Origin of the sequence: Pedobacter sp. AW31-3R, from assembly GCF_052180285.1 — a bacterium.
GTDB lineage: Bacteria > Bacteroidota > Bacteroidia > Sphingobacteriales > Sphingobacteriaceae > Pedobacter.
In genome coordinates, this window is sequence record NZ_CP197475.1 from 4,844,404 (window position 1) to 4,959,746 (window position 115,343).

The 115,343-nt window shown below is 40.3% G+C and carries 75 protein-coding genes (1 of these 75 running past the window's edge); 34 read left to right on the forward strand and 41 right to left on the reverse strand.

What is annotated here, in order from left to right; genetic code table 11:
• The 7 genes from ACSBL2_RS19950 to ACSBL2_RS19980 all read right to left on the reverse strand — a co-directional run.
• Positions 1 to 1,915 carry the 5' portion of an ABC transporter permease gene (locus ACSBL2_RS19950; RefSeq protein WP_442588314.1) on the reverse strand. 479 nt of this gene lie to the left of the window's left edge, so the window shows 1,915 of its 2,394 coding nt (coding positions 1-1,915); the start codon lies at positions 1,913 to 1,915; its stop codon lies beyond the left edge, outside the window.
• Positions 1,916 to 2,005: 90 nt separating this feature from the next.
• A complete protein-coding gene (locus ACSBL2_RS19955) occupies positions 2,006 to 4,396 on the reverse strand; it encodes an ABC transporter permease (protein ID WP_442588315.1) in 2,391 nt (796 codons plus the stop codon).
• A 71-nt stretch (positions 4,397 to 4,467) separates the two neighbouring features.
• Entirely contained in the window at positions 4,468 to 6,834 is a 2,367-nt protein-coding gene (locus ACSBL2_RS19960; protein WP_442588316.1) for an ABC transporter permease, read from the reverse strand.
• A 32-nt stretch (positions 6,835 to 6,866) separates the two neighbouring features.
• Entirely contained in the window at positions 6,867 to 9,230 is a 2,364-nt protein-coding gene (locus ACSBL2_RS19965) for an ABC transporter permease (protein WP_442588317.1), read from the reverse strand.
• Positions 9,231 to 9,330: 100 nt separating this feature from the next.
• A complete protein-coding gene (locus tag ACSBL2_RS19970) occupies positions 9,331 to 11,709 on the reverse strand; it encodes an ABC transporter permease (RefSeq protein ID WP_442588318.1) in 2,379 nt (792 codons plus the stop codon).
• A gap of 62 nt (positions 11,710 to 11,771) precedes the next feature.
• On the reverse strand, positions 11,772 to 12,470 hold the full coding sequence (locus ACSBL2_RS19975; protein WP_442588319.1) for an ABC transporter ATP-binding protein: 699 nt from the start codon (positions 12,468 to 12,470) through the stop codon (positions 11,772 to 11,774).
• Between the two features lie 96 nt (positions 12,471 to 12,566).
• Positions 12,567 to 13,826, reverse strand: coding sequence for an efflux RND transporter periplasmic adaptor subunit (locus ACSBL2_RS19980; RefSeq protein WP_442588320.1), 1,260 nt, complete (start codon positions 13,824 to 13,826; stop codon positions 12,567 to 12,569).
• Positions 13,827 to 13,987: 161 nt separating this feature from the next.
• Between ACSBL2_RS19980 and ACSBL2_RS19985 the strand changes: the two genes are divergently transcribed.
• Genes ACSBL2_RS19985 through ACSBL2_RS19995 form a run of 3 tightly spaced genes read left to right on the forward strand, consistent with a single transcriptional unit; the run spans position 13,988 to position 17,796 of the window.
• Complete coding sequence (locus ACSBL2_RS19985; RefSeq protein ID WP_442588321.1) at positions 13,988 to 15,358, forward strand: sigma-54-dependent transcriptional regulator; 1,371 nt, start codon at positions 13,988 to 13,990, stop codon at positions 15,356 to 15,358.
• Positions 15,359 to 15,361: 3 nt separating this feature from the next.
• Positions 15,362 to 16,720 (forward strand): sensor histidine kinase, encoded by a 1,359-nt coding sequence (locus tag ACSBL2_RS19990; RefSeq protein WP_442588322.1) that lies wholly within the window; start codon positions 15,362 to 15,364, stop codon positions 16,718 to 16,720.
• A 23-nt stretch (positions 16,721 to 16,743) separates the two neighbouring features.
• A complete protein-coding gene (locus tag ACSBL2_RS19995; RefSeq protein ID WP_442588323.1) occupies positions 16,744 to 17,796 on the forward strand; it encodes a 2Fe-2S iron-sulfur cluster-binding protein in 1,053 nt (350 codons plus the stop codon).
• A 36-nt stretch (positions 17,797 to 17,832) separates the two neighbouring features.
• Here ACSBL2_RS19995 and ACSBL2_RS20000 read toward each other — a convergent pair whose 3' ends face one another.
• A complete protein-coding gene (locus ACSBL2_RS20000; protein ID WP_442588324.1) occupies positions 17,833 to 19,107 on the reverse strand; it encodes a glucose-1-phosphate adenylyltransferase in 1,275 nt (424 codons plus the stop codon).
• 11 nt (positions 19,108 to 19,118) lie between these two features.
• The gene (locus tag ACSBL2_RS20005; RefSeq protein ID WP_442588325.1) at positions 19,119 to 20,525 is read right to left on the reverse strand and encodes a glycogen synthase; all 1,407 of its coding nucleotides are present in this window, start codon (positions 20,523 to 20,525) and stop codon (positions 19,119 to 19,121) included.
• Between the two features lie 260 nt (positions 20,526 to 20,785).
• On the opposite strand from ACSBL2_RS20005, the gene ACSBL2_RS20010 reads away from it, so the two are divergent.
• A complete protein-coding gene (locus tag ACSBL2_RS20010) occupies positions 20,786 to 21,559 on the forward strand; it encodes a hypothetical protein (protein ID WP_442588326.1) in 774 nt (257 codons plus the stop codon).
• Positions 21,560 to 21,603: 44 nt separating this feature from the next.
• Here ACSBL2_RS20010 and ACSBL2_RS20015 read toward each other — a convergent pair whose 3' ends face one another.
• The 5 genes from ACSBL2_RS20015 to ACSBL2_RS20035 form a co-directional block, all read right to left on the reverse strand.
• A complete protein-coding gene (locus tag ACSBL2_RS20015; RefSeq protein ID WP_442588327.1) occupies positions 21,604 to 24,195 on the reverse strand; it encodes a BamA/TamA family outer membrane protein in 2,592 nt (863 codons plus the stop codon).
• A 5-nt stretch (positions 24,196 to 24,200) separates the two neighbouring features.
• Entirely contained in the window at positions 24,201 to 26,546 is a 2,346-nt protein-coding gene (locus ACSBL2_RS20020; RefSeq protein WP_442588328.1) for a GAF domain-containing protein, read from the reverse strand.
• Positions 26,547 to 26,615: 69 nt separating this feature from the next.
• Positions 26,616 to 27,464 (reverse strand): SdiA-regulated domain-containing protein, encoded by an 849-nt coding sequence (locus ACSBL2_RS20025; protein ID WP_442588329.1) that lies wholly within the window; start codon positions 27,462 to 27,464, stop codon positions 26,616 to 26,618.
• 13 nt (positions 27,465 to 27,477) lie between these two features.
• The gene (ppk1, locus tag ACSBL2_RS20030) at positions 27,478 to 29,532 is read right to left on the reverse strand and encodes a polyphosphate kinase 1 (protein WP_442588330.1); all 2,055 of its coding nucleotides are present in this window, start codon (positions 29,530 to 29,532) and stop codon (positions 27,478 to 27,480) included.
• 5 nt (positions 29,533 to 29,537) lie between these two features.
• Positions 29,538 to 30,845 (reverse strand): Pycsar system effector family protein, encoded by a 1,308-nt coding sequence (locus tag ACSBL2_RS20035; protein ID WP_442588331.1) that lies wholly within the window; start codon positions 30,843 to 30,845, stop codon positions 29,538 to 29,540.
• Between the two features lie 205 nt (positions 30,846 to 31,050).
• On the opposite strand from ACSBL2_RS20035, the gene ACSBL2_RS20040 reads away from it, so the two are divergent.
• Together ACSBL2_RS20040 and ACSBL2_RS20045 are read left to right on the forward strand one after the other, a co-directional pair.
• On the forward strand, positions 31,051 to 32,130 hold the full coding sequence (locus ACSBL2_RS20040; RefSeq protein WP_442588332.1) for an acyltransferase family protein: 1,080 nt from the start codon (positions 31,051 to 31,053) through the stop codon (positions 32,128 to 32,130).
• A 30-nt stretch (positions 32,131 to 32,160) separates the two neighbouring features.
• Complete coding sequence (locus tag ACSBL2_RS20045) at positions 32,161 to 33,228, forward strand: lipocalin-like domain-containing protein (protein WP_442588333.1); 1,068 nt, start codon at positions 32,161 to 32,163, stop codon at positions 33,226 to 33,228.
• Here the strand turns inward: ACSBL2_RS20045 and ACSBL2_RS20050 are convergent.
• The 3 genes from ACSBL2_RS20050 to ACSBL2_RS20060 are packed head-to-tail and all read right to left on the reverse strand — an operon-like array spanning position 33,225 to position 37,264.
• On the reverse strand, positions 33,225 to 34,241 hold the full coding sequence (locus ACSBL2_RS20050; RefSeq protein ID WP_442588334.1) for a UbiA family prenyltransferase: 1,017 nt from the start codon (positions 34,239 to 34,241) through the stop codon (positions 33,225 to 33,227). The genes ACSBL2_RS20045 and ACSBL2_RS20050 overlap by 4 nt on opposite strands.
• Positions 34,225 to 35,421, reverse strand: a complete 1,197-nt coding sequence (locus ACSBL2_RS20055) for a glycosyltransferase family 4 protein (RefSeq protein WP_442588335.1) — start codon at positions 35,419 to 35,421, stop codon at positions 34,225 to 34,227. Before ACSBL2_RS20055 ends, ACSBL2_RS20050 begins: the two co-directional genes overlap by 17 nt.
• Positions 35,422 to 35,452: 31 nt before the next feature.
• Positions 35,453 to 37,264 carry an ABC transporter ATP-binding protein gene (locus ACSBL2_RS20060; protein ID WP_442588336.1) on the reverse strand — a complete coding sequence of 604 codons (1,812 nt, stop codon included), beginning with the start codon at positions 37,262 to 37,264 and terminating at the stop codon, positions 35,453 to 35,455.
• A 369-nt stretch (positions 37,265 to 37,633) separates the two neighbouring features.
• On the opposite strand from ACSBL2_RS20060, the gene ACSBL2_RS20065 reads away from it, so the two are divergent.
• From ACSBL2_RS20065 to ACSBL2_RS20080, 4 genes are all read left to right on the forward strand, one after another.
• Entirely contained in the window at positions 37,634 to 38,581 is a 948-nt protein-coding gene (locus ACSBL2_RS20065) for a glycosyltransferase family 2 protein (RefSeq protein WP_442588337.1), read from the forward strand.
• Between the two features lie 405 nt (positions 38,582 to 38,986).
• On the forward strand, positions 38,987 to 46,207 hold the full coding sequence (locus ACSBL2_RS20070) for an amino acid adenylation domain-containing protein (protein WP_442588338.1): 7,221 nt from the start codon (positions 38,987 to 38,989) through the stop codon (positions 46,205 to 46,207).
• 6 nt (positions 46,208 to 46,213) lie between these two features.
• Positions 46,214 to 50,236, forward strand: a complete 4,023-nt coding sequence (locus ACSBL2_RS20075) for a non-ribosomal peptide synthetase (RefSeq protein WP_442588339.1) — start codon at positions 46,214 to 46,216, stop codon at positions 50,234 to 50,236.
• Positions 50,229 to 50,963, forward strand: coding sequence for a 4'-phosphopantetheinyl transferase family protein (locus ACSBL2_RS20080; protein ID WP_442588340.1), 735 nt, complete (start codon positions 50,229 to 50,231; stop codon positions 50,961 to 50,963). The genes ACSBL2_RS20075 and ACSBL2_RS20080 overlap by 8 nt, the downstream gene beginning before the upstream one ends.
• Here the strand turns inward: ACSBL2_RS20080 and ACSBL2_RS20085 are convergent.
• The 3 genes from ACSBL2_RS20085 to ACSBL2_RS20095 are packed head-to-tail and all read right to left on the reverse strand — an operon-like array spanning position 50,950 to position 54,540.
• Positions 50,950 to 52,116: a glycosyltransferase family 2 protein gene (locus ACSBL2_RS20085; protein ID WP_442588341.1), complete on the reverse strand. Its 1,167-nt coding sequence runs from the start codon at positions 52,114 to 52,116 to the stop codon at positions 50,950 to 50,952. The genes ACSBL2_RS20080 and ACSBL2_RS20085 overlap by 14 nt on opposite strands.
• Before the next feature lie 6 nt (positions 52,117 to 52,122).
• A complete protein-coding gene (locus ACSBL2_RS20090) occupies positions 52,123 to 53,034 on the reverse strand; it encodes a glycosyltransferase family 2 protein (RefSeq protein WP_442588342.1) in 912 nt (303 codons plus the stop codon).
• 18 nt (positions 53,035 to 53,052) lie between these two features.
• Entirely contained in the window at positions 53,053 to 54,540 is a 1,488-nt protein-coding gene (locus tag ACSBL2_RS20095) for a hypothetical protein (RefSeq protein WP_442588343.1), read from the reverse strand.
• Positions 54,541 to 55,463: 923 nt separating this feature from the next.
• On the opposite strand from ACSBL2_RS20095, the gene ACSBL2_RS20100 reads away from it, so the two are divergent.
• Entirely contained in the window at positions 55,464 to 56,759 is a 1,296-nt protein-coding gene (locus tag ACSBL2_RS20100; RefSeq protein ID WP_442588344.1) for a hypothetical protein, read from the forward strand.
• Positions 56,760 to 56,956: 197 nt separating this feature from the next.
• Here the strand turns inward: ACSBL2_RS20100 and ACSBL2_RS20105 are convergent, their stop codons facing one another.
• On the reverse strand, positions 56,957 to 57,793 hold the full coding sequence (locus ACSBL2_RS20105; RefSeq protein WP_442588345.1) for a sialate O-acetylesterase: 837 nt from the start codon (positions 57,791 to 57,793) through the stop codon (positions 56,957 to 56,959).
• A gap of 173 nt (positions 57,794 to 57,966) precedes the next feature.
• Here ACSBL2_RS20105 and ACSBL2_RS20110 point away from each other — a divergent pair, with 173 nt between their 5' ends.
• Positions 57,967 to 58,923 carry a hypothetical protein gene (locus tag ACSBL2_RS20110; protein ID WP_442588346.1) on the forward strand — a complete coding sequence of 319 codons (957 nt, stop codon included), beginning with the start codon at positions 57,967 to 57,969 and terminating at the stop codon, positions 58,921 to 58,923.
• A gap of 8 nt (positions 58,924 to 58,931) precedes the next feature.
• On the opposite strand, the gene ACSBL2_RS20115 is transcribed toward ACSBL2_RS20110, so the two are convergent.
• Positions 58,932 to 60,191, reverse strand: a complete 1,260-nt coding sequence (locus ACSBL2_RS20115; protein WP_442588347.1) for a glycosyltransferase — start codon at positions 60,189 to 60,191, stop codon at positions 58,932 to 58,934.
• 1,306 nt (positions 60,192 to 61,497) lie between these two features.
• Between ACSBL2_RS20115 and ACSBL2_RS20120 the strand changes: the two genes are divergently transcribed.
• From ACSBL2_RS20120 to ACSBL2_RS20160, 9 genes are all read left to right on the forward strand, one after another.
• Complete coding sequence (locus ACSBL2_RS20120; RefSeq protein ID WP_442588348.1) at positions 61,498 to 61,905, forward strand: response regulator transcription factor; 408 nt, start codon at positions 61,498 to 61,500, stop codon at positions 61,903 to 61,905.
• Complete coding sequence (locus ACSBL2_RS20125) at positions 61,906 to 62,970, forward strand: sugar transferase (RefSeq protein WP_442588349.1); 1,065 nt, start codon at positions 61,906 to 61,908, stop codon at positions 62,968 to 62,970.
• Positions 62,971 to 63,001: 31 nt separating this feature from the next.
• On the forward strand, positions 63,002 to 63,685 hold the full coding sequence (locus ACSBL2_RS20130) for a TolC family protein (RefSeq protein ID WP_442588350.1): 684 nt from the start codon (positions 63,002 to 63,004) through the stop codon (positions 63,683 to 63,685).
• Positions 63,686 to 63,710: 25 nt separating this feature from the next.
• On the forward strand, positions 63,711 to 65,858 hold the full coding sequence (locus tag ACSBL2_RS20135) for an exopolysaccharide transport family protein (protein ID WP_442588351.1): 2,148 nt from the start codon (positions 63,711 to 63,713) through the stop codon (positions 65,856 to 65,858).
• A gap of 56 nt (positions 65,859 to 65,914) precedes the next feature.
• Positions 65,915 to 67,375, forward strand: a complete 1,461-nt coding sequence (locus ACSBL2_RS20140; RefSeq protein ID WP_442588352.1) for an O-antigen ligase family protein — start codon at positions 65,915 to 65,917, stop codon at positions 67,373 to 67,375.
• Between the two features lie 160 nt (positions 67,376 to 67,535).
• Positions 67,536 to 68,096: an acyltransferase gene (locus tag ACSBL2_RS20145; protein WP_442588353.1), complete on the forward strand. Its 561-nt coding sequence runs from the start codon at positions 67,536 to 67,538 to the stop codon at positions 68,094 to 68,096.
• A gap of 10 nt (positions 68,097 to 68,106) precedes the next feature.
• Positions 68,107 to 69,315, forward strand: coding sequence for a glycosyltransferase (locus tag ACSBL2_RS20150; protein ID WP_442588354.1), 1,209 nt, complete (start codon positions 68,107 to 68,109; stop codon positions 69,313 to 69,315).
• 42 nt (positions 69,316 to 69,357) lie between these two features.
• Positions 69,358 to 70,515 carry a glycosyltransferase gene (locus ACSBL2_RS20155; RefSeq protein WP_442588355.1) on the forward strand — a complete coding sequence of 386 codons (1,158 nt, stop codon included), beginning with the start codon at positions 69,358 to 69,360 and terminating at the stop codon, positions 70,513 to 70,515.
• A 31-nt stretch (positions 70,516 to 70,546) separates the two neighbouring features.
• Positions 70,547 to 71,683 (forward strand): glycosyltransferase family 4 protein, encoded by a 1,137-nt coding sequence (locus ACSBL2_RS20160; protein ID WP_442588356.1) that lies wholly within the window; start codon positions 70,547 to 70,549, stop codon positions 71,681 to 71,683.
• Position 71,684: 1 nt separating this feature from the next.
• On the opposite strand, the gene ACSBL2_RS20165 is transcribed toward ACSBL2_RS20160, so the two are convergent.
• Complete coding sequence (locus ACSBL2_RS20165; protein ID WP_442588357.1) at positions 71,685 to 72,512, reverse strand: glycosyltransferase family 2 protein; 828 nt, start codon at positions 72,510 to 72,512, stop codon at positions 71,685 to 71,687.
• Between the two features lie 231 nt (positions 72,513 to 72,743).
• Here ACSBL2_RS20165 and ACSBL2_RS20170 point away from each other — a divergent pair, with 231 nt between their 5' ends.
• The 4 genes from ACSBL2_RS20170 (at position 72,744) to ACSBL2_RS20185 (ending at position 77,392) form a co-directional block, all read left to right on the forward strand.
• Positions 72,744 to 73,319 carry a gluconate 2-dehydrogenase subunit 3 family protein gene (locus ACSBL2_RS20170; RefSeq protein WP_442588358.1) on the forward strand — a complete coding sequence of 192 codons (576 nt, stop codon included), beginning with the start codon at positions 72,744 to 72,746 and terminating at the stop codon, positions 73,317 to 73,319.
• A gap of 6 nt (positions 73,320 to 73,325) precedes the next feature.
• A complete protein-coding gene (locus tag ACSBL2_RS20175) occupies positions 73,326 to 75,020 on the forward strand; it encodes a GMC oxidoreductase (protein WP_442588359.1) in 1,695 nt (564 codons plus the stop codon).
• Positions 75,021 to 75,136: 116 nt separating this feature from the next.
• Entirely contained in the window at positions 75,137 to 75,994 is an 858-nt protein-coding gene (locus tag ACSBL2_RS20180; RefSeq protein WP_442588360.1) for a beta-1,6-N-acetylglucosaminyltransferase, read from the forward strand.
• Between the two features lie 42 nt (positions 75,995 to 76,036).
• Positions 76,037 to 77,392 carry a lipopolysaccharide biosynthesis protein gene (locus tag ACSBL2_RS20185; RefSeq protein WP_442588361.1) on the forward strand — a complete coding sequence of 452 codons (1,356 nt, stop codon included), beginning with the start codon at positions 76,037 to 76,039 and terminating at the stop codon, positions 77,390 to 77,392.
• Positions 77,393 to 77,408: 16 nt separating this feature from the next.
• Here the strand turns inward: ACSBL2_RS20185 and ACSBL2_RS20190 are convergent, their stop codons facing one another.
• On the reverse strand, positions 77,409 to 78,383 hold the full coding sequence (locus ACSBL2_RS20190; protein WP_442588362.1) for a GlxA family transcriptional regulator: 975 nt from the start codon (positions 78,381 to 78,383) through the stop codon (positions 77,409 to 77,411).
• Positions 78,384 to 78,430: 47 nt separating this feature from the next.
• Here ACSBL2_RS20190 and ACSBL2_RS20195 point away from each other — a divergent pair, with 47 nt between their 5' ends.
• Positions 78,431 to 78,727: a Dabb family protein gene (locus ACSBL2_RS20195; protein ID WP_442588363.1), complete on the forward strand. Its 297-nt coding sequence runs from the start codon at positions 78,431 to 78,433 to the stop codon at positions 78,725 to 78,727.
• 109 nt (positions 78,728 to 78,836) lie between these two features.
• Here ACSBL2_RS20195 and ACSBL2_RS20200 read toward each other — a convergent pair whose 3' ends face one another.
• The 9 genes from ACSBL2_RS20200 to ACSBL2_RS20240 all read right to left on the reverse strand — a co-directional run bounded on the left by ACSBL2_RS20200 (position 78,837) and on the right by ACSBL2_RS20240 (position 90,649).
• The gene (locus ACSBL2_RS20200) at positions 78,837 to 79,214 is read right to left on the reverse strand and encodes a VOC family protein (RefSeq protein ID WP_442588364.1); all 378 of its coding nucleotides are present in this window, start codon (positions 79,212 to 79,214) and stop codon (positions 78,837 to 78,839) included.
• 414 nt (positions 79,215 to 79,628) lie between these two features.
• Positions 79,629 to 80,759, reverse strand: coding sequence for a cytochrome-c peroxidase (locus tag ACSBL2_RS20205; RefSeq protein ID WP_442588365.1), 1,131 nt, complete (start codon positions 80,757 to 80,759; stop codon positions 79,629 to 79,631).
• A 7-nt stretch (positions 80,760 to 80,766) separates the two neighbouring features.
• Positions 80,767 to 81,384 carry a hypothetical protein gene (locus tag ACSBL2_RS20210; protein ID WP_442588366.1) on the reverse strand — a complete coding sequence of 206 codons (618 nt, stop codon included), beginning with the start codon at positions 81,382 to 81,384 and terminating at the stop codon, positions 80,767 to 80,769.
• A 139-nt stretch (positions 81,385 to 81,523) separates the two neighbouring features.
• Positions 81,524 to 82,957, reverse strand: a complete 1,434-nt coding sequence (locus ACSBL2_RS20215) for a RagB/SusD family nutrient uptake outer membrane protein (protein ID WP_442588367.1) — start codon at positions 82,955 to 82,957, stop codon at positions 81,524 to 81,526.
• A 17-nt stretch (positions 82,958 to 82,974) separates the two neighbouring features.
• Positions 82,975 to 86,256: a SusC/RagA family TonB-linked outer membrane protein gene (locus ACSBL2_RS20220; protein WP_442588368.1), complete on the reverse strand. Its 3,282-nt coding sequence runs from the start codon at positions 86,254 to 86,256 to the stop codon at positions 82,975 to 82,977.
• Positions 86,257 to 86,361: 105 nt separating this feature from the next.
• Complete coding sequence (locus ACSBL2_RS20225; protein WP_442588369.1) at positions 86,362 to 87,420, reverse strand: FecR family protein; 1,059 nt, start codon at positions 87,418 to 87,420, stop codon at positions 86,362 to 86,364.
• 95 nt (positions 87,421 to 87,515) lie between these two features.
• Positions 87,516 to 88,832 carry a DUF4302 domain-containing protein gene (locus ACSBL2_RS20230; protein ID WP_442588370.1) on the reverse strand — a complete coding sequence of 439 codons (1,317 nt, stop codon included), beginning with the start codon at positions 88,830 to 88,832 and terminating at the stop codon, positions 87,516 to 87,518.
• Between the two features lie 180 nt (positions 88,833 to 89,012).
• Positions 89,013 to 89,963, reverse strand: coding sequence for a FecR family protein (locus ACSBL2_RS20235; RefSeq protein ID WP_442588371.1), 951 nt, complete (start codon positions 89,961 to 89,963; stop codon positions 89,013 to 89,015).
• 65 nt (positions 89,964 to 90,028) lie between these two features.
• Positions 90,029 to 90,649 carry an RNA polymerase sigma-70 factor gene (locus ACSBL2_RS20240; protein WP_442588372.1) on the reverse strand — a complete coding sequence of 207 codons (621 nt, stop codon included), beginning with the start codon at positions 90,647 to 90,649 and terminating at the stop codon, positions 90,029 to 90,031.
• A 374-nt stretch (positions 90,650 to 91,023) separates the two neighbouring features.
• Here ACSBL2_RS20240 and ACSBL2_RS20245 point away from each other — a divergent pair, with 374 nt between their 5' ends.
• From ACSBL2_RS20245 to ACSBL2_RS20270, 6 genes are all read left to right on the forward strand, one after another.
• Positions 91,024 to 91,989, forward strand: coding sequence for a FecR family protein (locus tag ACSBL2_RS20245; protein WP_442588373.1), 966 nt, complete (start codon positions 91,024 to 91,026; stop codon positions 91,987 to 91,989).
• 20 nt (positions 91,990 to 92,009) lie between these two features.
• Positions 92,010 to 95,621: a SusC/RagA family TonB-linked outer membrane protein gene (locus ACSBL2_RS20250; protein WP_442588374.1), complete on the forward strand. Its 3,612-nt coding sequence runs from the start codon at positions 92,010 to 92,012 to the stop codon at positions 95,619 to 95,621.
• Between the two features lie 67 nt (positions 95,622 to 95,688).
• Positions 95,689 to 97,161, forward strand: a complete 1,473-nt coding sequence (locus ACSBL2_RS20255) for a RagB/SusD family nutrient uptake outer membrane protein (RefSeq protein WP_442588375.1) — start codon at positions 95,689 to 95,691, stop codon at positions 97,159 to 97,161.
• A gap of 17 nt (positions 97,162 to 97,178) precedes the next feature.
• Complete coding sequence (locus ACSBL2_RS20260) at positions 97,179 to 98,039, forward strand: substrate import-associated zinc metallohydrolase lipoprotein (protein WP_442588376.1); 861 nt, start codon at positions 97,179 to 97,181, stop codon at positions 98,037 to 98,039.
• Between the two features lie 11 nt (positions 98,040 to 98,050).
• Positions 98,051 to 99,322 carry a DUF4302 domain-containing protein gene (locus tag ACSBL2_RS20265; RefSeq protein WP_442588377.1) on the forward strand — a complete coding sequence of 424 codons (1,272 nt, stop codon included), beginning with the start codon at positions 98,051 to 98,053 and terminating at the stop codon, positions 99,320 to 99,322.
• A 13-nt stretch (positions 99,323 to 99,335) separates the two neighbouring features.
• Positions 99,336 to 100,607 (forward strand): DUF4302 domain-containing protein, encoded by a 1,272-nt coding sequence (locus ACSBL2_RS20270; RefSeq protein ID WP_442588378.1) that lies wholly within the window; start codon positions 99,336 to 99,338, stop codon positions 100,605 to 100,607.
• A 127-nt stretch (positions 100,608 to 100,734) separates the two neighbouring features.
• Here the strand turns inward: ACSBL2_RS20270 and ACSBL2_RS20275 are convergent, their stop codons facing one another.
• The 4 genes from ACSBL2_RS20275 to ACSBL2_RS20290 form a co-directional block, all read right to left on the reverse strand.
• Positions 100,735 to 101,727: a transglutaminase family protein gene (locus tag ACSBL2_RS20275; protein ID WP_442588379.1), complete on the reverse strand. Its 993-nt coding sequence runs from the start codon at positions 101,725 to 101,727 to the stop codon at positions 100,735 to 100,737.
• 11 nt (positions 101,728 to 101,738) lie between these two features.
• The gene (locus ACSBL2_RS20280; RefSeq protein ID WP_442588380.1) at positions 101,739 to 102,674 is read right to left on the reverse strand and encodes an alpha-E domain-containing protein; all 936 of its coding nucleotides are present in this window, start codon (positions 102,672 to 102,674) and stop codon (positions 101,739 to 101,741) included.
• Positions 102,675 to 102,700: 26 nt separating this feature from the next.
• Positions 102,701 to 104,149, reverse strand: coding sequence for a circularly permuted type 2 ATP-grasp protein (locus ACSBL2_RS20285; RefSeq protein WP_442588381.1), 1,449 nt, complete (start codon positions 104,147 to 104,149; stop codon positions 102,701 to 102,703).
• A 247-nt stretch (positions 104,150 to 104,396) separates the two neighbouring features.
• Entirely contained in the window at positions 104,397 to 105,119 is a 723-nt protein-coding gene (locus ACSBL2_RS20290; protein ID WP_442588382.1) for a YoaK family protein, read from the reverse strand.
• Positions 105,120 to 105,789: 670 nt separating this feature from the next.
• Between ACSBL2_RS20290 and ACSBL2_RS20295 the strand changes: the two genes are divergently transcribed.
• Positions 105,790 to 106,794, forward strand: coding sequence for a D-isomer specific 2-hydroxyacid dehydrogenase family protein (locus tag ACSBL2_RS20295; protein WP_442588383.1), 1,005 nt, complete (start codon positions 105,790 to 105,792; stop codon positions 106,792 to 106,794).
• A gap of 241 nt (positions 106,795 to 107,035) precedes the next feature.
• On the opposite strand, the gene purU is transcribed toward ACSBL2_RS20295, so the two are convergent.
• A complete protein-coding gene (purU, locus tag ACSBL2_RS20300; RefSeq protein WP_442588384.1) occupies positions 107,036 to 107,866 on the reverse strand; it encodes a formyltetrahydrofolate deformylase in 831 nt (276 codons plus the stop codon).
• 351 nt (positions 107,867 to 108,217) lie between these two features.
• Here purU and ACSBL2_RS20305 point away from each other — a divergent pair, with 351 nt between their 5' ends.
• Entirely contained in the window at positions 108,218 to 109,420 is a 1,203-nt protein-coding gene (locus tag ACSBL2_RS20305; RefSeq protein ID WP_442588385.1) for an MFS transporter, read from the forward strand.
• A gap of 42 nt (positions 109,421 to 109,462) precedes the next feature.
• On the opposite strand, the gene ACSBL2_RS20310 is transcribed toward ACSBL2_RS20305, so the two are convergent.
• The 3 genes from ACSBL2_RS20310 to ACSBL2_RS20320 all read right to left on the reverse strand — a co-directional run bounded on the left by ACSBL2_RS20310 (position 109,463) and on the right by ACSBL2_RS20320 (position 115,334).
• A complete protein-coding gene (locus tag ACSBL2_RS20310) occupies positions 109,463 to 110,452 on the reverse strand; it encodes an alpha/beta hydrolase fold domain-containing protein (protein WP_442588386.1) in 990 nt (329 codons plus the stop codon).
• Positions 110,453 to 110,575: 123 nt separating this feature from the next.
• Positions 110,576 to 112,087: a RagB/SusD family nutrient uptake outer membrane protein gene (locus ACSBL2_RS20315; RefSeq protein WP_442588387.1), complete on the reverse strand. Its 1,512-nt coding sequence runs from the start codon at positions 112,085 to 112,087 to the stop codon at positions 110,576 to 110,578.
• Positions 112,088 to 112,118: 31 nt separating this feature from the next.
• Complete coding sequence (locus ACSBL2_RS20320; RefSeq protein WP_442588388.1) at positions 112,119 to 115,334, reverse strand: TonB-dependent receptor; 3,216 nt, start codon at positions 115,332 to 115,334, stop codon at positions 112,119 to 112,121.
• Between the last annotated feature and the right edge of the window lie 9 nt (positions 115,335 to 115,343).

Consider the following 115,343-nt stretch of genomic DNA (forward strand, 5'->3'; position numbering starts at 1 on the left):
CTTCTTTCATCACTTCCAGCATCCGCTTGCTTTCCATTTTCACTGCCATGTTGTAATAGGAAGCTTTGTCAGACGAAATGGCTATCGGTGTAATCTCTTCATGTAGAGATTTATCATTGAAATCTTTCGCTACCCCTACAATTCGCGCCGTGGCATTATTGATTTTTAGCAGCTTCCCTAATGCTTCCTCAGGAGCTGAAATATTTACCTTCTTTAAAAACGTTTCATTCACAATATATGCATTGGTCGTATCGCTTTTGGGTAAGGGTTTACCGGCCACCAACTCCAGTCCGAAAGTTTCAAAATAATGCATATCAGCACTCATGGTCCGTACTTGAAAATCCGTCACTTCTTTTCCATTCAGATAAAAATTAGTCTCAGAAACATTCTGAGAGGAGGGCGGAGTATCAAAATAACTTACATTCATTACCCCAGGCAGACTGAGCAAACGGGTTTTGAAATTGTCATATCTGCTCTTACTCAGGCTGTCATCAGGTACACTCACTAAAGCTACAGCATCCGGATTAAATCCCAAAGGTTTCTGACGCAGGTAGTTCATCTGCTTCAACACAATCAATGTGGAGATGATCAATATAATCGTGATGGCAAACTGAACGACAACCAGAACCTGACGTAGTCCCATACCTCCACTGTTTACTGTTACTTTGTTTTTGATGGCGAGTGCGGGACTAAAACCAGACATGATCAGGGCCGGGTAAAAACCTGCCAGGAAGCTGACCAGAATTACCAGCACAAGCAGGAAAAGAAAAATAACGGGATGTTTCAGCAGACTAAAGGAGATCTCTTCATTGAAAAGTTCCTTCAGATAAGGCAATGCCATTTCTGTAAGTACACAGGCAATTAAAACGGCTATAACCGTAATGGTGATCGTCTCCCCCAGAAACTGCATGACCAGCTGCCTGCGGTCGCTTCCTAAAACTTTACGAACGCCAACCTCCTTTGAACGGTTTACGGCTTGTGCAGTTGCCAGATTGATAAAATTGATGCAGGCTGTCAGCAATAGAAAAGCGCCGATGACAATTAACCCATACAGTTCCTTTTTTGCCATTGTTTTGCCTGCAAAGTTCCCATAAGTACTATTGTTATGGATATCCTTCAAGGGTTGAAAAGAATGATGATTTCCATCGCCAGTACTACTCTTTTTATACACCTTTTGGTGAAATCTGACAAGTGCGGCATCAAGATCGTGAATATTTATGCCTTCTTTTAAGAGCAGGTAACATTCTGAACTGGAAGATACCCAGGACCAGGATTTAAGATTTCTGCGTGCAAATGTTGGATAGCTGACCACAATTTTTAGCGGGAGACTTGTATTCGCCGCCTGATCATCAAATATTCCGGTAACTTTTAAAAGAACATTCTTCTTGAATACGATAGTTTTACCGAGGGCTTTCTGCCAGTCCCCAAAATATAAGGCCGCTTTTTCCTTTGACAGTGCAACCGTATTCGGTTCTGCCAGTGCCTCATGTGGTTTGCCTGAAAGCCAGGTAAAACTGAAAATATCAAAAAAATCAGCTTGTGTATAATAAATACTACTTTCTTCTTTGAATCTGATTTTACCTTCGGCATCTTTTACCCCTATGACTCCCCTGCCGGATTGAATGGCTGCTACTTTCTCAAACTGAGGAAATTCTGTACGCATTTCCTCAGCAAATGGTATTGGAACACCCTGACTGCCATCAACGCTGCCATTGCTGTATTTCCAGTCCGTTACCCCCCTGTAAATCCTATCCTTGTTTTCGAACTGCTGGTCGAAACTGAACTGGTACCGTACAAATATAAAAATAAGAATACAGCTGGCCATTCCGATAGAAAGTCCAGCGATATTAATCAACGTATAACCTTTGTTTTTCCAAAGGTTTCTTAAAGCGATTTTGAGGTTTAATTTAAACATAACGTTTATCGGTCATCAGGTTGGGAAACATTTATCGGTTCTTTGTGGTATTCAGCATCCATGCAGTCATTTGCCATATTCAGGCTGTATTTATTCATATTTTAAAGTATCCACAGGATTGGCATTCGCTGATTTATAAGACTGCAGACTCACTATGGTTATGGTGAGCAGCAGCGTGAAACAACCTGAAAGGATAAAGGGTAAAACAGAAAGCGCTATTCTGAAAGCAAACGCATCAAGCCATTTACTCAAGACCAGGTAAGCAATTGGCCAGGCAATCAGATTGGCAACCAACACCAGGACCACAAACTGCTTGTTCAGCAACTTAAGGATATCCAGTAAAGAAGCACCGAGTACTTTCCTGATACCTATTTCCTTACGCCTTCGCTGGGTGTTAAATGCAGCAATTGCAAACAGGCCCATTAAAGCAAGCACCACAGTCACCACAGAAAGCAAACCGATAATACTGCGGAGCTGTTGCTGCTGATGAAGCATGGCAGCAAATGTCTGATCGAGGAAAGTGTATTTCATGGGGAACTGTGGTTCCAGCTTTTGCCAGGCTTCTTCAATCTTTGCCAGCGTTTCCGCAGAATTTCCAGTGCCTATATTGACCAGTACATACCGTAATGCATTCCCCTGCATATATTGGAAGACCAATGGTTGGATGGCCTTTTCAGGACTATAATGGTTAAAATCTTTCACCAGGCCTATTACCCTGAAATCGGTGTTCCTATGGATGATTTTACCTATCGGATTGACCAGATTAAAACTGCGTGCTGCTGTTTCGGTAATGATAATTGAATTTACGGTATCTGCCACATGGGCTGAACTGTACTCCCTGCCTTCCAGCAGTTTCATTCCTAAAGTAGAAAAATAGTCGACATCTACAGTAATAAAACCTGTATTGTATGACTTGCCATTTATACGGTAAGAATTCCCCCCTAAATCTTCACCAGGCAGGTGATCCGCACGTGAAATGGTGTTGACACCCTGAATGCCTTTAAGGGTATTTTTTATCTGATGAAAGTGCGCATCGCTCACATCCTGCATCATACTGATGGCCAATACCTGCTCCGGTTTATACCCCAGGTCTTTACGCTGCATATAATTCAGCTGACTGTTGATGATCCATATTCCGGAAACAAACAATACCGCAATGGAAAACTGGACAACAATCAATACATTCCTTAATAAAGCCCCACTGTTGCTGGTTCCAAAATTCCCTTTAAGCACCTTTGCAGGAATAATGTTGCTAATCATCAGCGCAGGATAAAGTCCTACAAGAAAAGTAAGCACCAACAGGACCAGAAGCACCTGAGCCAGAACCTGCTGATAATCTTTCCATTCTTCAAGAACAATAGAGCTGCCTGCCATGTGGTTAAAAACCGGCAGCAATAATTCAACTGCTACCAAAGCCAGCACAAAACTCAGCAGACACTGCATGGCAGTTTCTACAATAAACTGGATACCAATCTGCATTTTCTGGGCACCCAATACTTTTCTTACCCCCGTTTCTTTCGCTCTCCGGCTGGCCATGGTAACCGATAAATTGCTGAAATTCACGGCAGCAATAACAATCACCAGAACGGCTACCACCAGCATCATGTACATATAGGTTCCGATGCCATTTCCTGGAAACTCATACTCCACATTGGATTTGGTGAGATGAATATCCGCAACTGACTGCAGGTACAGCCGGTCACTTTCGATGACTCCAGCCAGCCCCGCCTGTTCATCAATAGGAAGCTTTCTTAATTCAGCCTTCATCACTTCTTTGCGGGTAGTATTAAACAACTGTTCCGTTTGATTGATATCAGCAGGAGAGGAATGAAGCCTCACATAGGTATAATAGTTATTGCTGTAATAATCATCAGATGCACTATTTTTGAACCTGCGGATCATCTTAAATTTAAAATGAGAAGGGTATCTTGCCTCATCTACGACAGCATCAATGATATACCCTTCCTTATTGTCGAGCATAATTGTTTCCCCAACCGGATTAACGCCTTTACCGAAAAGGATCTCACTTGTTTCTTTACTCATCACGAGAGATTTGGGTGCCATCATGGCTTTATCAAGATTTCCATACAATGCAGGATAAGCAAAGACCTTAAAGAAATTACTGTCCACCAGCAGGATATTATCCAGGTAAAGGCTTTTAGCTTTTGTCTTTACCAACAGATCACCCCACCAGTAATCCTGTATCCGTGTAGCAGCAGCTACCGCAGCGATTTTTTCATTGCTATAGGTAGCCATATTGCCAGGGCTCAGCGCTACATCTTCTCCATTTCCCCTATAATTTACCCGGTATATCTTTTGATAGTCGGCACTCCAGCTATCATAACGGCGCTGATCATTGGCATATAAAGCCGCCAGAATAAAAATAGTCAGCGCAACAGCGAGACCGGCTATGCTGATCAATGCATAGGTGCTATTCTTCCATAAGTTACGCAATGCGATTTTCAGGTTCAGTTTAAACATCTTTATTCAATGGAAAAAATTAATCTATCTCTATTATTTATCTACAGGCAGCATATATCAGGTATCAATTTCTATTCATACTTCAGTGCATCGACAGGATTGGCTTTCGCGACTTTAAAAGATTGCACACTTACCGTAATGATGGCAATGAGAATGGATAAACAGAAAGAGATGAGAAAAGGCAATGCCGTTACCGGCACCCTGAAACTGAAAGCAGCAAGCCATTTGCTGATCAGGATATAGGCTATAGGAAATGCGATCACATTGGCAATCCCCACCAGCTTGATAAAATCCCTGTTCAATAAACTGACAATATTCACATTACTTGCCCCCAGCACTTTACGGATACTGATTTCTTTTTTACGCTGTTCAGCCATATACAAGGCCAGCCCCAGTAATCCCAGACAGGAAATAAAAATGGCAAATCCACCGAACCACCTCGATATCGTACCGACCAGTTTTTCATCCTGGAATTTCTTTTCAAAACTGTCATCCACGAATTTCACCTCTACCGGGAAACCAGGATTGAGGCTCTCAGTGATTTCTTTAATTTGCTGTACAGAGGTACTCCTATTTTGTCCGTTATTTAATCGTGCAACCAGCGTCCCGAAATCAGCTGTATGATAATAAACGATCATAGGAATAACCTTTTCATAGGGAGATTCCATCACAAAATCTTTCATGATCCCAATAACCGTAACCGGCTTGTCCCAAAAGGTAATGGTAGCCCCCAATGTTGTTTTTAAGCCCATCGCTTTCACTGCAGCTTCATTCACAATTACATTGGCTGTATCTGTTTTCTGAGGGATGAACTCTCTGCCACTCAGCATAACCGTACCAATGGTTCTGACAAAGTCATACCCCGCACTGCGGAAATTAAAGGTTGTTTCCTCACCGACCTTTTTTCCGGGCCACTCTACACCAAAAGTATTGCCTCCATCGAGGGTTATGCTCCTGCTGAAAAAAGTAACATCCGTTACCGCACCCGATTTCAGTAACTGTGCTTTCCATAATTCCAATTTTTGTTTATCGCCAATTTGTGGTCCCTGTACCTCCAGTTCAACCAGGTTATTTTTGCTATATCCTATCGGTTTATTTTTTACAAATTGTAATTGCTGATAGATCACTATTGTACAGACAATCAGGCATGCTGCAAATACAAACTGAGATACGACCAATATCTGCCGGAAAGAAACTGAAGATTGCGTAGTCGCCCTGGTTCCTTTCAACACCTGTACAGGCTGGAAAGAAGACAGGTAAAATGCCGGATAACTTCCTGCAAATACACCAGTTACCAAGGTAAGTCCTGTAAATACACCCCAGAATTTCCAGTCCCTATAATCAATAGTCAATTCGGTTCTTAAAACACCATTGATATAAGGCAGACTCAGTTCTATGAGAACAAAAGCGGCCAGCATCCCCAGAACAGACAGCAATACAGACTCCAGCATAAATTGTGCAATCAGTGAATTACGGGAAGAACCGATTGCTTTTCTGACTCCAACTTCCTTCGCCCTCTTCTCCGATTTTGCGGTAGAAAGGTTCATAAAATTGACACAGGCGATCAGGAGGATACAAAAGGCAAGCATAAGAAATATCCGTACCTGATCAATTTTTCCACCTACCGGTTTTCCATTCTCAAATTCACTATACAGGTTCCATTTTTCTATAGGATAAAGGAAGAATCCTTCAATCTTACGCTGGTGCTGATAGCGATGTATGTGGTAAACTTCTTGATTAGCCCTTTTAAAACTCTCCTGATTTTGAAGCTGTACCATTGTCAGACAAAAGTTTCCACCCCAGCCTATCTCTTTTAATTCCGGGTCAAGTTTTAACCATAAGCTCCATGGCAACAGGTAATCGAATACGATGCTACTGTTTTTAGGAATATCTGCTATCACTGCTTCAACCTTTAACATCTCTTTATTTTCCAGTTTAACCATTTTGTTGATAGGATCTTCATCACCAAACAGGTTTCTGGCCATTGTTTCTGTCAGGATCACCACGTTCACACCCTTTAATGCTTTTTCCGGATTACCCTTGAGAAATTTGTAATCCTGTATTTTAAGAAACTCCGGATCGGCATACACTTTCCGCTTTTTCACCATGTTATCCCCATAACTGATTAATCCTATGGAAGGATAACTGGAATGAGAAGCAAGGGCAAGGTCAGAAATTTTACTTTTCAATTCAGGTGCAAGTACCCCCGGAGACCAGCTATGGCTGCTTAAACCTGTACTCGAATTAACCGTAGTAAAAACGATATAGGTGTTCTTATAATTTTTTGATTGTTTATCATAATTCCATTCATAGGCAACATATAACAGCAAAACCATGCAACTGGACAGGCCAATTGCCAGTCCTCCCACATTGATGAATGTAAATAATTTGTTTTTCCAGAGACTCCTCAGCGCAATTTTAAAGTTTAACCTGAACATATTGATCTTTTTTTGACCCCTATTAAAATGAACTATTCGTATTTTAATGCATCCACCGGATTCGCTTTCGCCACCTTGAAAGATTGTACACTCACTGTTAAAATGGCAATCAGAATAGACAATATGGAGGCAATGACAAAAGGAACCGGTGAAATGTCAATTCTGAAATCAAAATTAGACAGCCATTTATTAATTAGTATATATCCAATAGGAAATGCTATCACATTGGCAATCAATACAAGTCGGATAAAGTCTTTATTTAACAACAGAAGAATACTCATTGAATCTGCTCCCAATACCTTGCGGATACTGATCTCTTTTTTTCGCTGTTCTGCCATATATAAGGCAAGCCCTAAAAGTCCAATAGAAGAAATAAAGATAGCGAAACCACCAAACCAATTTGATAAAGTCCCCAGCAACTTCTCATTGTGGTACTTCCTTTCAAAATTATCATCAACAAAATTGAGATCGACAGGATAATCAGGATTTATAGACAATACCTGCTCATTGATAACTTTCACTGCCATACTCAGATTTTGGTTACCTGCCACCCGTAACAGGATCTTCTGCGCATCTGCAGGTGAATACCCTATAATTGTTGGCGTTGCTGGTCTGTATGGCGACTCAACCGCATAATCTTTCACAATACCAATCACGGTAACCGGTTTTTCATTCCATACCAGTTTAGCCCCCAGGGCTTGCTTCAATCCGGTCATTTTAGCCAATGCCTCATTGATGACCACATTGGCAGAATCCTGTCGACCTCTTTCAAAATCACGCCCTGATAGCAGTTTCATGGCTGTTGTCTTTACCAAATCATAACCTGTTAACCGGAAATTCACTAATATAGTGGCATTGGGGTTTTTTCCTTCCCATTCTACCCCATACCCATTATTTCCACCACTAGTAATGGAGGTAGACAGGGTGCTTGCCGAGGTCACAACCCCACTTTTCATCAATTGATCTTTCAATAACTGAAATTTCTCCGCCTTTCGGAGTTCGCCCTGCACCGGTATTTCAATCAGGTTGTTTTTATTATACCCTACAGGTTTGTTTTTGATAAAACTTAGCTGCTGATAAATTACAATGGTACATATCATTACACAGGTAGCAAATACAAACTGAAAGACAACCAGTAATCGCCGTACAGACAAAGTTGACTTTCCACTATTGGTAAAACCTTTTAATACTTTAATGGGATCAAACGAGGACAGATAAAATGCAGGGTAACTTCCGGCAACAAGGCCAGTCATCAGTGAAAGTCCCAAAAACATAGCCCAGAATGTCCATTCCTGATAATTAATTGTCAGGCTAAGCCTTATTAAACCATTGAAATAAGGCAGCATAACTTCCAGCAGTATAAATGCAACCAACATACTGATCAGCGCAAGCAATACAGATTCCATCATAAACTGAACCACCAGATTGTTTTTTGATGACCCTATTGCTTTACGCACGCCAACTTCCTTGGCGCGTTTTTCTGATCTGGCGGTAGACAGGTTCATGAAATTCACACAGGCGATCAGAAGAATACAGACAGCTAATAAAAAGAAGATCTGCAACTGCTGGATGCGACCACCGACAGACTTTCCATTACTGAAATTATTATACAAATGATTTTTTGATAGTGGATGCATGAAAGCTTCACTATTGGAGTATTTTTCATGTTTTTTAATCATCCCCTGTAACAGAAAGTTCGCATTCTTAAAAAAACTATTGTCCTGTAATTGAATTACCGTAAGACAGTAATTATCTCCCCAGCCGGATTCCTTTGTCCAGGGGTTAAGCTTTTCATATAATGCCCAAGGCAGAACATACTCAAACCAGATGCTGCTATTGACCGGTATGTCTGCAATCACCCCCTCAACTTTCAATAACACAGAATTATCCAGTTTTAAGGATTTATTTAGTGGGTTTTCATTTCCAAAAAGTGCTCTGGCAAGGCTTTCTGTGAGAATAATTGAATTGGGATTTTGCAAAAAGCTAGCCCTGTTTCCTTTAATAACTTTATAATTGAAGATTTTGAGGAAATCAACATCGGCATAAGTTGCCGATTTTTTAAAGCTATTCCTTTCATAAGAGATCAGTTGTTGATTGGGATAGGAATATCTCGATACATATTGTATACCAGGAATTTCTACTTTCACAACCGGTGCCATCTCTCCTGGAGTAGAATCAAATGTGAAGATATTATTGTCTGCGGATTGATTATTATAAACAAGATAGGTTTCTTTATAATTTTCTAGCTGTTTATCAAAGCTCCATTCATAAGAGATGTATAACAACAACATCATACAACTGGCAAGGCCAATGGCCAATCCGCCAACATTGATTAAAGTAAAGCCTTTATGTTTCCAAAGGTTCCTTAGTGCTATTTTTAAGTTCAGTTTAAACATTGTACATCTGATTAAAAAATTCTTTTATGATAGTTTTTATGCACATTGACATATGCACTTTTGGTCATTTTTTTCTGCCTGCCGGTTGCTATTGAGCAGACTATTCATATTTGAGGGCATCTACCGGATTTGCCCTTGCAGCTTTATACGCCTGAAAACTCACGGTAAAGAAGGCAATGGCTACTGTTCCAATTGAGGCGAGCAAAATAACCATCCAGCTGATGTTGATATGAAATTCAAATCCCTTCAACCAGCTGTTCATCAGGTATTGCGCCGCAGGTATAGCTATAAAAATGGCCACAACAACCATTTTCAGGAAGCTGAGAGAAAGCAGTTGCATTAAACTGGCCACCGAAGCTCCCAGCACCTTGCGCACCCCGATTTCCTTTGTTCTCTGCTCTGCGCTATAGGCCGCTAAACCAAATAAACCCAAACAGGAGATGAATATGGCCAGTCCCCCGAAAAGGTTAGATAAAATGCCCAGGACTTTCTGTGATTTCAATTTCTCCGCATACAACTGATCCACATAGCTCAGTTCCGCAGGGTATGCCGGATTAATTTCTTTGGCAATGCGCTCAATCGTGGCCATGTTTTCTGATGCAGGTCTTGTTTTGTTCAGGCGCATAGTCACCAAACCATTCCAGCCAGGGTTAAAAGCAACGAGCATTGGCCGGTCACTTTGAAAGGGTGATCCCCAGATAAAGTCTTTAAAAACACCCACCACCATACTTTTCGTTCCATGGTAAACAACCGTTTGTCCAACCGGATTCTTTAGTCCCATGATTTGCACTGCCCGCTCACTCAGCATCACCGCCACACTGTCGGATGCGAACTTTTTAGAGAAGTCACGTCCTTCAATAAGTTTTACACCAGAGGTTTGAATAAAATCATACGTAGTCGCCAGCTGATTGAACACCATTAGCTTACCGGCTTCTTCCATTCCCGGCCATTCCAGACCCCAGAAATTCGACCCATCACTGGAAAGTGTCCGTGAAGATTCATACAGGGAAGTCACGGCTCCCGAGGCCAGCAACCTGGTTTTGAACAGCTCAAATTTTGCCATCAGCTCCCCATCCTGAGGCATCTCTACCAGTTCATTGATCTCATACCCTACCGGCCTGTCCCTTATAAATTGGATCTGCTGATAAATAACGGTAGTAGCGATGATTAAAATCAGGGCAAAGCTGAACTGACCAACCACCAATATCTGTCTAAGTCCAATAGCCTGTATGCCGCGTTTAAGGTTTTTCTTTTTAAGTACCTGTACAGGATTAAAGGAAGACAAATAAAAAGCAGGATAGCTTCCGGCAATTAAACCGGTGAGCAGTACCACAGCAAAAAGGCTTAACCACATATAAGTGTTGGCATAGGCAATTCCGAGCTGTATACCAAGGAGGTTATTAAATAAAGGGAGACAAAGTTCAATTAATGCAATGGCCATTATGGCACTACAGCTGGTCAATACCAGCGATTCCATCAGAAACTGACTCACCAGGCTACCACGGGTAGCACCGATGGTCTTTTTAATGCCTACCTCTTTCGCTCTTTTCTCAGATCTGGCTGTAGCCATATTCATAAAATTGATACAGGCGATAAGGAGGATACCAATGGCTAATCCCATAAACAAACGGACCTGTTCAATTCTGCCGCCATTACTGCTTCCATTGATAAAATTTCCATACAGATGGAGATCTTTATAAGGAAACAGGAAGGGCGTGGCATTGGCAGCATATTGGTCCGTATTCTTTTTAACCAGATTACTGATGCTTTTATTAAACGCATCAATATCAGTTGCAGGATCGAGTTTTACGACCGTTGTCCAGTTGTAATTGGACCATTGCGGGACTTTCACCCAGTCGTACTGCGTTTCATAAAGTGACCAGGGCATCAGAAAATCGAAATTTGCCGAGGTATTTTCCGGCAGGTCCTGTATCACTCCCGTAATCTTAAGGTCTATTTTATTCTCATATTTCACAGACTTATTGAGTACATCGGTCGTCCCAAAAAGCAGCTTAGCCATTGTTTCCGTCAGGACAACCTGATTTGGTGCACTCAAAGCCTTTTCTTTATCTCCAGCGATAAAATTCAAGTCGAATATCTCCAGGAAACCGGCATCTGCAAACCTGGATTTCTTTTTAAAACTATTCTGTCCACTGGCAATCAGGGTCGGTGCATCCCAGCTGTACCGCGTTGCGGCTTTCACTGCCGGATAATCCTGTTTTAAAACAGGTCCGATGACATTACCCGTATTCCAGCCAGTACTCTCAATCTGCCCATTTTTACCCTTAAAATTCGTCAGCACCTGATAAATATGGGTTGCATTTTTACCCCGCTTATCATAGCTCCACTCATAAGATACATAGAGGAGCAATAAAAGGCAGGCAGCTAAACCTATAGCCAGTCCACTTATATTGATCAAAGAAGCTGTTTTATTTCTCCATAGATTTCTAAGTGCTATTCTGAAGTTGAGTTTGAACATGACGAATAATTAAAAGGGTGAAATCACTAGCTGATAGTGAGGGTTAAAACGGGTTGCAAACGCTATATCAATTCTTCGGTACGGCTTTTATTGATCTTCTCAGAGATCACATGACCGTCTTTAAGGTTAATAATCCGGTTAGAAAAGCTGGCATCATGGGAAGAGTGGGTAACCATCACAATGGTAGTCCCCTGCTCATTGAGCTCACAAAGCAATTCCATCACCTCATTCCCATGGGAACTGTCCAGGTTACCCGTAGGCTCATCGGCCAAAACGAGTTTAGGTTTAGTCACCAATGCACGGGCTACGGCTACGCGCTGCTGCTGTCCTCCGGAAAGCTGCTGTGGAAAATGCCCGCTGCGGTTAACAATGTTCATCCGTTCGATCATCTCATTCACCAGCCGTTTACGTTCTGCTGCCGGCACTTTATTATAAATCAGGGGTAACTCAATATTTTCGAATACCGTTAATTCATCAATCAGATTGAAATTTTGAAAGACAAAACCCATATGCTGCTTGCGGAAATTGGAACGCTCCCTGTCGTTCATCGTTAACAGCTCTGTTTCCAGAAACCTGTAACTACCGCTTTCAGGTTTATCAAGCAATCCCATTACGTTTAGCAAAGTAGATTTACCGCAACCAGAAGGGCCCATAATGGAGACAAACTCTCCCGCCTTAACGTGCATATTTATTCCATTCAGGGCTGTGGTTTCCACTTCTTCCGTTTTGTATACTTTTTCAAGGTTCTCAATCTTTATCATCTTCTGATTATTTAGGATTATATCTTTAGGTCTTTTTTATCTGTGGGTGTATGGGGTATTTTGCCAATTATCTTGATTCCTGTTCTATTTTAACAGCTATTTGCTGACTTCGATGATATCATACATATTGAACTGATCGTAGGAAGAAGTAATGACTTCCTCCTCTTTCTGCAGCCCTTCCATGATTTCATAATACTGGTAATTTTTGCGGCCAATTTTTACGTTTCGTTTCTGTGCCTTCCCATCTTTCAGCACAAACACCCAGGAGCCGCCGGTACTTTGGAAAAACTGTCCCTGCGCCAGCAACAGTGATTTACTGTTATCAGACAGGGTAAGCTTTACCTGTAAAGATAAACCTCTTCTTAATTCATCCGGGGATTTACCTTCAAAAACAAGTTCCACCTGGAACTGTCCTCCGGTCACCTCCGGAATAACTTTACGGACCATCAGTTGATAGGTTTTACCATTGAACTCGCAATTTGCGGATTGCCCTTCTTTTACCCTGTTGATATAATACTCATCCACCCCAGCCTGCAGTTTGTATCCTTGCAGCACATCTATTTTACCCAGCATCTCATTGGCCGTATACGACTTCCCTATCACAGGATCATAGGAAGACAATCTGCCGGAAACAGGTGCCTTAATCGTCATGTTCTCAATATTTTGCCTGATGGTTTCCAGACTTTCATTCATTCTGGTTACCGAAATATCAATCTGCTTCAGCTGCATTATACGGCTGTCATTTTCCTGTTTTACCGCGACGCGCATGATATCTTTACGCCCTCTGCTGTATTCATAATCCTGACTGGAGTCATCAAATTCCTGTCTGGTAATCACTTTCTTTGCAAACAGCACACTATCCGTTATATACTTCCTCCGTGCAGTTCTCAGGGTATTCTCAATCAGCATCATATCCTGCGTCATCACCCGCTGGTTCTGTTCCAGATCGAGTCTTACCTTGCGCAATTGATTGATCTGCTCCGTAATACTGGTCTCGCTCGCGGTATAACCGGAAAGCGCATTCGGATTGGCAATCCGCAGCAAGGGTGTACCTTTGATAACGCTGGCTCCGTTTTCAGTGAAGATCTCTGCTACCGTCCCTCCTTCCGGAGAACTCACAATTACAGAAGTCAACGGCACCACGCTGGCATTCAATAAGACGACATCTTCAAAATCGCCGTACACCACTTTACTGATCGTAAGTTTATCAGCATCTGCCTTGTACACCTTACTTAAAGACAATTGGTATCCATAGCCCACGAGGATCAGTAACAACACTCCCCCGGCCATCATATATATTGTTTTTTTATTAAATCTCTTCTTTTGTATAATCTTATCCATTTGATCATTCGTCATGTGTTTTGCTATAAGCGAAGGATATGCCAAAGCAATAAATAATTTTAAAACAATGAATATCAATATTTTAACTATTTTTAACACAAAACACCGTTCAATAACGGACACTTTGTGTACAGCATCGGACAGTTTCATTTAATTTTGAAGAAACCTTTAACTACATGACAGAAGCCAATGTTTTAGTAATAGATGACGATGATGATATCCTGTTAAGCGCAAGGCTATTTTTAAAGCAGCACTTTAACCAGGTAATGACCTGTAAATCTCCCAAGGAGATCAATGTCCTGTTAAGCCATAATGATATAGATATCATTTTGCTGGACATGAATTACCAGAAAGGGGCCAGCAATGGCCGTGAAGGTTTATACTGGCTGGAACACATATTATCTATAGACAAAGATTACGTAGTCATCCTGATGACAGCTTATGGCAATGTGGAACTTGCCGTACAGGCGATCAAACAGGGGGCTACAGATTTTATCCTGAAGCCCTGGGAAAATGATAAGTTGTATGCCACCCTGTCTGCCGCTTCAAAGCTGAGACAATCGACCAAAAAAGTAAAGAAACTGGAGAAAATCCATTCTTCTATACAGACTGATATGGCGAGAAAATTCGAACATATTGTGGGTACCTCTGCCCCTGTCAAACAATTGCAGCATACCTTGCTGAAGGTTGCCCCAACAGATGCAAACGTATTGATCCTGGGAGAAAATGGTACAGGTAAGCAGGTCTTCGCTTATGAACTGCACAAACACTCACTCCGCAAAAACAATATTTTTATGCATGTTGACCTGGGTTCCCTGAATGAGAATTTATTCGAAAGCGAACTGTTTGGTTATGCAAAGGGGGCATTTACCGATGCAAGGGACGACAGACCGGGGCGTTTTGAACTGGCGGATAACGGTACGATATTTCTCGACGAGATTGGAAATCTCTCCCTCCCCCTGCAGTCAAAATTGCTGACTGTACTTCAGAACCGCACAGTCACCCGCTTAGGGGAAAGCAGGGAGCGGAAAGTTAATGTGAGGCTGATCACTGCCACCAATATGCCTTTGAATGAGATGGTTTCCAAAGGTACGTTCCGACAGGATTTACTGTTCAGGATCAATACTGTTGAACTGATCTTACCTGCCTTACACCAGCGCGCAGATGACATCCTATTGCTGGCCAATCACTTCCTCCATACCTTCAGCACTAAATACCACAAGAGTATTTCCCGGATTACAGACAAAGCGGGACAGACTTTATTGAATTACCACTGGCCCGGAAATGTTCGCGAGCTGCAGCATGTCATAGAGCGGGCGGTGATTATGGCCGAAGGTATACAGATTGCTGAAGAAGATTTACAGCTGAGTCCCCAGAAGTTTGGCAGCAATACCCCGGTAATGGCCAATATGGATCTCGAAGAAATGGAAAAAATGATGGTGCAGAAAGCCATTGATACCCACAAGGGAAACATATCCAGAGCTGCTGCCGAACTGGGACTGACCCGTGCCGCATTGTACCGCAGGATAGAAAAATTCGGACTATAGCCTATGTTTTACCAGCGATTTACCTTCCGGCTTATCTTCAAACTGTTATTCATTAATCTGCTGGCAATCGCACTGGCCTACCTGATCCTGAATACACAATTGTGGTTTACCATTGCCGGTATTTCCTGTGTATTCATGGGATGTATCATTTCATTGTACAACTATATCAATCAGATCAGGGAAGATATTAAAAGATTTATCCTGGCTATAAAAACGCGTGACCATACCTTAAATTTCAAAAACAGAAGCACCAGGGGCAGCTTTCCTGAGTTGTATCATTCTTTTGATGAGATTATAAAGACACATAAAGATATCCAGCTGGAACAGGATGCGGTATTTCAGCTGATCAAAACGATCCTGCAACAGGTTCCGGTGGGCGTAATTGTGGTCAGGGAGACCAATAGTCCTGCAGGACAGGGGGAAATCGCCTTTTTTAATGAAGCGGCATCCTCCTTATTGGGCGTTCCTGCCTATAAATACTGGCATAGACTAAAACAACACCTTCCACTTTTTACCCATGAAGTAGAACAAATCAGGCAGGGAGGAAAACGTTTTCTGGAATTGAAAATCCAGGATAAACTCATACAGCTTTCCACTGAAGTTATTCCCCTGAACCTGTATGGTTCAAATTATACCATCATCTCCTTCCAGAATATCAAGGATGAAATTGAGCAGAAAGAGATAGAAGCCTGGAACAGGCTGATTGGGGTCATCTCCCATGAGATCCTCAATTCAATTACCCCTATCAGTTCTTTATCTGATACGGTGAACAGCATGGTGACGAACAGGGATTTCCTGAATAAAGAGGACCTGGAAGATCTTAAACCAGCCATTCAAACCATTAAAAGAAGATCTGAAGGGCTACTTGATTTCGTAAAAGATTACCGTTTAATTGCCGAGTTGCCTACACCTGAATTGCAGTTCCATAGCATTGGGGAGATTCTGCAACATATCAAAATATTGATGCAGCCTTTTGCCGCAGCAAAAAATGTAAAGCTGAATGTGGGACAAACTTCCTCCAAGATCACGGTGAATGTAGACCTCAAACTGGTAGAACAGGCACTGATTAACCTGGTGACCAACAGTATACATGCCCTGGAAAATATTGACCAGCCGCTGATAGAAATCAACTACCGTTTAGAACAGAACAAGTTATTCATTGAGGTAGCAGATAACGGTAAAGGTGTGGAACCCGATCTCCTGGAAAAGATTTTCGTTCCTTTCTTTACCACCAGAAAGGCCGGTTCAGGCATAGGGTTAACCATCACGCGCAACATCATGAAAATGCACTACGGTAGTCTGGAAGTCAATTCTATCCCTTCTGAGCGCACGGTGTTTTCCCTGGTCTTCAATTATGTGTAGGGAATTTGATAGATTTGCAGGGTATGACCACATTGCAGTTACGTATCACAGAGATTTCTATACAACCGGGAGATAACGTTTTTATTAGCCTGGAACCCCTGGATGGGGTGATTCCTGATTATCTGCCGGGACAGTTCTTAACTGTTTTGTTTCAGCTGAATGGTAAAGAAATCAGGCGTTCTTACTCCATCTGCAGTTCTGCAGCCTTAAATGAGCCCCTCAGTATTGCGGTTAAACTGGTAGAGAACGGAGAAATTTCTACTTATCTGCACCATAAAACAAGGCTGGGTGATATCCTGACAGCTTTGCCTCCGGCCGGAATTTTCACCTATTCACCTATTGCTGAAATTAAACGTACCGTTTTTCTGTTTGCTGCAGGTGTGGGTATCACACCTGTATTTGCGATCCTTAAGACTGCATTAACGACAGAAATCCATTCTAAAATCGTATTGATTTACAGTAATAAATCTCAATCCGGCACCTTGTTTTATGAGGAGTTGAACCAATGGCAAAAACAATATCCTGAACGCTTTAAACTCATTTATTTGTTCAGTGATTCCAAACGGTTGCAGATGGCCAGGTTAAACAGCTTCCTGATCCGTGACCTGCTGAATGCAAACCTGGAATATGACCAGTCTGATGCTTTATGTTATACCTGCGGTCCCATTGATTATATGGTATCCTGCAGGATCTGGCTATTGGCAGCAGGATTCAGGCTAGACCAAATTAAAAGGGAAACCTATTTTATTCCGGAAGATGAAGGGGATGATGATGATACTTCAGAGAAAGAAGTAAAAGATAAGAATACGTATACTGTAGTACTGGAATTTAACAGGGAAGTATATCAGCTGGAAGTCCCTTATTATAAAAGAATTTTGCAGGTGGCACTGGAGCACAATATCAACGTTCCTTACAGTTGTCGTGCAGGCATTTGCAGTTCCTGTGTGGCAACCTGTACTGCCGGTGGGGTGAAAATGGATTACAATGAAATCCTGACGGATCAGGAGATTGAACAGGGCAGGGTGTTAATCTGCACTGCTCATCCTACTGTAAATAATACTAAAATAGTGATTTAATCACCTATGAATGGGTTTTGCTCTACCTGCCATTTGTTATCCGATAACCGTGCCATCAGGAATAATTGACCCTTTTTTTACGACTACAATACCATCTTTGATCACATAAAAACTGAAATCACCATCAGGTAAATGGGCTCCGCCTTTGATCTGTACATCATTACCTATTCTGCAATTCTTATCTACAATTGCATTGATGATGGTACAACGGTCGCCGATACCGATCAGGGGATTGCCCGCAGCAACTTCCTCAGCGATCTCTGTAAGCGTCTGGTAACGGTCGCTTCCCATAATGTAAGCATTTTCGATAGTGGTTCCATTTCCGATACGGGAACGGATACCAATGACAGAATGTTTAATACAATCTGCATTAAGGATACAGCCTTCGGCAATAACTGCTTTATTCAGTGAGGTGCTCAGAATTTTTGTTGGTGGCAACATCCTTGGGCGCGTAAAGATACTCTGGTGACTGTCAAAAAGATTGAATTCCGGAATATCATCTGTTAAACCCAAATTGGCCTCAAAGAAAGAACAGATATTACCGATATCAGTCCAGTACCCTTCATATTGGAAACTTAATACCTTTTGCTCCTTCAATACACGTGGGATAATTTCTTTACCGAAGTCCTTTTCATCAGGGTTCTCGGCAAAAATACGCACCAGCAGATCACGGTTAAAAATATAAATACCCATTGAGGCAAGATAATTACGTCCCAACGCCTGCATTTCCGGACCTGTATCTGATCCCCAGTCTACCAGCAGGTCAGCGCTTGGTTTCTCTATAAATGAGGTAATGATATTTTCCTCATTTGCCTTAAGAATACCAAAGCTTGTAGCATCTTTCGCCGTACTTGGTATCGTAGCCAGGGTGACTTCTGCCCCGCTTGCTTCGTGTGCCAGTAACATTTCATTAAAATCCATCTGGTAGAGCTGATCACCAGATAAGATCAATACATATTCAAACTCATGCTGCAGCAGGTGATGCATGGTCTGACGCACGGCATCGGCTGTTCCCTGAAACCAGGTTGGGTTATCCGGTGTCTGCTCAGCTGCAAGGATATCTACAAAGGCATCACTGAAATGGCTGAAGTGATACGTATTTTTAATATGTTTATTAAGTGAGGCGGAATTGAACTGAGTAAGTACAAACATACGGTGGATTCCTGAATTCAGACAGTTTGAAATCGGGATATCAACTAACCGGTATTTTCCTGCGATCGGAACAGCAGGTTTTGAACGGGTTTGGGTAAGCGGCGATAATCTGGAGCCCTGGCCACCGCCAAGGATAACTCCTAAAACTTTTTCAGTCATATATTTATAAATTACATTTGGTACAGGTCAATATACTGTTGGGCAGCCCTATCCCAGGAATGGTCCAACTGCATGATATACTTACGGATTTCTTTTATTCTTTTAACATCCTGGAAAAGCCCGTATGCTCTTCCGATTGCATGTCCCACATCACCGACACTGGTCTGGTCGTGGCATATTCCAAAACCGCCGTCACCAATATCCACGACAGTATCCTTCAGTCCTCCTATTCTCCTGACAATTGGAATAGTACCATAACGCAAAGCGTACATCTGATTCAATCCGCAAGGTTCTACCCTGGAAGGCATCAGCAAAAAGTCTGCTCCCGCATAGATCTGGTGAGATAGTTTTTCATTGTATCCAATGTAAACATTGTAATTCCCAGGAAACCAGTTCTTCAATTGTTCCAATCTTGCCTCTACCACAGGATCTCCTGACCCGAGCACCAGAATGTTTATGTTGCCATGACTGTGTGCCAAAGAATTATGAAAGATTTCCGGCAATAAATCTGCACCTTTCTCTCCTACCAGCCTGCCAATAAATGTGAATAATGGTTTTGTCGGATCCAGGTTAAAAACAGCACAAAGGTCCGCTTTGTTTGCTTTTTTTCCACTATCTGACGTTCGTATGTTGTATGGCTTGACCAGCATAGGATCTTTTGAAGTATCCCATACCTCATTATCTATTCCATTTAATATCCCTGCAGATTTGCCACGCTCACTGGCCAGCAGACTTTCCAGTCCGTTTGCCTGGTAACTGATTTCATCTAAATAACTAGGAGACACGGTGGTTACCTTCCAGGCGCATTTTATTGCTGCCGCAAGCGGATTGATCTGATGCCTCCATTCCAGTAAACCCGATTTCCATAGGTCAAAGGCTGGCAGGTAATCGAGTTTATCCCAGCCGAATTGTCCCTGATATTGTGCATTATGAATGGTAAGAACAGTCGGTATGGTACTTAAGCGCTTATACCTTTCACAATTTGCCGTCATAAAAGGAACTAAGCCCGTATGATGATCGTGGCAATGAATTACATCTGGCTGGTGCTCCCATTGATTGATCCAGTCCAGCACGGCAATCTGATAGGTAATAAAGCGCTCCGTATCATCGCCATAACCATATACATTCTCCCTGTCCATCAAACCCGGGATATGCACAAGAAAAAGATCGAAGCCCAGTTTATTGGTTTTCTCTCTTAAAATACGTACAGAATAGCCTTTCTGACCCAGATTACACCAGGAATCATATACCACCTCAAATTCATTTTCCTGCATAAACTTATTGTGGTATGCCGGCATGACAACTTTTGAAAAATGCCCGAGTCTGTTCTGATACTTGGGTAAAGCCCCAACAACATCACCCAATCCGCCGACCTTGGCTACCGGGTAACATTCTGCGCTTAGATGTATAATTTCCATATAAAAAGGATAAAGCTAAGGATGATTAAAATTTCTATTAAAATATGAGTTATAACCCGAATTACTAAACTTTGTTTCTAAATATTTGTAAATAAATTGTGTGCATATTAACCTAGCATACGAAAGATATAAGTATACACAGCGTAGCTACTACATCAAAAAACAATCATCTTCAGATTTATTAACTCAATTACCCCGCATGTAATTACATTAACAAAATTATTAATCACAAATTAATTATTGTTATGAAAAATATGAAAATGATCCGATTGCTAGTGGCCTTACCGGTCATCCTGATGGCAGTCTGCTGTAAAAAAGAAAAGTCTGTAAAGCTAACACCTGTAGAGGTAGTTGAACCCGGAGAGGAACCTGCAGAGACAAAATTGCAACCTGTACAATTGCTGAAGGGCAAAGCAAAAACAACATTCAGTTATACCGGTAACAAGCTCATAAAAATGGAGAACTCCGATGGTACCCATACCACAATCCGCTATGACGAACACCAGTTCCCTATTATGCTGGAGAATTTTACAGCTGAAATAAGAACAGGCTATTCTGATTATTCTGTTGATGCCAGCGGACAGGTGGTCCTGGTTGAAAAGTATACCTACAAAGGTTTATTACTTATGCTCTTGTACACCCATAAACTAACTTACAATACCAGTCAGCAACTCTGCAGGATACAAACCTTAAATGAATCCATGGAACTACTGAATGATAGAAGGATCACCTATGACAACGATGGGAACAGGAAGTCGGTAGTCTTTACCACACCACAACAAACGCTGGTCTATACTTATGATACCAGAAATGCGCTGTTCAAAAATATGGAGTATGCTTTCCTTCTTGAACTGGAGACAGAGAATCCTATTTTTCTTTCCTCCTCCAATAATTTAATACAGGTATCCGGAGCTACAGCTACCGGTGCTAACCTGGGGTATGACTACAACTATAATGCAAGTAACTATCCTGAACGCATCAAAGTAAAAATTGAGGGAAAAACCAGTTCAACCTATGAGGTAACCTATCAGTAATTTATCATCAGCTTCCAGCAGTTATCCCTGCGGGGAGCTGATGTTTAGAAATTGAATCCGATAGAAATATAGGGCATGGTACTTTCCCTGGAAAAACCTACTGCAGCCTGGATCAGGATGAGGTCTGCCGGTACCACATATATCCCCCCTCCGTAACCATGGTGCCAGTCATTAGACGATTGACCGGGCATCCACACCCTTCCTACGTCGTTAAATCCAAGCAGACCAAATGATCCGGGTACCACATATGAGGTGAAGTCAAATAACTTTATCCTGAAATCAAGGTTATAATAAAGGTTCGTTTTCCCAGTAAACCTGTTGGTATGGAAACCACGCAGGTTATGAACTCCACCCAGCTGCATGCGTTGATAAAAAGCAGGATCACCTATCGTAGTTCCTGCCCCCAGACGGTTGGCGATGACAAATCCTGAATTGCCGGGATTAAGGTAATACCTGAATTCAGAAGTTACCTTACCATAATTTTTATGTTCTCCATTCAGCTGGGTATTTGCAGTAAACTCGGTATTCCAGTAGATGCCCTTTTTAGGGTTACTGAGGTTATCCCTGGAATCGTATTTCAACTCTGCGACCAGGCCGGCATATATGCGGTCATTGAACACCCCTTCATCAGGGTTAGCCTGATTAAAATCGTTCAAAAACCTGTTGATATTAGCAGAACGGCTGCTGGTATAATATTCTGTAGCGACTCCTGCTCCTATAGTCCATTTATCAATATTTCTATACAACTGAAAATCCGCAGTGAGGTAATCATACCGGTTCCGGTAGTAAGACATTCCCTTAGGCTCTTCCTGTATAAATGCCGTTTCATTCCCCAGCCCATAAAAATTACTCAGGTTATTCGGGCCTAACAAATTGGCATTGATTTTAAAGTTATTTTCACCGATTACTTTCTTAAAATCACCGCTGTAATTGATAATAAACGATTTCCTTCCTGTTGAATAATCTACCCATAACTCCTGTTTTTGCGCATAAGGTCCTTTTCTGAAGCCCTGTTTTTCCAGGAGCAGGCCAGCTCCTGCCTGAATTCCCTGATCTATATTGTAGTTCAAATGAAAGAGTGGCCCAAACCTATCAAACATAAAACTTTTCTTGTCATAACTGTTGACCAGTGTGTCTGCTGACAATCTAAGTTTTGCCGAAGCCCTGGAAGGAATTTCATTTTCTTCGTCAGAACGGTCATAAATAAATGTTTTACCTCTGGCTTTGAGACGGGGATCCACCTGGAAAGAATCTTTGTCCGCCCCGCCAATCATCCGTACCACTATAGGTGATTTCTGCTCCCCTTTCAGATCAAAAACATCCTCCCCTCCCAGTCCGTACAACCTTATTTCTTTGGTCAGTTGCCGGTCAAAGGTACGGTGATAAATCTTTCTCCCATTTTCTCCATTTTTCTTGATGTTGTATATCGTGATGGAGATATTTCCATTATTTTTATGCTCAATCTCAAAATACTCTTTCTTATCTGAAGCAGATACGTCAACATTAATGGCCAGAAAGCGAAAATATTCCAATGCACTCTGTTGCAGGTTATTTCTTCTGGCAACCAGGATCCGCAGCATTTCATCTCCATTAATGGCATTGATCTCCGCCGGTATCAGCTGCATCACTTGCGCCAGTAAAGCCGGGGTGATTTTTTCCTGAACATAGCTGATTTCTTCCTTCCAGTCTTTCTCTGTCAATTCATTTAAAAAATACCTGTCGAAAAAACGCTGGTTATAATTCCACTGGTTTACTGCCCTGATTTCCCCGGTATAAGGCTGCAGGTTTGCTTTCAGCCATTGATGGGACAATATCCAGGGAAATACACCGGAGGTACTGTAAAAGACCTTATCCCTGTCCCTCGGAACCGGATGATACACCTTCTCTCCTTTTTTCTCATTTTCAACCTTCAGCCAGCGCCAATTGTCTTCATGGCGGTCCCAGTCTCCCAATATAAAATCAAGTAAACGTGCCCTCAGCACGAGTTTTTGGTCAATACGGGTATCATTATCTTCAGCTACCTTTGCTTGTGCCTTAAGACTGTTGTCGGTTTTTTCAGATTCCAGGGGGGCGCGGTTTTCAATAAGGTATACTGCATTGGCGAAATCTTTCCGGTAGGTGCCGAGGCCAGGGTCATCCCCTACATAAACAATCTCAGGAATGGCATGAGGAATGTCCAATGCATCTGCCAGCGGAGGGACAATCAGGGAAGAAAAGGGATGGTTGGTTGCAATCTGGTCCTGCACAATATCTTTGGCAATCGTTTTTCTCAGGTTTTCCGGTAAACCTCGTTCCGGATATTTCTGTACGGTTCTCAATGCCCATTCCCTGCCTGATGCATCCTGGAGGCGTAACGAGCGTGTTTGCATGCCGCCACCGAGCTGCAGTATTTTCATTCCACCATGTTCTTTCTGAAGATCAATAATCCTAAGTTTCACTGGTGTTGCCCAAAGTTTACGGTAGCTTTCACCAAAGAAAAACCGGTGGGCTTTACTTACAGAGTCATAAACAGGGGAGATTGCAATGGTAATGGAATCTGTATGCTGTTGCTGTGCGCTAACAGACAGGCAGCAACCCGTGACCAGACTGCACATTGCAACACCCTTTAATATGCTTTTTATTTTTTCGGAACTCATAGGCGTTAATTACTTTCGGTCATCGCTACCTCTACCCGCAAAGCTTTAAGCCCTTCCACTCCCTGCAATTCTTCAATTTCAAGATATTCTATGGAGTCTGTCAGTAGGTGTCCGGCCTGTAACCTTCTTATATATTTTAAATATTCCTGGGCCTCTGTACTGTTAAAATAAACGATGGCAATCTTTCCCGGTTGGGTAAGCCGTTCAACGCTGTCTTTAACATGGGCTTTATCAATTCTTTTCTTCACCATCTGATACCTGATGTTGTAGCTTCCTTCCACATCAAACCTTTGCTCGTCAATTCTGAAACTGATATCAATGAGCTTTTCATAAACGAACAGCAGCTGTGTAGTTTCCAAAGGCAGGGGCAAATGTTTTTTCAGGGACAGTGTCGTTCTTGCGATCTCTGCGATTACCTTTAACTGTCTGAACCTGAAATCCATCACAATATCTTCATTAAATTCCTCATCCGGAGAAATTGATTTACCCAGGTAAATATCAAACTCCACCCCATCGGTCCTGAATTTCTCAAAATAGCAGGGATGGATTTCCTGGATTTCTTCATTAAAAGTATCCAGGTGACGTGCAACAGCCTGATTGATCATCTTCATGCTCAATTCATAGTTATCCCTGTTCTCATAAATTTTACCCCCGGGACGGGTAAGTTCAAAGTAATGGTCCAATAGTTCTTCCACCTCAGGATGGATGGCTTTCAGCAACTGAAGATATGGAGGGAGCTGCCGCTGCAAATAATCATCTGTTTTCATGATCTCCCTGTCCGACATGGCATCAAACTTCTTGGGCTTCCAGCCTGATTTGCCCGAAGGAAAATCACTTTCCACATCAATAGGGATTCTGCTCTTCAGATTGATCAGCATCGTTTCCAGTACATCGAAATGAGCGAAAAGATCTTTTCTGATCATCAGGTTACGCTCAATACTTGAATTCCGGATGTCTACCGCACCATAAAAAGGAAAGACATCCTTGAAATACACCGGCTCAATGGGTAGATTCTTCTTCGCAGCACCAGATTTCATGTAGTTGTAGGCCGACTGATAAAAACGCCATGCAACAGAAGGTTGCAGGGCAGTAAATTTATCGGTGACCACAGCCATGATCTCATTGTTAAAATCAGTAATGATATTATTATACAATTGTGCAAGCAATGGGAAGGCAGTCTCAATCCTCCCCAGGGTATTGCCATTGAAAACAGTCATATCCTTCGTATACATTTCCAGGCAGCCTACGAGACGTGAATTGTAAAACAATGGAAATAACGCATAGGACCTGATCCCTTTATCCAGCAATAATTTCAGCATGGGATAGGTCGAATATTCTTCCATATTGATCTGGGGGAAGATCATTCGCCGCGGATTGGCAACAAAAGGAGCAATCAGCTTTTGATATTCAGCTTCCTGCATGTGATTTGCCTTCGCCTGTTGTATAATGATACTTTCAAACCCTTCATGGTTATAGATCATACTCTCCCCATTCAGTCTGATATAGGGAAGCAGACCAAAATCTACCAGATCAGTGCCGATTAATGATTTCAAGGCAGAGGTTATCGCTTTGATATCCCATTGCGACTGGCATTGATTGTGGTCAATAATGGTATTTTTAATTGCTTCCAATGCGTATTCTTCCGTGACATCAGTAAAAGTAACAATGGAAATGCCTTCTACTTCAAAATTCTCCGGGGGGAAGAGTGTTTTGAGCACTTCCGTGGTTTGATCTTCATCTTTAAAGTATTCCTTCGCGGTTTCAAGCGTAAGTTCAGGAAGAGCTACTTTACTGGTAATGTCAAGAAAACGGGTATCCACATTTAAGCGGTAATAGGTCAGTAAATTTGTCTCCCTGTTAAGAATAGACTTGACCATATAATCACTTCCAGAAATGGAAAAATCATAAAACTTCTTCATCACCAGATTATAGAAATTTTTATAAATACTTTCCTCCATTTCTGCCCTGGGAGGTAAAGAAACCCCTTCTTTTAATTTTTCGTTTTGTGCATCCATGAGGATTTCATAGAATGCATCTGTTCCGTAATAGAAGCATGGGGATATAGGTTTGGCTATCGCCCAGAACTCTTCACGTTCATCGGTTAAGATGGGTGATAACGCAGTATGTATCAATTCAAACAGATGGTGATAATTGACGATATCCTTTTCTTTTATAGGATGGGCGAGCTCAGGGTAAACCTCAAACTGGTGCAGCAGGTATTTATAAAAGTTTACCTTTGCTGTTTTCTCCTTCTTGATCCGTTCTTTTATAATCGCTATAAACGGCTTTAAAGAAAATTGAATATGGGCATCCAGTACCTGGACTTCATTGCCGCATATGTTTTTAATCAAATCTATAGTTATCGCCTGCATAGGATATTATATCTGATCGCTTCTTAAAACCTATTCCAGGTTTTGTGTTTACGACTTAAGTTTGAATTTCAAAATATTACCGGCAGTAATTTCATCCCCTTCATTGGAAATATAAAGGTTCATCTGTTCATCAAATGCCAATCCTTCCGGCTGGTTAAAGATAGAAGAATTTAAACGATGTACACTTTTAACTTTCCAGTCCGGTGTCGCCACAATAAGTACTTTATTTACCGAAGAAAGGATATACCATTCGCCCGTATGCGGATCCCTTGTTAAAGCAGAGGCTTTCAGTCCACTCTTCAGGATCAGTTCCTGCTCAATCAGTGCCGACAGGTCCATCGAAAAACTTCCTGATGAAATTAACTTTTTTTCTGCAGGATCGTAGGTAAAGATAGATCCAGACATCATTCCAGCCTTTTTGTCGCTTTTGCAGTTCTTGCACAGGATATAGAGCTGATTGGTCTGCGGATCTGCATAAAGGCTTTCATACTCACCTGGAGGAAGGATTTTCTTCCATTCTTTTACATCTTTCAGTTCTTCTTTTGTCGATTCAAGAAAGGGGAATTCATACAATGAACCATTACTTTTAAGTATAAATACGGTCTCATTCAAGATGGCCACATCTTCATAATCCCCTTTTTTTCCAAAAGTAACGTGCTTTTGTTTTTTATTTTTCCATGCCTGACGGTAAAAACGTCCGTCTTCATCCTGAATAGAGTAAATGGTATCACTTTTTGAGTGGTAGAAGGCAATGCCGGAGATTTCCAGCAGACTTTCCGGCATATTAAATTTCTCAGGATGATTAAGGTCATATCCTTTGGGACTGGTAAACCTATTCCCTTCAGGTTTACAGCCATAACTGCTGATCACCAGAAGAACAGCAAAAAAACATATCATATAGTTATAAAACCTATTCATGAGGAGTCAATTTGATTTTAAGCGAATTGTATTTTAAGAAGTCGTATATCGTTTCCTGGGAACGCAGGGGATCAGCGGGGGTCAGATAATTATTCTGCAATTCTTCATTCAGTTCGACGGCCTGCTGGGTATCCCGGAATTGTATGTCCATAATCTCCATCAACTGCCCTTTAAGCTCTGCATCATACACAGGAAAGCAGACTTCAATTCTTCCATAAATATTCCTGTTCATCCAATCGGCCGAACCCATAAAAACCTCCTTGTTCCCCTGGTTATGGAAGATAAATATACGTCCGTGTTCCAGGTAACGATCCACAATACGTCTGATGGCAATGTTTTCACTCTGCCCTGCAACACCAGGGACCAGGCAGCATACACTCCGTACCAGCAGCTCTACTTTCACACCTGCGGACGATGCTTCATATAATTTAGAGATCAGTACTTTCTCTTCCAGGTTGTTCAGTTTGATGCGTATGCCTGCAGTTAATCCCTGCTGTGCATGAAGGATTTCACGGTCTATTAGCTCCAGGAATTTCTGCTGGAGGTTGAACTGTGCGACCAGCAGGTGCCGGAAATTAATCGCATCTTCTTCCAGTGGTTTTTTCTTCTTTTTACTCAGGAAGTCGAACAACAATTTCAGCTCATTCAGCATGGGCTGATGTGCAGTGAGCAAAATATGGTCTGTATAGAACCTGGCAGTCGATTCATTCAGGTTTCCTGTAGCAAGAAGGCCAAGGTAATGGCTTTCATTTCTTACGGTCCTTTGCACCAGGGCTACTTTGGCGTGTACCTTCAGGTCTGTTTTACTGTAGATAATTTTTACCCCCTCCGCTTTCATCCGCGAAGCCCATTTGATATTATTCGCCTCATCGAACCTTGCCTTCAGCTCTACCATCACCACCACCCTCTTTCCGTTTCTTGCCGCCGTCATGAGGGCATTAACGATCCTGGAATTGTTCGCCACCCGGTACAGGGTCACATAGATCGCCTCTACAAAGTTGTCATTTGCCGCCTCATTAAAGAAACGGAGTATAGCGTCATACTTTTGGTAGGGAACGTGGACCATAATGTCCTTCTTAAAGATCTGGCTGAATAATGTTTCCTGCCTGCCAATGGGATGGCCTTCCAGTGATGGCCATTTCGGATAGGACAGTGCAGTGTCCTGAACAGGGAAGCTGCCCAGGTCTTTCAGGTTATGGTAAAACCCGCCTTCCACAACAGAGGCTTTAGACAAGTTAAGGGTATAAATAATCCGGTACAGGTGTCTGAGTGGGATACCTGGCTGACAAAGAAAACGGGTAGCATAGCCAAGGTCTCTTTTCCTGAGTTCTTCCTCCAGTGCGGCGGTAATATCTTCATCAATTTCATCTTTTATATTCAATTCCGCATTCCTGGTAATTTTGATATTAAATACCCCGGTGATCTGCTCATCTGGAAAAAGATAGGCCAGGTTATGTTTAATGATATCATCCAGAAAAACCACGATCTTTTTCTCCTCCGAATGGATAACATAGAGACGCGGCAAGATATCCGACGGAATGGTAATCAGTTCAAGCCGCTCCCCACCAGCAGCATCTGTAAGAATCACTGCCTGATACAATTTGTTGTTCTCCGCAAAGAAAACATCATTTTCCTGGTCTACAGAGAAAAGATGAATATAAGCGAGTACCTCATTAAAAAAAAGGTTACTGATATCATTTGCCACACTTTCCGGAATGTCATGGTTATACAACCAATGGATATTTTCCTTTTCCAGTGCCGGCAGGATACCATTTGCCAGGATATGCCCGAATCTTTTCTGCTGCTGATCGATCAGAAACTTTGCCTTAAAATAAGGATTCTCCAGTCCGCTGCGGTCATCAAAATTATCAATGGCCATCAATACCGGCATACGCACCCTGTAAAACTCATCGAGGTTGGAGGAATAGATGGAAAGGAAATGAATACGTTCCAGCAAGGGTACAGCAGGATTCTCGGCTTCCATTAAAACCCGTTCATTGAAGCTTAACCAGCTTAGATCCCGGTTGAAGTATGAATATTCTTCCATAAAAGTTAAAGCGCAACTACCGCTGCAGCAATGACAAAAGCCAGTACTGAAGCGACGATTCCAAACATGAATACATTGTAAGCGGCCCTCAGCAACAGGTATTTGCGTCCGAGTACCACTCCCTGAAAATACAAATCCTTCACCAGGCTGCCGTAAAGGAAATCCCTGTCTTCCATGACCAGATTCATTCCTGCAGCATAGTCCTGCAGACTCATTTTATAAAAATTACCAAAAAATAATAAGTTTACTTTTTTCTCTGCAATATCTTCAGCAGTAAATGTTCCCGGAGGAACAGATGGCCTGGTGGCAAGAATGGAGAATACCATGGTCACCACACAAATAATCAGTAGGATAAGCGTAGGAATGATTAAATGAGGGTTATCTTCCAGCTTGCGCAACAGTACACTCAATATCACTGAAAGGATAATGGAATTGGTAGAGATCATGATATGTGCCTTATTATCGGCCATATCACTCAAACGCTGGTGATTTCCAGAGGTTGTCCTGAACATCGTTTCAATACCGCGCTCCGGACGGTCACTTTTCTTCTTTTTTGGTTGCACAACTTCTTCTTCAGTTTTTGACACTTCCTGTTGGTGGTTTTTATGTTCCTTATTGTGTTTATCTTCCTTTTGATGATGCTCTCCGTGTTCATTCTGGTGTATACCTCCCTGAACAATGGAATGCCGGGCCGATGGATGATCATCCCTATGTTCTTCTTTTGCAGCTTTCTCCTTTAGTCCGGCGAGATTCCTTTGTTTTCCTTCAGCCAGTAATTCCTGACAGTATTCCGTGTGGTAATGGTGGTTTTCAAGCAAGGCGATCGTTTTAATCCGCCATTCTTTTTTATCCAGTTCCCTGCCCAGACAAGCCTCGGCTTCTTTACGGACCAGTTTATTAAATTCCTTGAAATTTTCGCCTCCGAGATGGAAAAGATCCGCATCACAAACAATCTGTTCCAATAGGCCCACAGGATGCTGGGGCATTTTCGTCGCCAGGATACAATTAACCACTGACTCCACAATTGCTGGCTCTACTCCTTTTGCCGTCAGGAACTCTTTCGCCGATTCAGCTCCCGTTGCTTCATGCTCTTTAAAGCCTTTTAAGTAACCGGTGTCGTGAAACCATGCAGCAGCATTGACAATAAAGAAATCCCTGTCAGATAGCTTGTAATGATTGCTTATTTTCACTGCTGCCTGAACCACATGCTCGGTATGCAATAAATTGTGATATAATAATCTGCTGTCATTTTCACTATGGAATGAAATGGAAACATGAGCCCTAACCTGATCTAACACTTCAAGATAATTCATAGGATAAATATGGTGGTTTTAATTCTTATTTTTTAATGTTCTCCCAAAGAAACCAATCTGAATATATATATTTGATTATACACAGGACGGCAATGGCAGGAACCTTTGGTAAGCAAATATAACATCTCCTAAATGTATGAATTGACGAATAAACAGATTTAAACTTCCTGCAGTGCCCGCATTCCTCATATAATATATTATCCACATGCCCCAAATTACGCCCAGCCAATCAAAAAGATCTGGTACACTCGACTTATTAAGATTTTTCGCCGTATTGTGTGTATTTTTTGCCCACTATACAGATACTTTCAATTATCTCTACCAGATTGTTCCTTCCAATCAGAAATGGAACGTCATTTCCCGTTATGGGAGCCTCGCACTCATGATTTTTTTTATGGTCAGTGGCTATGTTGTGACAATGACCTCCATGAATAGAAATATCAAAGAATTCACTATTGCGCGGCTGTCCAGGATATATCCCCTCTTCTGGATAAGTTGCCTGGTTGCCTTTGTCCTTCCCAGGATCGTCAACCATAGCTTTCTTAGCCTTGCCCCCGTTGGAACCTTTCTTGCGAATTTAACCATGGTGCCTACACTCTTGGGCTATCCCTTGATTAACCCGGTATTTCATACCCTGGTCGTAGAGATTATATTTTATTTGTTTGTCGCTTTCATTATTGTATTTAAATTATGGAACAGAATATTACTCATCTTAACACTTATCCTCGCCTATTGTGTGGTCAATTCATTTAAAAATGAAATATCCCCGCAGATTAACCTGCTTCCGGTTATGGCAGGGATATTATTCTATTTTATCAATATCAATTACGCGAAAAAATGGAAATTGTATTCCTTGTTGATCATAAACTTATTTTGCATGCTGATGTTTGTAGGGCCCATTACCCGTACCTTAAACATGTCTTATACAGAACCCGATACACTGAATATCTGGGTAGTGGTCATCATGACCATCCTCATTTACGTCTTATTTTTAATGATTGCACTGAAAAAAATACATATTAATAGTCGCCCGCTAATTGTCACCTTAAGTGAAATTGCCTATGCCTTTTACCTTTTCCATATTTATTTCCTGGTGATCTATTATTATTTCAGAAACACCATTCAGGGGGAAATATTGTTATTACTCCTCCTTACAGCTGTATTGATCAGTTCCTATTTTATCAATAGATTTATAGAGAAACCATTATCCACTTTTGTAAGTAAACTATTATATCAACTCACTGACTTTGCGGGTAAAAAAAAGAAAGACGTTCCCGCCCCTTAAATTATTCATTGCCATAAGAATTCATCCGTCATGAAACAAAAAGCATGTTTAGCAAAAAGTGAAAAAGATTATAACCATTTAAATTTAAAACCGGGTAAACCGGCCATATGGGAAGATGGTATGCGAACCGATGGTGGCAAAGGAAGCTTTGAATGGTGGTACTTCGATGCCCATCTGGCAGATGGCTCTAAGATCGTCATTATTTTTTATACCAAACCAATGACCGACCTGAATAAACCCCTGGCAGCTTATGCTACATTTAATGTGGATTACAAAGATGGCTCAAAATTAGAGCGCTACTTACCCTCCCAGGTTTTCAGTGCAGCAAGAGAACAATGTGATGTGAAAATTGGGGATTGCAGGTTCAAAGGTGATTTGAAGAACTATTCCATTCAGATGGAAGGTTATGACAACTTCCATTGTGAAGTAGAATTTACTGCAGAAACTGAAAGCTGGCGACCGGAAACAGGTTATATTCATTTTGGCGATAAGGGAAATTATTTTGCGTGGCTTGTGGCAGTACCAAAAGGAAAGGTAAAAATAAAATATACGATAGGCGAACTTACTGCAGATACTACAGGAACCTGTTACCATGACCATAACTGGGGAAATACCCGTCTGCATAAGATCATAGACCATTGGTACTGGTCCAGATCTGAATTTGGCCCTTATACCATTATTGCCAGTCAGATTATCCCTGATAAACGCTATGGTATTTCCCCGGTAAATTTAATCTATGTCATGAAAGATGGAATAAAAATAACGGATGATGCATCCTATGTTGAATTGTTCAGGAGTTGGCCCGACAGAGAGGGATTAGGCAACAAACCGGTGAGTAACGAGCTCATCTTCCGCTATGATGATGGCAATAAGATATTTGAATTACATCTCAAAAAAAAGCGGAGTATCATTGAAACCTATCTCATACAGCAAGAGCCGCAGCGAAAACTCGCTAAATTGTTCCTGGATTTTAATGGTGCTTATTTCAGGCTTACAGGTGAAGGAAAGCTAAATGTTTTTATAAATGACGAGTTACCGCAATGTTACAGAAATGAACATGCGATCTGGGAATTGATGTATTTTGGAAATCCTTCTTAACGCCTTAACTTCACCAGAATATCTCTGAAAATATAAAAAATATCCTGCCCTGTGACCAGCAGCATCTTATAGAATAAAAGCAGGTGAACAAGCAGCATACACCAGCCATAAGGTTGAGTCATCGCTCCATAAATCAATATCGATAAAGGGAAAAATACAGTATAGTAATCCAGCATCAATATTTGGTAGTAAGAATTTTGGGGGGTAATAACGGTGATGATTTTGGATTTAAAAAATACTTTCCTGCAGAATATAAAAAGGAGATATAATGCGAAAGCAACTACCGGAATACTCAGCTCCAGCATGAAAAGAACAGTAGCCAGTGCTCCTAATTCCACAAGGGTAATCAATATTGCCTTCAAACCAAAAGAAGCCGGATTAACCTTGCTTGCGAAAGTATTTATGCCCGATCTCCGGTCATTATCCCTGTCGAGAAACTGATGCCATAGGATACTCCGTATGCCATACAGGTAAGATAGAAGGCCAGTGGCACACAGCCATACAGGATGTATAGCCTCACCTGAATATTGAAAGACAATGGAAACGGTAAACAGTGTGGGAAACAGATGTTCTGCTGCTGCACAGGAAAGCACCCCCCAGATACCTCTTTTTTTCAATCTGAATGGCGGAAAGGAATACATGCTGATTGCCACAGCAATTAGCAGATAAAAAATAACTGAATAGCTATCCGGATAAATGAAAAATGCAGCCAGACAAACTAATCCAGATGCAGCAAGTAACAAAACAATACGCATGAAAGGCGAGATCTTCAGCATGACATTTGATTTCCCGCAGGCAAGATCTATTTCCATATCGGTGTAATCATTTATGATACTTGCATAAATAGCAACGGCAACGATACTGAAGAAAATAATCAGGTACCCTGGATAGATCAGCTCAAATAACGGATAATCCACCAACAAGGCTGTAGCATAACCCATAGAAAAAATCTGGGTAATCTTATGGTCCCACCATTCATGGGACCTTGTTAATTTCTTAATGTTTACGTCCATTATTCATTTGATGAAGTAAATGTTCAACAAAATCCTTCTCAGGTGATTGAGGTACACGCAATGAAACCTGTTTTGCTGCTTCTTTCCCCATATCTTCCCATTCCTCAAGTTTACCCCAGGCACGTTCCATTGCTTCTCCAAATGCTTCCTCATTGGCATAACCACTAAACCCGGTGATGTTCTCGTCCAACAGCTCAGTATTTCCACCTGCATTTGAAATAATGACAATCCTGCCTGCCGCCATTGCCTCCACCATTGACAAGGGTAAACCTTCGCTTCTGGAAGGTAGAACCAATGCATGGTAATCTTTCCAAAGGGCATCCATATCCTGAATATGTCCGGAAAAGGAAATACTGTTTACCCCAAGTAAAGCTGCCATCTCTTTCAGGGCCGCTTCATCAACACCAGAACCAACAAAAGTGACAGACACCGGTCTACCCCTCCATTTTTCAGTATTTAAAATCCTGATCAGGATATCCTGTCCTTTATCAAGCAGGAACAGACGACCTACACAAGCCAGTTTTATTCCTTCTTTTGTATCAGGATAAGGCTGGACTTTTCCAATTTTCTGTGGGTTGAAGATGACATGGCTATTGGCAAGCCGTTTTCCAAATTGTTCTTCAGTTAAGATGAGATTATGTTTGGAAACGAAATAAGTAGCTTTTGCTTCATCAAGAATTTTGGTCATCATCGGACGGTCATGTGGTCCCGGCCAATAAAAGTCGACTGCTTTTTGCGAAATTATCACATAGGGAATATTCAGAAAATTGCAGGCATAGGCATACCCCAGTCCATCGAAATTTATTCCCTGCGAAATAATGGCAAACTTTGGTTTACTTAGCGCTAATAATTTGATCAAATGATCAATCCAGGGGTTTGTATAAAAAGTGAATATACTTTCCCTGCCAAGGATATTTTCAAACTTACGGAAAAGCTTTTTGAAGTTACGTATGACAAATGGTTTGTTATCTTCAAGTTCCTGAAGTTCAACTCCCATACCTGTCAATTTCACAAATTCACGGTGTTCCTTATTGATCATCCCTTTGTAAACGGTCACGCTATACCCATCTGCTAATAAAAAAGGAACGCTTTTACCCCAGAGTTCTTCACTCCCTCCCCAGCTTTCGCTACAGGAAGATATAACCGCTACATTCCCTTTTGATACCTCTTGTAAACTCATTGATACAATTTATTTTTAGTTAATCCTGTATTTATTCCGCATCACCTTTATTGAATAATCTTGAATAATCACCCTCCATTTCCAGCAGTTCTTTATCTGTACCTTCCTGGGAAATCCTGCCATTAGATAGCACATAAATGTAATCAGCATGTTTTACTGCTGAATGCCTGTGACTAATCACTAAAGCCGCACGGTTCCCAATATGCTGCCTAAATGAATCAAAAAGTTCTTTTTCAGCAATAGCATCCAGCGCAGAAGTAGCTTCATCAAGAATAAGAAATCTGGAAGTACTGTAAAGTGCCCTTGCGGTTGCCAGCTTCTGCCACTGACCAATACTAATTTCTCTTCCTTCCTGGAACACCTTGCCCATCATGGTATCATATTGATGATCAAAACCTTTGATGTATTCATGTGCACCTGAATGTTTGGCCGCTACAACAATATCATCCAACTGATGGACCGCTCGGTTAATATCACCAAATCGGATATTATCAGCAGCTGAAAAATTATACCTGCAAAAATCCTGAAAAACAACACTGATATCCTTCCTGTATTCACTGTTCTTAAATCTCCTGATATCCTGTCCTCCTAAGGTTAAAACTCCTGATGTAGGATCATATAAACGACAAAGTAATTTTATAAGCGTAGTTTTACCAGCTCCATTAAGTCCTACGACAGCAATAATTTTACCGGAAGGAATTTTCAAATTGATATCTGTAAGGGTAGGTTTGTCCGCTTTAGGATAGCTGAAATGGACATGATTAAGTTCAAGATCTACTTTCTCAGTTGTTGGAACAGGCTCCATATCCACTTCATCATGGATAGCGGCTTTCAAATCAAACAATTCAAAAATACTTGTCACAAAAGCATTATTCTGATAAACAGTAGAAATCCCAGAAGCTATATTCTGTAGAATGGTAAATGTTTGCGGAAAAATAACCAGAAACAAAGTCATATCCCCTAATGTTGCATATCCTTTTGCAGCCCTGAGCATGATATATCCCATACAAATAAAAAAACCAAGATTAGAGAGCGCACTGGTTCCAGCTTCCCATATCGTCCTCCCATAACTGATTTTTAACCTTTCTGCCAGCAGTTCCATCCTGATCTGGAAATACTGCAGTTTAAAAAAACTGCCCAGGTTATAACTCCTAACTTCTTTTGCAGTGGCATCTGAAGTGATGAGTGTACTCAAGTAAAAAGTTTTTCTTTCTTTTGGTGTATGTACCAGACGCAATTTATTTTGTTTATTGGCAAAGAAAATCCGGACCATTAATGTCGGCAATACACATAAGGCAAGCATCGGTAATAAAAACCAGTTTATAGTGACCAGTATAGATGCTACCCCAGCCAGACTAAGGATATTTTTTAAAATCTCAAGCAAGGATATGATCAGCTGATTCGGACGATAGGACCCTGCATCCTTAGCCCTTTTCAACACATCAAAATATTCAGGGCTCTCATAAAATGAAAGGTCCAATTTCACTGCTATTTCGTGGATATTATCGTCAATTTTTTCAGAAACCTTTGCTGCCTGTGTCTCTGCTGCATAGCTGGAAAACGACCTGATGATATTATAGAGAATACCAACAATAGCGGCAAAGGCAATATATTTGATTACCAGTCCCTCGTTCAGCAGATTTCCAGTTCCTGTTTTTGCGACCAGATCAACAATCAATTTTAATGAATACAAGCTAGCCAGCATAAAAATAGTCTCGATTAAAATCATTACAATAACCAGCGTTGTCCATCCACTTGCTATAGACCAAACCAGCTTTACTGTTCTGCCAATGTTTAAATTCGTTTTGACTTTGTTTAGCTTATAAGAGATAGATGCTTTCATTAACAGGATTATAATCTAGGTTATTCACACTAAATAAAGCAATAAATACGGAGGAAAACAAAGATTCAGTTTACATAAAAAAAAGACTTGTACAGGTGAAAAACAGATATTTCGACAAAAGAAACAAAAACAAATCTAATTTATCTTAAAAAAGATTCATAATTACTCAAAAGAACTATAATTCACCTGTGTAAAATGCTTATTTTTAGAAATTTAAACCTTACCATAATTTTAGAAAAAACCAAAACAATCACCAAATTGCAAAAAAAACAATTTGAATTATTTAATTTCAAAACCTAAGAAAATAATTTATCTTAGTTCGAATGTTGGTTCAAATTGATAATTATTAACTACTTGTAAACAAAATTGATGAAAGTTAAAGACTTAATCACAATAATAATTCCAACTTTTAATAGGGAGGTGAAGCTTAAGGATGCCATCGAGAGTGCGCTGAATCAGACCTATAAAAATATTCAATTAATAGTTATTGATGATGGGTCTACTGATAACACCGCAGCTCTGGTGAGCCGATATCCTGATATAGAATATTATTACAAACCTAACGGTGGTCAGGCATCGGCAAGAAATTACGGATTGAAGCATGCTAAGGGTAGATATATTGCTTCTTTGGATTCTGATGATATATGGAATCCAGATTTTTTAACCGAATGTGTAACCAAACTGGAAGCCGACGACCTTGACTTTGTTTTTGCAAACTGGACCCAGGAAGTTAAGAATGGAGATCCCTGGGATTTCCTAAGAAATGATCCATTTCTTAAACCTTATTTCCATAAAGAAAAAAATGGATGGATAGATCTCAATCCTGAAGAAGTAAGAGATCTTTATCTTCGGTCATGCACCTCCCCTTCATCCTCTGTAGTCCTGCGTAAATCATCTATTATCTCAGGATGGGATGAGTCCATTAATATTGGCGATGACTGGTCTATGTATCTTGAAATGATCCTTTCTAAAAAATGTTTAGTTTCCTTTACCCTGAATAAATTATGGCGTAAAAGAATCGATGAGATCAATGTCTATGATGGTAGAAAGTGGAATGAGATATTAGAGTTTCTTTACATTGAAGATACCAAAAGAAATATGCTGAAATTTCATGATAAACTGACGAAAAAAGAATTGGATATCCTTCAGAAAAAATACATGGCCAGCTTGGTTGAACTATCCAAACATAAGCTGATCCGTGAATTTGATTTTTTTGGGTCAGTTGACCTGCTTTACAAGTCTTTTGCCGTCAATATCCTTTATTCTTTAAAAATGATTCCTTCTGTATTCATATCAGGGCTCAAAAGAAGATTGTAACAGAAATAATAGCTTAAATAGGTGTAATTAATGATAATAATATAATATATTAAAATCATTAATCAGCTCATTTCGTATGTATAGTTAATTCTCTAAGCCGTATCTATTTACCTTTAAATATTTCCTAATAAATAAAATGAAACCCTCATAAGCCTACCGCTTACAAATAACAATGAATAGCTTATGATAGCTTCATAACCGACAAAAAACAATGATTTACTGATGAAACCCTCATGAGCCTACCGCTTACAAATAACAATAAATAGCTAATGATAGCTTCGTAACCGACAAAAAACAATGATTTACTGATGAAACCCTCATAAGCCTACCGCTTACAAACAGCAAATGAGAATGCTTATGATCGCTTCATCACCTTTAAAAAGAAAATATTCCCTGATGAAAAACATGAATAAGTATAGAGAATACTGGTCAGCACAACTGGCCACCGTATTGCCTATACTTGATTTAGCAGCCGATACCCTCCCGCTAAGGGAAACACAAAACAAACAGGAACCTATTCACAAAAAAATAGATTCACACTTACTTAAAAGATTTCAAACTTTTACAAAAGACCGAAATTCTAGTATGCAGGCCGGAATTCTGGCACTTGTAAACCTCTTGCTTTTCCGCTATACACAACAGGAAGATATTATTGTTGGGAATGCGCATAACGGAATATTGCCCATAAGGACACTGATTAAAAAGGAATTCCCTTTTGACTTTTTACTCGAAAACATACAAGAATCTCTTCATCAGCTTTTCGAAAACACAGGGTACACTTATCAGGATATCCTGAAAGACCTTAAACTTGAGGGTAGTCAGCAGCAGCATCCTTTATTCAAAGTCACTTTTCAATATGATGAAACACCTACGGAAATAGTTGTTCAGGAGTATACATGCCCATTAAGTTTCGCTTTCAATACCTCCACTGAAACCTTAGTTATCACATTTGACGACAGTATCTTTAATGTGGATAAGATCATCGGGATGTCCAATCATTTTGTACAGTTGATGGAGTCAGTCTTAAAAACATCCGGAAATTCGATTGAGCAGCTGGAATTTCTCAGTGATGAGGAAAGGCAACAACAACTTATTAATTTTAATCAAACACAGACACCTTACCCTGAAGAACAAACACTGGTATCCTTGTTTGAACATCAAGTTGAGACCAGGCCGGATGTTACTGCACTCATATTTGAAAAGCGCCAGTTTACATTCAAGGAACTTAATGAAAAAGCCAATCAGCTGGCCCGATATCTGAGAGATAGCTATCCTATTCAAAATGATGATTTAATAGGAATTAAATTAACGAGGAATGAATGGATGGTGATCAGTATACTTGCTGTCCTTAAATCTGGGGCAGCATATGTGCCGATTGACCCGGAATATCCACAGGAGCGTATCGATTATATTGTTACCGACAGCAAGTGCAAGTTGCTTATTGACGAAAATGAGTTAAACTTGTTCAAAAAAAAAGAAATACAATATTCAGGCGGTAACCTTCCGTTGATGAATCAGCCGGGGGATCTTGTATATGTAATTTACACTTCCGGCTCAACAGGAAATCCAAAAGGATGCATGATTGAACATAAAAGCGTCATCAATAGGATTGCCTGGATGTGGGGGCATTATGGATTTAACCATTCAGATGTCATCCTTCAGAAAACCACATTTACATTTGATGTTTCTGTGCCCGAAATTTTTGGTCCACTTTGCTGGGGGGCGACAATGGTGTTGTGCCATAAGGATGATATCGGTTCACCGGAACGTCTTTTAACATTGATCTCCTTACATAAGGTCACCTCTACCCACTTCGTCCCGGTGATGCTGAATGCTTTTATCAATGATTTTGAAGACAATAAATCCCTTGCTGAGCAGATGTCCAGTCTGAGGAGAGTGTTCAGCAGTGGTGAAGCACTTGCAATTCAAACGGTCAAAAACTGGTATAGCCTGCTGAATACACCCTTATTTAACCTTTACGGCCCTACAGAAACTTCAATTGAGGTCACCTATTTCGATACAGACAAAAATGACATTACCATTCCTATTGGAAAACCCATCTGGAATACAAACATATACATTTTAAGCAACAACAGGGATTTACTTCCTGTCGGTGCTATTGGTGAAATCTATATCGGTGGTGCAGGATTATCAAGAGGATATTTGAATAAACCTGAAATGACTGCTGAGCGTTTTATTCCTAATCCCTTTATTTCTGATTCCAGGATTTACAGGAGTGGTGATCTAGGAAGATGGCTGCCCGACGGAAATATTGAATATATCGGAAGAATAGATGAACAGGTAAAAATCAGGGGGTACCGGATTGAACTTGGTGAGATCGAGTCTGCCATCCAAAGCTCCCCGGAAATACAATCTGCTGTGGTCACTGTAAGGGAGAATGCTATTGGAGAAAAGAGACTGCTTGCATACGTCACTACCTATGACCAGGTTTTTCACCCGGCACAGCTGCGCAAATACCTGGAAAAGAAACTGCCAGGATATATGGTTCCTTCTTCATTTGTCAGATTGGAAAGATTTCCTCAAACACCAAGTGGTAAAATAGATAAAAAGGCTTTACCGGCGCCTGAAAGGAAGCGACCAGAGATCACCGTTCTCTATAAAACACCGAAAACGGACATGGAGAAAAAAATAGCTGCACTGTGGGCAACTCTTTTGGAACTTGATGCCATTGGCGTTAATGACAACTTTTTTGAATTGGGAGGCAATTCTCTGCTTGCGTTAAAAAATGTTGCAAAATTACGTTCCCAATATCATTTGATCTTACCTGTGACTAAACTGTATCAATTCCCCACAGTGAGAGAAGTCGTTTCTTATCTCGGGTTCGATAAGACAACAAAACCAAAAACGAAAAAGAAGCAACAGTCAAAGAACGTCGATCAGGCGGTTGCCATTATAGGAATGGCGGCTAAGTTTCCTGGTGCAGACACCATCGACGAACTATGGGAGGTCTTATGTAAGGGTAAGGAAACCATTACATTTTTCAATGATGATGAGCTGCATTCTTCAATATCTTCTGAAAGCAGAAAGGATCCCCATTATGTGAAGGCAAGAGGAATCATCAGAGATGCTGAAATGTTTGATCCGGAATTCTTTGGCCTCAATCCCAAACTTGCCGAACTGATGGATCCGCAACAACGGGTATTCATGGAGTTAAGCAGGGATGTACTGGAAAAGACTGGATACCTTCCGGCTTATTATGATGGAATTACAGGAGTCTTTGCAGGTTCAGGGTACAATACCTATTTTTTTAACAATGTACAGCACCATCCAGAGCTTGTGGATACTATTGGAAGCTTTCAGGTGAATACTGTAAATGAGAAAGATTACATCTCCTCAAGGGCCGCTTACCAGCTGGATTTAAAAGGACCCGCGGTGAGTGTTTTTTCAGCTTGTTCCACCTCCCTACTTGCTGTTGCCCAAGCCGTCGATAGTATACGCAATGGTCAGTGTGATATTGCCATTGCCGGAGCAGCAAGTATTACCTCACCCATTCATAGTGGTCATTACTACCAGGAAGGCGCAATGTTAAGTAAAGACGGACATTGCAGGTCTTTCGATGAAAATGCCACCGGCACTGTATTCAGTGATGGTGCGGGTGTGGTATTACTAAAAAACCTGGCTGCAGCAAAAGCAGATGGAGATACCATATACGCAGTCATCAAAGGCGTTGGTGTAAATAATGACGGAAAGTCCAAAGGCAGCTTTACAGCGCCAAGCACCAGTGGACAGGCGGCCGCTATCACTATGGCAATGGAAGATGCTGGTATCGCCCCCGCGACAATCACCTACATTGAAGCACATGGCACAGGAACACCTTTGGGCGATCCAATTGAAATTGAGGGACTGAAACAGGCATTCGGAGATTTGCAGGAACATTCCTTTTGTGCCATTGGTTCCATAAAAAGCAATATGGGACACCTGACAGCAGCAGCTGGGGTAGCCGGTTTAATAAAAACTGCACTTGCGTTATACTACAAGAAAATTCCGGCTTCTATTAATTTTGAAAAAGCAAATCCGAATATTGACTTTGAAAACTCCCCATTTTATGTAAATACTTCACTAAAATCTTGGGATACCGATGCTGTGAGGAGAGCAGGAGTAAGTTCTTTTGGTGTTGGGGGAACGAATGTACACGTGGTGGTAGAGGAATCTGAGCATGAAATGCCCGTAAATACGGATACAGGCAGAACCAAACAATTAATCACCTGGTCGGCCCATACAAAAGAAAGCCTGGCAGGTTACGCGGCGGCTTTTAAAGAAGTGTTGACATCAGATCGGCAAATCAGTTTGCCTGATGCAGCCTATACCCTGCAAACAACCAGGGAAGAATTTAATCACCGCGGGTTCATCGTTTCAGGATCTGCTGAAGAACTTCTTATTGCGCTCTCAGCGCCGGCACCGGCATCAAGCGTTACAAAACTTATATCACAACCAGAGGAAACCGTATTTCTTTTTCCGGGTCAGGGAGCACAATACCTGAATATGGCCAAAGAATTATATCTGCAGGAAGCCTCTTTTAAGGAACATGTTGATGAATGTGCCGGGATTCTATCGCACTACCTGGATAAAGATATCCGCTCTGTCCTTTATCCTGCAGAGAATATAGTTGATACTGATGAAATCAATGATACAAAATATACACAGCCTGCACTATTCGTGATTGAATATGCACTGGCGAAATTATGGATGAGCTGGGGTATTCAGCCCTCGATACTTTGCGGACACAGTATTGGTGAATATGTAGCCGCTCACCTGGCGGGAGTTTTCTCACTTGAAGATGGACTCAGGCTTATTGCCTGCCGCGGAAGAATGGTAAGCGAGCTGCCTCCGGGGAGTATGCTCAGTGTGCGTACTTCAAGAGAAGAAATTGAGAAAATACTTCCACCTACCCTCTCCCTGGCTGCAGTAAACAGTCCGAAGTTATGTGTTGTTGCCGGAATAGATGAAGATATCAATATCTTTATTTCAGTACTGGAGAGCAGACAAATCTTACATAAAAAACTGGCTACTAGCCATGCCTTTCATTCTTACATGATGGATCCTGTACTGGAAGATTTTGCTGCAGTTGTAAAAAATGTCCAGCTGAATAAACCGCTGAAACCTGTAGTCTCTACAGTTACAGGATCATTCCTGACTGACACAGAAGCGCAGGATCCGGTATACTGGACGGAACACCTGAGAAAAACAGTACAATTCTCGAAGGCCATAGAAACAATCATGGAACTCGACTCCCCTATCTTTATAGAAATGGGGCCTGGAAATACCTGTACGACCCTGGTATGGCAGCATGGCAAAAAAAATGAAATCCATGCTGTCCCCGGTATTATCCGGAAGCAAACAGAGGTAACAGACCAGGAAGCTCCGGGAGCTGATGAGGCGATTCTTCAGGCACTGGGTAAAGTCTGGTTATATGGTTTAACGCCTGATTGGAATGCATTCTATGGTACTCAGCAACGACAGCGTATTGATATTCCCGGGTATATTTACCATAAAAAGAAATGCTGGGTGGAACCACAAATTACAGAGAAAAACAGAATTCTTCAACCCGTTTTGGAAACAGGAAATACAAACATGAGGAAAGACACCTTAATTGAAAAGATAAAAGAGATCCTTGAAAATGCTTCAGGGATAGAAATGGAAGGCCTAACAGCAGATCTTAATTTTATAGAAATTGGACTGGACTCCTTATTGCTTACCCAGGTGGCCATCACATTGAAAAAAGAATTCGGATTGCCTATTACTTTCAGGCAATTAAATGATGAATACGGGACAATTGATGCACTGGCAAATTATATTGATCAAAGTTTAGCTCCTGAGACGGCGGATTCAACCAAAGTAAATCCTATGCCTGCTCAAGCACCGATACAACATCACTCTATAAATTATGGTGCCCCTGCAGATACTGCATTGGGCTTAATTGCACAGCAATTACAACTCTTGGGCAAGCAGGTGGAACTGCTGACCGGAACCAGACAAGAGATAGCTCCTGATCGTACCGGATTCATGCCGGTATCGGTATCAACAGTTCCGCAACACGTTCAACAAAATGATCTTTCAGCCCAGGAACAACTGGAAATAAAGAAGCCATTCGGGGCAATCGCCAGAATAGAAAAAATAACTGCCGGATTACTTCCCCAACAACAGCAATTTTTAGAAGAGCTGACTAAAAATTACAACCAGAAAACAGCTAAAAGTAAAGCCTATACCCAGGAAAACAGGGCACATATGGCAGATCCGAGGGTAGTATCAGGATTTAAACCAGCTACAAAGGAACTTGTTTATTCTATTGTAGTCAATAAATCCCAGGGAGCCAACCTATGGGATATTGATGGCAATAAATATATTGATGCTTTGAATGGTTTTGGGTCCAGTATGCTTGGCTATCAGCCGGAAATCATTAAAGAAGCACTGATTGCCCAGATTGAGAAAGGATATGAAATTGGCCCCCAGCATGAACTCTCCGGAGAAGTGACCAGACTTGTCTGCGAATTTACGGGTTTTGATCGTGCAGGATTATGCAATACAGGGTCTGAAGCAGTACTCGGCTCCATGCGTATTGCCCGTACCGTTACCGGAAAATCATTGATTGTTGCTTTTACAGGATCTTATCATGGTATCATTGATGAAGTTATTGTAAGAGGAACCAAAAAATTAAAAACCTTCCCTGCCGCTCCTGGTATCATGCAGGAAGCTGTAGGGAATATGCTTATTCTGGATTATGGTACAGATGAAGCCTTGCAAATTATCAGGGAAAGAGCAAATGAAATTGCTGCAGTACTTGTAGAACCTGTACAAAGCCGTCGCCCGGACTTCTTTCCCTTAGACTTTCTGAAAGAGCTGAGGGTAATTACTGAAAATGCGGGCAGCGCCTTGATTTTTGATGAGGTCATATCCGGTTTCAGGTTCCATCCAGGTGGTATACAGGGCATGTTTGGTATCAAAGCTGATCTTGCCACCTATGGAAAAGTAGCCGGAGGAGGTATTTCGATCGGCATTATTGCCGGTAAAAGCACTTTTATGGATGCACTGGATGGGGGTCAATGGCAATATGGAGATGCTTCGGTTCCAGAGATAGGAGTTACTTATTTCGCAGGAACATTTGTACGCCACCCACTGGCATTGGCTACCACAAAAGCATCGCTCGGTTACATGAAAACGCAGGGTGCCAGACTTCAGGAGGAACTTAATGAAAAAGGCCGGGTGCTGGCAGAGCAATTAAATGAGATTTGCTTTAAATTAAGCGTCCCTATTGAAATTGTTCATTTCGGCTCTTTATGGAGACTAAAGTTCCTCAAGGACTATGCATATTATGAACTATTGTTTACCTTAATGCGTTACAAAGGCATCCACATATTGGATGGATTCCCATGTTTCCTAACCACTGCACATTCATACAACGATATTCAACGTATTACTGAGGTATTTGAAGAAAGTTTAAAAGAATTGAAAAACGTTAATTTTATCCCTGAACAGGATAAGAAAGAAATAGACTTTAATTTCCCTCCCGTTCCCGGCGCAAGATTAGGAAAAGATAATGAAGGAAATCCAGCATGGTTTATAGCGGATAAGAACAATACAGGCAAATACCTGCAGATTACAAATTAAAAAAGAATGTCCCAATATACTTTAACACCTGTCGATTATGATCCATTTGATGATCCAAAGGAGATAGCGTCTGTTATTTTTACAAATGAACCTCAGAAGGAGATTTGGATATCCTGTATTCTGGGCGGTTCAGAAGCAAGTCTGGCATACAATGAATCTGTTTCACTGGATTTTAACGGCAGATGGAATAACCAGTATTTCATGGCCAGTTTGCAGGAAGTTATTTCGCGCCATGAGATTCTGCGTGCTACGGTAAGCGCAAATGGAGAGAACCTTATCATTTACAGGAACTTTCCAAACCATACTGTTGTAGCCGATATTTCTGCCGCTGAGGATAAGCAGGTCATACTTGAAAATTTCATATCTGAAGAGATGCAACGGGAATTTGATTTTGAAAATGGCCCGCTTTTCAGGTTTTTCATCCATAAACTCAGTGAGACAAATTTTCTTTTCACTATTGTCGTACACCATATTATTGCTGACGGATGGTCTTTGGGCGTAATCCTGGAAGATTTAAGTAAGCTCTACAATGCAAAAACAGAAGGCAGGACAGCAGCACTGGAAGCTGCTCCTCAGATCAGTAGCTATGCCAAAGAACAGGCAGATTTTGCCACAACTGCTGCCTTTCAAAAAACCAAAAAGTTTTGGCTTGACATGTACAGGGATACCGTTCCCGTACTCAATTTGCCCCTAGATTATCCCAGAAGGGCCTTAAGAACCTACAAGGCAAACCGCATAGATTATAAGCTCCCCATGCAGCTTATTGAAAAATTGAAGCTAGGGGGTGCTAAAGCAGGTTGCAGCCTGGTAAATACGCTGTTGGCTGCATTTGAGATTTTTCTGTACCAGCAAACAAATCAGCGTGATCTGGTCATTGGACTGCCGGCGGCAGGACAGGCTACCTCCGGTAACCTGGGACTTGTGGGGCATTGTGTAAATTTATTGCCTATAAGAAGTACCATCAACCCGCAACTTAGCTTTGTTGACTTCCTGAAAAACCGAAAAAAAGCCTTTTTTGATGCTTACGATAATCAGAATTTCACCTATGGTCAATTACTTCAACTGTTAAATATCAAACGAGATAGCTCCAGGGTTCCCCTGGTGCCGGTGGTATTTAATATTGATATGGGTATGGACAGTGATGTTGCCTTCAATGAGCTTGATTTTAAGCTGATTTCCAATGCGAGGCAGTATGAAACATTTGAAATCTTTTTGAATGTTACCGGATCAGCCTCTGAATTCATTCTCGAATGGTCCTACAACACTCAACTCTTTAAGAAAGAAAGAATAGAAAAAATGTCGGCTTCATTTGACCTGCTCATCCAGTCTATCGTTGCCGATCCTTCTGTTACAATAAAAGAGCTATCCGCCATAAATAATGATATCCTGCTCAAAAAACTTGAACCATGGAATAATACAGCATATCATTATCCCCGGAATTGCAATCTTGCCAGCCTGATCAACCAGGCTGCATTGAAATTCCCGCATAAAAATGCATTGGTATTAAACAACAAAACACTCAGTTACGGGCAATTGATCCAATCCTCCAACCAACTCTGTTCCTGGTTGAAAGAGAAAGGCATAAAAGGAGGAGACATTGTAGGGTTATCAGCCAAACGTTCGATAGAAATGGTTGTTTCTATGTTAGCAATCATAAAAAGTGGTGCTGCTTATCTGCCCTTAGATCCTGAATATCCCCATGAACGTCTGCACTACATGATAGAACAGTCTGATGCCAGAATGATATTGGTATCCAAGGCATATTCCGGCAGTTTCCACTCAGGCATAACGGAGGTAGTCATAGAAGACCTGTGGCCCAGCCTGGTCAGTTATTCTTCAGATACGCATGATGCAGCGGTGTTAGATACGGATCTGCTCTATGTCCTGTTTACTTCCGGTTCTACTGGTAAACCTAAAGGGGTAAAGATCTCTCACCAAAATATGATCAACTTCCTGGTCAGTATGCAACATGAACCCGGGATTAAAAGCAGTGACCGCGTACTGGCCATCACAACAATATCTTTTGATATTTCAGGCCTGGAAATTTATCTCCCCTTAATTGCTGGGGCAGAATTGGTTATTTGTGAAACAGATACCGCCAGGGATGGGCGTCTGCTGCTCGAGAGCATTGATCATCATCAGATCACTTTCATGCAGGCCACCCCACCTACCTGGAGAATGCTGCTGGATTCAGGCTGGACTAAAAAATACCCACTTAAAGTATTGTGTGGCGGTGAAGCATTTCCTGAAGATGTCGCCAGCCGGCTACTAGAAAAAACCAGTGAGGTATGGAATATGTACGGCCCTACCGAAACCACGGTATGGTCCACAGTAAAACGTATTTCCAGTACCGACGACCCGATCACCATAGGCACACCTATATATAATACAAAGACCTATATTGTAAATGAGAACTTTCAACTGGTAGCTCCCGGCAATCCGGGAGAATTACTCATCGGTGGAGACGGACTTTCAAGCGGATATATTAACCAGCCCGAGCTTACTTCAGAACGGTTTGTAGATGATCCTTACCATTCCCTGCGGGGTCATCAGTTGTATAGAACAGGGGATTTAGCTGCCTATACAGAAAATGGGGAAATCATCCTATATGGCAGGATCGATCAACAGGTAAAAATCAGGGGCCACAGGATTGAGCTGGGAGAGATAGAAGCACAATTGCTTTCACTGAAAGAGGTAAAACAGGCAGTAGTTGTTGTAAGGGAAGATAGCCCGGGCAATAAGCGCATGGTGGCCTATGTTATCCTTAAACAGGAACATGCTGCTATACATGAGCATGTTGAAAAAGTTCTTGCTAAACAGGTGACGGACCACTGGAAAAAACTGCTCAGACTTCAGCTTCCTGACTACATGATCCCTTCAGCTTTTGTGGTATTAAAAGACTTTCCCTTAACACCTAATTATAAAATTGATAAGAAAGCATTACCGCCACCAGAACAGGAAGAAATCACGAGGGAAAAGTCAACCTATACTTCTAGAAACGAAAAACTGATTGCTGACATTTGGGCCGAAGTCCTTAAGTTGAAAAATATTGGGGCCTCAGATGATTTCTTTGAATTGGGCGGCCACTCCCTCCTTGCCGTAAAAGTAATGGCGGCTATTGAAAAAACATTTGGGAAACGACTTCCGCTGGCTACACTTTTTGAAAATTCTACAATAGAAAAATTAGCCGGGAAAATTGAAGCCGAACGGGAAGAGAAATGGAATGTATTGGTACCGATCAAAACATCCGGCAACAAAAATCCGGCATTCATGATTCATGGCGGAGGCCTGAATGTGCTCCTTTACCAATCGATCAGCAAATTAATGGATGAAGACCAGCCAGTTTACGGATTGCAGGCACTGGGATTAAATAAAACAACCCAGCTTAAATATTCCATGGAAGAAATTGCCGCAGCCTATGTAGCAGAAATTACAGAAGTAAACCCGAATGATTCTTATTGTTTGGTTGGGTACTCTTTAGGGGGATTAATTGCTTTTGAGATGGCGAAACAGTTGCTTACCATGGGAAAGAAAATACATTTCCTTGGTGTAATTGACACTTATACGGGCAATATAAAAACAGTTGGCGGCAATGGAGACAAGAGCAAAATACTGAGACAACTTCATAAAATACCGTTCATCATCAGGTCATTTATAGCATACCCTATGGATACATTGAGGTATCAGACTGAATTCTTTATGGATAAGATAAAAAACATGTTCTCTGATGAGATAAAATCTGACAATGAATACCTGAGCAAAGCTGAAGAGGAAATATACAAAAGTTACCATATTGCACACGAAAATTTTGTGATGTCACCCGCCGATGTTAAAGTAAGCCTGTTTAAAGCAAAAAAGCGTCTCTATTATCTTGATGATCCCATACACCTGGGATGGGATAAATTCGCAGGACGAGGGGTGGATATTTATGTCATGCCCGGCGATCATGAAACTTTTATGAAACCTCCGCTGAATAAGGGTTTTGCTAAAGCGTTGCAATCTGCAATTGATAAAAGTGTACATGACTGACAAGAATAATCCATTGCTTAAAGATATTCCACATACGATCTACCGGAATGAAGTTCTTTCTGCTGCAGACCTCCTTCAAACTGTACATTTATTCAGGATAGATGTACTTCCATGTTACCAGGAACCCGCAATAGTGAAGGTAGTATCTGCAGAGGAATTGAAGAAAGCAGACAAGTTTATCAGGATTGAAGATAAACGAGTTTATTTAGTCAGCCGCTATATGCTCAGGTGTTTGCTTGCCCGGTATATTCCCCAGTCACCCGAAAAAATACAGTTCAGTAGTATGGGCAATGGAAAACCTATATTACAGAAAGAGAATATACATTTCAATGTTAGCCATACAAAGAAGTATGTACTTATTGGCTTGTGTGCTTCTGTACTCGGTGTCGATATGGAGTACACAGATCATCATTTTGATTATTTAACAGTCATGGACCATTGTTTTAATGATCAGGAAAAGGTCTATATACTCGACTCCAGCACGCCTTTAGCCAATTTTTATACCTTATGGACACGAAAAGAAGCACTATTGAAAGCTACAGGAGAAGGATTAACAGATCAGCTGAATCAGGTTTCCTGTTTGGATACTCTTCAGAACAGGAAAGGTTACCTTCTGAAAACAGAGAGTTTTCTTTCAGGAGAAGATCATGTGATCAGTGTAAGCGCAGATCCTTCCATCCAGCAGACCAGATTCTGGCATTTAAACACTTTTCCTACTTTCTTTTAGATTTTTCCCAGGCGGCACTCTGATTTTTTTTGTAATACCTTACAATTCCTGCCAGCACCGCATAATTCATTATGCAGAAATAATAGGGAATGAATAAGGCTTTTACCCGTATATTCCTGCTTTCAAAATAAAATCCGGCGATACTTAATACATAAAACAGGCATTGCAAAACAAATATTACCTTGTAGAACAGGCTGTCCATACCAAAAGCGAGAAAGCCATTCAGGATGAAAACAATAATCAATAAAAATGGAGTGACCGTCCACCGCAACACCCTGTGACTAATGTACTGGAATGTGAATAAGGGATGGTTGAATGGGTTAGCCGATTTTTTTAACCGGAGAACGGACTGAATCCCGCCAGCTGCAATTCTTATTTTGCGCTTAAGCTCTTCCCTGACATCAGCTGACGCCGTTTCCATAGCATATGCATTAGGCTCATAGGCAATAATATAACCCTTCTCAGCAATACGCATGGCAATCATATGGTCATCAATAATTGTATCAGATTCTACAGGAACATACAAGGCGGTCCTTATACTGAACAACTCACCTGCTGCCCCCACTCCGGAATACAGCTCATAATCCCATTTTTTAAGGAGAGATTCATATTTCCAGTAAAATCCCTCACCTGCGGAACTGGCATCTGCAGTTTCTTCGACAAGAATTCTCTTTTCTCCTGCAACACAACCTACTTTAGGATTCTGATAGTGTTTGACAAGCTCAATAATAGCCTCCTGATTTAAAAATGTATTGGCATCTGTAAACACAGTTATTTCATGCTGAATGTAGGGAATAGCCCTCTTTATAGCTGCCATTTTACCTCCACGCAGATCTTCATGCAGGAGAAGCACTTCGTTATAAGGTCTGATCCGGTCAGGTGTCGCATCTGACGAACCGTCGGTGATAAAAATGACCTGAATTTTATCTTTCGGATAATTTAACGACAATGTATTCGCAATTTTTTCCTCAATAATGTCTTCTTCATTATAAGCAGCCACAAGGATGGTTACTGTCGGCAGCGGCTCACCGGTTTTAAACACGTAAGGCTTACTAAAAAACCTTTTTATTTTTACCAGCAGAAATAAAAGAAATCCATAGCCTACAAAAGTGTAAACGACAAGAAAAATGCTTATCCAAAATATGATGATCATTGACACTTAAATTTTAAAACCTAAATTTTTACTGTTTGTTGAATGGCTAAAGTTCCAGAAAACTCCTTTAAAAACCCATTTAATTAAATCTTTCCTCCCTTTTTTCCAATAGATATAGATCTGTTTAGTACATGCAAAAAGGATAAAGTAACAACTAAAAGCAATGGTATTTAAATAGCCAGTATTTCTGCGGATGAATAACATCCTGTTCCTTGTCATAAAGTAGGTTTTTATCATACTTTCTTTACCGACACTCATTGACTCCTTATGGTATACTTTTGTACTTCCGTTAAACCAGATTTTTTTGCCTGATCTTTTAAATTTCTCACACCAGTCAAACTCTTCATAATACAGAAAAAACTGCTCTTCCATAAGTCCAATCACACGCAGGTCTTCAGCTCTGCACATCATTGCCGCGCCATGACAGAATGCCGTTTCCCCTTCGACATGGTCATATTGCCCGCGGTTAACTTCCATACTTCCCACACCACTGTTACGGCAGGTCAGGTAATTCATCTCAGTAAATCCCGCATACTGAATAATATCAGGCTGATCGTAAAACAGCAGCAGCGGTGAAACAATTCCGATCCCGGGATTATTTTCCAGGACATTGCTGAGTGTAGCAATCAGGTTCCCGGAAATTTCCGTATCATTATTTAACAACAACAGAAAATCGCCTTTAGCCGCCTTGATGCCAAGATTGTTCCCTCCGGCAAATCCGAGATTTTTCGAAGAACTGATATAGACCAGTTCAGGATAAACGGCAAGAAAAGAAGCACTATGATCTTCCTTACATCCGTTATCTACCAGGATGACTTCAACATGGTCATTCTTTGAATTGATCTTTACTGATTCAAGAAACGCAAGCGTTACTTCAGGCTGGTTATAATTGACCGAAACAATTGAGGTTAATTTCATGATTTGCAGTAAATTATATTACAAAGCCTCCACAAAAACCGGCGTTTCCGTGACTTCCAATTTCAATATGCCTTTATCGGTATCAAAATCTTTGGAAGTCATCTCATCCGAACCAGGCTGAAGGTAATGAACCCGGGCTTTTTTCGCCTTTTTTAAATCAAGCTCATAATTTTCTTTCCTGTTCTTTTGGTCCGGTACCATCAAAACATACATTGTTTTATCCCTGTAGGTATATACGTCAACAAGAGGATCACTGTTAATCGTGTTATCGTAAATATATTCTCCCATTAGTGCTGTGGTCTGATACAGATAATCTGCGGATGGCCTTCTCTTCCCATTACCTAACAGACCTGATGTTCCAAAAGGATAATCAGATTTAGTACCAGGAGCATCAGTATCATAGGCAATGTAAAAAAATACTCTGTCCAGCCCATGTCTTGCATACATCAAAGCTGTACGTAAAATCCAGTCCGCCTGGGTAATCATTATTGATTTGCCTTCTATAGGTATCGCTCCCTGGATACTTTCTTCCCTAAGGTCGTAACCTGTTTCCGTATTCCATACCTGGATATTTTTTCCGAGTTGTGCCGCATAGCTGACAAAACCATCAGCAATTTCCCCCAGATCCGTTAATTCCGGAGCCACTCCGGATTGTCTTTTAATTTTCAGCTTCTTAAACCAACTGGTATTGTCATTTGAGTAATAATGGAAGTTAATCACGTCAAAACACAAATCTATGCTACCGTCTGCTTTGTAGCCTCTATTTTCCTTGCACCATTGCACAATCTCTTTTACATAATTGATATCAGGCCTGGCAATCCCTCCCATTACTACCTTGATATTCGGATCGGCCGTTTTAGCTCCAGCATTTTTACCCATTTTGCCTTTATTTCCATCATAAAATGCAGATAAATTCGCTGCATATTCTCTGGCCGACTGCTGTGCATATTTACCCTTCCACCATTTGTCAGGCTCATTGGCACATTCAACATATTTAATCAGATTTAAACCCACTTTAGCCTGATTTACCTGGTCGCCCGTCCATCTTGGTGTACGGTTAAGTACCATATCTGCAGTGTCAATTTTTTTATTGGAACCGTAGCGTGCTACATATTGATAAATAGCTTTTGACAGCTCCATATAGGATGCAGGATCTTCCCTGTTTAAGTTATAGGCGACCTGGCTGTTATCAGTATCACGATGCCCCTGTGGATAGGTGTTGAAAAGCCAATCCGGAGAATTTTTGATACAAAACAACATTTCAATACCTTCCATCTTGGCCCTTGCGTACATTGCATCGTAATACCAGCCACCTCTCGTTGTCGGACTAAATGAATAAATTCCCTTTTTATCTTCAATTTTTTCCCAGTCAACATAATGCCTTACCCCTGAAAAGGTCTTCATCAATTCCAGTTTTGGTTCATATATTTTGGAATGGTCATTGGGGTTATTCGGATCCTGTAGAAAATCCCACTCAAAGGCATTCACGCCAAAGAGATTTTTCATTTTTATTTTTTTATACTTCAATTTATTCTCTGCCACTGTTTTTTCCTCTGTTTGGCATGAAACTGAAAAAGAACACATTAAAAGTAACAATAAGTAACTGTAAAGAGAGAATTTATTCATAATGATAAAATTTGGAATTCGTTAAGCTAATATAAGATAAGAAAACTCATTGTCAATGACCAGACAGAATTTTAAGAAGAATAATGAGCGCAAAATTATGGCCCAAAACAGCGCACATTTTATTTGATTCACGATTGCAATTCGAATCTTTTAATTTGAATACGATACGGCGTGAATCTCCGGTCTCCCCTACTGGGTTATACGATAATTCATTTATTAGACGATCCTTATTTCCTGTTGCATTTGGCCAAAAACAAAACCACCTGGACATTCCAAAGATATTAAAAAGGTTTGATACACTTCTTTTGGTTATTGAAAACCACAACCCGGTGTACTTTTTTAACCTGATTAAGTGGAGACTTAAGTGTGATTTAAATTAAGCAGGTTGGGTGTGCTGCCTAAAAAAACGAATATCCCTTCTATTCAATGGTTTACCATAGAAAATCATGCTTCTAACCAGTAAGAATGCAGATTAAAACAAATTTCAATAACGAGCAGGATGCATAAAAATTATTCTTCACATGTAACTTTTATAACGACATAAAAAAAGCAGGAATATAAACCATCGCAATACCGGCTTAAAAAAAGCATAATGGGAATCATTTTCCACACTTTTACACGCTTTTATCAAAAAATACCACACTTTTCCCCAATTATTTTTGCAGTTGATCTTTTTTTGATTATCATTGATTATTAATAAAAAGCATACCGATTATTGATTTGGGCCTGGAAAACACCAGCAAAAAAGAACAAAAACCTATCATTTAAAGAAAAGAAAACACACCACTTTATCACACAAGGAAATGACTAGAAAAATCAAATTATCAGCTCTCACCCTTCTCCTTTCAGCATTCTTTCTGATTTCTTGTAAGAAAGGCGAAATTTTCCCCGAGATTCCGACAACAGTAACGCCTGCACCCACTACACCCGCAAAAGACACTGTAGTTACGCCAACTAAGCCTGTGTATTACGGAAGAACACTTGCTGTGGGTACTGGATCAGGAAATCTTGTCATTGATGGTTCAACATTAGGTGTTAAATGCAATGATTTAATCAGGGTAAAAGGAGGAAAATACAGTAGCATCACGATCAGGAATATCAATGTAGGATGTGATGTAACCATTCAGAATGATGGTCTGGTAGAAGTGGTAGGCAATGGAGACCATATACTCCTATCAAATGTAGCTAACCTTACGCTATCAGGTAATGGGACTGAAGGTATAGAAAAAGGGTTTGTTTCAAGAGATGATCCGCAGCACAGGGCTTTAATTATCACAGGTGCAGCTCAAAATTTAACGGTACAATATTTCAGTTTTAAAAATATCGGCGACTATGTTGTTTACTTCAACAATTCAAATGGCATATATGATGGCAGTGCCAAGTCGTTTTCAGAAAACATCAAATTCCTTAATATTGACTGCAGCAACACAGGTACTTTTCTTCAGATGGAAGGAAGCGTAGAAGGCGGAACCATAAAAGGCCTGGTTAGAAATATTGAAATTGCCTACCTTAATTTTAAAAATTCAAATTGTGGGCATATTGTACTGATACAGAATGCAGATGGGTACAACATCCACCACAATACGGTAACGGATATCAATTCAACAAATGACAATCACAATGGCATTTTTACTGTTAAAGGCAGCGGTTCATTTCACCATAACCTGATCAGGAACCACGAAGGAAATGCAATAAGGGCCTGGGTAAGAAGTTTTGGGACTACGCCAAAAGACGTACTGATCTACAACAATACCGTAGTCAATTCAAGAAGGTATTCAGGATTTGAAGCTCAGGCTTTCGACAATGAGATGATTGCAGGCAAAACAACTTATGCCAATGTAAAGGTGTATAACAATATCTGCGGAGACCTCAATACCGCAAAATACTGGGTAGGTGTAGTCGTTGATGTATATGATCTTAAAGGTGGAAGATGTGAAGTTTACAACAATAAAGGATTCAACTTTGCTGCACCAAGCCCTAAAAGTTTCTTTGTGAATATGCAGGGAAATGTTTCGGTTACGGAAACTAACAACGCTTACTTTGCTTCTGCTTCTGCTGCAGGTATATCAGATATAAACACGCTTCAGATACAACAGTAAACGAACATTCAACACGCAGATTTTCTATATAACAAAAGAGGGTGCATCATAAAAAATTGATACACCCTCTTTTTTATTGCTCATATTCCTATTCTGCCTGCGGGAACATTTTCGCTATTCAATTCCCGAATACTCCCTTTGAATAATGAAAAATCCTATTTTATTTATTGATACAGCAGGACAAAAACAATACCTAACTATTGGTCTGCCTTGATTTTCTGGTACCATTCATAAGCGAGTTTATTAAGCCCTTTCACCGTAAAATGAACATCCTGCTGACGGTAATAAGCAAGATTTAAAGAATCCGTATTCGGTCCGTGCTTAACCCCTTTCAACTCTGCTATCACTTCATACTGCGCACCGGTAATTTCAGGACTGATACCAAAAGGATTTTCATTATTCACAGGGAAATAACTCGTTATTGAGGCAAAAAATGTTGCCTGCGGCTGCTGTTCATGAATCATACTGATCACTTGCTTTAACCGTTGTTTATATTGTTCCTTAGTGGTCTTATCTACATTATCTGTCTCTCCCTGATCCCACAAAACATGCGTCAGCTTGATATTATCCTTCTTTAAATAGGCCAGTGTTTCCAGCAATTTTTCTTTACAGTCGCCCTCAGCCCAACATTGTACAGAGGTACTTCCGATCGCGCAGGGGACAATAATCACTTTTTTATACAGCCCACTGTCAATCAATTGGTCGGCTACACGCGTCCATACGCTGCAGCCAGGGCCATTTGCCCCCAGAATAGGTTCCTTTGCCATATATAAATCGCCTTTATAATAATTATATACAGGGTTTTTACACACATAGGTACCATCACCAAAATTTGCTGCATTGGATTGACCTATTGTCAGGCAAACCATGACCCGATCAGACTTTACGATTTCATTTTTGTCTTTCAGGGCCGGCCTGAAATGCCAGTAATCCCTGATAAACTGGGCATTGATTAGATATTCCCGGTTTCGGTTGGCAATAATTCCAAGAACTACTCCAAAACCAAGGATGAGAACGTATTTTAGTTTATTCATAAAAATTAGGGTATATTGAACATATGAACTTAAAAGTAGAATATTATTGATTCATTTCTATTTTTATTTAAAAAAAACACCAAAATTTTGAAAGTTTAAAAATTGCTTTTTATACCTCATTTTCTTTGACTATATTGTACGATCAATTTGATAATGCACTCTTTGTAAAATATATGCGCTCCAAGACAGCAAACAAATTCCTTAGTTTAATTACATTTTTAAAGCATCCCAGGGTACCGAAAGAATTACGTTATTTTTACAGGGATACGTACGAATGTGAATTAACTCAACTCAAATACATCAGCAAGGACTATTTAGAAAGAAAAGAATATAAAGAAATAAGTTTTAATGGCGAATTTGCACCTGAACTTCAATTCGTTTTACCTTTTGCGTACTGGCATTACAAAAATGGGACACTGAAAAGCACCCGTGCAGCCAAATACACTAAAGAACTGTACTTCTTCTCCCCTGATCACGTTGAATCTTTTGACAACAGGACAAATGAAGGAAACTATAACTTCGAAATGCCACGAATTCTGTACAGTCAGGATTATAACATGAGCAAATGGAAAGCTGTCCCATTGAAAGAACATTATTCAAACGACATCTACAAATATGATAAACCCATCCTGATTATAGCCAACAGATACAATATGGAATGGGATGGCCCTCCTATCAGTTTCTATAGCCTGGAACAATTGGATTACATGATCACCAATTTGAAAAAAGATTATACCATTATTTACAATCGTCCAAGACCAGAACATATTACTGAGGATAACAGTCAGATTTATGATTTAAAGGAATTCGACTGGCTTCAGCGTGAACATCCTGAAGTATTATTAATGGAAGATTTATACAAAGAAAACAAAGGCAATGCAAATAACTTTAACCATTTACAACTGATGGTATATGCAAATGCAAATTACTTTGTTTCTGTTCACGGAGGTACTGCGGCATTAGCCAGTTATTTTGGTGGAGTAAACCTGATTATTTCTAAAAAAGGGCCGGAACATCACTTTAAATGTTATCAGAAACTTTATCCAAAACTTTCCGGCGCGCATATTCTTCATGCGAAAACTGACAACGAAGTCATCAGTTATATCGAGAAGTATTATATTAAAAAATAATTCAGTACTTAATTATTCACCAAGAAATTAAGATTAGCTTTTTCGCCTATAACACTTGATTGAATTACAGGATTTAAGTGTAAACCGATAATTTCAGAGATCTGCTCAGATCTCTGCTCCCAGGTATTTTCCTTAGCCAGTGCTTTTCTCTCTTCGATCTTCACCTCACTGTCATTCAGCAAAGCTGAATTGATTGCCCTGCTAAAAGAACTGGCATCACCGCAATATTCCACACTATTCCTGGTAAAATCTTTCAGGTCTTCATTAAAATCTGAAGCTACCACCGGTTTACCCGCGCTCATATATTCAAAAAGTTTTATAGGAAATATAGTATTGCTTACCTCATCTTTTTTAAATGGAATAATAGCCACATCAAAACTTTTTATCATTTGCGGAACCTCATCGTAAGGAACGGAACCTATCACATGTACATTCGGATAACTCTTGAATGAATCCGGCAAAAAACCTTCACTGACAGGCCCGGCAAGAACAAAAGATTTATCCGGATGGGCTAAGATAACTTTTTCTAAAAGGTCATAGTTAATCCGACGCTCAATTGTCCCCAGATAACCTATAATAGGCTTTTTGAGTCCAGCGACCCTTTCATGATCAGGAAGACCGGCAGCCAGGGACAATTGTCCTACAGTCGAATCTGTTGCATTCGGAACAAAATAGGTATTGCTGTTCGCGAGTTTTTTCTCGTTATACAGGGCCTTACTTGTACAGATCACCAAATCACTATCTTTCAACAGCTGTGTTTCGGATATTAAACCATGCTTTTTATCATAAGGCACAATTATTGGATCTACACAATGATAAATCTTCAGGGAAGGATTTAATCCTTTTACGACTTCAGGATAATGAAAATTAAATGAATTGATATAAATAAAATCTTTGATCCCTTGTTTCTTGAAAATATGCTTTAGTCGCGAGGCGATCAATTGTTCATTGATCTTTAGTAAAAACCTAAAAATCCTGCCTTCAGGCAAAAAATTAATGGGTAACACAGGAGGAGTGATGACAATCTTTAAATTGGGAAGATCCGTATCCATTAATCCATCAGAAGAAAGAGAAAATTTACCCTCCCTGTCTTTTAATTTATCCGTTCTTTTATAATCAAAATAATCCTTCATTGTGAAGGGATAATCAATAAAGAAGACCTTATTATATTTTGATAAATTCCGCGCAATAAATAACGAGGTAGCCTGAATAGGGCTATCATAACGGGTGTTTCCTAAAAAGACAATTACTTTATTTTTTAAAATCATAAAAATAGTATTAGCATCTACCTTCGTATCCTGGAGAGATCAGCAACAACTTGTTGATGCTGAAATCAATAAGACAAGAAAATATCAGATAAAATTATAAAGCACAATTTTTTATTCAATTAAGCTTCTTCAGTTCTTTATTATCCCGATCCAATTAAACATAAGTCTGGAAACACAAATTATCCTCAGTAAAACTAAGAATAGATTATAATTTAATCAAATTATAATCTATTTATCTTACTATAAAATATAGGCTCTCATTACGCCTTTTAGTAATTCTTTTCAGCAGATAAACTTTGCAATACACAAATACATTTATTTTAAATCATATACATTCAAGATAATACGATAAGGGTACAACCTGACGCAAATAAAAAAACACTCAAGTTCTACAAATGCCAGAATATATAGCAATAATAAAAACGAATACTATGCCATAATCTACTTCCGCTCCTGATAGGCATTTAAAGCCCGTATTTTTAAACTTATAGACTTAATTAAGCATTCAACGAAACAGACATCAGCGAATTTCATCCCTGTTTCGGGAAATTAATTACCCATCAACAGGGCAGACCTTACAACTTGCCTTCATAAAAATAACTTGTCATTAACAGGGGGATCCATGTTCAGATACCTTTAAATCCCTGCTTTCCGAATCAGGCTTACACCGGGTCCTAAACATCCAACATAACAACCAAAAGAATAGCGAATTAATCCATTTAGCAACACATTTTCGACCAGTAAAGGGAGATTAATGCTGACTCAGAAACAACGTCTCAGGATTGCTTTTTAGCAGTATTTATACCCACATTTAAGTATTTTTTATACTGAATTATCTATAAATGGCAAAATATTTGAAAGATGTCTATGTATTTTCATTTAACTCTTTTAAGATAAATAATTCATTATACATAAAAAAAAAACACTGATAAAATAATAGCAAATACAAAATAAACCCGGAGGCATAGACCTCACAAACAACATTCTGCCACATCAATTAACCACAAAAAAAACCAACACCCTAACGGAGAAAAAAAATGAAAAATAAAAAATAACAAAAGAACAGATATAAACTATTAAATAAACAGGCCTTTATATATGATTTCAAGATAAATAAGAAAAAAATCAGTGCGTCTTAACAATTTATTAAAACCCCAGTCTCTGAAAAACCGTATTTATATGATATGTTATGTAATTTGTCTTTTTATTGATATATATTTGAAGTATAAAGCGGATCATCTTATATATTTAATAAGCTATACCAAAGTAATTTTTTAACATACACATTTAAATTTCGCCTGTAATAATGGATACTGCCTCATTACAAAAAAAACAAATTTTGATAGTTGATGATGAGCCTAGCATCTTAAAATTGCTTCATTTCATTTTATCAAAAGATTATGAAATTCATGCTTCTGAAAGTGGTTACAAAGCACATTTATGGCTGGAGGATGCTAATTTCCCTGACATTATCATCCTGGATCTCCACATGCCACATTTTGATGGCACCTCTTTCCTGAAAAGTATAAAAATCAGTGGCTTTTATAAGGATATTCCAGTGATTATATTATCAGCGGCAGATGATTTGGATAACATCGTCGCTCAGATTCCTTTTAAAGTTGAAAATTACTTTCCTAAACCATTCAATCCAGAAGCACTTAAAAATGCTATTGCAAAAGTCTTGGAAGCTCATACAAATACCTACGTTAACTAAATGGAGAACAATTACAAAGGACTAAGATTAGTATATAGTGGAAAGGGATTGTCAGCTCAGGATTCAGTTCAGCTGAGCAATGAATATGATGTCATCAATGTGGGAGACTTCTCAAACCTGGAAGCATATTTAAATACCCAATCTCTTTTTTCTACACCGGATGTCATTATGATTGAAATCAATGATGGTGAAGACGCTGTATTTTCATTGTTAGACAAAATCAAAACCAATCCTTTGACAAGCGGTTTGATTATCATTTTAATTGGAAACCAGCCGGATGCCAGATTAAGGAGGCGTGCGATCAAGGCGAAAATACACGATCTTTATTTCTCACCTTATCTGATCTCTGACATTAAAGACAGACTGAAGTTCCTGATTAAGTTCAAGCTGATCAAACCAAAAATTGAGCAGCTGGCAATCATTAAAAAAGATAGGGAATATAAGATACCTACACCCAAAAGGATTTTCGATATCGTCTCTGCAGGTGGTATTCTTCTTGCTCTTTCCCCGATATTATTACTCATCGCAATATTGATCCGCCTGGATTCTAAAGGGGGGATTATTTATAAAAGCAAAAGAGTGGGTACAGGTTATAAGATATTCGATTTTTATAAATTCAGATCGATGAGGTCAGGTGCAGATAAAGAATTAAAAGACCTGTCGTCACTAAACCAATATAAAAATGATGGTAGCGGGGCAAATGCTTTTGTAAAAATCAAGAATGATCCAAGGGTTACAAAACTTGGTAATTTTTTAAGGAATACCAGTCTGGACGAATTACCTCAATTGTTTAACGTATTAAAAGGGGATATGTCACTGGTGGGTAACCGCCCACTCCCACTTTACGAAGCAGAGATGTTGACTTCAAATGAATGGTCCATGCGTTTTCTTGGCCCTTCTGGTCTTACCGGCTTATGGCAAATCAAAAAAAGAGGAAAAGGAGAAATGTCAGATACGGAAAGAAAGAAGTTGGATAACTACTATGCTGAAAATTATTCTGTATGGTTTGATGTTAAAATTATTCTGGGTACTTTTCCTGCCCTTTTCCAAAAAGAGAAAGTATAATCTAATGATAACCTATTTAAAACATTTTAAAATGAAACAATTTTCCGCACTCACACTTCTTATAGTCGCCTTTTTTTCATTGGAACTACGTGCACAGGAAACGATTATTGAAGATATCAATTACGCAACTCTGGAAAAGTATATAGCAGCAGCTAAAGATTATTACCCAAGAAGAAAACTACTCAATACAAAGGCTGAAGGAATTAAAACAACTATTCCAATGAGTACTTTATCCTATCTTGATATATTTAACGTATCTTATTTTTACAGGCCAGATAAAAGCAGTGATGCGATAAATCCTTCGAATCCTTATACCGTTAATGGATTTCAGTTTGGAGTCAACCTTAATCTTGGCACTTTTCTTCAGAAACCATACGCTACAAAAAGAGCTAAAGCAGAATATAAAGTAGCTAAACTTGAAGCTGAAGAGTACGATAATACCCTGGTTCTGGAAGTGAAAAGAAGATATTATGCTTATATTCAGCAAATCGGCCAGTTGAAAATCAATACACAGAGTGTACAGGACAATAAAAATGTTGCTGACAACCTGAAATATAAATTTGAAAAAGGAGAACTGGGGCTGGATGTGTACAACCAGTCAAGAATCAACCTTGCAACGGCAAATACTTCCAAACTACAATCTGAAGTAAGCTTTTTAGAAGCTAAAGATGCATTAGAAGAAATCATCGGTTGTCCGTTATCAGATATTAAATAGTTAGTTACATATTTTATCCCCACCTATGGATTTTAAGGCATTGTTAACACATTTTAATAAATATAAATGGTTTATTATTATAGTCCCTATTGTCACGCTGACAATAACCTATTTCATGGTAAAAAACCTGCCTAACCAGTATAGTTCAGAAGCGCAAATATCTACAGGCCTCGTGGACCAATCCAAACAGGTTGCTACGGAACAAAACATGGATTATTTTAAACTGAATCAACAGTTTTCTAATATCATTGAGAAAATGAAACTTAAGAAAGTGATGAGCATACTTTCTTATGACCTGATGATCCATGACCTAGAAAATCCTAAAAGCCCATTTAAAAAATATAGTCCGAAACTGGATTCATTAACCTCCGTCCAAAGGACAGAAGTTATCCAGCTCTTTAAAGCAAAGTTGCTGACCAAAACGAGTCTTTCCGAAGCGGATAACATAAAATATCCATTATATGCATATGTCACTTCAATGGGTTATGACGAAGAAACAATCAATAAAAAACTAACCATTGCGCATAGCGATGGTAGTGATTTTATCAATGTAAGCTATGTTTCAGAAAATCCGGCATTATCGGCATTCCTAGTGAACACATTGAGTACAGAATTTATTGATATTTATTCCTCAGATGTAAATTATAACCAAAACAACTCGATTGCACTGCTGGATTCACTGCTCAAAAGAAAAGAGGAAGTGATGAATACTAAAAATGCAGCACTCAAAAATTTTAAAGAAGCAAATGGAGTACTTAACCTGGATAAACAGTCTGCTACAATCTTCGAACAGATTACCCAGAATGAAGCAAGTAAAGCTGAAGCCCTGAGACAAATCCAGGCGAATCAGGGAGCCATATCGGCTATTGAGGCAAAACTACGTGGCTCAGACCCCTACGTGAATTCAAATACAGCCTCCCAAAACCGTCAGATCGTAGATATTAATAATCAATTGAAAATTGCAAACGACAGATATATAGATGGAGGGTTCAAAGCATCAGATAAAAAGAAGATAGATTCTTTAACAGCTTTGCGTTCTGCTAAAACTGCCCAAAACTCAGATGATAATATCGTAGATCCTACTGCATCTAAACAAAGTTTGATCCAGCAGCGTGCAGCACTCGGCATTGCAATGGACCAGGCAAAAAGCAGTATTTCTGCTATTGACAGGGAACTTAGTCAGCTGAGAGGAAAATATAATGCAATGGTACCTTTCGATGCGGGTATCCAGAACTATGAAAGGGATGCTGAACTGGCCACCAAAGATTACATGGATGCGCTAAACCGATATAATCTGACCAGGACAGAACAGAATATAGGTCTTAAACTCAACATTGCTCAACTTGGACTTATTGGCCCTCCTGAACCTTCAAAAAGAATTTTGTTTATGGTGTTGGCAGGCTTTGCAAGTTTTGCGATCTGTCTGACAGCTATTGTGTCATTATTTTACCTTGACAATACCATTAATACTTCAAAACAATTATCAAATGCGACAGGATCTCCTGTAATCGGGACTTTAAATCAAATAGATAATGAAAGGATATCCATCAAAGATATCTGGAAGAATCAGGATAATCCAAATTACATGACCTTTAAAAATTTGTTAAGGTCACTGAGACTGGAAATTACCAATCACCTGGAAGCAGACGGAAGTAAAATTATTGGGATTACCAGTTTAGCGACAGGTGAAGGTAAATCTTTTATATCCTCTTGCCTGGCATACGGATTTTCAAAGACAGGAAAGAAGATTTTATTAATTGGCGGTGAGGATCAAACGATAAAAAATGCAAATATAAAAGATCTTGCCATCGTTGAGAATTTTGAAACCTTCCTAATTAAGAGAGAAATCCATGCAGACGATAATGACCTGATCACCATCTTTAAAAAGAATGCAGACAATACCTCTTTGTTGGAAAACCAAAGCTCTAAAAATCTGAAAGCTGGTTTTGAAGTTTTAAGGAATGAATTTGATCTTATCATTATCGATGTGAACAGCTTGAAAGAAATTAATATTGCTAAAGAATGGTTGCTGTTCACGGAAAAAAACATAGCCGTTTTTGAGGTTGGAAAGACGCTATCAGAAACAGACAAAGAACATCTGCAATACTTAAAGAAACAACCTGGGTTTATAGGATGGGTTCTGAATAAGATTAAGATTGATGATAAAGCCTAATCATTACCACAACACATTCACCTCATGATTTTTTTATCCTGATAACCAAAAGATAAATGGAGAAAGCGTTTGAATGGAATAAAACAGACAGATTAAGATTTATTTTAACTTCAATAGCAATACTTATCTCCCTGAGTATTTGTTTTCTTGTGGTTGATGTTGGGATTCTTCTGCCCATAGCTGTTATTGCCGTTTCCTGCCTTATTGCAGTCCAGATTAGTTTCATCAGATGTCCTAAGATGGCCGTATGGCTGATGGTCTTCTACTGCTTTACCTTTGGCATCGTAGGCAGGGAAATCCCTGGCAATTTCCCTGCCGGAACATTGCAGGAAGGGATTCTGTTGCTCGGTTGGCTCACCCTATTGTTCACAGCAAGTAACTATAACTGGAAAGCCTTAAATGTCGACCTTTTTTACCTGATGGCCATCTGGTTTATTATCAGTGTAATGGAGGTAGCCAATCCCGCAAAAGCCAGTTTTCAGGGATGGCTTCAGGAAATACGTGCGGCCGCATTATATCCCTTTCTCATCGTCCCGCTGGCACTCATGCATGTCAAAACCAGAAAAGACCTCAATACATTTTTGTATATGATCCTGGGTTTATCCTTACTGGCTACCATCAACGGAATTAAACAGCTATATATAGGGCCATCTCCAGGTGAAACCCGCTATCTTGCTGCCGGAGCTTATATTACCCATATCATATGGGGCAAATTACGCGTTTTCTCCTTTTATAGCGATGCTGGACAATTTGGTGCATCACAGGCCCATATCGCGCTAATTGCTATGGTCCTGGCTTTGGGGCCATTCAAGCTATGGAAAAAACTTTTATTGGCTGTTGCAGCTGTATTAATGATCTATGGCATGCTGATCTCTGGAACCCGTGGTGCTTTATTTGCACTGATTGTCGGCGTTTTCCTCGCCATTGGCTTAAGTAAAAATTTTAAGGTTATTTTTATAGGTGGTTTTTTTGTTTTGTTTTGCCTGTTTATCCTGAAGTTTACCCATATCGGAGATACCAACTATCAGATTTTCAGGATCAGATCTGCCCTGGATCCGAAAGAAGCATCGCTCAATGTAAGGCTCACAAATCAGTTGATCCTGAGAGATTATCTGAGTTCAAGGCCATTGGGAGGAGGATTGGGGGTGATCGGCGTATGGGGAATGGAGTACAATAAGGATAAATTCCTTTCAAAAATACAGCCTGATAGTTATTGGGTAAAGGTATGGGCTATGTATGGAATCGTCGGATTTACCATCTGGTTCTGTTTTATGATGTATATACTTGGTAAATGTTGCGGAATTGTATGGAGATTAGAAGATAAGGGCCTACAGGTAAAGGCCACAGCCCTCACTGCTGGTTATGCCGGCATATTATTCTGTAGTTATGGAAATGAGGTCATCAATACGGCTCCATCTTCATTTGTGGTCTATGTATCCTGGGTTTTCATATTCCTTTGTCCTAAGCTCGACAGGGAAATAAAAGAAGAAAAATTAAGAGTGTTAAATACGAAATAGTTATGCCATTTGAAATATTTGCTGTCCCAGCCCTGATATGCGGACTTATAGGTTTTATCAGGGGATTGAATTATAAAAATAAAGATTAATTGAACAGCCTATGTCCATTGTTACTAAAATAAAATCTAATCCAGCGTTAAAGCAATTTTTCCACAGATTAATGATTCCGGCCAATGAACATCGCCCAAGATTTTGGGTACGCGTTTTTGTGAATCCATTTTTTCATAAAAGAGGAAAGCATGCTATTATCAGGAACAGAACCAGACTTGATGTTTTCCCCTATAACCAATTCAACCTGGGACAACAGTCTGTGATAGAAGATTTTTCTACAATTAATAATGGCGTGGGCCACGTTAATATCGGTAATCATACTATAATAGGTTTAGGAAATGTAGTCATTGGACCTGTAAACATCGGAAATGATGTGATGATGGCACAAAATATTGTCGTATCTGGGTTAAATCATGGATATGAAGATGTAAGTATCTCACCCCGTCTCCAAAAGGAAAGCTGTAAACAGATCATCATTTGTGATGATGTCTGGATTGGCGCAAATAGTACGATAACTGCAGGGGTAACCCTGGGTAAGCATTGTGTCATTGGTGCTGGAAGTGTAGTCACCAAAGATGTCCCTCCCTTTTCTGTAGCAGTAGGAAATCCTGCAAAAGTTATTAAATCCTACAATACGGCTTCAAAGCAATGGGAAAAAGTTACACGATAATTGAGTTGACATGAGAGAAATCATCACAGGAAGAGATATCATCGTTATCGGACAGCAACCTTGGGATACTGAGATTGGCAGTAACTGCAAAAATATTGCGCTTGAATTTAGTAAACATAACAGGGTGCTATATGTCAACTCTCCATTAGACAGAATTACGCTGCTCAGGCACAAAAACAATGAGAAAGTAAAAAAAAGGGTGAGTATGATCAAAGGTGAGCAGGAAAATTTGATAGAAATTCAATCCAACCTTTGGAATTATTATCCAGATTGTTTACTTGAATCCCTGAACTGGATCAATAGCACTCTCATATTTAGCCTGCTGAATAAACGAAATAATAAAAAACTTGCACGTTCTATAAAAAAAGCAATCAAAAGACTGAACTTTAAAGATTTTATCTTATTCAATGATAATGAGATCCTCAAAGTTTACTATTTAAAAGAATTATTGTCCCCTTCTATTTCCATTTACTACTCACGCGACAACATGGTTGCGGTGGACTACTGGAAAAAACATGGACGGGTTTTAGAACCTAAACTCATTGCAAAAAGTGATATTTGTGTAGCAAACTCTACTTTTCTAACGGAGTATTGTGCCACCTATAATCCGGATTCTTATTATGTTGGACAGGGCTGTGAACTGGATCTTTTTGTAAAGAATGATCAATTGCCCCTATTGCCGGAATTAAATACCGCAAGACGGCCATTTATAGGGTATGTTGGTGCACTCCAAAGCATCCGGTTAGATATGGATATCCTGATGCATATTGCGTCTGAAAGACCTGAATGGACCATCATCCTTGTTGGACCGGAAGATCATAGTTTTGCCAACAGCAAACTTCATGATTTCAAAAATATCATGTTTGTTGGTCTTAAACCCGTTGAAGAGCTCCCTGATTACATCAATTTCTTCGATGTGTGTATTAATCCCCAATTATTAAACGAGGTAACTATCGGAAATTATCCACGTAAAATTGATGAGTACCTTGCCATAGGTAAACCAGTCGTAGCTACAGCTACAGTGGCCATGAAGTCGTTTGGCGATTTTGTATATCTAGCAGAGACTAAAGCGGATTATATCAAACTCATAGAAAAAGCCCTTGCTGAAGATTCAGAAGAATTACAGGACGCCAGAAGGACTTTTGCTTTAGAACATACCTGGGAAAACAGTGTCTCACAAATTTATTCCGCTATATCATTACAGCAAGTTAATCACTAATCATTCCTATTGCTTATGAAATTTTTACCTTTTTTTTGGATTGTGATTCAAGTGTTAATAGGAATTAACCTCATCATCCCCTTACTACTTTATTTTCTTCGGATATTCAGGAAGAAATTCAGCCCTTCAGCCCAATCAAAAGATTACGATTACGCTATCATTGTTACGGCCTATGAGCAAACAAATTTATTGCCTTCGGTCGTAAATTCTATCCTTAAACTAAATTACGTCAATTACATGGTCTATGTAGTGGCCGACAAATGTGACATCAGTAACTTACATTTCAATAATGACCGGGTCATACTGCTCAGACCTGAAGAAACACTATCCAGTAATACCAAATCCCATTTTTATGCCATAAAAAACTTTGTCCGCCCTCACGAAATCCTCACAATCATCGATAGTGATAATCTGGTTGATCCGGAATACCTCAATGAATTGAATAAGTTCTTCGCGGAGAAATTCATTGCCGTTCAGGGCGTACGCCAGGCAAAAAACCTGAATACTACTTATGCTTGCCTAGATGAAGCCGGGGATATGTATTACCGCTTTATAGATAGAAAATTACTATTTGAGGTAGGATCTTCTGCATCACTAGCTGGTTCAGGAATGGCTTTCACGAGTAATTTCTACAGGGAATGCCTGGAAAACCTGAACATTGAAGGCGCAGGTTTTGATAAAGTGCTCCAAATGGAAATCCTGAACAGGCGGCAACGTATTGCTTTCGCAGAAAAAGCAATTGTTTATGATGAGAAGACTTCCAAATCAGCACAACTGGTTAACCAACGCGCCAGATGGATAAATACCTGGTTTAAATATGCAGGTAAAGGTATACATCTGATGGGTAAAGGTTTAAGTCATGCAGATTGGAATCAGTTTTTATGTGGGCTGGTATTTTCAAGGCCTCCCCTGTTTATTATTGTCGCCTTAACAGGTATATCTATCCTTGTAGATATCTTTTTCTGGCCACAGCTTCTGTTATACTGGCTATTTGTTATCATCGGTTTCTTTTTTGTATTTTTTATCGCACTTCGGTATTTCAAAGCTCCAAAGTTAGTGTATACCTCCCTTCTTAGAATTCCACTTTTCATCTTTTTCCAGATTCTCTCCTTATTTAAAGCCAAACGAGCAAATGAAATTTCCACGGCAACAGTTCATTATTATGATGGAGAAGAGGAAAAGAAAAATAAACCTAATTAATATTCGCCTTCAATAAACTATATTCGCTCCTATGATACCACAACGTAAGATCAAGATATTGCAGACCATCAGGCAGGGAAAAGTTGGGGGCGGAGAAACCCATGTACTTGATCTGGTAAACGAACTTGACAAAAACAAGTTTGAATCGGTTATCTTATCTTTTACAGAAGGTCCAATGGTGGATAAACTGAAGGCAGACGGTTTTAAAACCTATGTTGTGCCAACGGAAAAACCATTCAACTATAAGGTCTGGAAAGATGTCAAAAAAATATTGGTCAATGAGCACATCGACCTGATCCATGCACATGGTACCAGGGCAAATTCAAATACCTTTTCCAGTGCCAAAGCACTTAAAATTCCAATCATATATACTGTTCATGGATGGTCATTCCACCCTGATCAAAATCCTTTGGTAAAATTGATCCGCACACTCAGTGAACGTTTTCTGGTAAGTGTGGCACACCGTACGATATGCGTGTCGCAAAGCAACCTGAACGAGGGCAAACAAAAATTCCCTATGCCAGGATCGACGGTAATCGTGAATGGGATTAATCAGATAAAATTTAATCCCGACCTGGACTATGAAGATGTAAGGGCTTCCTTTGGGATAGCAAAAGATGAAATTCTTGTAGGTTACATCGCCAGAATTACTGCACAGAAAGCACCACTAACATTTTTAAAAGCTATCAGTAAAATTCCCGCCACCCAGAAGGTAAAATTTCTCATCGTAGGAGATGGCGACATGAAAAAAGAAATGGTTGAACTGGCAACCAGTTTAAATCTCCTTCCCCGTATTGTTTTTGAAAATTTCAGAAGTGATATCCCTGCGATATTAAACGGAATTGATATATTTTGCCTTCCTTCTCTTTGGGAAGGTCTTCCAATAGCACTTCTGGAAGCTATGGCCATGCGTAAAGCCATCATCGCAACTGCGATTGATGGGACGAAAGACTTGGTATCGCACATGGAGGATGGAATCCTCATTCCAATTTCCGATCCTGAACAGTTAGCAGCAGCTATAGAACTCCTAATAACTGATCCGGAGTTAAGAAGAAAACTCGGAGAAAATGCGGGAAAGAACATCAAAGAAAATTTTAATATTGCCACCATGACCCGAAAGGTAGAAATGGAATACATCAATGTGTTGGCGGACAGGAAGCTGAAGTAGCTTATTTCTTTTTCTTATAATGACTTGGCCTGAGGTATTTGTGCAGCCTGTCAAGAGTAGCTACAAAAAAACCTCCGTCCAGAAGAATTCTTCTGTCCGTCGTCCAGACAATACTCCTGTCCAACGTTACCCAATACAACTTCCCAAATCCCTTTCCACGCAATTTAAAAGCTAACCAGCCATCTTCATTATTACCTTGCGGATGATCAAAACCATTCACAGCTAAAATCTGTACCCGACGGCAGGCGGAATTAAATCCATATACGTTTAAAGCTTCCTCTTTATAAAGTTGTATAATTTTTCTGTTCAGGTCCGCAAAATACTCATAGAAAAAGTATACTAACCTGGATGTTTCACCAATCGGTATAAAAGAAAACTTCCCATAGGTAAGACAAACGGACTCATCTGCTATTAATGGGGCAACCATATCATCGATCCAAGATGCCGGATAAATGGTATCAGCATCTGCATTCAGTATATATGTACCTTTAGCAACGGCAAGTCCTGCATTTCTGGCATTTGTAATTCCCTGTTTTTTTTCATCAATACAGATTACTCCGCTATTCAATGCGTATTGTCCCGTTAAATCCTTAGAGTTATTATTCACCACAATTACTTCAACGGCATGCGATGTCGTGCTCAGTGAAAGTGAATACAGTGTTTTCAATAAATTTTCCTCCTCATTATATGCAGGGATAATCACTGAAATTAAAGGCTCACCAGTATTCAAATTACTGAAATTTTCTTTAATACGGCTAATCTCCTTTTCCAGTACTTCTTTGTCTTTATTTAGCCTGGTAATGGATTCAGGGATTAATAATGGTCTCATATATTATTGGTAAATATTCTTTGAATACGATTTAAAGATAATATATTTAGGTAGATTCTATAAAAAATCTAGTTGAATTGTCTTTCTATAGAACGATATTTACACCTTATCAGATCATAAACTACAGCTAAACACATTGATTTGATGTATTTTAGAGTCTTTTTAACCCGGGTAAATGATAAATTTTGTATATAAATTTAATTCTGCTAAAGTATTCAATTCAATAATTGCATGAACAGAAGGTCATCATTAAAGGGTATTGCCGCGTTCATCGGCCTGGGAATATCTTCATTTTCCATCTACAAATGGCAACGGTTTAAACAGCCGCCCAACCTGGAAGGTTTGCTGCTAAAGAAAGCATTAATTGCCGAAATTGCAGAGGTGATCATTCCAGTGACAGATACACCAGGTGCAAAAGATGCACATGTGGAAGACTTCATCCTCAATATGATATGTTACTGTACAGAAGCCAAATCCCAGCACATCTTTATGAATGGTCTAGATGACTTCGAGGAATACACACAACGTAATTATTCGAAAAATTTTCTGCAATGCAGTACCAGTGAAAAAATCGATATCTGTACTTATTTCGAAGATCAGTCCTCCTATCCCTTCGAAATATTGAATAAAGTCAACAATAAATTTCTTGGAAAGCCTTTTTTTGTCAGATTTAAGGAGCTGACAGTGGAGGGCTATTGTACCTCAGAGATAGGTGCCACCATAGGCCTTGCCTATGATTATATTCCGGTAAATTATCAGGGTTGTATTCCATTGGCCAAAAATCAAAAATCCTGGGCCACAAAATAAAGTTATATGTATAAAACCGGTAAAGGAAAAGAACAAGCTACCTACGATGCTATCGTTATCGGATCTGGTATAAGCGGAGGCTGGGCTGCGATGGAACTCTGTAAAAAAGGCATGAAAACATTGCTATTGGAAAGGGGAAGAAATGTAGAGCATATTAAGGATTATACCACTGCCAACTTAAATCCATGGGATTTTAAATTCCGTCTCAACAGCTCAAATGCCGAAATAAAGGAAAATCCGCTCCGCTCAGGATACTCAAATGCTGGAGACAAAATGTTCTTTGCCAATTTTAACGATCATCCCTATGTGGAAGAGCAGCCATTCAACTGGATAAGGGGTTATCAAGTTGGTGGCAGATCATTGACCTGGGGACGACAGTGTTATCGCCTCAGCGATCTTGATTTTACTGCAAATTTAAAAGACAACATCGGGGTAGACTGGCCACTGCGTTATAAAGAAATCGAACCCTGGTATAATTATGTGGAACAGTTTATCGGGGTCAGCGGCAAACAGGAAAATCTTCCTCATCTTCCTGATGGCCGTTTCCTTCCTCCTATGGAATTAAACTGTGTAGAACAACATCTTGCCGATTCCTTAAGAAAAAGTGATCAGAACAGATTGCTTACCATTGCAAGGGTAGCGAACCTGACCAGGGGATGGGATCACCGGGGTCCCTGCCAGAACAGAAACCTCTGTTCAAGGGGTTGCCCTTTCGGCGGTTATTTCAGCAGCAACAGCTCTACTATACCTGCAGCATTCCAAACCGGCAACCTGACTTTAAGACCATATTCTATTGTCTCTGAAATTTTATACGATGAACAAAAAAATAAAGCAAGCGGTGTCAGAATAATAGATACCCTTACCAATGAACATTTCGAATACCATGCCAAAGTAATTTTCCTGAATGCATCAACAATTGCTACTGCAGGTATATTATTAAATTCCAGATCCCACAGATTCCCTGATGGATTTGGAAACGATAGTGGAGAGATCGGTCATAATTTAATGGACCATCACTCTTCAGCAGGTGCAAGGGGTGTACATAAAGGATTTCAGGATACTTACTACAAAGGCCGCAGGCCTTGTGGATTCTTAATACCCAGGTTTAGAAACCTTCAGGAAAATGAAGGGCATGATTTTATCAGGGGATATAATATTCAGGGCGATGGGGAACGTGAGGAATGGCAAAGTCTTGGAGGAGTACCCGGATTCGGAGCAGAGTTCAAGAAACAGCTCAGTACTCCGGGCGACTGGTCCATCTGGATGGCTGGATGGGGCGAATGTCTTCCTTACCATGAAAATAAGGTTAGCCTCCACCAAACAGAAAAAGATAAGTGGGGCCTGCCAAAAATGGTCATCGACTTTGCTTTCAAAGACAATGAACAGCAAATGATGAAAGATATCAGCCATTCTGCAGGGGAAATGCTGGTGTCAGCAGGATTTACTTCGGTCGATACTTTCAACTATAAAAAACCGGGAGGAGACACTGTACATGAAATGGGCACAGCTAGAATGGGAAGGGATCCTGGTACATCTGTATTGAATGCAAACAATCAGATCCATGCAGCGCCTAACGTATTTGTTACAGATGGAAGTTGTATGACTTCTTCAGGTTGTCAAAACCCCTCTCTAACTTATATGGCATTAACTGCCAGGGCATGTGACTTTGCTGCTAAAAGCCTAAAAAGCGGTAAAATCTAAAGATTTATTCATTTTTACCTTAAAAAATTGTAGTCATTTAACAGATTAAATATATATTGGACTAGTTTTTAAACTTAAAAGTATACCGCTCCCGGCCTTAATTAAAAAATGACATTATGCGCATTGCCCACCTCATAGTTGCCCACAAAAATCCGAAGCAGCTGGAAAGGCTAATATCCGCTTTAAACCATCAGGACTCTGATTGTTATATACATTTAGATAAAAAGGTTGACATCAGGTCGTTTGACTATTTAAAACAGCTTAGTAATGTTCATTTTGTAGAGGAAAGGATACGATGCAACTGGGGAGGTTACAGTCTGGTTCGTGCGATGCTCAAATCTATCGAACAGATTAGGAAAACCAAAATCACATATGATTTCATCAATCTCCTCAGTGCACAGGATTACCCGGTCAAACCTGTCAATGAGATTCATGACTTTTTTGAGAAACACATAGGTAAATCATTTATATCATTTGATATCAGTAATGATACCAAATGGTGGAAAGCGGCCGCAGCAAGATATAAAAAATTCCATCTTACGGATATGAACTTTAGAGGAAAATATTTTATTCAGAATCTATTGAATAAGATGATGCCTGAACGTATATTCCCTTTAGATTTAAGACTGTATGGAAGCAGTAATTCCACCTGGTGGACTATAAATTATGAAGTGGCCATTTATATGGCTGAATTTTTGAATAACAATTCCGAACTGACCAGTTTTTTAAACTATACCTGGACTCCTGATGAATTTGCTATCGCAACCTTAATAATGAATTCACCGTATAAGAATGAAGTGATCAATAATAATTACAGATACATTGAATGGAACGCAGGAGAAGCACATCCCAAAACACTATTGACAAATGATTATGAGAAGATCATTCAGTCAGATATGTTATTTGCAAGAAAATTTGATATTGATGCCGATCCCTTTATTCTGGATAAGATTGACAAACACATTACCGATTAAATAAAACTAAATCCCCCTGTCTAAGCCCGTAAACTTTTACCTATGTCTTTAATAAAAAAAATACTTTCCTCTTTAAAAAACACACATATACAATCTCTTCTGGGGAATGGAGTTATGGGAATATTTGGGGTAGTGGTATTGGGTGTTTTGTACAGGGCGCTATCGGTACAGGAAATAGGTATATATGTTTTTTTCATGACCATGTGGGGTTTAATTGATACGCTGAGATCGGGATTCCTCACTATTTCCTTTGTAAAATTTTATGCAGGGACAGATAAAGAAAGAGGAAATGAGGTGTCGGGTTCAGCATGGGGACTGGCGCTAGCCGTAACAGCAGCTTCCATTGTCTTGAATATCCTCACTTTTCTTATTACTCCTTATATCACCAACGATGGAATGATTTTGTTTCTCAAATACTTCTCCATCGTTTCAATTGTATCTTTACCGCAGTTCATGGCTACGCTTGTGCTTCAGGGAGACAGCAGATTTGATAAATTATTATGGTTGAGGCTGATTAATCAGATACCTTTTACAGCAATTGTTATTGTACTTAGCATGCTGGGGAAATCCAGTTTAACAACAATTGTTATGACCTATGTAGTGTCTAATCTCATTGCAAGTCTGGCTGCTCTGATACTGGGCTGGACAAAATTTAATACCATTAAATTCTGTACGAAAGCAACCTTTATGGAGATCTTTCATTTCGGGAAGTACAGTATGGGAACTACCGTGAGTTCTAATCTCTTCCGGGTTACAGATATATTTTTCATTAATTTCTATCTCGGTCCGGCAGCGCTGGCGGTATACAACCTTGGAGGAAGACTAATGCAAATCATTGAGATTCCACTAATCAGTCTTGTTGCTTCAGGAATGCCGAGCCTATCCTCCCATTATAACAACAACAACAAAGAAGGGATGATGAATGTGATGAAGAAAATGATTGGTATGCTTTCCTTTGCTATTTTTGTTATCGCAGCGCTCTCCATTGTTTTCGCAGAGCCTATTATCATGATTATTGGTGGTGAAAAATATGTGGATACTGCTGCGCCTAATATCTTTAGAATTTTCATGAGTATCGCCATATTATATCCTGCAGACCGCTTTCTGTCTATCACCTTGGATGTCATCCACAAGCCTAAAGTAAACTTCTATAAGATACTCATCATGCTTGCCGCCAACGTCATTGCAGATTTTATTGGCCTGACCCTCTTCAAATCGGTTTATGCAGTCGCAGTGGCCAATGTGATCCCCGTGTTGATAGCCATCATTATATCTTACAGACCCATTAATGAATACTCAAAATTTAACTTCTGGCATATGTATACCGGGGGATATAGAGATGTAATGTTATTACTAAAAGAAATGTGGTCATCAGTTACCGGGAAAGAAAAAGCCTGATCATTTCCTATTCTGGTCATCCTGCATAAAACTTTCCCCTGTATTCAGTAGGTGTCATGCCAACAGTCTTCCTAAATACCTTTCTAAAGGCTTTAGGATCATTGTAACCAGACTTAAAGATCACTTCGGTCATCTGATCCGTAGTTTGTTCCAATAACTTTTTAGCCGCCTCTATACGTGTATGCTGCAGATATGCTATAGGCGTAATTCCTGTTACCTGTTTAAAACGACGGACAATATTTCTTCTGCTGGCAGGTATATCTTTAATCATTTCTTCGATGGTCCCGGTATTGTGGTAAGCCATTTCAATCTTTTGCTGGGCCATAGCCACCAGTTCATCATTATGCTGCTGCGAGATCTGAAAAGTACTGAAATAAGATTGATTCGCCCTATCCATATCTATCGAAAAAACTTTTGCCACTTTAACGGCAACAATCTTTCCGCAATACTGCTGAATCAGGTGGAGCATCAAATGAAAGCTGGAAGTCGCCCCGCCACTGGTATATAACCTGCCATCCTGGGTAACCGTTTTATCAGGCTGGAGATTCACATCGGGGAACGCGAAAGAAAAATCCTTACAGGCATCTACATGTGTTGTTGCCAGTTTGCCACTCAGCAAACCAGTCGCGCCCAATAAAAAAGCTCCGGTACAGAAACTCGCCAGACCAGCACCAGCTGCATACTGATGCTTCAACCAAACCAAAATCTCCTGATTCGTGCACAAGGCATGACCAACACTTTCATTGACAAATGAAGGGATCATGACCAGGTCCTGAACCGAACCATTATGAACAGATTCAAGCTGGTATCCATGAAACACTGCATCTCCCTGCAAAGACCAGGTTTTCTCATTATAGAAAAGCCGGATATCAAAAGGTACTGTTTTTCCCTCCTCCCTATACCACCTATTTACAGTTTCAAAAACATCCAATATAGCTGCTATGCTTAAGAGCCTATATTGCTGCGTAAGTAATATCCCGAGTTTTATCATTTGGTTATGATTTTTAGAACATTAAATTTGCAAAAAAAACTTATTATATGATAAATCATCACGTTTTATTTTGGTTAAAACCGGACACGACCGAAGATCAGAAAGCAGCCTTCAGAAAGGGCCTTGAATCCCTGGAGCAAATCGAAACTGTAAAGCACTTTCACGTTGGTACTCCTGCACCAATCGAGCGTGCAGTGGTTGATATTACTTATACCTTCTCTCTCGCCTTATTTTTTGAAGATCTTGCCGGTCACGATGTATACCAGGTACATGAACTGCACAAAACATTTTTAGATAACTTTCGCGGATTATTTGAAAAAGTAATCATATACGACGCGCACTAAACACGTATTTCTATAAGCATGATTGCCTGAATAAACGGGCAATCGTACTTTACTTCTCAACTGCAGTCCATGGAAAGCTTTGCAACCGCCAAGTCCTATCCTACCCCCCTCATTCTTCTTCCAGTACGGAAAGAATATTTCCCGAAGGATCCTTAAACCAGGCAATCTTTGGCCCTTCACCAAGGAAAACACCCTGGCCATCCGTCCTGAAGTGATCTTCATTATAAAGGATAAACGTAACTCCCCTTTTCCTTAATGCTTCCATTGCCTCTTGCAGGTCATCTACAGGGAAGTTAAGCACGGTAAAAGTTGCCGGTACATGGTTGGATTTACCATAAACGAATACATCACCCCCACCCGCAAGGTGTAAAACCAACTGCCCCATCCTCTTTGTCACTGTTAATCCCAGTAACTGACTATAGAATTCCTCGGCCTCAGGGATTTGGTTAACTGAAAAACCGCTGAATGCTTTACTATTTTTAAACATAACCTGACAGGTGAGATGAAAAATTAACAATTAAAGGGACAACAATTTCTCAGCTACGCTATAAAAAAGATATGTTCCGTATAATGATACGTAGCAAAGAATACCTGAGATTTTTAAAACATAAAAAATAAATGCATTCCTGCCTGCTTGCGGAATACATCAGCTAAAGAATCATGTAGTCTGTTGAACAACAGATCAAGACCGTAAGCAAGTAATGCATGTACATTTTTTGCCTTAAATTTATACCTTGTAGGTACTTTTTTTCTGAAAAAAGGTACCTACGAGGTATAGCAACCTACATACATTCAACACCGCCACAGGATCAGTGATCATCTCATGAAATATTCCTGATCTACAACTGCACCGGCAATTCCACAGCGATCTGATGTTCCATTAAACTGAATGCAATCTTCTTTATTCCGGCAATACTGGGGGAATGATTTTCTGTACCCTTGTACTGATAGATTTTAAAAAAGCTTCCAGTTGTAATTTCTCTGTCTCCGTTAAATTCAATTTTTTCAGCATCGGTGATTTCGGTGTTTTCAGGGAATCAGGGATGATTGAACTTCGTTGGAAAACCACAGGATTGCCCAGGTTATAAAGTTCGATCACATCCCGCAGCGAAGGGAAATTCCCATGGTGCATCCATGGCCCGGTAATATTGGTTTCTCTTAAAGAAGGTGTACGGAATGCGCCGATATCCTTCAAATCTTTGGTCACCTTATATCTTCCCAGGTCTTCCATGCGTGTACCCAATAAAGCCTGTCCGTCATTATGAAATTTATTGTCACTAAACAGCGGACTATTATGGCAATTGATGCACCTTGCTTTGGTACGAAACAAATGCAGTCCCATCACTTCATCATCCTGCAGCGCTTGCCTGTTCCCTTTTACAAAAGCATCAAAACGACTGCTTGTACTAACGATCCCCCGTTCAAATGTTGCTATTGCCTGTTGTATTCTTTCCAGATTTATTTCTTCAGTACCGAAGGCACTTTTAAACAAAGGCTGGTACCCCTTAATGAGGCCGATTTTTTTTACCATTGCACCAAGGTTATGGTTCATTTCTACCTGATCCTGCACCGGGAACTGTGCCTGGTCTTCCAAACTACTGGCCCTTCCATCCCAGAACAACTCTTTATAAAAAGCGGTATTTAAAATAGTGGAAGCATTTCTTGTCCCATTCTTGCGGTCATGTCCATACGCCACACGTTTACCATCACCCCAACCCAGTTCCGGGTCGTGGCAGGAGGCACAGGCAATTTGTCCGGACACTGACATTCTCGGATCAAAAAACAGCAATTTTCCCAGTTTAATCTTACTTTCAGAAAACGGATTGTTTGCAGGATATACAGCCTTACCCAAGTAACCGATATCCCTGAATCCAGCTTTTGCCTCTTCATCAAGATGAGCTTTCGGCCATTTTGCAGGATCGCCGCTATAAATTATCCTTAACTGATCTGCGGTATATTCTTTATCCTGTAAAAAAGCGGTAAACAGGATAAAGAGAAATAAACCAACTAATACAAGAGAAGTTCTTAACATGTGTTTTTTAGTTAAGTGACAAAGCCGTCACGCTAAATTTATATAATACCGTTTGACCAGGGCCACCAATGGCAGTTTCATCGAAGGTGACCTTGAGGTCAATCAGCTGTGTACTCTCATCATACGTCCCTCCACCACTAATACCGATCGTGAATGTTCCTGCTCCCCCGACTTTTGTAATGACCACATCCTGTGTCCTGATTTTCACAATTCCTGTTTTAGCCCCTTCATAATCCGGAAAAAATTGAAGGACTTTATCTGCATTGATAGCAGCAGTTTTTATATTACTACCACCTATTTCAGTGGTATACAACCTGACCATATCAAACATAGAAACACCGCTATCTACTACATATGGATTGGTAAATCCGATATAACTGGGATCATCTGCAGATACGGTAGGATAATGTCCACGAATGCGGTTGGTCCATTTTTCGGTCGACGGATCATACCTGTAAACATACAACTCATAAAAAGAAGTATTTTTATAAAAGGTATTGATGGCGGAAGAAGAAGGTGCTTCCAATGGTAAATCCGGGTACAAGTCCTCTTTCGCCGCCGGTTGCTCTTTCTTACAGGCAGTGAACAGGGTAATACTCACTAAAAATGCAAATAATGTTTTCATTTGAATATAATTGATTTTTCTGTAGGGTTATTCAGTTTTTATTTATTGTTTTCAAGAACTCGCTGAAGCTCGGTTATTGAGTTTTTATTAGCCTTCATGTTACCTGAGGCAGTTTTAAGTATAAAATATCTTCAACCCATCAATATCCCTGGTTTTGTATCATATTGTTATTGGTATTGATCGTTTCTGCTGGAAGGGGCATCACCAAGCGAAAATCATTAGCCTGAATATCACACATTTGTGCTACACAGTCTGTTCTCACAATATTCAATCTGCGTCGTGCCAGATCGAATGAGAAATTCCCTTCAAATGCAAGTTCCTTTCTGCGCTCCAATAAAACAGCTGTAATCAGGTCTTCTTTAACGGTAAGATTCAGGTCTTGTGCAGTGGCATCTCCACGTTTCCGGATCGTATTCAAATCTGCATTAGCCTGTATAAAATCAGGATTGCTTTTTTCCAGCGCTGCTTCCGCCCTGATCAGGTACATTTCTGATAATCTTAACAATTTGACCGGTGTTTGGGAAGTCCCCCCTGCGGCATATTTTTTAGTATAATAATAATTCACATTGAGCAGGGTCAGGCTATTAAACATTGCCGCCCTTCCACGGACATCGTTATCTCCATATAAAGAAAGTAGATCTGTTGTTGCGGCATACATTCTATAGGTATTATCCGCAATATCAAAATAACCACCCAGTCCCGTACCTGCAAAATCAGTCTCTATAGCCAATTCAAAAATAGATTCCGATGAAGGCACACGGCCTGTCCAGCTACCAGCATATTCCGCATTATTGAGCAAGGTATATCGGTTACTTCTGATTACCTCATCAGCCAAGGCATAGGCTTCATCCCATCTTTCACTATAGAGATATACTTTTGCCAATAAGGCTTTCGCTGAATATTTAGTGAAGAAGTTCTGTTGATAAGCTCCGTTGAGCACACCGGAATTGGTATCATCAAAGGTGGCGATCGCCTCGGTCAGGTCATTGATAATCGCCTGAAAAGACTGGGCGCAGGTAGACCTCAGCGGTGAAGGATCCGTAAATAAACGGGGAACCAGGTTAATGGTAATCCCCAAATGGCTTCCATCTGCGGTATAATTATAGGGTCTTGCAAAAGTGCGCAACAAATCAAAATGATTCAATGCCCTGATACATTTTGCTTCAGCAATCAGTTTCGCCTTATCAGCAGCACTCCCCTCAGCTGAAGGCGTATATTTGATAATGTTATTCACATTATTCAGTTCACTGTACATGCCTGTATAACTGGCATTAAATGAAGAAAGTAAAGGCGTATAATCCAAGAGGTAAACATCTTCCAGGCTTAAGTTTACAGATTTGCTGAATTTGATATTCCCAGCTATAAGATCGGGATATACAATCATATTTTTGAGGTAATGTTCTGATTCCAATAAGGCACCGTAAGCACCTGCAAGGGTAGTTTTAGCCCCGGCTAGATCTTTAAATATATCTTCCAGTGACATCTGGTCTGTAGGTTGTTTGTCCAGCAGTTTTTCGCAGGAAGTCAGACTGAATGTTAAAGTGAGTAAGAATAGTATTGAATATCTTTTCATGTTCGTATGCGTATATATTAAAGTCCAATCTTTATCCCGGCGGTGAAAGCCATGGATTCAGGGGTTGTAAATCTGTGTTCAGCTATGCCATTTCTGCCTTTAGTCCCAGCATCCTTATACACATAGAAGAGATTTGTACCATTGACAAACACTGTTGCCCTGGACAGGTGAAGCCTGCTGGCCAATTTTTCTGTTAAACTATATTTGAAGGATACATTCGATAACTTGAAATAACTTGCATCATATAAATAACGTGATGAATTGCTCACAATAGTCCTGTTTATCATCAGTTTAGGCACACCAGTTATATCTCCCGGCCGTTGCCACCTGTCGAGCAGGTTCACACTCTGATTACGGTTTTGCAGGTTCCTGCCATCGCTCTGATCGACATAACTGACCAAAGCATCGGCTCCATAGCTGTAAATGACATTGAATGATAAAGAGAAGTTCTTCAGACTGAAACTATTCACCATTCCCCCCTGAAAATCAGGTAATCTGTCACCCAGCACAGCGGTAGAAGTAATGGGCAGGGAATTGACCTGCGAGGCAGTCATCACTGTACCATCAGGTCCATAAAATTGTTCTGCACCCGTTAATGGGTCTACCCCAGCCCATTCATATCCATAAATGGCAGTAGTACTATTTCCTTCTTTCAATCCTGCAGCATCTGTCGCGGTACTGAAAAGTGAAGTGTATCCTTCATTAAAAGAGATAATCCTGTTTTTATTGGTCCCCAGATTGTAGGAAATATCCCAGTTAAAATTCTTGGTGCGTACCGGGCTCGCCGTTATACTCAATTCAAACCCTTTGTTCCTCATGGTACTGGCATTCGCCGATATCCTGGTAAATCCTATTTCCTGTGGGACATACACTGAAGAAATCATGTCTTTTATGGTATTCTGATAATACTCTGCAGTCACCTGAACTTTATCAAACAGGTTGAAATCAAGTCCGAAGTTCAATTTCAAATTCTTTTCCCAGCTTAAATCAGGGTTGGGAGAAGCCATATCATCCACATACGAAGACACATTTCCTGCGTAAGAACTTCCCGATGCTGTACCGAAAGTATAGAGTCCACGGGCAGAATAATTACCTATACGGGAGTTTCCTGTGGAACCATACGTCGTTCTCAACCTTAAAAAGGTCAGTGTTTTATTATCTTTCAGAAAATCTTCTTTTGAAATAATCCATCCCAAACCCAGGGATCCATTGAAGGCCACCTGACTATCGCCCCCAAAAATGGACGATTTATCGATACGGGCATTGACATTGGCATAGTATTTTTTATTCAGGTCGTAGCCCAATTGGGAGTAATAGGATACTGTTGCACTGGAAGTATTTGATGAAGCAGACGATTTTACACTTGCAGCACTCAGTACACGTAACCTGTCGTAGGTAAAGCCAGTACCTGATCCCCTTAACAAATTTGTTTCGCTATTCTCTATCTGCGTACCCAATAAAAAGTTCAGCGTATGTTTTTCATTAAAGGTTTTGTCGTATGTTCCCTGCAGAAAACTGGTATATCCAAGCCGGTTACGGTCATAAATCCTCAGGTTACCATTGAGCGTAGCACCGGTAGCATTTAATCCGGATGCATATTGTGTTTGCCTGTTCTGGTAAGAATCTGCCCCGACCACACCAAAGAAGCTGATCTCCTTATTCAACTTATAGGTGGCATTCAGCTGGGCCATCACTTCAAGTCCTTTGTTCTTATTCTCATTCTGGGCTAACACCGCCATCGGATTAGGTACGCCCAAAAAGTCCGTATAGGATCCATCTGCCTGATAGGGTGATAAATTAGGAGGTAAGGCAACATCCCCATAATTGGATAATGTACTGCTGGTGGTATAGGTTGGACTGACATTAAACCCGATCTTAAACTTCTCATTTACCTCGTGGTTCATATTGAAACGCAAATAAAACTTTTGAAGGTCATTGGCAACCCCGCTCGATTGCTGATCACGGTATCCTGTGGAGAAACGGAAGGTAGTTTTATCAGATCCTCCTGAGATATTCAATCCCGCATTCTGATAGGTTGCATTCCTCGTGGTCAGGTCCAGCCAGTCGGTATTCGTGGTACTGCTGCCTGCCAGCTGTGATGCATTTGTCGCCGATGTTCCCCCATTGATATACGCTTCTCTCAGCAACCTGTAATATTCATTGCCACTCAGCCATTTAAATTCATTGATAAAGGTAGCCACTCCGGTATCATAGTTAAAATTGATATCTGTACGACCTGCCGTTCCTTTTTTTGTAGTAATGATAATTACCCCATTGGCTGCATTTGCACCATATAAGGAAGATGCGGTAGCATCTTTTAATACGGAAATACTCTGGATATCATCAGGATTGATATTGGATAATGGGTTGAGGTAATCTTCGCCATTAAACACAGAACTTTCATTGGCACGTTGCTGCTCATAGACAGGAATTCCATCGATTACGTATAAAGGCTGACTGGAAGAGGTTCGCCCCCCCAGAATACTGATCAATGAACCCTGTCCCCTGATATTGATTTTCACAGGGGTATTCAGTTCTGTATTGGTTTCTACATAAACCCCGGCCACGAGTCCTTCCAGCATTTTGTCGAAACTTTCGATGGGGCGTTCTATCTGTAATTGCTGTGCAGTAACCTGAGAGATACTCCCTACCACTTCCTCACGTCTTTTATCTTTTGTATAAGAACCGGTAACTACTACTTCATCCATACCAAAAACATCATTCTTAAGGTTTATGGTCAGATAACTTTGTTTGCCCAGCCTCACTTCCTGCGGCTTCATCCCTATATAGTTGAAAACCAGAACCACATCATCAATATGGTCTCCATTCAGCTTATAAGTAAATTCACCTTTATGATTGGTTACAGCTCCCTGCCGGGTACCTTTCTTGTAGATATTTACTCCGGGAATAGGTCTGCCGGTTTCTTCCTCATTGACCACACCAGTAATTAACCTGAAGTTAGCAGCTGTTCTTTTTGCTGACCTTCTGATGGAGATCGTAGCACCTGCAATATTAAAATCAATATTTAATTCATTTGATAAGGCATTCAGAGCCTCCTGAAGAGTAGATTTTGACCGGATACTCACCCGTTGCTTGGTATCAATTTCAGATTGATCGTAATTGAAGTTGGAGCCTGTTTGTTTTTCGATACTCCTCAATACGTCTACAAGACTAGCTGAGCCGAAATTTAAACTGACAGGCTTGTTCGCCTGGGAATTTATTTGTGCATTTCCGGTCATGTTGAAGGCCAGCGAGATTAAGATTAAAAATAGTAGATATTGCCTGTAATTGTTCCTCATCCTTTGTGATTAAGATTATTGTGATTGATAATTGGTGTGTAATGGTTTGTGATCTGCTATTGGGGGGATAAAATATAAGTGTTGCTTCACAGGGGACTACCTGTTTCATTTGAACACGATGGTATGCTTGAGTTCTTTAAACTGAAGATTTTTAGCAAAGCAAATGCTTTTTACAACCGTTAGATAGTCAGTTTTAATAAACTGTCCTGTATAGTTCCAGTTCCTATCGGCAGATTCATTTTTGAGCGTGATCCCATAGAGATGTTGAAATTGAGCTGCAATGTCTTCAAATGAAGCATTCTTAAATATCAATGCACCGGATAACCAGGCGGTAACTTCAGATTTTTCAAAGGAAGATTTGGTAAGGGAAGCCTGCAAGGTATTGAACGTAGCCATTTCCGAAGGCTGCAATATCAATTTATCAGCCTTCACCCCGGCCTGAACTTCTACCCGGCCTTCCAGCAATGCAATCCTGATATCCGTCTGTGCCGGATAGGCTGAAATATTAAATACCGTTCCCAGAACAGTGGTTTTTGTTCCGCTGGCATTCACCGTAAAAGGTTTGGCCTTATCTTTTGCAACTTCAAAAAGTGCTTCCCCTGAGAGTTGCACCTCACGTTTGTGGCGAGAAAATACCTTTGGATATTTTAGTGTACTGTTGCTATTCAGGGAGACCTTCGTACCATCGCTCAACCATAGTGTGGTGACTCTACCATAGGCATTGTGTTTGGTCACGTATTCTATTGCGGGTTCGCTGCTGTACTGGTGATAAAAGTACAATCCACCCAGGCAACTGAACAGGAAAATGCTGCAGAACACCAGCATTTGCTTGGTTTTATAAAATGGAGTAGACTGTTCAGCGAAAGTAGCTGTGTTTTCCAAAGGATTATAGATTTCCCTTTCTTCTGTATCGGCATCATGAACGGACTGTCCATCCAAAAAGTCATCAAACCGGTCGAATACATCCTGCAATTCTTCTTCATTAAGCCTCAAATTTAATGCAGCCAGCAATCGTTCAGCATTCAGCACCTCATCCAGTTTCTCAGGGTGGCAACTGATCCAGTTAGACCAAAAGATTATGGCTTCCTCGTCTGTTTGTAAATAATAAGCGATAAACGACTCGTCACTTGCAAAATCCTCTGCCTGATATAAATTATAATCCATTCTATCGTGCCATTTTTTTAATTCATTGCCATGAATTGCCTGGCATTACTGACTAGAGTAGCAAACACACGATTTTTACCAGAAAAAAAATAAAATTATTGAACAGTACCGCTGAAAGCGAAATCAGGATGCTGAATACTCTGAAACTGCCCCAGTAGCTGCCCCGTTTGGGGATGGACCAGGAAATCCAGCTTAAAATTATCGGTATCCAATCTCTCTGAAGTTAAGGGAGCCATACTTTCTCCAATCAACATGGCATTACCCGTCATGGCACCTGGAATGAATTTATAGACTCCGGCAGCAGTCTTGGTGTATTTATAAGGGAAGTTAGCCAGAAATTTCGAGGTACCCTGATAAATATCAGCGGAAAAAATTAGTGAAGGAGAAGAGGTACTGAAAGTAAAAACCAGCCTGTCGAGCCGCAACCTGTAAGATCCGCTAAGGGCTATGGCAGCAACATTTGCCCTCCTGCTGATAAAGTCGGTCGACCAGCCTGGATAAGTGGAAACAGAAGGTACAATGATTGTACGGTAATAGATCCCAAACAGGGTATGTAAAGGCAATACAGGTGTGGGCGAAACCTGCGTATATACCCTTTGCCCATCCACTATAGCAAATAATTGCGATATAGTGGTATCCCAATAAAACTCCTTAATTGTTTTATTTTTATAGGTTAGTGGATTTTGCAGCAGTATACCGTTCAACGTAAATGCAAATGCAGAGGACTGATTATGGATGATGCCACCATCTTCCCATGTCATGCTAAAAACCTTGCTGAAGTAATTGAATGAGGTCTGTATTTTAGTCTCATCCCCCAAATTGAGGTATAGATATGGATTATTCCTGATATAGGTCACACTGGATTGTATGCTATTGTACAAACCTTTTGATTGAAATGACTGCTGCTCGGCAGCCGTAGCTTTAACTAAGATGAGTTTACTTTCCAGCAACTTCCCATTCAGGAATAAAGTATCACCCGACTGTTTGTTAAAATTAAATTCGAAATCTGAATAGGGAGCCCATGTTGCTTTTCCGCCAAAGGTGGCCAGCCCAGTTTTGGAAAGACCATACATATAATTGCTACTGTTAAAGAATAAAGAAGGTATTCCTTCCAGGTTAATCAGGTAGGAACTTTCCGCGCTTAAGGCCGACTGGTCTGGGCCCAGGTCTGCATACATATGCACCTGTCTGGTCGTATCAAAGTCCATATAGAAGGAAAATCCGGCTCCGGCAGATGTAAACAAATAAGCCTTCCAGCCAAAATTACTTACAGTCAGTTCCATGCTCTGCTGGGAAAGCTGCTGTAACAATCCCTGGTCGATTGTACTGCGATCAGCTACAGCCTGTTCGTCCTTTTTACAGCTATATAATATGCTTATGAAAAACAAAGTATATATGAATAACTTTTTCAAGTGGGTCTGTTTTAGCTGACTGAAATGTAATCTTCTATCTTAGAAGACGAAGATAATCATTTTTAAATGAGTAAGATCGCTCCACTTAAAACAAATCTTATGGGATAACTATGCCATACTCTTGAGGAAACCAGGCCCAATACAGACATTCCTCAACTCCATCTTTTCTATAATCCGGAATCACCGCATATTGATCGTTATGGATTCTTTCTCCCGAACAATATGCATTTTATAAGTTTGCTTTAACACCGATAACACCTCTTCCAGCGTACTGTCTTTAAAGTTCGCATTAAACTTTTTATTGGCATGCAGGTCATCCCGGAACACAATCTTCACCTTATAATAGCTACTTAATTGTCGGCATACTTCATCCAGGGGCATATCAACGAATTCAAGTTCTTTAGTGAACCAGGAATTGGCATTCGCCGCCGTCTCCATCGTTATTTTACGGTTCAATATATCGTAGTTTAATGCCTCTCCCGCCTTGAGGATAGAGGGCTGACTCACTGAGTTGGGGGAGAACATAACTTTACCGGTAACCACAGCAAGTCGGATAGATTTTTCCTCGTAATCAATATTAAAAGAAGTTCCCAGAACACTTACCCTAGATTGGTGAATATTCACAAAAAACGGACGCTGGACATCCCTGTGCACTTTAAAAAAGGCCTTTCCTTTTAAAAGGAATAATTCCCGTAGGGTATCATTTAGTACTTTGGCGTATTTTATCCTGCTATGGGCACCAAGGACAACGGTAGTACCATCACTCAGACGAAGAGAATCTATTTGCGCATTGGTTTCCTTAACCAGGTAAAATTCTTCCGCTTTTTTAGGATAAATAAAAAAAATGGTGAGCATTGCGAAAAATACAGCGGCAGCAATTTTCAACCAAATGAATCCTTTCTTTTTAACAATGATTCTTTCCTGAAATTTCCGTACAGCAGCTGCATGGTCTATGCCTTCCAGCCTGTGTGTTAGTGGTGCAGTATCCCAGATGAACAATGTTTCCTGATAGATATCTTCATATTCAACAGATTCAAGACGCTGGTCAGCAACCTGTTGAGCCAATACTTTATCTCCTGGAGCATTAAGGTGGTTCAGAATTTGAGCCTGAATGGCTAACTCGTCTTTCAATTGTTTACCATTTAATCTTACAACAAATAAATATACCGATCTTCATCATCTTTCGGAGAAATCTGCTAAAATAAAAATATAGATATCAGCGGTAAGAAACCAGATTTTGAAGAGCTATGCGGAGAAACATTCTTTTTACCTATACGTGATCTCAATATTTTTAAAGCATTCCCCATATGATTTTCTACTGTTTTTTCAGAAATTCCGAGTTCAATAGCTATATCTTTATATTTCATTCCTTCTAAACGACTCAATTTAAATACATTACGACATTTTTCAGGTAAAAGTTCTATTTCTTTATAAAGCATAACAATCATTTCATTCTGGTCATTGATTAGTTCAATATCATCATCTGTCAGATTTGCAGCAATTTTTAAATGATGTTTTTCAATGTTCCTCTGCCTGTTTACATAGTTTAAGGAAGAATTTACGACACTTCTGTACAAGTAAGATCTGATCGAACTGACGTTGAGCAATAAATCTTTATCTTCCCAGATTTTCAGAAATACGTCCTGAACAATTTCCTCAGCAATGTAAACATCTTTCACATACTTGTCTGAAACCAAAATTAACTTTTGAAAATTATTGGAATAAAAATCAGTAAAAGCATTCTTATTGTTATGCTCAATCAAATACAGCAAATCCTGCCCACTTACAATAACGTCGATTGCTTGATTAAATTTCATTAGGTTATTTAGGTATTTCCATAGCAAAAAGGTAGAATCATGATACAGACACCCCAAATTAACATTTATCATCGATAAAAAAGAGAAAATTAGTATTTCATTAAAATTAAGTAACCAGATTGTTGCTTAAAAGCTGTTCCTGTTAAGAACTATTATAATAGTTTCATGCTGCAGTGATTTTGTAAAAAACAGACCATACTCTCCTAAAATGCTCCGCATCAAGCGAAATTAAAAGAAAAAAACAGCTCACAAAACATCGAAAAGCGCAACAAAAATCCTTAATAACTATTATTTTATTTTTTTCAAAACAAAATAACAATTATGACTAGGGGTTTTTCAGACATTATTTGTCTTATTAGCAAAACAGCAGGAAATTGGAGGAATTATTATTACAGGAAATCATCCTGAAACACTTTAACAACCCACAGGATGCCACATTAACAGAAAAAGTTGAGGCATTGAGAGGGAGTTCAAAAGAATTTGAGGCTTATTATCAGGAAACAAAAGAAATATGGGAAAAATCTGCTGAAACAGCTCAGTTAAATAAAATTAACCCTGAAGTTTCCATAAAAACCTTCAGAAATAAATTAAATAAAAACTTTGCAAGTAGCACAAAGAAGTTTAACTGGCTGAGAAATATTGCCGCTGCATTTTTTATTGTCTTACTGACTATCTGGTTATATACAGAAAACACCAGGGTCAACTATATCGTTAAAGAAACAAAAGAACAGATTGATTCAGTTTCTCTGAGTGACGGAACCAAGGTAATGCTGGCAAGCCATAGTACAATCAGCTACCCGGAAAAATTCACTGCTCAGGAGCGGGCAATAAGTTTAATCAAGGGACAGGCTTTCTTTAATGTGCATAAAGATCCTTCCCATCCTTTTACCATCAACATCCGGAAATCAAAGGTCTATGTACTCGGTACTTCATTCAACATCAATTATACACATGCCGAAATCGATGTCTCTGTAAAAACAGGCGTGGTAAAGTTTAGTCCTGACGAAAAAACTGCCCCTTCCATCCTCACCGCAGGCCAGGCCTTGAGCTATAATTTCATCCAAAGCAGCCTCACCATGGAAAAAAATCCGAATGCCAATGCGTGGCTCACTAAAGAACTCAGATTTGTCGATTTACCCTTAAACCAGGTTTGCAACGAACTGAGTGAATACTACCATGTAAATATTATCCTGTATGATAAAATGCAGACTACAAAGATGTTTAATGCAACTTTTACCAATAGTAGTCTGGATGAAGTCCTGACTGTACTGGAAGCAACCTATCAAATAAAAATCAGCAGAAAAGACAGCACAATTATTATAAAGAACATACACAACTAAACAACCTTTAATTATTGATTATGGAGAAAAACTACAAAAAGAACATGCGGGGACTCAAATATGGCTTAACAGCTTTGATTTTCTGTGCATGCTTCTGCGCCTCGCTGGTTAGAGCGGAAAGCATACCCCGAAATGTATTTAAAGCAGAAAGGCTGGATACTTATCTGAAAAAAATAGAACTTGCTTACCAGGTAAGTTTTGTTTATGATGCTACCCAGATCAACAAAGCTATGACTATTGAAGTGCCTGCCAAATTGGTTTCTATCAACTCTGATTTGGAACCACTGACACACAAAGGAATCAACTACAATATTGTAGGTAAACAGGTGATCCTTAAAAAAGCCCCGGTGACCCTGAAAATAAGGGACGTGATCGTAAAAGGCCGCGTACGCTCAAAACAGGATGCCGGACTTCTACCAGGTGTAAGTGTCCGTGAAAAAGGAGCGGCTAACGCCACTTCAACGAATGGAAATGGGGAATACAGCATCCAGGTAAAAGAAGGTGCAACCTTAGTATTTAGTGCACTCGGCTATAAACAGGTAGAAATTGCCATAAATAACAGAATCACTATTGATGTAACACTGGAAGAAGATATCAGTGAACTAAAAGAAGTGACCATTTCAACAGGTTACCAGACCATCAGTAAAAAGCTGTTTACAGGTTCGGCAGTAACCCTTAGCGGAGCGGATGCAAAACGTGATGGTATTGCCGATGTCAGCAGAATGCTCGAGGGGCGCGTAGCGGGTGTTTCAGTACAAAACGTATCCGGAACATTTGGCGCCGCACCAAAGATCCGTGTTCGTGGAGCGACTTCCATTAATGGAGACAACAAACCGCTGTGGGTAATTGATGGGGTGATCATTGAAGACATTGTAAATATTTCCAATGAACAGCTCTCTACCGGTGATCCAAGTACTTTACTGGGATCTTCTGTTGCCGGATTGAACTCTGATGATATTGAGAGCTTCCAGATTTTGAAAGATGCATCTGCAACTTCATTGTACGGAGCACGTGCAATGAATGGCGTTGTGTTAATTACTACCAAAAAAGGTAAAATCGGTGATGGAAGTCCGCTGATCTCCTACACCGGCAACTTTTCGAGTTACCTGAAACCTTCTTACAGCACATTTGATATCATGAACTCGCGCGATCAAATGTCTGTATTATCCGAAATCGACAGAAAAGGCTGGGTAAATTATGGCGATATCGTCAACAATGCAAATGGTGGTGTATACAAAAAATTATATCAAAGTCTTGATTATGCGAATGGTTCAACAACTCCGGGTGTTTACAATTCACCAGAGGCCAGGGCAGCATTCCTGTCACGTTATGCAAATGCAAATACCGATTGGTTTGATGTCCTTTTCAAGAATTCACTGATGCAGGAACATTCATTAAGTGTATCCACGGGTACGGAAAAATCTCAAATGTATTATTCAACCAGTTACATGAAAGATAATGGATGGACTATAGGAGATAATGTAAAGAGGTTTACAGCTAATGTTCGCGGTAACTGGAAGATCAATGATAAACTCAGTTTCGGATTAATTACTACAGGATCCATTCGTGATCAGCGTGCTCCGGGTACACTAGGCAGAAACAGCAATCCGGTTTCAGGAGAATATTCAAGGGACTTCGACTTAAATCCTTTTAGTTATGCATTGAACACCAGTCGTACCCTTACACCATATGATGCAAATGGTAATCTTGAATATTTCACGATGAACTATGCGCCATTCAACATCATTAATGAGCTTGCAAATAACACCTTAGATCTTAATCTAATGGACTTAAAAGTTCAGGGTGAGGCAAAATATAAAATTCTGAAAAATCTCTCTTATGATTTCACAGGTTCTTACCGGTATGCAAAGACCGGACAGAACCATTCCGTACGGGAAAACTCAAACATGCCGCAGGCCTACCGCGCCGGTGTGTATCCTGAAAATGCAACAGTTCGGGCAGCAAACAGATTTTTATATACAAACCCTTCTGATATAGATGGTTTTCCGGTATCGGTACTTCCTCAGGGAGGTCTTTTCTTAACCAACGATGACTTTCTGCAAAGTTATTTTGTACGTAATAGTTTAGATTATAACACAACAATTGCAGATAAACACATCATCAGGTTATTCGCTTCTCAGGAATTACGTTATATCGACAGGCAAAACACTCAGTTTACGGGTTATGGCTACCAGTTTGATAAAGGTGGCGTTCCTTTTATTGATCCGAATGCCATCAAACAATCAGTAGAAGGTAACTTCAATTACTATTCTATGCAAAAATGGTTCGACCGCTATTTAGCATACGCATCAACTGCCTCTTACTCTTACAATAATAAATATCAGATTAATGGTACCGTAAGATATGACGGATCCAATAAAATGGGAGAATCCCGTAATGCACGCTGGTTGCCTACATGGAATGTGAGTGGTTCATGGAATGCCGATGAAGAAAAATTCCTTAAAGACAGTAAAACCATTAGTAAATTAACCCTCAGGGGAACTTACGGTTTAACGGCCAGTTTAGGGAATGCAACCAATTCAAGTTTAGTATTGAGGAGCGGAAACACGCTTCGTCCAACATTGTCTGAAATAGAATCAAGTCTGGGTATAGAGTACCTTCAAAATTCAGAGCTCACATGGGAAAAAATGTATGAAGGGAATATAGGACTCGACATGGCATTTTTCAACAACCGTTTAACCCTAACCTTAGATGCATATAAGAGAAGCTCTTATGATTTGATTGGTCCTATAAGAACTTCTGCTATCGGAGGGGAACAAATAAAAATCGCCAACTATGCCGATTTATCATCCAAAGGTATTGAAGGATCCATCGGTGCAACAGTGATCAAAAATACAAACCTTACCTGGATGACTTCTGTTAATTTTGGCTATAACAAAGGAAAAATTACCAATCTTGTAGGTGAACCTACCCTCTTCGATTTGATCGTATCTGATGGAGGCCCGCAACTAGGCTATCCTTCAAGAGGGCTGTTCTCCATTGATTTTCAAAAGATAAATGAAGAAACAGGTATACCATCCTTCATCAATGAAAATGGTGAATTAAGCCAGGAAGTTTATCTGCAGGCAAAAGATGTGCAATTCCTCAAATACGAAGGACCTGTAGATCCGCTGTTTAACGGTGGTTTCTATAACTCCTTTTCTTATAAAGGTTTTACGGCCTCTGTATTGTTTACATTCAGTGCAGGAAACAAAGTAAGATTAAATCCTTCTTATAAAAATTCATATACTGATATGGATGCGATGCCGGCAGACTTCCTGAACAGGTTTGTACTTTATAAAGACAATGAGACCCCATCCATTGCAGATGCAAGAAATGAATCGAGATTAGATGGTGCCTATCCTTATAATGCCTACAATTATTCTACTTCAAGAGTTGCTGACGGAGGTTTTGTACGTTTGAAAAGTGCAACAATAGGTTATGGATTACCAAAAGGCATCGTAAGTAAACTTGGTTTCCGGACAGCTTCATTGAATATTGTCGCCAACAACATTGCACTGATCTATTCAGATAAAAAACTTAAAGGACAGGATCCGGAGTTCTTCAGCAGTGGCGGTGTTGCACTTCCAATCCCAAGACAAATTACATTATCACTAAAAGTCGGACTGTAATGAACCAGGAAATTAATTCCTGCATTTACGATGCAAATTTGATGTCCATAATTTAAAATGTAAACTAATGAAACACACAATAAAATATTTAACGCTGATTGTACTTGTGACCTCAGCATCAGGTTGTAAAAAATATCTGGAAACGGCACCAGATTTAAGGGCTACGCTGAACACACCTGCGAAAGTCTCTGAATTATTAACAACGGCATATCCTAAAGCCAGCTATATCACTTTTTGCGAAGCAATTAGTGATAATGCAGATGATAAAGGCCCGGCCGCTTCTCTAAATGAATTTGAAAACAGTGATCCCTGGTTTTTTCGGGATGTAAGAGGAAGAGATCAAGATACTCCAGAATACTACTGGGCTGCCTGTTACAAGGCTATTGCAGCGGCAAACCAGGCCTTGGATGCTATAAAAAATGTGAGTAATCCTGAAGCTTACTCTTCCCAGAAGGGAGAAGCACTGGTAGCCAGGGCGTATTCACATTTTATGCTGGTTACACTATTTTCAAAAGTATATGACCCTGCCACAGCAGCTACTGACCCTGGTATCCCCTATGTTCTTGCTCCTGAAACAGTTGTCATTGCCAAATATGAGCGTAAAACGGTTGCCTATGTATATGAGCAAATTGAAAAAGACCTTGAAGAAGGAATCCCTCTTTTAACTAACCAGTATACAGTTCCTAAATACCACTTTACCCCTGCTGCGGCCCATGCTTTTGCATCAAGGTTTTACCTATTTAAAAAGGACTATGCAAAAGTTATTGAGAATGCAGATCAGGTATTTCCGGCAGCAAACATAGCGGGGAATCTACGTAATTTCCTTGTTTCCTCTTACCGTTCCATGGAACCCGGTGCAAAGAGCGTTTATTATGCCTCCCCTACAAATCCAGCAATAATTCTTCTGCAGGAGGCACAATCATACTACGGAAGGAATTTCGCTTCCTACAGGTACAGCCTTAGTACAAGATCATTAAACCAAACCATCTGGGCCAATAATGTTTCTGGCGGCAGATGGGCTAATATGGTATACGGCCAGACTTTATTCCTGAACATGAGAAAATACAATGAACATTTTGTACTGGAAAGCCAGGGCGGGACAATTGGAGACGGTTATAATATGGTTCCTTTGTTCTCGGCAGAAGAAGTACTGTTTAACAGGGCTGAGGCTAATGCCTACTTAGGAAATACAGCTGCTGTCTTAAAGGACCTGAATGACTACGGCAGTAAGCGGTTTATGATCAGTGACGCAAACCCGACATATAGTCCGTCATTCGCCATTACAGAACAAAAGATAAACACTTTCTACGCTGCATCCGATGTACAGAATGGGCTGGTTAAAACCATATTAGATTTCAAACGCGTTGAATTTATGTTTGAAGGTCTGCGATGGTTTGATATTTTACGTCATCACTTGCCTGTGGTACACCGCACATCCGATTTATCAGCAACATACACCTTAGGTCCGAACGATCCGATGCGTGTATTTCAACTCCCTCAGGAAGTAGAAATGTCTGGTATAGAAAGAAATCCACGTTAATTTTATTCTAAGAAATTATGAACATAAAGAAAATTTTATCAATAGCATCGATAGTTCTACTCAGTATATCATTGTCTGATTGTAAAAAAGAAAGTTTTTCTGATGCCCCAATTATTGACCTGGGAGGAGAGACATGGGCAAAAGGACCCATAGACGAATTTATCAAAACAAATTTTACCGATACCTATAATATTGAAGTAAAATACAAATGGGATCCTTATGAGATTGAATACACAAAAAACATCTCCCCTGTTAAAGAAGCAAATGTGATTCCGGCATTGGAAGCCATCGAGGGAATCTGGATGAAACCCTATGAAAACGTGATAGGTGCTGATTTCTTAAGAAGGTATTCTCCGAGACAATTTGTTCTTGCCGGAAGTGCGGAATATAATGGAGATGGTACCATCACCCTTGGAGAAGCTGAAAACGGAAGGAAGATAACCTTGTTGGTCATCAACTATTTTGAAAAACAAAATAGGGCTGAAGTGATCAGGATGTTGCATACTATTCATCATGAATTTGCGCATGTCCTACATCAAAACATCCTGTATCCCAGAGATTTTAAGCAGTTAAACCCACAATGGTATACTGCCAGTTGGTTCAATACAAATACAGCCACAGCCAATGCACAAGGGCTGGTTACTCCCTATGCTAAATCCTCTGCTGATGAAGATTTTGTAGAAACGCTTTCTTTTCTTCTTGTAGAAGGTCAGACTGCATTTGATGCAATTGTTACCGCTAATCCCGGTACAGCAGCGAGTATATTAAGGACTAAAGAGAGCATGATCGTAGACTATTTCCAAAAGTCTTACGGAATAGACTTCAGGGCATTACAAACTGAAGTAAAAGCAGGAATTGAAACCATTACCGAACAATAAACCAGACAAACATGAAAAAAATTACATTATTATACGGTTTAATCATCTTGGGGCTGGCATCCTGCAGAAAAGAAGACCGACCTGAAAAAACGACTGATGAGCGCCTGTCTGAAGCATTAACAACCTACAGAACCCAGTTGGCAGGAGCTGAAAACGGGTGGATTGGCTATCTTTTCCCCGGCGGTGGTGGTGGATATACCTTCAAATTTAAATTCGACGATAAAAACAGGGTAATTATGTATTCTGACATGGATGAAGAAAAAGCAGCTACAGCTCAGGAGAGTTCATACCGCCTGAGAGCAACACAATTGCCTTCTCTTTATTTCGATACTTATAACTATCTGCACCTTTTATCCGATCCCGATCCGGATGTTGCTGGAGGCAGTGAAGGATTTGGCTATTTATCTGACTTTGAATTTTCTTTTCTATCTGCTTCAACAGATACCATAAAATTAAAAGGTAATTTAAATAACAGTTCTTTGATCCTCATCAGAGCAAAAGCCGATGAAGGAGATGACTACATGGAAAGAGCATATGCCAACAACCAGGTTATTGCCCAGGTGGCCAACTTCCAGTACTATTACAATAAGATCAGCACAGGAGGAAAAGATTATAATATCACCATTAATTCTGATCAGCACACTGTCAGCTTTTATTATGATGAAGGGGGCTTTAAAAGATTTACAACTGAATATGCCATAGCAGCTACAGGTATTGTTTTAAGAAATCCATTCATCAATGGAGCTACAACAATATCAGAATTTCATGATTTTGAAGTCAATGTAGCTGCAAGCACAGCAGATCTGTATTCCGGAACTACGAAGCTAACGCTGATGAATGAAGCGACCCCATTAACATTTGACAGGACTGCACCAACTAAGATGTATACCACTGACTACGATTTCACCAGTAACAATGGATTTACAATGAGTGGTATAACGGATGCACAGCGTGTAAATACTTTACCAAATTTTGTGGGTATGCAGTTTGTTGCAAATGCTTATTCAAATCCTCTGGACGCTGTATTCTTTTATTTCAATGGTGGAGCAGCCAGAGTCGGTCCAGTATTCAACACACGTCTGGATGCAGATGGGAAAATGGTATTTGTAAGATCCAATTTTGGGTTGCAAGGAACAAATCCGGGTGCTGCAGGAATAGTTGTTGTCAATAATTTCTTTACCCAGTTTAGCAATACAGGAGGATATTATGCTTTTGAAACAGGCACGAACTGTTATGATCTGGTAAGTGTTACAGACAGTAAAAATTGGATAAGGTTCTACTAATTAATCACAAAGGATGAAAAGATATATATTATTTTTAACGCTCGCCGTATTTGGGATATCGGGCTGCAAGAAAGAAAGCCTAAGTACTTTTGATATTGAAAAATCATTTGAAGACCCAAATGTCAGGTACGAAGATTTCAAAAAAGTCATTGCCGATGGAACTGATGGTTTTAAAGTACTTATTGAGCCAACAACCAGTGGTAATCTTATTGGCGGGTACATTAAATTTGAAAGTGCAACCAACTCCAAAATAGTTTTGGATAATACATTACAAAATGCTGCCACACCTGTTGATAATGGCTACACCATTAAAGTAAGCCAGACCAACACCGTATTAGGATTGGGCGGATCAAGTCCTTTTTCTATTACCGCGAGGGCAATAAGCGGAGTCGATACGACATATTCGTATAAATATACGGTTGGAGATACCATAAAGATGGTTGGAGATCTGCTAGGGACAAAAATGAGCCTGATTAAAGTAGTGAAAGCAGATGGCGATGCCTATCTTGCCGGTAAAATGGCAGAAATAGTGGGCCATGTAAATGATATCATGCTGTTTCCAAGATACTTTAAACGTATAACTGTTGGAACTAAATCTTATGATGTTTCCTTTAATACAAACAATAAAAAAGTCATTTTTAATTACTCAGATGGATCCGTTTACAAAACATTCAGCTCTGAATATGCCTATTCAAATAGTGGCATTGAATTTAAAAGACCTTTTATTGATGGTAATGTTACGATTCCATCATTATCAGAACTGGTGATTAATACGTCCGCACATTCTGCGACATTAACTGCTGGTACCACTACAGCAACTTTAACAAATGAACTTACACCTGCAGCAATAGACCTGACCGCAGCATCAACTTTCTTAACTTCTCCTTTCAAAGGAGACTGGAGTGAAAGCTATACCGGATTCACTATAGCTGGTGTAGAAGATGCTTTAGGAGTTACCTCCATACCAAACTTTTTTTCTATTGACCTGTATCCTGGTGACGAAGACAATTATTCGACTTTACAGTTCTGGCTAACCTCTTCTTACTATTCACTAACTCCTGCAGGTGCTGCATATGCCAGTGAGGATGGTAAATTGCATTTTGGATTCCTGGGCTATCTGGGTAGTTCTACATCCACAGCCACCTCTAATGTGGTTGTGGCTACAGCACGTATTTTTGCACAGACAGAAGGCTTTTATGTTGTTCCTGCTACAGGATCAGCCGGAGGACCGGCTTACGATCTGGTGAATGCCAGGGATGCAACCTCATGGATAACTTTTGAATAAAATACTATCAATTAACTACCTCTCATTAAGCCGGAATTAATTCCGGCTTTTTTATTATACAAAAACCAACAAAAAAGGCTGGTCATCATTATGACACAGCCATTGGGAACATCTTTATAAGTATTGACTATTGTTGCTGCTGTTGCTGTTGCTGCATTACTGCATCCATATAACGCTGATAGCTATTTTTTGAAGGCTGACTGGCAACAGGCTTTACATAATTCACCTCTTTCTGCTGAAAATAATTCTCTGTTTCAAAGCTATCATCATCTTCATCCCCATAACCTACAGACACATTGACTTCCAGTATATGTCCCAGCTCTCCCCTGTACACCCCTTTGACCGGGGAGCAGTCACTAAAGTTCCTGCCTACCGCTAACCTCACATGCTTTTCATTCGCGATACAGTTGTTCGTCGGATCCAGCCCCAGCCAGCCATAATCCGGAATATAGGCTTCTGCCCAGGCATGTGTTGCCCCTTCCCCGCGCATACCGTCCTTATTGGGGCAGATATATCCGCTGACATAACGTGCAGGAATGTTCAAATACCTCAGCATGGTGGTCAGAATATGGGCGAAATCCTGACAAACTCCTGCCTGGAGGGCCAATATTTCTTCCAAAGTCGTATCTACTGTAGTTACACCTTTGATATACGTAAAATGCCTGAACACATAATCACAGAATTTTACCGCAATCTTATAAGGCGTATCCTCCTCAGACTTCATCCCTAAGGCAGTTTCCAGCAAAAGTTCAGAACCTTCAAAAGTAGAATGGGTGAGGTAATCGATATAGTCAACGTCATCGCTTAACCCGCTTAACAAGCCCCATTGTTCATTCAGAAAGGTATCGTCTTGGGGCAAAGCTTTGGGGATCGTCTCTACATAGATTTTAGAATATATTTTCAGCTGTGTATGGGGCTCGCGCTGTGTGAAAATACCCACCTCATTTCCATAATAGTCTATGAAAATATCTACATCCGGAGAATTGGAAATATTTAAATCATGTTTGATAACCTTCTGAAAATCATCCTTAATAGGAAAAAGGATAATCTGGTTAGCACTTTCCCTGATTGGTGACGCGTATTTATAATTGGTGATATGTTTGATCTTGAAGATGGGCATAAGGATATAAATTAAGAGTTAGCAAAATAATACTCGTCCAGAAGATTGCCAATTCCATAGAGTTCTTTTCTGATTTTCAACAGATACGTATGAAGTCCCTCTTCTTTAATGGTATAAACCGAGCTGTATTTCACAGTACTGTTCAAACGGCCGATACTGAAAGACAAGCGCTTGTAATGTTCAATATTTTTGTCGCTCTTTAACCGTTCAAAATAGCGGTTGATGTTATTTACAGAATAAATCGCCGAACGCGGAAAATCATTATTCAGCATCACCAGCTCCAGGATGTTCTCGGCAGAAAACCCCTCCCGGTATGATTTCAGATACAGTTCATACCCACCTAAAGACAGTAAAAGGTGCTTCCAGTACGAAGTATCAGTCAGCAGGTTCGGATCATTACTGATGGATATAAATTTGGTATCCAGGATATCGATCGACTGAATACTTCTTTCAAGGTATTTTCCGATACTCATAAAACTTCTGATCTCCCCTCTCTCCATGGTACTGTCGGCGGTACCATAATACAGCATCACCTGCTTCACCAGGATGTCCAAGGCAGTAATAGGATCGTCTTTCTGAACATACCATAAAAGCTTCGGGTCTTTAACCGTATGGTAATAATCGTTCAGGCACTGCCACAAATCTTTTGCAATATGTTCCTGAACACTTCTTGCATTCTCACGTGCACGGGTAATCAGGTTGAGGATTGAATTGGGATTATCCCTGTTAAATAACAGGTATTCAATAACTGAACGGCTGTCATCTTTTATCCTGGCAATCTCTTCTTCATTTCCTGCCGAAAAAAGACGGATCACCGGATCCCAGGTGAATTCTTCTATCGTATCCTGTGAAGAGGCATAATTTATCTTGAGCATCCTCAGGATACCATCACTCCGTTCTACATACCTGCTTAACCAATATAAACTTGAGGCAACTCTACTTAACATATATTTCGATGATAATAATGATTAATTTATGTTGATAATACCCAGGTATCTTTACTGCCTCCACCCTGGGAGCTGTTGACCACCAGTGAACCTTCTTTTAAAGCTACCCTTGTCAGGCCGCCGGGCACAATGGAGATACCATCCGGCCCAACCAATGCATAAGGTCTTAAATCCACACGCCTTGGTTTTAACACCCCATCCATATAACATGGAGCTGTAGATAAACTAATGGTAGGCTGTGCAATAAAGTTACGCGGATCTTTTAAGATCTCCTTTTTATAGTCATCAATTTCCTGCTCCGATGATGCATGCCCCATCAGCATTCCGTATCCACCACTGCCATTAGTTTTTTTGATCACCATTTTATTGATGTTCTCGAACACATAGTTCTTTTCATCAGCATTCCCCAGACTATAAGTAGGTACGTTTTTTAAAATAGGCTCTTCATTCAGGTAATATTTAATCATATCCGGGACATAAGTGTATACCGCCTTATCATCGGCAACTCCATTTCCTACAGCATTAATAATGGCGACATTCCCCTTACGGTAAGCACTCATCAATCCTGCTACCCCCAGGACGCTGTTAGGGTTAAAGACCAGTGGGTCGATGAAATCATCATCCACCCTTCTGTAAATGACATCCACTTGCTGCAAACCCGTTGTTGTTTTCATAAATACCTTCTGATCCTTAACCACAAGATCCCTGCCTTCTACCAACTCTACCCCCATCAGCCTGGCAAGTGTGGTATGTTCATAATAGGCCGAGTTGTACATTCCCGGACTTAACAGCACGATAGTTGGATTGGAAACCGCGCGTGGAGATAAAGACAACAGGTTTTTATAAAGGATGGAAGGATATTCTGTCACACTCCGCACCTTGCACTGCGGTATCAGGTCTGGAAATAAGCGTTTGGTAATCTCCCTGTTTTCCAGCATATAACTCACTCCGGATGGTGTCCTGAGGTTGTCCTCCAGCACATAAAAAGTACCGTCATAATCCCTGATGAGGTCTATTCCTGCAATATGGATATAGATATCATGGGGAACATTCAACTGGTACATTTCCCTTAAAAAATGCGGACAGGAATAGATTAGCGCTGCAGGAATCACCTTATCCTTAATGATAAACTGATTGCTATACACATCTTTAAGGAAGAGATTTAAGGCTTTCAGCCTTTGTTTAATTCCCTTTTCAATAAATGACCACTCTAAAGAAGTAATTATCCTAGGGATGATATCAAAAGGGAATATCTTCTCAATTCCCTCACCACTGTCATAAACCGTAAAAGTTATTCCCTGACTCATGAAAAGACTTTTTGCCAATTCCTCCTTTTTATTCAGGTCATTTGCAGATTCTCTTTCCAGATAGTTGATAATTCTATGGTATTGATCTCTAAGATTATTGTCCGAAATATACATTTCATCCCATGTATTGGGCACATTCTGATAATTATTAAGGCTAATTCCACTCATACACCTAAAAATATTCCTAATAATAAGATATTTTAAGGTATTAAATAAACAATTCAAAAAATAAATACAAAATAAGAGTCTAAATACCCAACACAACAAGCTCAACAAACAATAAAAAGCAAACAAAAAGATAAATAAACCACCAAAAATACCAAAACACAACTCTGCTTAAAGAATAAGAACACAATAAATCACAAAAATGCTGCATAAGGCAATTGATTTCAGTTATACCTACAGAAAAGCAAGCTTAGCGTTTGACCCTTGACCTGTAATAATACTTTATTTTAATCCGAAAAACATCATACAATAAGGTATAGACCAATAAGGCTACAGGAATAAAAAAAGAGAAGAAATGAAGAAAGCGAAATACAAACGCCCCCCCCAATGCGCCTGCAAGAAAAAAAAGAATAATAACCATGCGCAGTTTGATCTTTCCAATCAGGGTTTTCCTGTCGCCTGTTGACTTGATGACCTGTGCCAACTCAATCCCCAGGTCGGTAAATGTTCCCGTGAGGTGCGTAGTTCTTACTACTGAACCTGAAACGACAGTGACCAAAGCATTTTGCATTCCCATAGAGAAGAGCAGGCTGCCTGCAAAAACTTCTTTTAATACAAGGGTCTGGTCATAATAACGACCCGTTAGAGCTACGGTGATAAAAATACTGATTTCAATAAGCACAGGAACCACAAAAGAATACCGTTGGTCCTTACCTAGGCTGGAAACAAATAAACTGGAAACAAAAGCACCAGCCAAAAAGAGAAACATCCACAAGGTAATTACCCTGGCACTTTCCCATTGCCCCATGGCAATGCTCTCTCCAAACAACGCAGCATGTCCGGTTACGTTAGTCGTTAAAACAGCAAAACCAAGAAAACCTGCTGCATTCACAAAACCGGCAGTCAGGCTCAGTAAAGCGGCTAACTTTACATTGTGCCCATAGGTACGTTTACTTCCAAGATGCCTTAACATAGCGAGTGAATTATCGGAAAGGATCAAACAAACAGTTGTACATAAACTAACGTAAAGTTAGCGTATTTTGTGTGTGTTTGCTGAGCCAAAGATTCATCTGCCTGTATTCCATTTTATGCGCTGATGAAACCATGTAATCCAAAAAAGCTTAGCTAATAAAATGAAACCAGTATTATTTAAAACCGTGATTCAAATCATTAATCCTAATCGTAAACAGTGATATATTTGTTGACATAAAGAAAGATTAATTTATAACTATTTACTAAAACCATCCTATTAATACCTATTTACCCTTTCTAACCAAAGTATAAATTAAACACCAAAGTCTCTGACATCCATCAGAGACTTTTACAAAACCAGGTTCAATTCAATTGAACACGGAATGATTCCCCCACCCGATAACCATCCTAATTTGGGATCTGCTCAATCTTTTTCACCACATCAAGGATAGTCCTCTCCATTCTAGCTTAGATAAATATTCAGCAACTCAGCTCATATACGACCTCTTATAATTTGCACCAAGCCTATTAAAACCTGCTGTCGATCTATTAATTTTACTTATTTTTACAAAAAATACAGTTTTTAATCCCCACAGAGTAAAAAAACTGCAATTAAAAACACGAACAAAAACATATTACCCTCCTTAAATCTGAAAATACCCATTTATTTAATGAAAATCACCGCATACGACACAAGAAAAGATGAACAAGGAATATTTTTACAACTCGCAAAGAAATATCATATAGAAATTCAATGTCTTACGGAAGCCTTAAGCGAAAAAACGGCACATTTGGCGGAAGGAAGCGATGGGATTACGATTCTGGGAAGCCACATTACCGCGGGTGTATTACAACTCCTTAAGAAGATGGACATCCCCTTCCTGGCTACAAGAACTGTAGGGTATGACCATATCGATGTAGAAACAGCCGCTAAATTACAGATCAGGATCAGTAATGCAAACTACGGGCCTCATGGCGTGGCGGATTATACAGTGATGCTGATCTTAATGTCGCTCAGAAAATATAAACAAGCGATGTTCCGTGCCAATGTGAATGATTATTCTTTATTTGGATTACAGGGAAGAGAAATGAAGGACCTGACCATAGGTATAATCGGAACCGGGAAAATAGGGGCAAAAGTAATAGACAATCTTTCCGGATTCGGTTGTAAAATACTCGCCTATGATCATTTCCGGAATGATCTGGTAGCTGAAAAAGCCACTTACACTAGCCTTGAAGAACTTTATGCAGCATCTGATGTCATCAGCCTGCATATCCCCCTATTTGAAAGTACCGCACAAATGATCAACAAACAATCTCTGGACAAGATGAAGAATGGTGTGATCCTGATCAACTGTTCCAGAGGTGAACTGATGAACAATACCGATTTAATTGATGCGATTGAACACGAAAAGATAGGCGCATTGGGACTTGACGTGTTTGAAAATGAAGCCGGGATCTATCACTTTGACAGAAGGACAGAAATTATCAAGAACAGGGAAATGGCTTACCTAAGACAATTCCCCAATGTCATCATGACACAGCATATGGCTTTTTATACGGATGCTGCAGTTGAAAGTATGGTTTCCTGCGGGGTGAATAGCCTGATGTCATTTTATACTGAAGGAACATCAGAAAATGAGATCAGGAACTCTTTACATCTTGCTGGTAACTGATTGCTGCGGGATGGCACTGGATTATGTGGAGAATAGGCTTTACACCTATTCCCAGCATAAACAGATTGAAATAAAAATATACTTCGTTGAGAGACGTTATGTATTTTTCTATCAGCTTTTAAACATCGCCTACACACCAAGGCAATGTTTAATCTATAGCATTGCTATGGAGCAAAAATGAATAAAAGTAATGATCATAAAAATACCCGGTTTTAAGTATTTTTCACCTTTATAGAACAACTTACCAGTCGAATACCACAGTTTTGTTCCTGTACACGAATACACGGTCATCAAACAATAAACTGAGGGCTTTCCCCAGTACAGATGTCTCTATTTCCTTTCCTGCCTTTACCATATGTGCAGTTAAATGGGAGTGATTCACCGGAATGGTCTGCTGTGTAATAATCGGCCCCTCATCCAGGTCGTTCGTTACAAAATGCGCGGTTGCGCCAATTAATTTCACGCCCCGGTCGAATGCCTGCCTATACGGATTTGCCCCGATGAAAGCCGGCAAAAATGAATGGTGGATATTGATAATTTTTCTCGGAAAACGCGCAATGAAATCAGGTGACAGAATGCGCATAAATTTAGCCAGTACAATATAGTCGGGATGATAACGCCCTATGATCTCTGTAATCTCCAGTTCGAAGGTTTGTTTATCCTTATTCTCATGAGAAACCAGGAAAAACGGAATATCGAAACGTACACATATATCTGTTAAATCAGGGTGGTTACCAATCACCACGGATACTGTCGCCCCCAGGGAATTGAAATAATTTCTCACCAGGATATCGGTCAGGCAATGGTATTCTTTGGTCACCATCACCGCAATCTTCTTATTAGGTAAAGGATTTATCGTCACCGATGCCCCGTCAGGGAGTACCTGGTTGAACTCACTCTCCAGTAATTCTGAATCGAATAGTTCGGTGACTTCCAGACGCATGTAAAACCTATTTTCTGTTGGATCAACGTGCTCACGTAAAGAAACGATGTTCAGCTTCTTTGCTGCAAGCACTCCTGTGATCGCCGAAACTAAACCCGTCTGATCAGCACACTGAATAATAATAACCATAAACTATATTTTCCCTAAACTGAAGGATTTATTTCCAGATTTACAAGAGTTGATTTAATTTTTGATGTTTTATTAATTTTCCCAGATCACACTACCTTTTATTAAAAAATAAGCAAAACAAGGATCGATTTATGATCAGTTTGCAAATCATTCTCCGGCAATGGATAGTTGTTTTGAGGTGATAAAGTTTACAATTTTAGCACTGTGGAGCAATCTGCTTATTGATTAAACCAGCCCCTGGAACTTATAGTTGATGTGAATTGAATGTAATTGTTCTTTTTCCTGCCATTCAAATGACAATGCTTTTTTGATAGTCCTTAACTTTGTAAACTATACAGCGTTTTAACAATTATGCAATCAGAAACAACTGATGGCCCCTTTTTATCAAAGGCAGCATCAACAATAATTAGCTTTGTCGCATTTACATTCATTGGTTATTTTACTATCGGTTTATCTCTGGCAGTATTGCCAATTTTCATCCACCAGGAACTGGGCTACAGTACATTTGTAGCCGGAATTGTCATCAGTATGCAGTACGTGACTACATTTTTACTCAGGGGTTATGCCGGAAATATTGTCGATAAAAAAGGCCCGAAACCTGCCGTCCTTATGGGGATGATAGGTTTTACCCTTAGCGGGATTCTTCTGTTTGCCGCTTATCTGATGAAGGATATCCCCGCATTGAGTCTTGGAATACTGATGGTCACGCGTTTAATGACAGGATTTGCGGAGGGACTGATTGGTGCAAGTCCGATCAACTGGGCCATCTTCGCTGTGGGCGATCAGCATACCGGCAAAGCTATTTCCTTTAATGGTATTGCCAGTTATGGTGCACTGGCCGCAGGTGCCCCGCTGGGTGTAGTCCTCAATAATAACTTTGGAATCGGGAGTATCGGAATACTCATCGTAATGGTAGGAATAGGCGGATGGTTATACGCCAGAAGTAAACAGGCCCTGAGGGGTAATCATGATGCACCCCGGCAACCTTTCCTGCAGGTACTTAAAACAGTTGCCCCCTACGGGATCTGCCTGGCACTTGGCGGATTGGGATTTGGTACAATTTCGACTTTCATCACCTTATATTATGCCTTTTTTAACTGGACCGGTGCGGTATTGTGCCTGTCTGTCTTCAGTATATTATTTATTATCGGACGGATCATTTTCGCCCGCTTTATGAATCTATACGGTGGCATGAAGACTGCCGTGGCCTGCCTTGCCCTGGAATCCTTGGGATTAATGATTTTATGGATGGCCAATGGACCACAAGTGGCTATTCTTGGTGCAGGAATTGCCGGACTTGGCTTTTCACTCCTCTTCCCTGCCCTGGGGGTGGAAGCCGTAAAACTGGTTCCGCCATCAAATAAAGGTGCAGCACTTGGTGGGTACGGACTATTTATTGATATTTCCTTAGGCATCACCGGACCATTGGTCGGTGCAGTTGCCAGCCATTTTGGAATGATGTACATTTTTGCCTTTAGTACCTGTGTGGTCTTCACCGGCTTTATACTTGCCATTCTGATTTATCACCAGCGCAAAAAAGAAGCCCTTGCCTAAAAAAGGGCCATATTCAGGAGCTGATCATGGCCCTACCGGATTTTATTTAAATACCTTGTCTAAAAATGCAGTAATATAGTTAACAGTTGGTGTAAACCAGGGATTCAACAGGCAGAATGTATGTGGCGACGCCTCAAAAGTATGCACCTCCGAATATATATTGTTTTTATCCAATACCTTTCTGAAGTCATCACGGCCGGCATGCATCCTGTCTACACTGCTGTTGATGAATAGAAAAGGAGCTTTATTGTTTTCCACATGTTTTAAAGGAGAAGCATCGGCCCATAATTCAGGGTTATCCTTCCTGCCTACGCCAAACCAGTAGGTTCCCGCCGAAATGGAACGGCTGTCGTCACCTTCACTGGATTCCGGATGAACAAATGACAAGGTTCCGTCCACATCAATAACAGCCTGCACATCGCTGGAAAATCCTTTTGAACAGCTTTTGTCTTCATATTTCGGATTTCCCGACGTGACCCCTACAAAAGAGGCCATCTCCCCACCCGCCGAAAAACCAAGAACAGCCAGCTGACCAGGGTTGGTATGGTACTTCTTTGCATTGGAACGGATCCACCGCAGCGCCGCTTTCACATCATAGATGGCCGCCGGATAAAGTGCTTCAGTAGACAGGCGATATTCCACAGTATAGGCCACATAACCCGCTTTAGCCAAACTTTGTGCCAATGGAATATGCTGCCCGCGGTTACCGGAGCGCCAGCCTCCCCCATGAATAATGAGTACTGCCGGATGGGGCTTGCCCGATTTCGCGGCCGGCTCAAATGCATCAATATGCAATTTTCGTCCGCCTATCGTACAGTAGACCAGGTCTCTCGATTCCTTCACTTCCGCGGAAGGCATTTCTCCAACCAGGCTGATGTCTTTGTGACTTTTTAAAGCGTGCAGATAAGCGGAATGATTACTGAAAGAAGTATCCCTGATTCCTGTCAAGCCACTTTTAATTTGTGCGTGCAGGGAAGTAACACTGAGAATGAAAATAAAAATGCTGAATTTTTTTATTGCTTTAATCATCATTTTTTATAATTAAATAATAGGTGACATATATAGAAGGTAATCAATTATTAACGGATGTAAAAGTATACACAATCACTGTCTTTAATGGAAACATCCTTCCATTAAAGACAGTGTATACGGTTCCTAATAATTAGGGTTTTGTTTGAGATTGGGATTTGCTGCAATCTGCTCGGTAGGAATTGGAAAAATACCTCTCCATTGCGGAGTCTGCGTAGTTTTGAAAGTCCAGGTACCGGTAAAGAAAGTTCCGAAACGGATCATATCACGACGACGCTGCCCCTCCCAGATAAACTCACGGGCACGCTCTTCTTCAATGTTCTTAAGCGTCAGCGAAGTTAAAATCGTTGCTTTGCTCCTGTCCCTTACCTGATTCACCAGCGTTAAAGCTGTTCCTGCATCTCCAGTTCTGAACAAGGCCTCTGCCTTCATCAGTAACACATCCGCATACCGCAGGAGCACCAGGTCATTGTCAGCGCTGTTACCCGCCCAGGTTACATTGTCAGGTACATATTTTAATACCCTATACCCTTCATTGTCCTGTGCAGCAATATAATCTTTCACATCCACCAGTACCAGCTGAACTCCTTTGCTGTCCAGTAACGGCGCTCCGTTTGCATACGTTTGTGGCCCGTATTCAATTAATTTCTTGCGGTTATCCACGTCCTCATACCGGTTTAAAGCTTCTTTGAATGTACTGTATCCGTTTGCAGGAGCAAAAGGCAGGTTATATTTCAGCTGGGCAAGCCCCGATTGCGCATACAGTATAAACTGGTTGGAACCGGCAGTTTTTGTAGGGTCAATAGAAAAGGAGAAGATATTTTCCCTGGAATTCTCTTCCACTGTTGCCTTAAAATTATCTACTACATTAGCTTCAAGTGCATACTCACCTGTATTGATGACATTGTTGCACATCGCAAGTGCATCTGCCCATCTCGCGGTACCTGAATAGACTTCCGCATTGATGTATAACGTAGCCAGTGAGGTATAAACGGCTTCTTTGGTAAGTCTTGGATAATAAGCCGTTCTGTTGACCGTCTTGATTGAAGGTAAGTCATTCGCAGCTTTTAACATCTCCTCTTCAATAAATTGAAAGACCTCTGCCCTGGTATTTGTAGTGGGCAGGTTCTGTGCATCTACACGGGCTTCCGTGAAAATCGGTACATTCCCCCAATAATCCATGGCATAGAAATAACCGAATGCCCTCAAGGCTTTTGCTTCGGCAAGTACACCAGTAAAATTAGCGGCGTTACCTGATACTTCCAGGTTTTGTATCACTGCATTGGCCGTTCCAATGATCTTAAAAATAGCTTTCCAGGCTCTCGCACAGGTCTGATTGTCTGGTTTTACCTGGTGGAGCATAATATCGATATTGTTCTGGTCGAACCATCCGCCACTTGCCCTTCCGGGAACGACAAATTCATCTGTAGCATATTGAGCTACACGCCACGGATCATTAATGTTCGATACTTCTGATAAAGCCTGATATATACCTGCCACAGAAGACAAGGCCTCCTGTTCTGTTTTATAATAGGTGGATGGAGAAAGTCTTCCGAATTGTTCTTCGTCCAGTTTGGTGCAACTGCAAAGGACAACTGTAAAAAGAATTCCTAATTTTATGCCTAATGATATTTTCATTTCTCTGAATATTAAATGTAAAATTTAGCCCTTAAAAAGATATACTTGCACCAATACTGATGCTCCTGGATTTCGGATAACTCAGGTAATCTACCCCAAGCGGTGCAGTACCTGATCCTGAAATTTCAGAATTCACTTCCGGATCTAATCCCGAGTATTTAGTGATAACAAACAGGTTCTGAGCAATCAGAAATACCCTTGCATTCGACAGAAAACTATCTTTCACTTTAAAATTATAGCCCATTGTCAGGTTGTCCAGTCTCAGGAAGGATCCATTTTCTATCCATTTTGAGGAGTAAATTTTAGGCTGTTCCCTGGCCACACCATCGTCAATTGACGAGGCCAGAATATTTTTACCGGGAAGATTACTTTTATAGGCCAGGTTGTTTCCGGTAAGGTTGTACACATCATTTCCAACAGTTCCCCTCAGGCTGAAACCAAGCGTCCAGTCTTTGTACCTGAAGGTATTGCTCAACCCATAAATGAAGTCGGGCTGTGCACTCCCAATCACCTGGTCTGTTGCTTCATACTGTTCAATACCATTCACTAAACCAATATATTTTTTCCCGAAAAATGTTCCAAGGGGATAGCCAGGCTGGATCAACTGTGCATAAGAACCTGCTACCGTACCTTGTAAAGGAGCAATCTGTATGTTATTTCCTTTATAGGCATCATTTGATAAACTAAGCACTTTATTGATATTACGACTGATATTAAAATCGATATCCCAGCCAAAGTCCGCTTTATCCACCACACTTGCACCCAGTTCCAGTTCAATCCCTTTATTTTCTACACTACCCACATTGGCCAGCTGTGTATTGACAACAGAAGGAGAAGGCACGGCTACTGACAGTAAAAGGTCGGTTGTTTTTTTACGGTACACGTCAATTGCGCCATGGATTCTGTCACTGAATAATCCGAAATTAATACCAGCATTAAACTGTGCAGTTTGCTCCCATTTCAGATCAGGATTGGCATATTGCTGCGGAAGAACTACCGTTACCCGCTCCCCGCCGATCAGGTAGCCTACCGTACTGGCTCCGAGTGTCGTGATGGAATTGAGGTTACCGATTTCCTGGTTACCCGTTATCCCATAACTGACACGCAATTTCAGGTCAGAAATACTCTTCACATGGAAGAAATCTTCCTGAGAAATACGCCAGGCCAGGGAACCTGAAGGAAATACCCCCCACTGGTGACCAGAACCAAAACGGCTTGAGCCGTCACGCCTTACTGTACCCGTAAACAGGAACCTGCTGTCATAATTATAGTTAATCCTGCCATACATAGAGATCAGTGTATTGCTTTCTTTGTAACTGCTTACACTTGCAATGGTACGTGCGGCCTGCAGACTATACCACTTAAATTCATCAGATAAAAATCCTGAAGCGGTGGTCCTGTTGCCTTCATTTACAAAATACTGGTAGGAATAACCACCAATGGCATCTATGGCATGTTTGCCATAGGTTTTATTGAACCTGAGCACTGTCTCGATCAGCTTACTGTAATCGAATAATTTCTGTACACTGGCATACCCGCCAAGGCCGGCACCCAAAGGATTGTCCTTACTGATGTAAGAGTTCCTGTCTACCGACTGACGTGTATACCCCAGGTTCACATTGATACTTAAGGGGTCAATGATCTTAAAGGTGGTCGACAAATCACCCAGTAAACGCTGGTTTACTTTCTCATCAATCACATCAGTAGAAAACGATACCGGATTAATACGGAATGGCAATACATGATTATAACTGCCATCAGTGCCATATATAGGATAAGTAGGATTGAAAATATAACTTTCATAATTCATACTTGTTCCTGCCTCACTCCCTACCGTATTGGAAACCGGAGAAGCATTGGTTTTATTCTGGCCATAGTTAATTTTCAGGTCGAACTTCAGCCTGTCGTCAAGTGCAGAATGGTTGATACTCGTCAGCACATTTGCCTGTTCCATATCTGAAGCCAGCATTACACCCTGCATTTTACCATAACCCAGCGAGGTACGGTATACTGTTTTGGCATTTCCACCCGACAGGGACAGGTTATGGTCCTGATTAATCGCAGTACGGTAAATTTCGTCCTGCCAGTTAGTATTTGCTCCCTTATCGTCTATAATGATATTCAGGGAACTTCCCAGTGCACGGTATTGGTCAGCCGTCAGCATCTCCAGTTTATTGGCTACTGTAGAAATCCCTGTAGTTCCATTGTAAGTCACCTGCGGTTTGCCATCTTTACCCTTTTTTGTGGTAATCACGATCACCCCATTGGCTCCCCGGGAACCGTAAATAGCAGTAGCAGAGGCATCTTTCAATACCGTAATGGATTCAATATCATTGGAATTTAAGGTCTGTAGCGGATTAACAGGCTCCTGATCGAATACATCTGTTCCATTGCCACGGATATTTGCCTGATTGACACCGCTCGATGTAGAAATCGGCACGCCATCAATGACATACAAAGGATCATTTGATCCCGTCAGAGAGGTACCACCCCTGATTCTCACCGTATTGGAAGCTCCCGGTTTACCACTGTTTTGTGAAATGTTCACTCCCGCAATCTTACCCTGCAACAATTGCTGGGGCGCAAGTTGTGTTCCTTTATTAAAATCTTCAGCACTTAAAGAGACCACAGAGCCTGTCAAATCCTTTTGTTTCTGTGTTCCATAACCGACAACAACAACTTCTTCCAATCCGGATTCTTCCACACGCATAGACACATTGATCACTGATTTATCACCCACAGGAAGCTCCTGCAGGATATAACCAACATACCTGAAAAGTAAAACGGCCTGATGATCAGGTACACGGATTTTGTATTTGCCATTGATATCGGTAGCTACAGAGGCCGTTCCATTTTTAACCTGTACGATGACACTTGGCAAGGGAACCCCTTTTTCATCGGTGACCGTTCCAGTCACTTCACGATCGACCATTTCAATCACCTTCAGCTCCGGTTTTCTGGTAATGAGCACAATTTTATTCTGGATCCTGAAACTCAGCGGCTGACCGGCAAGGCAAAGTTCGAGCACCTTCGACAGTTCTTCATTTTTAACCTCCACACTGATGGGCTTCATCGCCACGGTAGAGAGATTATTGTACAGAAAATCGACATTGGCTTGCTTCCTGATCTGCGTAATCACTTCTGTCAGTGAAGCATTTTTCACAGACAAACTGATCTTCTGCGCATATCCGGAAGAGGCCTGTACCTGGAAGAATGTGGTGGTTAAGATTACAATTATAAGCTTCATCCTTAGCAA

Bases quoted from the DNA above. Each gene is read 5' to 3' on its own strand.
- ACSBL2_RS20085 (WP_442588341.1), bottom strand. From the start codon at position 52,116: ATGATCATCATATTTTGGATAAGCATTTTTCTTGTCGTTTACACTTTT.
- ACSBL2_RS20185 (WP_442588361.1), top strand. From the start codon at position 76,037: ATGTCTTTAATAAAAAAAATACTTTCCTCTTTAAAAAACACACATATA.
- ACSBL2_RS20125 (WP_442588349.1), top strand. From the start codon at position 61,906: ATGGAGAACAATTACAAAGGACTAAGATTAGTATATAGTGGAAAGGGA.
- ACSBL2_RS20305 (WP_442588385.1), top strand. From the start codon at position 108,218: ATGCAATCAGAAACAACTGATGGCCCCTTTTTATCAAAGGCAGCATCA.
- ACSBL2_RS19960 (WP_442588316.1), bottom strand. From the start codon at position 6,834: ATGTTCAGGTTAAACTTTAAAATTGCGCTGAGGAGTCTCTGGAAAAAC.
- ACSBL2_RS20135 (WP_442588351.1), top strand. From the start codon at position 63,711: ATGGATTTTAAGGCATTGTTAACACATTTTAATAAATATAAATGGTTT.
- ACSBL2_RS20310 (WP_442588386.1), bottom strand. From the start codon at position 110,452: ATGATGATTAAAGCAATAAAAAAATTCAGCATTTTTATTTTCATTCTC.
- ACSBL2_RS20315 (WP_442588387.1), bottom strand. From the start codon at position 112,087: ATGAAAATATCATTAGGCATAAAATTAGGAATTCTTTTTACAGTTGTC.
- ACSBL2_RS20070 (WP_442588338.1), top strand. From the start codon at position 38,987: ATGAATAAGTATAGAGAATACTGGTCAGCACAACTGGCCACCGTATTG.
- ACSBL2_RS19970 (WP_442588318.1), bottom strand. From the start codon at position 11,709: ATGTTCAAACTCAACTTCAGAATAGCACTTAGAAATCTATGGAGAAAT.
- ACSBL2_RS20160 (WP_442588356.1), top strand. From the start codon at position 70,547: ATGATACCACAACGTAAGATCAAGATATTGCAGACCATCAGGCAGGGA.
- ACSBL2_RS20100 (WP_442588344.1), top strand. From the start codon at position 55,464: ATGACTAGAAAAATCAAATTATCAGCTCTCACCCTTCTCCTTTCAGCA.
- ACSBL2_RS20150 (WP_442588354.1), top strand. From the start codon at position 68,107: ATGAGAGAAATCATCACAGGAAGAGATATCATCGTTATCGGACAGCAA.
- ACSBL2_RS20220 (WP_442588368.1), bottom strand. From the start codon at position 86,256: ATGAGGAACAATTACAGGCAATATCTACTATTTTTAATCTTAATCTCG.
- ACSBL2_RS20275 (WP_442588379.1), bottom strand. From the start codon at position 101,727: ATGCCCATCTTCAAGATCAAACATATCACCAATTATAAATACGCGTCA.
- ACSBL2_RS20180 (WP_442588360.1), top strand. From the start codon at position 75,137: ATGCGCATTGCCCACCTCATAGTTGCCCACAAAAATCCGAAGCAGCTG.
- ACSBL2_RS19975 (WP_442588319.1), bottom strand. From the start codon at position 12,470: ATGATAAAGATTGAGAACCTTGAAAAAGTATACAAAACGGAAGAAGTG.
- ACSBL2_RS20295 (WP_442588383.1), top strand. From the start codon at position 105,790: ATGAAAATCACCGCATACGACACAAGAAAAGATGAACAAGGAATATTT.
- ACSBL2_RS20075 (WP_442588339.1), top strand. From the start codon at position 46,214: ATGTCCCAATATACTTTAACACCTGTCGATTATGATCCATTTGATGAT.
- ppk1 (WP_442588330.1), bottom strand. From the start codon at position 29,532: ATGGAAGAATATTCATACTTCAACCGGGATCTAAGCTGGTTAAGCTTC.
- ACSBL2_RS20005 (WP_442588325.1), bottom strand. From the start codon at position 20,525: ATGGAAATTATACATCTAAGCGCAGAATGTTACCCGGTAGCCAAGGTC.
- ACSBL2_RS20270 (WP_442588378.1), top strand. From the start codon at position 99,336: ATGAAAAGATATATATTATTTTTAACGCTCGCCGTATTTGGGATATCG.
- ACSBL2_RS20175 (WP_442588359.1), top strand. From the start codon at position 73,326: ATGTATAAAACCGGTAAAGGAAAAGAACAAGCTACCTACGATGCTATC.
- ACSBL2_RS19995 (WP_442588323.1), top strand. From the start codon at position 16,744: ATGACCACATTGCAGTTACGTATCACAGAGATTTCTATACAACCGGGA.
- ACSBL2_RS20000 (WP_442588324.1), bottom strand. From the start codon at position 19,107: ATGACTGAAAAAGTTTTAGGAGTTATCCTTGGCGGTGGCCAGGGCTCC.
- ACSBL2_RS20290 (WP_442588382.1), bottom strand. From the start codon at position 105,119: ATGTTAAGGCATCTTGGAAGTAAACGTACCTATGGGCACAATGTAAAG.
- ACSBL2_RS20035 (WP_442588331.1), bottom strand. From the start codon at position 30,845: ATGAATTATCTTGAAGTGTTAGATCAGGTTAGGGCTCATGTTTCCATT.
- ACSBL2_RS20045 (WP_442588333.1), top strand. From the start codon at position 32,161: ATGAAACAAAAAGCATGTTTAGCAAAAAGTGAAAAAGATTATAACCAT.
- ACSBL2_RS20115 (WP_442588347.1), bottom strand. From the start codon at position 60,191: ATGATTTTAAAAAATAAAGTAATTGTCTTTTTAGGAAACACCCGTTAT.
- ACSBL2_RS20055 (WP_442588335.1), bottom strand. From the start codon at position 35,421: ATGAGTTTACAAGAGGTATCAAAAGGGAATGTAGCGGTTATATCTTCC.
- ACSBL2_RS20165 (WP_442588357.1), bottom strand. From the start codon at position 72,512: ATGAGACCATTATTAATCCCTGAATCCATTACCAGGCTAAATAAAGAC.
- ACSBL2_RS20255 (WP_442588375.1), top strand. From the start codon at position 95,689: ATGAAACACACAATAAAATATTTAACGCTGATTGTACTTGTGACCTCA.
- ACSBL2_RS20140 (WP_442588352.1), top strand. From the start codon at position 65,915: ATGGAGAAAGCGTTTGAATGGAATAAAACAGACAGATTAAGATTTATT.
- ACSBL2_RS20190 (WP_442588362.1), bottom strand. From the start codon at position 78,383: ATGATAAAACTCGGGATATTACTTACGCAGCAATATAGGCTCTTAAGC.
- ACSBL2_RS20260 (WP_442588376.1), top strand. From the start codon at position 97,179: ATGAACATAAAGAAAATTTTATCAATAGCATCGATAGTTCTACTCAGT.
- ACSBL2_RS20265 (WP_442588377.1), top strand. From the start codon at position 98,051: ATGAAAAAAATTACATTATTATACGGTTTAATCATCTTGGGGCTGGCA.
- ACSBL2_RS20215 (WP_442588367.1), bottom strand. From the start codon at position 82,957: ATGAAAAGATATTCAATACTATTCTTACTCACTTTAACATTCAGTCTG.
- ACSBL2_RS20080 (WP_442588340.1), top strand. From the start codon at position 50,229: ATGACTGACAAGAATAATCCATTGCTTAAAGATATTCCACATACGATC.
- ACSBL2_RS19965 (WP_442588317.1), bottom strand. From the start codon at position 9,230: ATGTTTAAACTGAACTTAAAAATAGCACTAAGGAACCTTTGGAAACAT.
- ACSBL2_RS20250 (WP_442588374.1), top strand. From the start codon at position 92,010: ATGGAGAAAAACTACAAAAAGAACATGCGGGGACTCAAATATGGCTTA.
- ACSBL2_RS20015 (WP_442588327.1), bottom strand. From the start codon at position 24,195: ATGAGTTCCGAAAAAATAAAAAGCATATTAAAGGGTGTTGCAATGTGC.
- ACSBL2_RS20060 (WP_442588336.1), bottom strand. From the start codon at position 37,264: ATGAAAGCATCTATCTCTTATAAGCTAAACAAAGTCAAAACGAATTTA.
- ACSBL2_RS20040 (WP_442588332.1), top strand. From the start codon at position 31,051: ATGCCCCAAATTACGCCCAGCCAATCAAAAAGATCTGGTACACTCGAC.
- ACSBL2_RS20130 (WP_442588350.1), top strand. From the start codon at position 63,002: ATGAAACAATTTTCCGCACTCACACTTCTTATAGTCGCCTTTTTTTCA.
- purU (WP_442588384.1), bottom strand. From the start codon at position 107,866: ATGGTTATTATTATTCAGTGTGCTGATCAGACGGGTTTAGTTTCGGCG.
- ACSBL2_RS20105 (WP_442588345.1), bottom strand. From the start codon at position 57,793: ATGAATAAACTAAAATACGTTCTCATCCTTGGTTTTGGAGTAGTTCTT.
- ACSBL2_RS20120 (WP_442588348.1), top strand. From the start codon at position 61,498: ATGGATACTGCCTCATTACAAAAAAAACAAATTTTGATAGTTGATGAT.
- ACSBL2_RS20285 (WP_442588381.1), bottom strand. From the start codon at position 104,149: ATGAGTGGAATTAGCCTTAATAATTATCAGAATGTGCCCAATACATGG.
- ACSBL2_RS20090 (WP_442588342.1), bottom strand. From the start codon at position 53,034: ATGAAATTAACCTCAATTGTTTCGGTCAATTATAACCAGCCTGAAGTA.
- ACSBL2_RS19980 (WP_442588320.1), bottom strand. From the start codon at position 13,826: ATGACGAATGATCAAATGGATAAGATTATACAAAAGAAGAGATTTAAT.
- ACSBL2_RS20195 (WP_442588363.1), top strand. From the start codon at position 78,431: ATGATAAATCATCACGTTTTATTTTGGTTAAAACCGGACACGACCGAA.
- ACSBL2_RS20200 (WP_442588364.1), bottom strand. From the start codon at position 79,214: ATGTTTAAAAATAGTAAAGCATTCAGCGGTTTTTCAGTTAACCAAATC.
- ACSBL2_RS20225 (WP_442588369.1), bottom strand. From the start codon at position 87,420: ATGGATTATAATTTATATCAGGCAGAGGATTTTGCAAGTGACGAGTCG.
- ACSBL2_RS19955 (WP_442588315.1), bottom strand. From the start codon at position 4,396: ATGTTTAAACTGAACCTGAAAATCGCATTGCGTAACTTATGGAAGAAT.
- ACSBL2_RS20010 (WP_442588326.1), top strand. From the start codon at position 20,786: ATGATCCGATTGCTAGTGGCCTTACCGGTCATCCTGATGGCAGTCTGC.
- ACSBL2_RS20095 (WP_442588343.1), bottom strand. From the start codon at position 54,540: ATGAAAAATCTCTTTGGCGTGAATGCCTTTGAGTGGGATTTTCTACAG.
- ACSBL2_RS19990 (WP_442588322.1), top strand. From the start codon at position 15,362: ATGTTTTACCAGCGATTTACCTTCCGGCTTATCTTCAAACTGTTATTC.
- ACSBL2_RS20110 (WP_442588346.1), top strand. From the start codon at position 57,967: ATGCGCTCCAAGACAGCAAACAAATTCCTTAGTTTAATTACATTTTTA.
- ACSBL2_RS20170 (WP_442588358.1), top strand. From the start codon at position 72,744: ATGAACAGAAGGTCATCATTAAAGGGTATTGCCGCGTTCATCGGCCTG.
- ACSBL2_RS20205 (WP_442588365.1), bottom strand. From the start codon at position 80,759: ATGTTAAGAACTTCTCTTGTATTAGTTGGTTTATTTCTCTTTATCCTG.
- ACSBL2_RS19985 (WP_442588321.1), top strand. From the start codon at position 13,988: ATGACAGAAGCCAATGTTTTAGTAATAGATGACGATGATGATATCCTG.
- ACSBL2_RS20210 (WP_442588366.1), bottom strand. From the start codon at position 81,384: ATGAAAACATTATTTGCATTTTTAGTGAGTATTACCCTGTTCACTGCC.
- ACSBL2_RS20145 (WP_442588353.1), top strand. From the start codon at position 67,536: ATGATTCCGGCCAATGAACATCGCCCAAGATTTTGGGTACGCGTTTTT.
- ACSBL2_RS20065 (WP_442588337.1), top strand. From the start codon at position 37,634: ATGAAAGTTAAAGACTTAATCACAATAATAATTCCAACTTTTAATAGG.
- ACSBL2_RS20320 (WP_442588388.1), bottom strand. From the start codon at position 115,334: ATGAAGCTTATAATTGTAATCTTAACCACCACATTCTTCCAGGTACAG.
- ACSBL2_RS20280 (WP_442588380.1), bottom strand. From the start codon at position 102,674: ATGTTAAGTAGAGTTGCCTCAAGTTTATATTGGTTAAGCAGGTATGTA.
- ACSBL2_RS20025 (WP_442588329.1), bottom strand. From the start codon at position 27,464: ATGATATGTTTTTTTGCTGTTCTTCTGGTGATCAGCAGTTATGGCTGT.
- ACSBL2_RS20050 (WP_442588334.1), bottom strand. From the start codon at position 34,241: ATGGACGTAAACATTAAGAAATTAACAAGGTCCCATGAATGGTGGGAC.
- ACSBL2_RS20240 (WP_442588372.1), bottom strand. From the start codon at position 90,649: ATGAAATTTAATCAAGCAATCGACGTTATTGTAAGTGGGCAGGATTTG.